Annotated in this window: 90 protein-coding genes, 1 pseudogene and 1 riboswitch (1 of these 92 only partly in view); of the genes and pseudogenes, 70 read left to right on the top strand and 21 right to left on the bottom strand. The window is 38.2% G+C overall.

The window, feature by feature from the left end; all coding sequences use genetic code 11:
• Window positions 1-527: 527 nt before the first annotated feature.
• The 12 genes from qoxA to argF all read left to right on the top strand — a co-directional run bounded on the left by qoxA (window position 528) and on the right by argF (window position 10,520).
• A complete protein-coding gene (gene qoxA / locus QBK89_RS06915; protein WP_284140297.1) occupies window positions 528-1,442 on the top strand; it encodes a cytochrome aa3 quinol oxidase subunit II in 915 nt (304 codons plus the stop codon).
• A gap of 126 nt (window positions 1,443-1,568) precedes the next feature.
• The gene (gene qoxB, locus QBK89_RS06910) at window positions 1,569-3,524 is read left to right on the top strand and encodes a cytochrome aa3 quinol oxidase subunit I (protein WP_284140296.1); all 1,956 of its coding nucleotides are present in this window, start codon (window positions 1,569-1,571) and stop codon (window positions 3,522-3,524) included.
• Window positions 3,514-4,110, top strand: a complete 597-nt coding sequence (gene qoxC, locus QBK89_RS06905) for a cytochrome aa3 quinol oxidase subunit III (RefSeq protein WP_284140295.1) — start codon at window positions 3,514-3,516, stop codon at window positions 4,108-4,110. The genes qoxB and qoxC overlap by 11 nt, the downstream gene beginning before the upstream one ends.
• Before the next feature lies 1 nt (window position 4,111).
• The gene (gene qoxD, locus QBK89_RS06900; RefSeq protein ID WP_284140294.1) at window positions 4,112-4,402 is read left to right on the top strand and encodes a cytochrome aa3 quinol oxidase subunit IV; all 291 of its coding nucleotides are present in this window, start codon (window positions 4,112-4,114) and stop codon (window positions 4,400-4,402) included.
• 123 nt (window positions 4,403-4,525) lie between these two features.
• Window positions 4,526-4,684, top strand: a complete 159-nt coding sequence (locus tag QBK89_RS06895) for a hypothetical protein (protein ID WP_284140293.1) — start codon at window positions 4,526-4,528, stop codon at window positions 4,682-4,684.
• Window positions 4,685-4,702: 18 nt separating this feature from the next.
• Entirely contained in the window at window positions 4,703-5,032 is a 330-nt protein-coding gene (gene csaA / locus QBK89_RS06890) for a chaperone CsaA (protein WP_284140292.1), read from the top strand.
• A gap of 33 nt (window positions 5,033-5,065) precedes the next feature.
• Window positions 5,066-5,422, top strand: a complete 357-nt coding sequence (locus QBK89_RS06885; protein ID WP_284140291.1) for an MGMT family protein — start codon at window positions 5,066-5,068, stop codon at window positions 5,420-5,422.
• Window positions 5,423-5,494: 72 nt separating this feature from the next.
• Entirely contained in the window at window positions 5,495-5,863 is a 369-nt protein-coding gene (locus tag QBK89_RS06880; RefSeq protein ID WP_284140290.1) for a CidA/LrgA family protein, read from the top strand.
• Window positions 5,856-6,545 carry an LrgB family protein gene (locus QBK89_RS06875; protein ID WP_284140289.1) on the top strand — a complete coding sequence of 230 codons (690 nt, stop codon included), beginning with the start codon at window positions 5,856-5,858 and terminating at the stop codon, window positions 6,543-6,545. The genes QBK89_RS06880 and QBK89_RS06875 overlap by 8 nt, the downstream gene beginning before the upstream one ends.
• A gap of 318 nt (window positions 6,546-6,863) precedes the next feature.
• On the top strand, window positions 6,864-8,123 hold the full coding sequence (locus QBK89_RS06870; RefSeq protein WP_284140288.1) for an argininosuccinate synthase: 1,260 nt from the start codon (window positions 6,864-6,866) through the stop codon (window positions 8,121-8,123).
• A complete protein-coding gene (argH, locus tag QBK89_RS06865; protein ID WP_284140287.1) occupies window positions 8,120-9,562 on the top strand; it encodes an argininosuccinate lyase in 1,443 nt (480 codons plus the stop codon). The genes QBK89_RS06870 and argH overlap by 4 nt, the downstream gene beginning before the upstream one ends.
• Window positions 9,555-10,520 (top strand): ornithine carbamoyltransferase, encoded by a 966-nt coding sequence (argF, locus tag QBK89_RS06860; RefSeq protein WP_284140286.1) that lies wholly within the window; start codon window positions 9,555-9,557, stop codon window positions 10,518-10,520. The genes argH and argF overlap by 8 nt, the downstream gene beginning before the upstream one ends.
• A gap of 57 nt (window positions 10,521-10,577) precedes the next feature.
• On the opposite strand, the gene QBK89_RS06855 is transcribed toward argF, so the two are convergent.
• Both QBK89_RS06855 and QBK89_RS06850 read right to left on the bottom strand, forming a co-directional pair.
• Window positions 10,578-11,579, bottom strand: a complete 1,002-nt coding sequence (locus QBK89_RS06855) for a M14 family zinc carboxypeptidase (RefSeq protein ID WP_481937826.1) — start codon at window positions 11,577-11,579, stop codon at window positions 10,578-10,580.
• Between the two features lie 86 nt (window positions 11,580-11,665).
• Entirely contained in the window at window positions 11,666-13,447 is a 1,782-nt protein-coding gene (locus QBK89_RS06850) for a glycoside hydrolase family 3 protein (protein WP_349774623.1), read from the bottom strand.
• Between the two features lie 317 nt (window positions 13,448-13,764).
• Here QBK89_RS06850 and QBK89_RS06845 point away from each other — a divergent pair, with 317 nt between their 5' ends.
• From QBK89_RS06845 to QBK89_RS06835, 3 genes are all read left to right on the top strand, one after another.
• The gene (locus tag QBK89_RS06845) at window positions 13,765-14,037 is read left to right on the top strand and encodes a hypothetical protein (RefSeq protein ID WP_284140284.1); all 273 of its coding nucleotides are present in this window, start codon (window positions 13,765-13,767) and stop codon (window positions 14,035-14,037) included.
• 441 nt (window positions 14,038-14,478) lie between these two features.
• Window positions 14,479-15,399 (top strand): methyl-accepting chemotaxis protein, encoded by a 921-nt coding sequence (locus QBK89_RS06840; RefSeq protein ID WP_284140283.1) that lies wholly within the window; start codon window positions 14,479-14,481, stop codon window positions 15,397-15,399.
• 341 nt (window positions 15,400-15,740) lie between these two features.
• Entirely contained in the window at window positions 15,741-15,944 is a 204-nt protein-coding gene (locus tag QBK89_RS06835) for a CDGSH iron-sulfur domain-containing protein (protein ID WP_284140282.1), read from the top strand.
• 52 nt (window positions 15,945-15,996) lie between these two features.
• Here the strand turns inward: QBK89_RS06835 and QBK89_RS06830 are convergent, their stop codons facing one another.
• Both QBK89_RS06830 and QBK89_RS06825 read right to left on the bottom strand, forming a co-directional pair.
• Complete coding sequence (locus QBK89_RS06830; RefSeq protein WP_284140281.1) at window positions 15,997-16,719, bottom strand: hypothetical protein; 723 nt, start codon at window positions 16,717-16,719, stop codon at window positions 15,997-15,999.
• Window positions 16,712-17,308, bottom strand: a complete 597-nt coding sequence (locus QBK89_RS06825; RefSeq protein WP_284140280.1) for a sigma-70 family RNA polymerase sigma factor — start codon at window positions 17,306-17,308, stop codon at window positions 16,712-16,714. The genes QBK89_RS06830 and QBK89_RS06825 overlap by 8 nt, the downstream gene beginning before the upstream one ends.
• A 195-nt stretch (window positions 17,309-17,503) precedes the next feature.
• Here QBK89_RS06825 and QBK89_RS06820 point away from each other — a divergent pair, with 195 nt between their 5' ends.
• Complete coding sequence (locus QBK89_RS06820) at window positions 17,504-17,653, top strand: hypothetical protein (RefSeq protein WP_284140279.1); 150 nt, start codon at window positions 17,504-17,506, stop codon at window positions 17,651-17,653.
• Window positions 17,654-17,764: 111 nt separating this feature from the next.
• On the opposite strand, the gene QBK89_RS06815 is transcribed toward QBK89_RS06820, so the two are convergent.
• Window positions 17,765-18,826 carry an NAD(P)/FAD-dependent oxidoreductase gene (locus QBK89_RS06815; RefSeq protein WP_284140278.1) on the bottom strand — a complete coding sequence of 354 codons (1,062 nt, stop codon included), beginning with the start codon at window positions 18,824-18,826 and terminating at the stop codon, window positions 17,765-17,767.
• A 288-nt stretch (window positions 18,827-19,114) separates the two neighbouring features.
• On the opposite strand from QBK89_RS06815, the gene QBK89_RS06810 reads away from it, so the two are divergent.
• Genes QBK89_RS06810 through QBK89_RS06800 form a run of 3 tightly spaced genes read left to right on the top strand, consistent with a single transcriptional unit; the run spans window position 19,115 to window position 21,160 of the window.
• Window positions 19,115-19,870, top strand: a complete 756-nt coding sequence (locus QBK89_RS06810) for an SDR family NAD(P)-dependent oxidoreductase (protein WP_284140277.1) — start codon at window positions 19,115-19,117, stop codon at window positions 19,868-19,870.
• Window positions 19,845-20,306: a MarR family winged helix-turn-helix transcriptional regulator gene (locus QBK89_RS06805; RefSeq protein WP_284140276.1), complete on the top strand. Its 462-nt coding sequence runs from the start codon at window positions 19,845-19,847 to the stop codon at window positions 20,304-20,306. Before QBK89_RS06810 ends, QBK89_RS06805 begins: the two co-directional genes overlap by 26 nt.
• Before the next feature lie 47 nt (window positions 20,307-20,353).
• Complete coding sequence (locus tag QBK89_RS06800) at window positions 20,354-21,160, top strand: SDR family NAD(P)-dependent oxidoreductase (protein WP_284140275.1); 807 nt, start codon at window positions 20,354-20,356, stop codon at window positions 21,158-21,160.
• Between the two features lie 199 nt (window positions 21,161-21,359).
• Here QBK89_RS06800 and htpX read toward each other — a convergent pair whose 3' ends face one another.
• Complete coding sequence (gene htpX / locus QBK89_RS06795) at window positions 21,360-22,232, bottom strand: protease HtpX (protein WP_284140274.1); 873 nt, start codon at window positions 22,230-22,232, stop codon at window positions 21,360-21,362.
• 212 nt (window positions 22,233-22,444) lie between these two features.
• On the opposite strand from htpX, the gene QBK89_RS06790 reads away from it, so the two are divergent.
• The 3 genes from QBK89_RS06790 to QBK89_RS06780 all read left to right on the top strand — a co-directional run bounded on the left by QBK89_RS06790 (window position 22,445) and on the right by QBK89_RS06780 (window position 25,299).
• Window positions 22,445-22,930, top strand: a complete 486-nt coding sequence (locus QBK89_RS06790) for a PaaI family thioesterase (protein ID WP_284140273.1) — start codon at window positions 22,445-22,447, stop codon at window positions 22,928-22,930.
• 70 nt (window positions 22,931-23,000) lie between these two features.
• Window positions 23,001-23,645 (top strand): LytTR family DNA-binding domain-containing protein, encoded by a 645-nt coding sequence (locus tag QBK89_RS06785; RefSeq protein WP_284140272.1) that lies wholly within the window; start codon window positions 23,001-23,003, stop codon window positions 23,643-23,645.
• Between the two features lie 157 nt (window positions 23,646-23,802).
• Window positions 23,803-25,299 carry an acetyl-CoA hydrolase/transferase family protein gene (locus QBK89_RS06780; protein WP_284140271.1) on the top strand — a complete coding sequence of 499 codons (1,497 nt, stop codon included), beginning with the start codon at window positions 23,803-23,805 and terminating at the stop codon, window positions 25,297-25,299.
• 176 nt (window positions 25,300-25,475) lie between these two features.
• Here the strand turns inward: QBK89_RS06780 and QBK89_RS06775 are convergent, their stop codons facing one another.
• On the bottom strand, window positions 25,476-26,105 hold the full coding sequence (locus QBK89_RS06775; protein ID WP_284140270.1) for an NUDIX hydrolase: 630 nt from the start codon (window positions 26,103-26,105) through the stop codon (window positions 25,476-25,478).
• Between the two features lie 370 nt (window positions 26,106-26,475).
• On the opposite strand from QBK89_RS06775, the gene desA reads away from it, so the two are divergent.
• The 7 genes from desA to QBK89_RS06740 all read left to right on the top strand — a co-directional run bounded on the left by desA (window position 26,476) and on the right by QBK89_RS06740 (window position 31,896).
• Window positions 26,476-27,528, top strand: a complete 1,053-nt coding sequence (gene desA, locus QBK89_RS06770) for a Delta(5) desaturase DesA (protein WP_284140269.1) — start codon at window positions 26,476-26,478, stop codon at window positions 27,526-27,528.
• Between the two features lie 237 nt (window positions 27,529-27,765).
• A complete protein-coding gene (locus QBK89_RS06765) occupies window positions 27,766-28,884 on the top strand; it encodes a sensor histidine kinase (RefSeq protein ID WP_284140268.1) in 1,119 nt (372 codons plus the stop codon).
• Between the two features lie 34 nt (window positions 28,885-28,918).
• A complete protein-coding gene (locus QBK89_RS06760) occupies window positions 28,919-29,518 on the top strand; it encodes a response regulator transcription factor (RefSeq protein ID WP_284140267.1) in 600 nt (199 codons plus the stop codon).
• Window positions 29,519-29,825: 307 nt separating this feature from the next.
• The gene (gene wrbA / locus QBK89_RS06755) at window positions 29,826-30,428 is read left to right on the top strand and encodes an NAD(P)H:quinone oxidoreductase (RefSeq protein WP_284140266.1); all 603 of its coding nucleotides are present in this window, start codon (window positions 29,826-29,828) and stop codon (window positions 30,426-30,428) included.
• A gap of 141 nt (window positions 30,429-30,569) precedes the next feature.
• Window positions 30,570-31,148: a TetR/AcrR family transcriptional regulator gene (locus QBK89_RS06750; RefSeq protein ID WP_284140265.1), complete on the top strand. Its 579-nt coding sequence runs from the start codon at window positions 30,570-30,572 to the stop codon at window positions 31,146-31,148.
• Window positions 31,149-31,243: 95 nt separating this feature from the next.
• The gene (locus QBK89_RS06745; protein WP_284140264.1) at window positions 31,244-31,582 is read left to right on the top strand and encodes a DMT family transporter; all 339 of its coding nucleotides are present in this window, start codon (window positions 31,244-31,246) and stop codon (window positions 31,580-31,582) included.
• Window positions 31,582-31,896, top strand: a complete 315-nt coding sequence (locus QBK89_RS06740) for a DMT family transporter (protein ID WP_284140263.1) — start codon at window positions 31,582-31,584, stop codon at window positions 31,894-31,896. The genes QBK89_RS06745 and QBK89_RS06740 overlap by 1 nt, the downstream gene beginning before the upstream one ends.
• A 54-nt stretch (window positions 31,897-31,950) precedes the next feature.
• Here the strand turns inward: QBK89_RS06740 and QBK89_RS06735 are convergent, their stop codons facing one another.
• A complete protein-coding gene (locus QBK89_RS06735; protein WP_284140262.1) occupies window positions 31,951-32,958 on the bottom strand; it encodes an LLM class flavin-dependent oxidoreductase in 1,008 nt (335 codons plus the stop codon).
• A gap of 179 nt (window positions 32,959-33,137) precedes the next feature.
• Here QBK89_RS06735 and rlmN point away from each other — a divergent pair, with 179 nt between their 5' ends.
• The 3 genes from rlmN to QBK89_RS06720 all read left to right on the top strand — a co-directional run bounded on the left by rlmN (window position 33,138) and on the right by QBK89_RS06720 (window position 35,664).
• Window positions 33,138-34,211 (top strand): dual-specificity RNA methyltransferase RlmN, encoded by a 1,074-nt coding sequence (gene rlmN / locus QBK89_RS06730; RefSeq protein ID WP_284140261.1) that lies wholly within the window; start codon window positions 33,138-33,140, stop codon window positions 34,209-34,211.
• A gap of 116 nt (window positions 34,212-34,327) precedes the next feature.
• Window positions 34,328-34,981: a DUF421 domain-containing protein gene (locus QBK89_RS06725; RefSeq protein ID WP_284140260.1), complete on the top strand. Its 654-nt coding sequence runs from the start codon at window positions 34,328-34,330 to the stop codon at window positions 34,979-34,981.
• A 152-nt stretch (window positions 34,982-35,133) separates the two neighbouring features.
• Window positions 35,134-35,664 carry an isochorismatase family protein gene (locus QBK89_RS06720; protein ID WP_284140259.1) on the top strand — a complete coding sequence of 177 codons (531 nt, stop codon included), beginning with the start codon at window positions 35,134-35,136 and terminating at the stop codon, window positions 35,662-35,664.
• A 45-nt stretch (window positions 35,665-35,709) separates the two neighbouring features.
• On the opposite strand, the gene QBK89_RS06715 is transcribed toward QBK89_RS06720, so the two are convergent.
• A complete protein-coding gene (locus QBK89_RS06715; RefSeq protein ID WP_284140258.1) occupies window positions 35,710-36,978 on the bottom strand; it encodes a GGDEF domain-containing protein in 1,269 nt (422 codons plus the stop codon).
• 209 nt (window positions 36,979-37,187) lie between these two features.
• On the opposite strand from QBK89_RS06715, the gene QBK89_RS06710 reads away from it, so the two are divergent.
• The gene (locus QBK89_RS06710; RefSeq protein WP_284140257.1) at window positions 37,188-37,880 is read left to right on the top strand and encodes a VOC family protein; all 693 of its coding nucleotides are present in this window, start codon (window positions 37,188-37,190) and stop codon (window positions 37,878-37,880) included.
• A gap of 52 nt (window positions 37,881-37,932) precedes the next feature.
• Here QBK89_RS06710 and QBK89_RS06705 read toward each other — a convergent pair whose 3' ends face one another.
• Window positions 37,933-38,667, bottom strand: coding sequence for an SDR family NAD(P)-dependent oxidoreductase (locus tag QBK89_RS06705; RefSeq protein WP_284140256.1), 735 nt, complete (start codon window positions 38,665-38,667; stop codon window positions 37,933-37,935).
• A gap of 241 nt (window positions 38,668-38,908) precedes the next feature.
• Between QBK89_RS06705 and QBK89_RS06700 the strand changes: the two genes are divergently transcribed.
• The 4 genes from QBK89_RS06700 to QBK89_RS06685 all read left to right on the top strand — a co-directional run bounded on the left by QBK89_RS06700 (window position 38,909) and on the right by QBK89_RS06685 (window position 44,257).
• Window positions 38,909-39,898, top strand: coding sequence for a LacI family DNA-binding transcriptional regulator (locus QBK89_RS06700; protein WP_284140255.1), 990 nt, complete (start codon window positions 38,909-38,911; stop codon window positions 39,896-39,898).
• Window positions 39,899-40,076: 178 nt separating this feature from the next.
• A complete protein-coding gene (locus QBK89_RS06695) occupies window positions 40,077-41,474 on the top strand; it encodes a sucrose-specific PTS transporter subunit IIBC (protein ID WP_284140254.1) in 1,398 nt (465 codons plus the stop codon).
• Between the two features lie 73 nt (window positions 41,475-41,547).
• Window positions 41,548-42,492 carry a carbohydrate kinase family protein gene (locus tag QBK89_RS06690; protein ID WP_284140253.1) on the top strand — a complete coding sequence of 315 codons (945 nt, stop codon included), beginning with the start codon at window positions 41,548-41,550 and terminating at the stop codon, window positions 42,490-42,492.
• 316 nt (window positions 42,493-42,808) lie between these two features.
• On the top strand, window positions 42,809-44,257 hold the full coding sequence (locus QBK89_RS06685; protein ID WP_284140252.1) for a glycoside hydrolase family 32 protein: 1,449 nt from the start codon (window positions 42,809-42,811) through the stop codon (window positions 44,255-44,257).
• 77 nt (window positions 44,258-44,334) lie between these two features.
• On the opposite strand, the gene fdhD is transcribed toward QBK89_RS06685, so the two are convergent.
• Window positions 44,335-45,126 carry a formate dehydrogenase accessory sulfurtransferase FdhD gene (fdhD, locus tag QBK89_RS06680; RefSeq protein ID WP_284140251.1) on the bottom strand — a complete coding sequence of 264 codons (792 nt, stop codon included), beginning with the start codon at window positions 45,124-45,126 and terminating at the stop codon, window positions 44,335-44,337.
• A gap of 19 nt (window positions 45,127-45,145) precedes the next feature.
• Window positions 45,146-47,497, bottom strand: coding sequence for an FdhF/YdeP family oxidoreductase (locus QBK89_RS06675; protein ID WP_284140250.1), 2,352 nt, complete (start codon window positions 47,495-47,497; stop codon window positions 45,146-45,148).
• Between the two features lie 269 nt (window positions 47,498-47,766).
• Between QBK89_RS06675 and QBK89_RS06670 the strand changes: the two genes are divergently transcribed.
• Complete coding sequence (locus QBK89_RS06670; RefSeq protein ID WP_284140249.1) at window positions 47,767-48,342, top strand: hypothetical protein; 576 nt, start codon at window positions 47,767-47,769, stop codon at window positions 48,340-48,342.
• A gap of 243 nt (window positions 48,343-48,585) precedes the next feature.
• Here QBK89_RS06670 and QBK89_RS06665 read toward each other — a convergent pair whose 3' ends face one another.
• A complete protein-coding gene (locus tag QBK89_RS06665) occupies window positions 48,586-50,151 on the bottom strand; it encodes a BCCT family transporter (RefSeq protein ID WP_284140248.1) in 1,566 nt (521 codons plus the stop codon).
• 423 nt (window positions 50,152-50,574) lie between these two features.
• Window positions 50,575-51,960, bottom strand: a complete 1,386-nt coding sequence (gene gdhA, locus QBK89_RS06660; RefSeq protein WP_284140247.1) for an NADP-specific glutamate dehydrogenase — start codon at window positions 51,958-51,960, stop codon at window positions 50,575-50,577.
• A 304-nt stretch (window positions 51,961-52,264) separates the two neighbouring features.
• Between gdhA and gltC the strand changes: the two genes are divergently transcribed.
• The 8 genes from gltC (at window position 52,265) to QBK89_RS06620 (ending at window position 63,441) form a co-directional block, all read left to right on the top strand.
• Complete coding sequence (gltC, locus tag QBK89_RS06655; RefSeq protein ID WP_284140246.1) at window positions 52,265-53,170, top strand: glutamate biosynthesis transcriptional regulator GltC; 906 nt, start codon at window positions 52,265-52,267, stop codon at window positions 53,168-53,170.
• Window positions 53,171-53,280: 110 nt separating this feature from the next.
• Window positions 53,281-53,477: riboswitch (cobalamin riboswitch) on the top strand.
• 168 nt (window positions 53,478-53,645) lie between these two features.
• Window positions 53,646-55,883, top strand: a complete 2,238-nt coding sequence (locus QBK89_RS06650; RefSeq protein ID WP_284140245.1) for a ribonucleoside-diphosphate reductase subunit alpha — start codon at window positions 53,646-53,648, stop codon at window positions 55,881-55,883.
• 167 nt (window positions 55,884-56,050) lie between these two features.
• The gene (locus tag QBK89_RS06645; RefSeq protein ID WP_284140244.1) at window positions 56,051-56,485 is read left to right on the top strand and encodes a flavodoxin; all 435 of its coding nucleotides are present in this window, start codon (window positions 56,051-56,053) and stop codon (window positions 56,483-56,485) included.
• A complete protein-coding gene (locus QBK89_RS06640) occupies window positions 56,466-57,509 on the top strand; it encodes a ribonucleotide-diphosphate reductase subunit beta (protein ID WP_284140243.1) in 1,044 nt (347 codons plus the stop codon). The genes QBK89_RS06645 and QBK89_RS06640 overlap by 20 nt, the downstream gene beginning before the upstream one ends.
• A 464-nt stretch (window positions 57,510-57,973) precedes the next feature.
• Entirely contained in the window at window positions 57,974-59,035 is a 1,062-nt protein-coding gene (locus QBK89_RS06635) for a Fe(3+) ABC transporter substrate-binding protein (RefSeq protein ID WP_284140242.1), read from the top strand.
• A gap of 361 nt (window positions 59,036-59,396) precedes the next feature.
• Complete coding sequence (locus QBK89_RS06630) at window positions 59,397-60,977, top strand: ABC transporter permease (protein WP_481937825.1); 1,581 nt, start codon at window positions 59,397-59,399, stop codon at window positions 60,975-60,977.
• A 4-nt stretch (window positions 60,978-60,981) separates the two neighbouring features.
• Complete coding sequence (locus QBK89_RS06625; RefSeq protein WP_284140240.1) at window positions 60,982-61,719, top strand: ABC transporter ATP-binding protein; 738 nt, start codon at window positions 60,982-60,984, stop codon at window positions 61,717-61,719.
• 681 nt (window positions 61,720-62,400) lie between these two features.
• Entirely contained in the window at window positions 62,401-63,441 is a 1,041-nt protein-coding gene (locus tag QBK89_RS06620; RefSeq protein ID WP_284140239.1) for a MerR family transcriptional regulator, read from the top strand.
• A gap of 78 nt (window positions 63,442-63,519) precedes the next feature.
• Here the strand turns inward: QBK89_RS06620 and QBK89_RS06615 are convergent, their stop codons facing one another.
• Entirely contained in the window at window positions 63,520-64,605 is a 1,086-nt protein-coding gene (locus tag QBK89_RS06615) for an N-acetylmuramoyl-L-alanine amidase family protein (RefSeq protein WP_284140238.1), read from the bottom strand.
• Between the two features lie 191 nt (window positions 64,606-64,796).
• Here QBK89_RS06615 and eutH point away from each other — a divergent pair, with 191 nt between their 5' ends.
• Window positions 64,797-65,879, top strand: a complete 1,083-nt coding sequence (gene eutH / locus QBK89_RS06610) for an ethanolamine utilization protein EutH (protein WP_284140237.1) — start codon at window positions 64,797-64,799, stop codon at window positions 65,877-65,879.
• Window positions 65,880-65,949: 70 nt separating this feature from the next.
• Here the strand turns inward: eutH and QBK89_RS06605 are convergent, their stop codons facing one another.
• On the bottom strand, window positions 65,950-67,194 hold the full coding sequence (locus QBK89_RS06605; RefSeq protein ID WP_284140236.1) for an ABC transporter permease: 1,245 nt from the start codon (window positions 67,192-67,194) through the stop codon (window positions 65,950-65,952).
• Window positions 67,187-68,113, bottom strand: a complete 927-nt coding sequence (locus QBK89_RS06600; protein WP_284140235.1) for an ABC transporter ATP-binding protein — start codon at window positions 68,111-68,113, stop codon at window positions 67,187-67,189. Before QBK89_RS06600 ends, QBK89_RS06605 begins: the two co-directional genes overlap by 8 nt.
• A 345-nt stretch (window positions 68,114-68,458) precedes the next feature.
• Here QBK89_RS06600 and QBK89_RS06595 point away from each other — a divergent pair, with 345 nt between their 5' ends.
• From QBK89_RS06595 to QBK89_RS06575, 5 genes are all read left to right on the top strand, one after another.
• Window positions 68,459-68,965, top strand: a complete 507-nt coding sequence (locus tag QBK89_RS06595) for a DoxX family protein (RefSeq protein ID WP_284140234.1) — start codon at window positions 68,459-68,461, stop codon at window positions 68,963-68,965.
• Between the two features lie 162 nt (window positions 68,966-69,127).
• On the top strand, window positions 69,128-69,745 hold the full coding sequence (locus QBK89_RS06590) for a superoxide dismutase family protein (RefSeq protein ID WP_284140233.1): 618 nt from the start codon (window positions 69,128-69,130) through the stop codon (window positions 69,743-69,745).
• A 143-nt stretch (window positions 69,746-69,888) separates the two neighbouring features.
• A complete protein-coding gene (locus QBK89_RS06585) occupies window positions 69,889-71,073 on the top strand; it encodes an MFS transporter (RefSeq protein WP_284140232.1) in 1,185 nt (394 codons plus the stop codon).
• Window positions 71,074-71,256: 183 nt separating this feature from the next.
• Window positions 71,257-74,430 carry a DEAD/DEAH box helicase gene (locus tag QBK89_RS06580; protein WP_284140231.1) on the top strand — a complete coding sequence of 1,058 codons (3,174 nt, stop codon included), beginning with the start codon at window positions 71,257-71,259 and terminating at the stop codon, window positions 74,428-74,430.
• A gap of 182 nt (window positions 74,431-74,612) precedes the next feature.
• The gene (locus tag QBK89_RS06575) at window positions 74,613-75,839 is read left to right on the top strand and encodes a TsoY family (seleno)protein (RefSeq protein ID WP_284140230.1); all 1,227 of its coding nucleotides are present in this window, start codon (window positions 74,613-74,615) and stop codon (window positions 75,837-75,839) included.
• Window positions 75,840-75,921: 82 nt separating this feature from the next.
• On the opposite strand, the gene QBK89_RS06570 is transcribed toward QBK89_RS06575, so the two are convergent.
• Window positions 75,922-77,214 (bottom strand): hypothetical protein, encoded by a 1,293-nt coding sequence (locus QBK89_RS06570; RefSeq protein ID WP_284140229.1) that lies wholly within the window; start codon window positions 77,212-77,214, stop codon window positions 75,922-75,924.
• Window positions 77,215-77,469: 255 nt separating this feature from the next.
• Window positions 77,470-79,088: pseudogene (locus QBK89_RS06565) on the bottom strand (long-chain fatty acid--CoA ligase).
• 263 nt (window positions 79,089-79,351) lie between these two features.
• Here QBK89_RS06565 and QBK89_RS06560 point away from each other — a divergent pair.
• The 5 genes from QBK89_RS06560 to QBK89_RS06540 all read left to right on the top strand — a co-directional run bounded on the left by QBK89_RS06560 (window position 79,352) and on the right by QBK89_RS06540 (window position 84,500).
• The gene (locus QBK89_RS06560) at window positions 79,352-80,338 is read left to right on the top strand and encodes a TAXI family TRAP transporter solute-binding subunit (RefSeq protein ID WP_284140228.1); all 987 of its coding nucleotides are present in this window, start codon (window positions 79,352-79,354) and stop codon (window positions 80,336-80,338) included.
• A 134-nt stretch (window positions 80,339-80,472) separates the two neighbouring features.
• A complete protein-coding gene (locus QBK89_RS06555; protein ID WP_284140227.1) occupies window positions 80,473-81,009 on the top strand; it encodes a DUF1850 domain-containing protein in 537 nt (178 codons plus the stop codon).
• On the top strand, window positions 81,002-83,002 hold the full coding sequence (locus QBK89_RS06550; protein WP_284140226.1) for a TRAP transporter permease: 2,001 nt from the start codon (window positions 81,002-81,004) through the stop codon (window positions 83,000-83,002). The genes QBK89_RS06555 and QBK89_RS06550 overlap by 8 nt, the downstream gene beginning before the upstream one ends.
• A 323-nt stretch (window positions 83,003-83,325) precedes the next feature.
• Entirely contained in the window at window positions 83,326-83,946 is a 621-nt protein-coding gene (locus QBK89_RS06545) for a lysozyme family protein (RefSeq protein ID WP_284140225.1), read from the top strand.
• A gap of 176 nt (window positions 83,947-84,122) precedes the next feature.
• Window positions 84,123-84,500: a RidA family protein gene (locus tag QBK89_RS06540; RefSeq protein ID WP_284140224.1), complete on the top strand. Its 378-nt coding sequence runs from the start codon at window positions 84,123-84,125 to the stop codon at window positions 84,498-84,500.
• 80 nt (window positions 84,501-84,580) lie between these two features.
• Here the strand turns inward: QBK89_RS06540 and QBK89_RS06535 are convergent, their stop codons facing one another.
• Together QBK89_RS06535 and QBK89_RS06530 are read right to left on the bottom strand one after the other, a co-directional pair.
• Window positions 84,581-84,826 carry a YuzB family protein gene (locus QBK89_RS06535; protein ID WP_284140309.1) on the bottom strand — a complete coding sequence of 82 codons (246 nt, stop codon included), beginning with the start codon at window positions 84,824-84,826 and terminating at the stop codon, window positions 84,581-84,583.
• 126 nt (window positions 84,827-84,952) lie between these two features.
• Complete coding sequence (locus tag QBK89_RS06530; protein ID WP_284140223.1) at window positions 84,953-86,146, bottom strand: MFS transporter; 1,194 nt, start codon at window positions 86,144-86,146, stop codon at window positions 84,953-84,955.
• A 263-nt stretch (window positions 86,147-86,409) separates the two neighbouring features.
• Here QBK89_RS06530 and QBK89_RS06525 point away from each other — a divergent pair, with 263 nt between their 5' ends.
• From QBK89_RS06525 to QBK89_RS06465, 13 genes are all read left to right on the top strand, one after another.
• Window positions 86,410-87,336, top strand: a complete 927-nt coding sequence (locus QBK89_RS06525; RefSeq protein ID WP_284140222.1) for a DUF1002 domain-containing protein — start codon at window positions 86,410-86,412, stop codon at window positions 87,334-87,336.
• A 106-nt stretch (window positions 87,337-87,442) separates the two neighbouring features.
• The gene (locus QBK89_RS06520; RefSeq protein ID WP_284140221.1) at window positions 87,443-88,978 is read left to right on the top strand and encodes an MFS transporter; all 1,536 of its coding nucleotides are present in this window, start codon (window positions 87,443-87,445) and stop codon (window positions 88,976-88,978) included.
• Between the two features lie 578 nt (window positions 88,979-89,556).
• On the top strand, window positions 89,557-90,564 hold the full coding sequence (locus tag QBK89_RS06515; protein WP_284140220.1) for an ABC transporter ATP-binding protein: 1,008 nt from the start codon (window positions 89,557-89,559) through the stop codon (window positions 90,562-90,564).
• A complete protein-coding gene (locus tag QBK89_RS06510) occupies window positions 90,561-91,493 on the top strand; it encodes an ABC transporter ATP-binding protein (protein ID WP_284140219.1) in 933 nt (310 codons plus the stop codon). The genes QBK89_RS06515 and QBK89_RS06510 overlap by 4 nt, the downstream gene beginning before the upstream one ends.
• A 6-nt stretch (window positions 91,494-91,499) precedes the next feature.
• Window positions 91,500-92,462 (top strand): oligopeptide ABC transporter permease, encoded by a 963-nt coding sequence (gene opp4B / locus QBK89_RS06505; protein WP_284140218.1) that lies wholly within the window; start codon window positions 91,500-91,502, stop codon window positions 92,460-92,462.
• A gap of 27 nt (window positions 92,463-92,489) precedes the next feature.
• Window positions 92,490-93,404, top strand: coding sequence for an ABC transporter permease (locus QBK89_RS06500; RefSeq protein WP_284140217.1), 915 nt, complete (start codon window positions 92,490-92,492; stop codon window positions 93,402-93,404).
• A 440-nt stretch (window positions 93,405-93,844) separates the two neighbouring features.
• Window positions 93,845-95,632 carry an oligopeptide ABC transporter substrate-binding protein gene (gene opp4A, locus QBK89_RS06495; RefSeq protein ID WP_284140216.1) on the top strand — a complete coding sequence of 596 codons (1,788 nt, stop codon included), beginning with the start codon at window positions 93,845-93,847 and terminating at the stop codon, window positions 95,630-95,632.
• Between the two features lie 374 nt (window positions 95,633-96,006).
• A complete protein-coding gene (locus tag QBK89_RS06490; RefSeq protein ID WP_284140215.1) occupies window positions 96,007-97,683 on the top strand; it encodes a peptide ABC transporter substrate-binding protein in 1,677 nt (558 codons plus the stop codon).
• Between the two features lie 333 nt (window positions 97,684-98,016).
• Window positions 98,017-98,952, top strand: a complete 936-nt coding sequence (locus tag QBK89_RS06485; protein WP_284140214.1) for an ABC transporter permease — start codon at window positions 98,017-98,019, stop codon at window positions 98,950-98,952.
• A complete protein-coding gene (locus QBK89_RS06480) occupies window positions 98,952-99,875 on the top strand; it encodes an ABC transporter permease (RefSeq protein ID WP_284140213.1) in 924 nt (307 codons plus the stop codon). The genes QBK89_RS06485 and QBK89_RS06480 overlap by 1 nt, the downstream gene beginning before the upstream one ends.
• Before the next feature lie 16 nt (window positions 99,876-99,891).
• Window positions 99,892-100,920, top strand: a complete 1,029-nt coding sequence (locus QBK89_RS06475; protein ID WP_284140212.1) for an ABC transporter ATP-binding protein — start codon at window positions 99,892-99,894, stop codon at window positions 100,918-100,920.
• The gene (locus QBK89_RS06470) at window positions 100,913-101,923 is read left to right on the top strand and encodes an ABC transporter ATP-binding protein (protein WP_284140211.1); all 1,011 of its coding nucleotides are present in this window, start codon (window positions 100,913-100,915) and stop codon (window positions 101,921-101,923) included. Before QBK89_RS06475 ends, QBK89_RS06470 begins: the two co-directional genes overlap by 8 nt.
• A 340-nt stretch (window positions 101,924-102,263) precedes the next feature.
• On the top strand, window positions 102,264-102,835 hold the 5' portion of the coding sequence (locus tag QBK89_RS06465; RefSeq protein ID WP_284140210.1) for an ABC transporter ATP-binding protein. It continues 445 nt past the right edge of the window; the window shows 572 of its 1,017 coding nt (coding positions 1-572); it begins with the start codon at window positions 102,264-102,266; the stop codon falls past the right edge of the window.

Here is a 102,835-nt window from a genome sequence, read left to right as displayed (position 1 = left end):
AAAAATAGATAGGAATATAAACGGTTGACGGTCAATTTCGAAGCCCCTTTAGGGGCCTCGTTGGTAAAGTGCCCTTATAGGGCGAAACTAAAACCGCCCGTTTTACGGGCGGATAGTTACTTTGTTTTACTGTTTTTCGTAAAGGTTTTTTCTCTTGCGGTTATTAATATAGATCTTAAACGTGAATTCCTCTAATTTCCTTCTAAATGAATAAATTGGAAGCCCATTACTAAAACACCTTAAACCATTGGTATTGCTACTTTTTTTACCGATCATACACTATGAGTTTTTAAAATATTCTACTTCTTGTCACTAAATGTATATATTTTGATGAACTTTTTGTGACATATGTCATATTTTAATGCATTTTAGGGCAAAGGGTATTACACTGTTCAAGCTAAACCATATAACGTCTTCAATAAAATAACACATAAGACATTTTCCGAAGCAGCATATATCTGATCTTCATCGATTGGATAAATACACAGCATGTATCTACAGCTTTGAAAAGAGAAAGGGGTACCTTCATGAAAAGGAAATGGGGTTTGTTATTATTAGTTTTCACTATTGTCACAGTGCTTACAGGGTGTGACTTAATGGTGCTGGATCCTAAAGGTCCAGTTGCTGAAACACAAGCCAATGTAATAAAGTTATCGATTTGGACGATGGCTTCTATCGTATTTACAGTTATTGGACTATATATATTTATGCTCGTAAAATATCGTGCTTCTAAGGCAGATAAGGATTATAAGCCACCTCATATCGAAGGAAGCAAGCTTTTGGAGACGATTTGGATTACGATACCAGTCATTATTGTTATTTTTCTTTCAGTCGTTACGGTGAAGTCGACAAGTGAAATTGAGACAACACCGAAGGGCTATGAGGATCAAGAACCATTGGTTATCTATGCTGCATCATCAAATTGGAAATGGCACTTTAGCTATCCTGAGCAAAATATAGAAACAGTAAATTATGTTAATTTACCAATCAATCGACCGATCGAATTTAAACTATACTCTTATGGGCCGATTTCTAGCTTATGGATTCCACAGCTTGGTGGACAAAAGTATGCGATGAGCGACATGGTAAATACACTGCACTTATTAGCAGATACACCAGGGTCCTATATGGGAAGAAACGCAAACTTTAGTGGAGCTGGCTTTGCTGAAATGGAATTCGAAGCATTAGCAATGCCACAAGCGGAATTTGATAATTGGGTAGCAGATGTAAAAGGTACCGCAGAACCATTAACAGAAACAACATTTAATAAGTTGCTAGAAGACGGACATCTTGGAAGAAAAACGTATACCGGTACACATTTAACATTTTTACCTCCTCCAGAGGGAGAACATGCTGGTCATAATCATGGTAATAAAGATGAAGAAGAAAATGAACATAATAGTGAGCATGATACGTCAGCACATGATCAAGAAAAAGAATAATAGAAAAGTAGCTTTGCCTTCTACTACCAATTGGTAGGTAGGAGCTTTCGATTGAATCAAACAAATTAAAGATAAAAAGACTAATCGATGGGGATCGCTTTTTATCTAACAAAGGAGTTACACAACATGGATTACTTCTCAAGATTTGCCCCTCCACATAGTGACCCAATGATTGTGATGTCACAGTTTGCGATTGTAGGCGTTATGATCGCAATTGTAGCTGGGTTGACCTACTTTAAAAAGTGGGGGTATCTTTGGAATGAGTGGCTTACAACAGTTGATCATAAAAAAATTGGAATCATGTATGTTCTATCAGCTCTATTGATGTTATTTAGAGGTGGGGCGGATGCATTATTAATGCGTGCACAAACAGCAATTCCGGAAAATGGGCTGCTAGATGGACAGCATTATAATGAAATTTTCACAACACATGGTGTCGTTATGATTTTGTTTATGGCAATGCCATTTATCATTGGATTGATGAATGTCGTTGTTCCATTGCAAATTGGCGCTCGTGATGTTGCTTTTCCACGCTTAAATGCACTTAGCTTCTGGCTCTTCTTTTTTGGGGCGATGCTATTTAACATATCCTTTGTGGTCGGAGGTTCTCCTGATTCAGGATGGACTGCTTATTTTCCGTTGGCAGGAAATGAGTTTAGTCAAAGTGTAGGAACAAATTATTATGCAATTGCCATTCAAATTGCCGGGATTGGAACATTGATGACGGGAATTAACTTTATCGTTACGATTCTGAAAATGCGTGCACCGGGAATGACAATGATGAAGATGCCAATGTTTACATGGTCTGTTTTCATCACGAACATTATTATTGTGTTTGCCTTCCCAGTATTAACTGTAGCACTAGCATTGATGACAATGGATCGTCTTTTTGGTACAAACTTCTTTACAATGGCAAATGGCGGAATGGATATGCTTTGGGCAAACCTGTTCTGGGTTTGGGGACATCCAGAAGTATATATCGTTGTTCTCCCAGCGTTTGGAATTTACAGTGAAATTATCTCAACCTTTGCCCGTAGAAATCTTTATGGGTATAAGTCAATGGTATTCAGTATGGTGGCAATTTCGGCCCTTTCCTTTGTTGTATGGGCACACCATTTCTACACAATGGGCCATGGTGTAATGGTAAATAGTATCTTCTCGATTACGACAATGGCGATTGCTGTGCCTACTGGTGTAAAAATGTTTAACTGGCTATTTACGCTTTATAAAGGAAAAATCGAATTTAAAACACCAATGCTATGGGCCATGGCATTTATCCCGATTTTTCTTATCGGCGGGGTAACAGGCGTTATGCTAGCAATGGCAAGTGCCGATTACCAATATCATAATACAATGTTCTTAGTGGCGCATTTCCACTATGTGCTAATTCCTGGTACGGTATTTGCTGTACTGGCTGGTTTTACGTATTGGTGGCCAAAGATTTTCGGCTTCAGCTTAAGTGAAAAAATTGGAAAATGGTCATTCTGGTTTATTGCGATTAGCTTTAACCTTGCATTTTTCCCAATGTTTATTACTGGTTTAAATGGACAGGCAAGAAGAATGTATACGTACTCGGAGTCGACTGGATTTGGACCGTTGAACCTACTGTCCTTTGTTGGTGCTGCAGGGCTGGCAATTGGCTTTGCCTTAATCGTCTACAATATTTATTGGAGTACACGTTATGCACCAAGACATGTTACAGAAGATCCGTGGAATGCTAGATCGCTAGAATGGGCAACACATAGTCCTGTTCCTGAATATAACTTTGCTATCACTCCAACTGTTTCTTCAACAGAAGCATTTTGGGATGCTAAAGAGCATGGTAAACCATTATTCCAAGGAAGCTATGAAAAAATTCATATGCCAAACAATAGTGGTGCACCATTCATCATGGGCGTAATCTTCTTTGTTTTCGGGTTTAGCATGGTATTCAGTATGTGGACCTTGGCGATTATTTCTGCAATAGGTATCTTTGTCTTTATGGCGCTTCGTTCATTCGAAAAAGACCATGGACATTATATTTCCGTAGAAGAAGTTATGGAAACAGAAAAGAAATGCGAGGTGCTAAAAAATGAAAATTGACCACTCGCTTCCAAGTGAATATAGTACAGAAGAAAACCAATTGAAAATATTAGGGTTCTGGATTTTTCTAGGAGCAGAAATTGCGTTATTTGCAACCTTGTTTGCAACCTACTTTACATTAGTGGACCGAACAGGGAATGGACCTACTGGTAGCGAAATTTTTGAACTATCACCGGTGTTAATTGAGACATTCGTTCTTTTAACAAGTAGCTTTACGATTGGTCTTGGAATTCATGCAATGCGATTAGGCAATAAAAAGGCAATGATGTCATTTTTCATCATTACGTTATTGCTAGGAGCAGGCTTCCTTGCAGTGGAAGTTTATGAATTCATCCACTATGTACATGTTGGTGCTGGAATACAAGTTAGTGCCTTTACTTCTATCTTATTGACACTACTTGGAACACACGGTGCTCACGTAACATTAGGGTTATTTTGGGGAATAATGATCCTCATTCAGGTGAAAAAGCGCGGGCTCACGCCTGAAACAACGAATAAGTCATTTATTTTCTCGCTTTACTGGCATTTCCTAGACGTTGTTTGGATTTTCATTTTCAGCTTCGTCTATTTGAAAGGAATGATGTAGAATGAGTTTAAAAGAACTTTTTCCTATCAAGCATGTCATGGGATTCGTATTTTCACTCATTTTAACAGTTGTGGCTTTATCTGTTTTAATGTTTGATCTTAGTCCAAAAACAGGTGTCATTATTTTACTCGTGACCGCATTCATGCAAGCGAGTATCCAACTCGTCATGTTTATGCATGCCGGAGAGTCCGAGGATAAACATTCGATTTATACAAATGTTTTGTATGCACTTTTCATCGCACTTGTTACCATTTTTGGAACATTGCTGACGATGATTTGGGGATATCAATAATAGAGAGTAGGCTCCTTCTAGTGAAGGGGCTTGTTTTCTTTTTTCTCCTAGTTTAGATGCTTAATGGGAAAGCGGAATATGGTATAGTTAATATATATTGGAAGGTGAAGGGAGGAAGCTATTTTGCATACATGGCTTTATACGATTTATACAATCGTTCTTGGAGCACTTTCGTTTTTTACAGGTGAGATTGTCACCTTTGTGATGCTAGGGTTTATTTTGCTTACGTTGAGTAATATTAATCATAATCTAAAGAAGCTTGTTCATAGTAAAGGAAAATAGAAGCTAGGAGGCTATTATATGGCAACGTTCGACGATTTTACAAAATTAGATTTACGGATCGGAACAATTGTAGAAGCGGCGCCTTTTCCTGAGGCAAAAAAGGCAGCTATCAAGCTGAAAATCGATTTCGGCGAGCTTGGAGTAAAACAGTCGTCTGCACAAATCACAAATCGATATGAGCCAGAACAGCTTGTTGGGAGACAAATTGCTGCTGTCGTTAACTTTCCACCACTTCGAATAGCAGGGTTCAAGTCAGAAGTACTAGTTTTAGGCGGTGTTCCTGAGGAAGGCGATGTCGTATTATTAAATATTGACGAACAAGTTGAAAATGGAACGCGAATTTCCTAGTATTGTTTTTCTTCGGGGTAGGAGGTTCACAGAGTGAAAGCGGAAAGTTCAACGTTAACTCCTTTTACAAAACGTGTGCTAACAATTATTAATCAAATTCCAATTGGCCATGTTATGGCGTATGGACAGGTTGCTGCGGCGGCTGGCAACCCGCGAGCAGCGAGACAGGTCGCTCGGATTTTACATTCTATGAGTGATAAATATCAGCTTCCATGGCATCGCGTTTTAAATAAAACAGGCAAGATCTCATTACGTGGTGAAGCAGCAACTAGACAACGGCGACTATTAGAGCAAGAAGGCATCGTAATAAATGAACAAAATCAAGTTAAGATGGCAGCTTATCAATATATTCCAAAAGAAAATGCATTTGATCTTGGGGAATATATTTAGGAAGAACCGTTTTTGTTTTGAGAAGCGTAATAAGTATAGAGAAAGCAAAGAAAGGACTGTGAATTTACAACAATGACATACATTCGCATCATGGTTCATATTGCCGCCTTGTACGGCATTTTTTGGATAGGAAATACGATACAACATCTTTTTCATTTGTTCATCCCTGGAAGTATAATTGGGATGGTTTTTCTTTTTATACTATTATCCACGAACATAATTGATGTTCGTTGGGTGGAAGCCGGTATGCAATTCATGGTTAAGCACTTATCCTTCTTTTTTATTCCAGCAACAGTAGGTATTATCTCTTATTTTCATTTGTTTAATGGAAAAGGAGCTTGGTTAATTGCGATTGTACTCGTAAGTACGGTGCTTGTTATGGCGGGGTCAAGTCTTGTTAGTCAATGGCTCATTCGCAGAAAGGAGATGCGCCATGGTTAACCTATTGTATGGATTGTTGGCAATTGGCTTTACAATTGTGAGCTATCTAATCGCCGTCAAGGTACATCGGAAGTTTGGCTTGCCATTTACCGTACCTGTATTAATATCAACCGTAATCATTGTTACCGTTTTACTACTTTTTCACATTCCATATGAGACATATATGGTTGGGGGACATTGGATTAATGAGTTATTAGGACCAGCAGTTGTTGCGCTTGCATATCCATTATATGTCCAACGGAAGCTGTTGAAAGATCTACTTGGTACGATTTTGATTGGAACAACTGTTGGAGCAATAGTTGGTGTAACAACAGGTATCTTACTTGCAAAGTGGGCAGGCTTTGAAGAGGTAATTATTCTTTCTTTAGCACCGAAGTCTGTTACAACGCCAGTTGCAATGGTAATTGCCCAAGCAGAAGGTGGTGCATTTGCGCTTGCAGCAGTATTTGTTATGATAGCTGGAATAGGTGGTGCTATCCTCAGCTCCATCGTATTTAAGCTATTTAACATTGAGCATGATCTTGGAAGAGGAGTTGGACTTGGCTGTGCATCGCATGCGATTGGCACAGCAAGAGCATTAGAATCTAGTGCTTTACAAGGATCGGTTAGCTCCATAGCGATGGTAATGAGTGCGGTAATCGTATCAATTATTACCCCTGGATTAGTAACTGTTTTATTGTAAATAGGAGTTGCTAGATTAAAACAATTTTTTATTAAATGTCTTTACTGAGTAGTTGAAATAGGTGAGACACCTAAAAAAAGAAGATCGCTTTTTCTACGGACAATGTATCACTGCTGAAGCGCTCCTTGTCCCGGTGGAAAAAGCGATCTTATTTGCCTGTCTTTGATACAAATGCTCCTGTTTTGTCTCATCTTCTCAAAATAGAAATAAAAGCAAGGACTTTTCTCCTGTTTTTTAGTGAAGGGTTGAATTTCTATACATATTAATGCATAATAATACGAAAATGTGTATAGATATACAGGAAAGGGAGTGGCAAAGATGGAAAAAGAAAAAATTGTATTGGCGTATTCTGGTGGGCTAGACACTTCAGTTGCAATTAAATGGCTTCAGGAAAATTACCATTATGAAGTTATTGCAGTCGCTATTGATGTTGGAGAAGGCAAGGATTTAGAGACTATAAAGAAAAAAGCAATCGAAATAGGAGCAATAAAATCATATGTTATCGATGCGAAAAAGCTATTTGCTGAGGGGTATGTATTACCTGCATTACAAGCAAATGCACTGTATGAGGGGAAATATCCTTTAATATCTGCTTTATCTCGTCCATTGATTGCGAAACTTCTCGTTGGTATTGCTAAAAAAGAGGGTGCAATAGCTGTTGCGCATGGCTGTACTGGCAAGGGGAATGATCAAGTACGTTTTGATGTGGCATTTTCAGCCCTTCATCCTGAATTGAAGATTGTAGCGCCTGTAAGAGAGTGGGCAATGTCTAGAGAAACGGAAATAGCGTATGCAAAAGAGCGAGGGATTGCAATTCCAGTCGATATCGATAACCCGTTTAGTATCGATCAAAATCTATGGGGCCGCAGTAATGAATGCGGGATTCTAGAAGATCCATGGATAGAGCCGCCTCAAGAAGCATTTGAATTAACAGTAGATCCACTTAAAGCCCCTGATATACCTGAAATCGTAGAGATTTCTTTTCAGCAAGGAAAGCCAGTTGCGTTGAACAGTGAAGCACTACCTTTAGAAGAATTGATCTTAACGTTAAATAAAATCGCTGGAAAGCACGGGGTAGGACGAATTGATCATGTTGAAAATCGTCTCGTCGGTATTAAGTCTAGAGAAGTGTATGAAGCGCCAGCAGCAACTACATTAATTGCCGCACATCAGGAGCTAGAGGCCTTAACACTTACTCGAGAAGTTGCTGCTTTTAAGCCATTGATTGAGCAAAAATTTGCGCAAGTAGTGTATGACGGATTGTGGTATTCCCCATTAATGAACGCACTAAGTAGTTTTCTGGAGGAAACGCAAAAAACAGTGACAGGAAAAGTACGCGTAAAATTGTTTAAAGGCAATATCCAAGTAATTGGTCGTTCTTCCGAGAATTCACTATACGATTTTGGGCTTGCCACATATCAATCTGAGGATAGCTTCGATCATAAAGCCGCAACAGGGTTTATTAAGCTTTGGGGGATGCCAACAAAGGTACATACAAAAGTAAATGACTCGCTAGCAACGAACAGTATCGAAGATTTAGAAACATTTATTGCTGTGAAGGAAGCGGTGAAAGAATGAAGTTATGGGGAGGAAGATTTACTAAATCAACGAATCAGCTTGTCGATGAATATACAGCATCCATCTCTTTTGATCAGCAATTAGCAAAGCACGATATAGAAGGAAGTCTTGCTCATGTAGAAATGCTACAGAGGTGTGAAATTATTACAATAGAGGAAGCTGACCAAATCAAGCAGGGATTAGAAACTATCGCGCAAAAAATTGATGCTGGAGAAGTAGCGTGGAGTGAAGAACAGGAAGATATTCATATGAATATTGAAAAGCTGTTAATGGATGAAATAGGCGGTGTAGGAGGAAAACTTCACACTGCTCGAAGTAGGAATGACCAGGTTGTACTTGATATGCGTTTATACTTACGTGAGCAACTATTGGAGTTAATTGAAATGCTTGTCCAGCTTCAACACGCATTAGTGATCCAAGCAGAAAATCATTTAGAAACGCTAATGCCAGGCTATACGCATTTACAGCGTGCCCAGCCAGTGTTGCTCTCACATCATTTCATGGCATATGTGTTTATGCTTCAGCGTGATATTGAAAGGTTAATGGATAGCTGGAAGCGAATTAACCGCTCACCATTAGGAGCAGGTGCACTTGCAGGGACTTCACTTCCCATTGATCGACAATTCGTTGCCGACGTATTAGGATTCGAAGAAATTACAGAAAACAGTCTTGATACAGTTAGTGATCGTGACTTTGTTGTTGAATTTCTAGCAACTGCATCGCTAGGGATGATGCATTTATCTCGCTTATGTGAAGAGCTCGTGCTATGGTCGAGTGTAGAATTTTCCTTTATTGAATTAGATGATGCTTTTTGTACAGGAAGCAGTATGATGCCACAAAAGAAAAATCCAGACGTTGCTGAGCTTGTTAGAGGAAAAAGTGGTCGTGTCTATGGTCATCTCATCGGTCTTTTAACCATGCTAAAAGGGCTTCCGCTCGCATATAACAAAGATATGCAGGAGGATAAGGAAGGTATGTTTGATACAATTGCAACCTGGAAAGGAGCTTTAGAATTATTCGCCCCAATGATTCGTTCGATGAGGGTAAATGAGGAAGCAATGAAACTAGCGGTACAGCAGGATTATTCAAATGCGACAGATTTTGCTGACTATCTCGTACAAAAAGGAATGCCATTTCGTGAATCGCATGCCGTTGCGGGTCAGGTCGTGCTATATTGTATCGAGAACAAGAAGTATCTTTTAGATCTTACGTTAGAAGACATGCAATCCTTTTCCAATCTGATTGAAGCGGATGTTTTTGATGTATTACAGCCGGAGAGAATCATTCATGCACGGAATATTGCAGGTGGTACGGCAAGCTGTCGGGTCAACGATCAAATGCAGATAATGAAAGAGAATATGATGAAGAGTAAAGTGTGGTTAGGCGAAAAGAAAGCGACAATCTCAGCAAAAAGGAGTGTGTTACTATCCGATGGCTAGTTTTCCTGAGGAAATCATGTTAGGTAGTTTATTATCAGGGAGAGACTTTTTAACACTTGCTGATTTTTCTAAGGAAGAAATTCATTACTTGCTTGATCTTGCGCAAGAATTGAAGCGGAAACAACTTCTTGATAATTCACCACAACCTCTAAAAGGCAAGACACTTGGAATGCTATTTGAAAAAGCATCAACAAGAACGCGAATTTCCTTTGAAGCGGGTATGTATCAGCTTGGAGGAAATGCTATATTTTTGCGAACGGAAGACCTCCAGCTTGCAAGAGGAGAAGCTATTTCCGATACTGCTCGTGTACTTTCAAGTTATTTGGACGGAATTATGATTCGAGCAAATTCACACGAGGATGTGAAAGTTTTTGCAAAGCAAGCATCAATTCCAGTAATTAATGGATTAACCGATATGTATCATCCTTGTCAAGTGTTGGCAGATTTGTTGACAATAAAAGAAATAAAAGGGACGTTTATAGATCAAAAACTTGTATTTATTGGTGATGGTAATAATATGGCTCATTCATTAATGCTTGGTGCTGCCCAAATGGGAATGTCCATTACGATTGTTACTCCAAAAGGATATGAGCCTAACGAGGTAATTGTGAAGGAATCTGTTTCAATTGCGCATCAAAATCAAGGAAATGTGGAAGTAACGAATTGCCCACGCACCGCTGTTCAAGATGCAGACATTCTATATACTGATGTATGGACGAGTATGGGACAAGAAGCAGAACAGGTAGAGCGAGCAGCAGCTTTTTCCGCGTATCAAGTGGATTCAGCACTTGTTTTACAAGCTAAAAAAGATGCAATCTTTATGCATTGCCTTCCTGCTCATCGTGGAGAAGAGGTAACAGCATCTGTAATAGATGGCTTGCAGTCAGTTGTTTTTCAGCAAGCAGAGAATAGGCTGCATGCTCAAAAGGCATTACTAACAGCCATAATTGGCAAGTGAAAATTACACGCCAGTTGGTTTAGGACCTAACTGGCGTGCAATACATGAAGAAGCTTATTATTCGGTTGGCCTTCTATTTTGCGTTTCAAGTGTATCCCAGAAAGAAATATCTTTTTGTTGAATCGATTGATCCGCAATTGCTTTAGCGGTTTCTTCCATCGTTAGCACTGTTTGCTTTATAAGGTATCCATTACTTTTTTGCCCGAGAACATAGGAGTCACGATAATGATCAGCCATTCCACGAACCTCAAATAAAAGTGTTGCAATACCATATTCTACCGCAATACCATTACGGCTAATTGTTTCAGCAGATCCGCCCGTGTATTTTGCGAGGTGCCCCCAGCCTTTTGGTTGTATGGCATCATATACGACTGCACCAAGCTGTTTTGATTTTAATAAAACATCGGCAGCAACATTTTCAGTTGTCGGATGAAGGATAGAGCCAGAAACGAGCTGTTCATCTCTTTCGCTTTGTGTTGCCTGATGATGTAAATCAATCATATAATCAATGTCATATTTACCTAGCACCTGCTCGTGAAGTGCGCTTGTTTCAGGTTGAATGCGATCAACATGATCACGGTTCAAGTCTACTTCATTGGCATTATAACGTGTCATATGACGGTCGCCATCTGCAATATAGTCATCTAATGAGAAGTTCACATCTCCCATAGCTCCATCGGGATTGAGCATCGGAACGATTAAAATATTTACGCCATCAAGCATGTCCTTCATTTTACCAGAACCCATTTGCTTAATAAAATCAAGTGCAGCCTCGGTATTTAAAGCTTCATTTCCGTGCTGCTGTGTTAGAAATAAGATGGTCGGATTAGCAGGGTTTTTCATATATTTTACTAAATATAAGTCACGGTTCTTAACGGATTGACCGATCACTTCTAGCTCCATTGCTTCCTGCTTTTTTTCTTGCTTTTTTAGAAAGCTAGCCATTTCAGAATGTGTATGGAATATTGAAGTTTGAATGGCTTCATTTCCTCCATAGTTTGGTCCGTTTCCTACAGCGTGAATTGCCGGAGAACCAGCTATCGATGTTCCGAGAACCATTGTACCTATTAGTGCAATCTTTATTAATTTATTCTTCAAATGTATTTCCTCCTTATATTCTAGCGGAATGTTTATTTAACTAGTCTTTAATAGCTTAATGAATGGCCGTAGTTGTAAAGCCCTGGAATTGTAACAGGGAGCTTTCCTTGTGGATTTATTTCCCCAGCTAGGATACGAGCCAATGCTTGGACAGATACATCCTTGTTGCCGTACGTTGCAACATATGCATTCACTTCTGGAAATGCCATGACATCATAAGGATTGTTCATTGCAATCGCAATAACGGGCTTTCCGGTATCCATTAGTGCCTTGACAAGTCTTTCTTGGGCGCCATTTGTGTTGGCACGATAAGTTGGTGCGATAATGACATCCGCTGATTCTGACAGCCTTGCAGCTTCTTCAATCTCTGTTGCTGTCGGTGAAGTACTTGTTGAAAAACTACTTGCTTCAAATCCCTTATTTTGCAATTCAACGGTTAGTGATACTGGTGCACCAGCAGAAGGACCAGCAACGAATAATGCTTGGTCTTGCTGTAGCGGAAGAAGCCCACCACTGTTTTTAACAAGTGTAATACTTTCATTCGCAATATTCATCGCTTCTTGTAAATGCTCTTCAGAACCGATGTTGTCTATTGCATCTTCATCGACAAACGGATCACCAAATAACCCTTTTTCCATTTTTGCTTTTAAAATACGATACACCGATTCATCTACACGTCTTTCACTAATTTCACCGGACGTTACCGCCTCGACCATCGAACGGTATGCAACTTCTACATTCGGAGGGTTGAGCAATATATCATTACCAGCTTTAAACGCTTCAACAGCAACTCGATCTTCAGGAACAACGTTCGCTCCAGACATGCCGAGACTATCCGTAATAATTAACCCATCAAAGTCCATTTCTTCTCGGAGTAGATCAGTTAAAATGGGCTTCGATAATGTAGCAGGTAAGCCAGAATCATCTAAGGCAGGTACGACAATATGTGCTGTCATTATTGCTTCTATGCCAGCTTCGATTGCTGCTTGAAAAGGCTTTAAATCTACATTGTATAATGTTTCTAAATCATGATTGATAATCGGAAGTCCATAATGAGAATCAACAGCAGTATCTCCATGACCAGGAAAATGCTTCGCTGACGGAATTAGCTTTTTATCTTGGTAGGCTTGTACCTGTGCTACCGTCATGTCTGAGACAAGATCTGGATCCTCGGAAAAGGACCTTACACCGATAACAGGATTAGCTGGATTCATATTCACATCTGCCACAGGAGCAAAATTCATATTTATTCCTAAGCTATAAAGCTCATCACCCATAATGCCTGCAGCATTTGCAGCTTTATCAGTCGATCGTGTAGCACCTAAAGCCATATTTCCAGGGAAAACAGTTCCTGGACTTGTCACACGTTGAACAATGCCACCCTCTTGATCTGTAGAAACAAAGAGTGGGATTGGCATTCGCTGGTCTGTCGCTATTTCTTGTAGTCCATTTGATAAATCCTGCACTTGCTCAGCATCCAAGGGCATCCCTATATTGTCTGTCCAATTAAAATAGATCACACCACCAAGATGGTATTTTTCAATCGCTTCTTTAAAATTTTTAGCTCCACGATTCATTTGGAGGTTTTTCGCTTCATAATTTGGATCTTCTGGAGTTTGCCCATACATATGAATGATAAATAATTGTCCAATTTTTTCTTCCAACGTCATATGCTTTATTTTACTTGTTATCCAACCATGTTTTGCTTTTTCACCATCTCCCCAGCCTGGCTTTGTTCCATCATCCCATCCTTTTGCAGGAACAATTGCTGGAAAGAAGAGCATTAGAAAGATAATACTGAATACAAAAACTGTTCGTGTCATCTTCATGGAAATCACTCCTTGTCCAATTATTTGCTGTAATTAACCGCAACTTATAAAGCGCTTACAAAAAATATCACCTCCAAAAAACCTTCTACTTCCCACAGTCTCATCGTATCCATTTCCTATCTGTTCGTATATAGTCCGTTAGATGTGAAAGCAACAATAAGCAAAAGTTTCTACTACCTCTTTCCTGCATCCTTCTACCGATTTTTTGACGAGGAAATAGCACCATATACATTTCGCTCTATGACACCTTTTGAAATAGGTCGAAATGGTGGATAAAAACTAAACGATTGTATGGGATAGATTGGAGGAATGAATAAATGGAAGAAAAAGAGAAATATCTTTTAGATCTTACGTTAGAAGACATGCAATCCTTTTCCAATCTGATTGAAGAGGATGTTTTTGATGTGTTACAGCTAGAGAGAATCATTCATGCAAGGAATATTGTAGGTGGTACGGCAAGCTGTCGGGTTAACGATCATATGCAGATAATGAAAGAGAATATGACGAAGAGTAAAGTATGGTTAGGCGAAAAGAAAGCGACGATCTCAACAAAAAGGAGTGTGTTACTATCCAATACAAACTTTGTGTGAAATACATACGTTACAGCATTTAGGCTATACAAATGTCTACAATGTTTCTGGTTCATATTTAGGAATATGTACGAATACTTTAATGACCAAACGACAGAGAAAAAATCGTTATAGCATATAATTTTAACTGATTAGAACGACCATTAAACCTCTCATGTGAAGCGCTATTTCATATGAGAGGTTTTTTGTTGACGGTTAGGATTGCGTGATAAACCAAGTTAAAATAACAATACTAACTCACCACTCATATCTAGGTATCCTGAGCTTCGTGTTTTACTTTTCTGTTTGTTTCAACATTGTGTCTTATATTTTTTGCTGTCATAATTATATCAAAATGATTACGAGGTTTATAAAAGAAAAAATAGGGTATAAAGTACTGAATCTGTGTGCAAGACATTTAACGTCAATCACCGGTTTATATATATCGAGGAGGATACACATATGGACATATCACGGTTCAAAACAGGTGAGGATGTTACAGATCAACATGTTGTTAAAGCATTAGAGGAGAATTTATCGATGGTTCGTTTTGATCGGGATCGTCGGATTGCTTATGTCAATGAAGTATTCTCTGAAACGTTTGGCTATAACCGTTCAGAGCTTATGAACATGCCTCATAAGGCGTTATGCTTTGATGATTTTTCAAATAGTCATGAATACAATCGCTTTTGGCAAAGTTTATTTTCAGGAAAGAGCTTTCAAGACAAAATAGAGCGGCGCAATAAAGCTGGCGAACGGGTATGGCTAGAGGCGACCTATATGCCCATTTATAACGACGCTCATACAGAGATCATTGGTGTGTTCAAGGTTGCTACGAATATTACGGAAAGGTTTAATACGCTATCAGAGGTCGCGACACATTTAGAAGACATGTCCAGTACGTTAAATGATAAAGCAGAGGAAGGGATTGAACGTTCAGAGTCCCTATTAGCTGCAATTGATCATATTACAAATGTATCGAAGACAAATACAGAGATGCTACATGAACTTCAAAATGAGGCACGCTCCATTAGCAAGGTTGTTGAAACTGTTCGGAAAATAGCATCCCAGACTAATTTGCTTTCATTAAATGCTGCCATTGAAGCAGCACGTGCTGGAGAACATGGTCTTGGTTTCAGTGTTGTTGCAGATGAGGTACGTAAGTTATCGAATCATGTTGATCAGTCAATTATTGAAATTCGTGATACAGCTGAAAAGATTATGACGAACATTCATGCCATAAGTGAAGGCACACAAGCCGTTCAATCGCAGGTTGGAGATGGACAGAAGCTCGTTCACATTACGGTAGATGATTTTAAGAATTTTAACCGCTCTTCGAAAGAGCTAGAAGCGCAAGCAAAGCAATTTTCCAAACTGCTGTAACATGATTTTTGTCATTACTTCATGTAAGCCCCTTTTGTAACAAGGAACCGTTGCAAGGGGCCATTTACTTTTTTATATAATTATACAAACACGATTCAATCAGATTAGTTAAGGAAACGATTTGCCTATGAGGGCAATAACTCTATCGTTACGTTGCTATTATTTTGGCGATGCATTTTGTAATACCGAGGGTACTGATAATGAAAGGAAGGACAACGCGATGTTTTTGACGAGGAAATAGCATCATATACAATTCGCTCTATGACACCTTTTGAAATAGGTCGAAATGGTGTATGATAAAAACTAAGCGATTGTATGGGATGGATTGGAGGAATGAACAAATGGAAGAAAAGGCACAATTAAAAGTCCTTGATAATGGATCAATTCGTGTATCTGGAAATGTAGAGTTAGTTGATGCAGAAGGAAATGTATTTGAAACAAAAAAAGCTTTTTCGCTTTGTCGATGTGGCCATTCTGAGAATAAGCCCTTTTGTGATGGAACACATAAGAAAATTGGTTTTGAAAGTAGTCCACGAGCAGAATAGAGTTGAAGAAACCGTATTGCCTTCCTAGCAATACGGTTTCTTTATCGTTAAGTTATTCGCTTTGATCGATTTCAAGTTCTATTCGTGATGCTTTTTCAGAATAGAAATACGTGATAGCTGTTATGTTAATGTTCCTTTCTTTATTCTCTAAGCCCGGCTTCATTTGATACATTGCCTCTACTTTTTCTTGCTCCTTAAAATACAGTGGAATTTGCTTCACATTATCTGAAGTCGCTATTGGAATGTCAGGAATTGCTTGCTCGGATACGTTGAATTGGAGCTTCTCCTGCCTGTATTGGAATTCCCCAGACAATCGTGTGTTTCCAGAAAAAAGAATTGTCGTTTGTCCTTTTTCTCGTTGCACTTCTGTTACCGTCATTCCACTATATACATCGCCAAACTGGATTGTTTCAGGGTTAAATATGTTGGAGACGTCATCAAAACGTTTCTCTTCACTTGACTCATCCTGCATGATACCCAATTCAGCATCATTTTTTTCCAATTCCTGTTCCATTTGCTCGTTTTCATTTGACATGCTTTTTGCATTATCCTCCGTACTAAGCTGTAATGGAATATTCGTAATAACGAAGCCAATAAAGATGGCAAAGGCAGTAATTCCGACAGTTAATAAAGCTTTAGGATAAAACGCTTTATTCTTTGACTTTGACTGGATAGCTTTAATCTTTTGGAATACATTCTGCTTATCTTCTTCTGTAAAAGCTACAGGGAGATTATTTTCATAATGTGCTTTTAATTGTTTTATATTTTTATTCATTACTCTCACCTCTATTCATGGACAAGAGGGCTTTCAATTTCTCGCGACCACGGTTTAGTCTTGTTCGTACGGTAGCGTCATTTAATTCTAGAATTTGGCTTATTTCCTTTGTTGCTAGCTCCTTAAAATAAAACAGAATAATCACTTCTCTATATTTAACGGGTAAGTCCATTACTTGTTCAAAAAGCTTACTTTGTTCATCCTGCTGAATGGTTACCTGTTCAGGAGTTTCCATGTTTTTCGTTCGGCTTTCTTCTCCTACAATGGATAGTTTTTCTTTGAGACGTTGGTTTCGGTAATGCCAGCTTCTTAAGTAGTCCTTACATTTATTAATGGCAATCGCGTAAATCCAACTTCGGAGAGTAGATTTCCCTTGAAACATGTGTAATTTTTGATAAACGGTTACAAATACTTCCTGTGTAACATCATCTGTATCTGCGCCGTTTTTTAAATACGTAAAAATTAATCGTTTTATTTCATCGCCATACGTGTTCATGATGACTTCAATCGCCTCGATGGGATCATGAATACTCATGATGTGTTTGTCTCGTTCATCGTATGATGGATGGAAAGCTTTCGAGTGGCCCACTCTTTATTTCCTCCTCATCGTAAAATCATATATAAGACGTAATTAATTAAAAAGATGTTTCATCAATCTAAGTAAGCGCAGCTTTTTGACATGTTAGCTAAGCCAAACCTTCATGATAGAGCATAAAAATGTTGCGAATAAAGGGATATAAAAGATACACACTATAAAATGAACAAAAAGGAAGGGAGGTATTGTATGGTCAATAAGGAAAAGAAATTTAATAATCAATTTAAAGATAATCAACATCATGGAGAGCATCGTAATGGAAGGTTAAGTCCCTTTAAAAATTCCAATTCGCAAGGCGAAGGGGAAATGAATGAATATGTTAGTCAGAAAAAGAAGTAAAAAGGGTGTTGATCACTTGTCTCTTCGAACGATTATAAGTGGTCAACACTCCTTTTACAGAGGCTAAAAATAATAAATGTTACGTTGTTTTCTTCCATTTATTGCGCTTTTTTAATGCCGCTTACTTAACCATAATACGCCAGATTTCGCGAGTCTTGGTAAAAATCCCGTAAATGGCTGCTGGAACATGTTCCCGAATCCATCAGATCTCCCTAATGATCCAAGTGTTCCTTTTAATTTAATCTCTTTTGGTTTTTTGGGCTCTCTGTTGTGGATTACTGCATATAACACATCCGTAATTTGCTCACCTTGTAGTCCAGCAAGCTGTCCACTAGGTGAGTGTTCGGAGGAAGCACAGTCACCCAAAACATAAATGTTCGATTTTGAAGGAACTTGATAAAAATCATTAACGATAATTTTTTCATGGACATCTTTTTCAAAAGGAAGAGCTCGTACTAATCGATGAGGCTGGACACCTGCCGTCCAGATTGTAACATCATTTACATAACAAACCCCATTGTTACAAACGCCATCTTTTTCAACGTACTCGACATTAGCATGGTGTAATACTTCAACATCATTTTTTAAGAACCAGTCAGATACATGTGCTTGAATGCGTGCATCAAAGGCGCGAAGAACGGAAGAACCACGATCCAATAAGCGGATGTTCAAATCTTTTCTACTTTCTCTTATTTCAGAAGCGACTTCAATCCCACTTAAACCTGCACCAACGATTGTAACCTTGCCATAAGCCTTTAAATTACAGACAGATAGCCCTGTATGACGCGCTTTCGAAAAAGATTGTACACTTTCTGTAAATTGGTCTGCACCTTGAACTCCATGAAAATTATCCTCACAGCCTAGTCCAACCACAAGATAATCAAAGTTCAATACAGTGCTCGTATCCGTAAATAATAGCTGATTGTTCTCCGAGTCTATTTTTTTAACCTCGTGATAAAAATACGTAATTCGATCGCTCTCTGGAAAGTCCATCCGCACATCTTTTTCTGCAGCGGTTCCAGCGGCAATGGTGAAAAATTCGGTTTTTAAGGAATGATATGGATTTTTATCCACCAAGATAATTTGAACATCATCAGGTAACTCTTTGTTGATCAGTCCTAATGCAACCTTAATACCGCCATATCCCCCGCCTAAAATCACTAGATTTTTCATGAAAGATCCCCCATCCCTGTGAAATGAATATCCGATTTATTTACGGGCATTTAGTTGTGTGAAGTCACCATATAAAGAGTAACAAACTTCATAACAGAACACTAGAAAAATAAGCAATTTAAGTTAATTGAGGGGGATTAAAACAATGAAAAGGGAGCATCGTATGAAGAGAAGGATTGGTTGAAAAATGGAAACAATTAATATATATTTACATGTTGCATATTGTTTTAACGTTAAATAGTTTAATGTTAAAATAAATTAGTATAAAACAAAAAGGAGTTGGATTTCATGGGCAAGCTAGATGGAAAAGTAGCTATCATTACTGGTGGTGCAGGGGGTATCGGTAGTGGAATAGCTAAAGCATATGTTAAAGAAGGAGCAAAGGTAGCAATCGTTGACTTGAATGAAGATACAGGAAACGAAACATTAAAAGAACTACAACAAATTAGTCCTGAATCAATTTTTATTCAAGCAAACCTTGCAGAGCGTAGTAAATTGAAGGATATCGTACAAAAGGTAATTGACAAATATGGCAAGCTTGACATTCTAGTCAATAATGCACATGCTTCTAGAAATAAGCCGTTTGAAGAACAAACACAAGACGATATGGATCTTTCGTTTAATACAGGTTTTTATCCAACATTCTATTTAATGCAAGCAGCATTACCATATTTAAAGGAAACGAAGGGTTATATTATTAACTTTGCATCTGGGGCAGGATTAAATGGAGATGCAACGCAAGCTTCTTATGCAGCAGCAAAAGAGGCGATTAGAGCGATTAGCCGTGTAGCTGCAAATGAGTGGGGACCATTTGGTATTAATGTAAACTTAATTTCTCCAATTGCGAATTCACCTGGTGTACAAGCTTGGGCAAAAGCAAATCCGGAATATTACGAAGGTATGCTGAAAAAAATCCCACTAGGTCGCTTAGGCGAGTTAGAAGAAGACCTTGGTCGTGTGGCGGTATTTTTAGGTAGTGAGGATGCTAGCTATATTACTGGTCAAACGATCATGGTAGATGGTGGATCGATTAAGTTACGCTAACATGATGACAGAAAATAGTGATCGTGTTTTAGAATTAATCCGCGCATCAGAACAGTTCTCAAATGAAATGATAATACGATGGTCGAAATCCTTTCCTAAAAAGGTTGGGATTTCGCCTATCCTTGTTTTAGCTGAAATTGAAAAGCATGGTCCTCAAAAGCAATCGACACTTGCAAAAGAGCTTGGCTACACACCGGGAGCATTAACGAATATCGCGAATCGATTAATTAAAGAACGTTTAGCAATTCGAATGAACGACCCTGATGACCGAAGAGTTGTCCGACTTTCGATTACTGAAAAAGGAATCGATCTATTAAAAGAGGCAAAGCAAAAAGGACAGGAAATTAGACAAGAAGTGTTTGCGGGATTAACAGAGGAAGAATTACACTGGTTTCTAAGAATTCATCAAAAACTATTAAACAAGTTAATGAAGTAGATGATTCGATTGAAATATAGAATAGATAAAACAAAGGAGTTTTTAGAGTGGGAAGAGTAGAAGGGAAAGTAGCGCTCGTTACAGGCGGTGCTTCAGGAATCGGCTTGTCTGCAGCTAACTTGTTGGCAAAAGAAGGAGCTAAGGTTGTAATTGGTGACTTTAATGTGGAAGGCGCAAAAGAAGCGGCTGCCAATATTAAAGCAAATGGTGGGGAAGCAACAGGTATATTCCTTGATGCATCAAAAGAAGAATCAATCAAAGAAGCGGTTGACTTCACGGTAAATACATATGGAACACTAACCGTTCTTTACAATAATGTTGGATTAACTAATTTACAAAAGGACTTAGATGTTGTAAATATCGACCTTGATGAATGGGATCGATTAATGAACGTTAATACAAAGAGTGTTTTACTTGGAAGCCGTTATGCGATTCCACACATGCAAAAAGCAGGTGGAGGATCCATCATTAATACAGCTTCAATGGCAGGATTCGCCGGAGATACGCTTCGTTCAGCATATGGTGCTTCAAAAGCAGCTGTTGTCAATTTGACGAAATACATTGCTGCACAGTATGGTAAAGACAATATTCGTTGTAATGCAGTAGCACCAGGCTTAATTATGACACCAGCAGCAGAAAAGAATCTACCACCAGCTGTACAGGACATCTTTTTGAAATATAATGCAGTAAAACATCACGGAAAAGCAGATGATATCGGAAATACGGTATTATTCCTTGCATCAGATGAAGCTGGATTTATCACTGGTCAAACGATCAAAGTAGATGGTGGTCATTATATGACAAATCCAAGTATTTCAGATTTTAAAGAATACATGGCTAGCTTGCAAAAATAAGCTATCTTTAATATGAAACTAGCGCTGTTTCCTATTGTTTGAAAAAACGTAGGGGGCAGCCTCTTTCATTTAGTAAGCAGACAAGAAAAATCGCCCATTCCGAATCGATGCAATTGATCTTGGGATACAGGCGATTTTTGTTTTTTTCTATCCTTATTAGCGTCTTGTTATCTCTTGCTAGATTAAAATGATCATGTAATTAGGCAAGACGCTTGATACGTTCATCAAGTGCTGGATGCGTGGAAAATAGAGACGTTTTTCGTTGCCCATTTATTTTTAAAGTAGCAACCGCTGTCTGATCCTCGGTTTGAATCCGATTTGAATATGCTTTTAGCATTTCTAATGCATGGCGCATCTTGTCTTTTCCTGCTAAATCTGCCCCACCACGATCTGCGTGAAACTCACGATGACGTGAATAAGCAAAGACAACAATACTTCCTAGAATAGAAAATGCGATTTGAAATACGATAATCGCGATAAAGTGTACAATTGGCGCTAAATCTTCTTTAACCAAACGAGATACCGCAAATGCGACAATTCGCGCAAGGAAAACAACAAATGTGTTAACTACTCCTTGCAATAATGTCATAGTAACCATATCGCCATTCGCAACGTGAGCAACCTCATGTGCAATGACACCTTCGATGGCATCTTCATCCATCTCATGGAGCAGTCCTCTAGATACAGCAACAAGAGAGCGTTTTTTTGATGGTCCTGTTGCAAATGCATTCACTTCAGGAGATTCATAGATCCCTACCTCAGGCATATGCATTAAGCCAGCAGCTCTTGCGAGACGATGTACTTTCTCCACGACTGCAGTTTCTTCACTAGAAAGATTCGCATTTGGATCCAGAATACGAACTCCCATGAGTCTTTTCGCTACCCAGCGTGACATGGCTAGTGATATAAATGATCCTGTAAAACCAATAACCGCACTAAAAACAAGTAAAGAGCCAAATTGAATCTGATTTCCTTCGATGTAACGCCCACCACCAATTAAAGAAAAAATAATACTAATGGTGAGTAAAACTAGAATATTTGTTAACAAAAAATAGAATATACGTTTTCCCATACTTCTCCTCACGATCTTTCTTTATTATTTTCTTTATTATATGGTCAAGCAGTACGGAATACAACCTATGCAACGTGAAATGAGGAGAAAGTCAAAAAATAGACAAAATTACTTCCTCGTTTTGCTAAATGGTAATGCATGCATGTAAACCTTAGTAAAGGGAAGGAAAATAAATTTTCATGCTATACTAAGTCTAAAAGGGGGAAGCGTTTATGTATGATAAAGTAAAGCACGCGATTCAAGACGACTATGATGAGGATTATGCTTGGTGCTATGGGTGTGGTCGATTAAACGAACAGGGGCTGCAGCTTAGAACAGGATGGCTAGATGACCGGACCCTAACCATCTATCAACCACGTCCAGAGCATATCGCTATTCCAGGATTTGTATATGGGGGATTAATTGCGTCCATTATTGATTGTCATGGAACTGGGTCAGCAGCCCTTGCATTACATCGAAAAAATGGACATGAGCCTGGTGATGGTTTAGAGCCACCTAGATTTGTTACAGCATCGCTAAAGGTTGATTATGTAAAGCCTACCCCACTACAAACACCATTACATATTATAGGAGCTGTTGAAGAAATCCATCCTAAAAAATGGCGCATTACAGCAGAAGTATTTGCGGAAGAAGTATGCTGTGCAAAAGGTGAAGTTGTAGCTGCAATCATGCCAGCTACCTTTCAAAAAGGCCGTTAGCGGGAGCGGGGAAAACAGTCTATCATGAAAACGATGCTGCGTTTTGTAGATGGAAGAAAGGAGTCTACCCATGCAACAATTGAATTTAAACACGTTGTTAGATGTCATTGGAGAGTTGTTTTCGGATGAGATTTCAATTGGTATCACTAATACAAAGGAATATGTTTATTATCGACCGAGTAAGCGGGTGGACTTAAAGATTCATCCTGGATATCCGATAAAACAAGGAACGATTGCTTATAAAGCATTACAATCTGAGCAAAAAGCTTCCGAATTTATTCAAAAGGAAGTGTTTGGAATTCCTTATCATGGAATGGCGGTTCCGTATCATCAGGAGGGCAAGCTGGCAGGGACTGTTTTAGCGATTTATCCAGCTTTTACGGAAGGGAAATCCGTTGTAACTGTAAAAACGGCAGATGGATGGAAACCAATTCCTTTTCAATCGGTAAAATATATCGAGGTAAAGGATAGAAAAACGTATATTTATGCAGATAATTTTTTTGGGTTAAATAAAACAACCCTGCAGGAATTTGAATATATATTGCCGCGCGATTTATTTATCCGTTGTCATCGCTCCTTTATCGTTAATGTACATCACATTAAAGATATTTTTCCAGACACCCATTCGACCTTTATACTAGAAATGAATAATGGGGCACGAATTCCTGTGAGTCAATCCTATTCCAGCTATTTTCGAAAGCTTCTTGGATTTTGAGAACGGGAATTCTCGAATCTGCATATGCAAAAAATACTGTTTTGTACATTAAATGTTGTCGTTCAGTCGTAAATTTCGTTTTTACGTTTTATATCCCCAAGTCATTTTAATTAAACGTTACAATTATGTGAAAAGTGCATAAAAGGATGATTAAATAATGGGGAGAGAGCTAGAACGAATTCAAGTTCCTAATTTAAGAGAACGTGTTGTCTCGGCAGAAGAAGCTGCTTCATGGATTGGTGATGGGATGACATTAGGTCTTAGTGGTTTTACACGTGCGGGAGAGGTAAAGGCGGTACCAAATGCATTGATTGAGCGAGCCAAGTATGAACAATTTAAAGTAAATGTATATACTGGGGCTTCTTTAGGATCAGAGATTGACAAATTATTTGCAGCATCAGGTATTATTCATAAAAGACTGCCATTTCAGGCAGATGCAACAATGCGTAAAAAAATCAACGCTGGTGACCATTTATTTATTGATCAGCATTTATCCCATACAGCAGAACTGATACGAGCAAATGTGATGGAACCGATTGATTACGCTATTTTGGAAGCGGTTTCTCTTAAAAAGGATGGCTCGATTATTCCTACGACTTCGATTGGAAATTCGCTCGTATTTGCAGAGCATGCCAAACATATTATTGTGGAGATTAATCTTTCACAGCCAGAGGAATTAGAAGGGCTACATGATTTATATAGTCCAGAAAAACAAGGTGAACGAGCGCCTATTCCATTAAAAACAGTCTCACAACGTATCGGAACAGAAGGAATCCGAGTCGATCAAGCTAAAATAAAAGGCATTGTATTTACCAATCAAATCGATTCACCGTCGCTAATTGTCCCCCCTGATGAAGAAACAAAAGAAATAGCGGGTCACTTAACCGACTTTCTGCGTGCTGAAATAGCAGCTGGCAGATTAACAAATGAGCTAGCACCGTTACAATCAGGAATTGGATCTGTAGCAAATGCGGTGCTTCATGGTATGCTTGACTCCGAGTTTACGAATTTAGCGGTTTATTCTGAGGTGCTTCAAGATGCCGTATTTGATTTAATTGACGCAGGCAAAGTTACAATTGCTTCTTGCTGTTCGATTACGCTTTCCGAGTCTAAAATGAAAACGGTTTATGGCAATTTCGAGAAGTATCGGGAAAAGCTAATTATGCGTCCGCAGGAGATCTCGAATCACCCGGAAATTATTCGCAGGCTCGGATTAATTTCAGTAAACACGGCACTAGAATGTGATATTTATGGAAATGTAAATTCTACGCATGTTACCGGGACAAAGATGATGAATGGGATAGGTGGATCTGGTGATTTTGCTCGAAATGCCCGTTTGGCTATTTTTGTTACAAAGTCAATTGCTAAAAATGGTGACATTTCTAGCATTGTTCCATTCGTTTCACATGTTGATCATACAGAGCATGATGTAGATGTCATTGTTACAGAACAAGGCTACGCCGATCTACGTGGTTTAGCCCCTCGTGAACGTGCACCATTGATTATTGAAAAATGTGCACATCCAATATATCAATCAAAATTGAAAAGCTATTTTGAGGAGGCAATTACACGTGGGGGACAAACACCACATGTATTAGAAAAAGCATTGTCCTGGCATACTAATTTCTTAGCTAAAGGAACGATGCAAGATTAAGGTTAATACTTTCAGTTGATCGAACAAAGGGGTTCATATAGGAATCATAGTTTACGTCGGATTTTCTTCTGGGGGGAGGAAAATCCGACGTTCATTTTCTTCTGCTTGCGTATAGGTACATAGGAATCAACGAGAATGGTACCTTTTTTATTCGTTTAGAAAGAAATAATCATCCATTAGCTCGAATGTTCTTCTGTAAGCAAGCTGACAAAATGCGTTACAATTTTTGCGGTTAACCCCCATATTACTTTATCCTTATAAAGGTAAAAAAGCTCTTCAACCTGAGGAACCTGCCAATTATAATCTTTTCCTCCAACGATTAAATCAAATGGAAAGTCAGCTTCTGGAGTTACGCGAAGACTGACATTATAACGCTTTGGATCTGTTTGTTGGAAAAAGCGTAATGGAACCGTAAAGACATTCTCTACTTCATGCGGGTTTGGAGTAATCTTTTCAGGCTGTGTTATTGTTCCGGCATAAGGATAGATCATTCTACCGAAGTCAGAAACGATGTAGTCGAGTGGTGTAACGTCGATAATATCACTGCTTTGAAGACCTAGCTCTTCTGCCGTCTCACGAATGGCACATTGTAATGGCCCCTGATCAGTAGATTCGATTCTTCCACCAGGAAAGCAAATGTCGCCGGGCTGTCTTCTTAAATTCATTGATCGAGTTTCAAATAAAACGTGAACTTCATTTTTAACGTTGATGAGGGGTAGCAAAACGGCAGATGTGCGCAGCTCCTCAATCCCCATAATTGTTGGCTTTCTTCCCTTTAGTTGAGCAAGGATACGAGTTGAATTCATAAGACTACCTCCCCAATATTTTCCTACTATTATACGATTGCATAGTTAGAAAAGACAGGAATTGATATCACGGATTACATCCATGACACTTGTCATATACCTTCCTTGACATTTATGTCTTTTAGGAAAAGCTCATTTCTCCTATGCTTATATTAATAAATAAATTTCATAATTAGCAGCTCATAGAGGGCAAAGGTTTTCAAAATATAAAGCACCGTTTATTCCGAGGAAGTTAGGCGGTTCCCACGTAAATCGAGGTAGATCCGGTTGGAATACAGATTGCATAACCTGGATTCTAATAAGCCCGATTATGAAATTGATTAAAGCAAATAAACTTTCGGATGATTATATGTTCTGTTAGGAGGAAATGATGAGTAAACAAAAACAAGCGCAATTAAGAAAAAGTGTCGCACCATATGCAAAGTCGGAATTAAAGGCGAGTATGATTCAGTTAGGTAATACGATTGTACCATTCTTTCTTCTCTGGTATTTAGCCTATGAAAGCTTATCCATTTCCATATGGCTATCACTCGTATTTTCCATCGTAGCATCTGGCTTCGTTATTCGGATTTTCATTATTTTTCATGATTGTACCCATATGTCCTTTTTCAAAAGTGGTAAGGCGAACCGCATTGTCGGTACATTAACAGGTATCATTACATTGTTCGCTTTTGAAAAATGGAAACGCGATCACTCTATTCATCATGCGACAAGCAGTAATCTAGATAAGCGTGGTACTGGTGATGTATGGATTATGACAGTAGAAGAGTACATTTCTGCATCTGTATGGAAGAAAATAGCTTACCGTTTATATCGAAATCCAATTATTATGTTTGGTTTAGGTCCATTGTATCTTTTCCTTATTTCGAATCGATTTAACCGAAAAGGCGCGAAAAGAAAAGAACGCTGGAATACGTATTTAATCAATGTATCGATTGTACTCCTTTATAGTCTGCTTATTTGGATGATCGGTTGGCAGGCATTTTTAATCGTACAGGCTCCAATCTTATTTATTTCAGGTTCACTAGGAATATGGTTATTTTATGTCCAGCATCAATTTGAAGATTCTTACTTTGAAAATGAAGAAAAATGGGATTATGTAAAAGCGGCAGTAGATGGTAGTTCATATTATAAGCTTCCGAAAGTCATGCAGTGGATTACAGGAAATATTGGATATCATCATGTTCATCACCTAAGCCCTAGAGTTCCAAATTATCATTTAGAAAAGGCACATGAATCAACTCCACCATTAAAAAAAGCAACAACAATTACGCTAAAAACAAGTTTACAGTCACTCCGTTTCCGGTTATATGATGAAGAAAATAAAATCTTCTTAAGCTTTAAGGAAGTAAAACCATATCTAAAGAAAAAGAACATGCTAGTTCAATTGAAAGCACAGCGTCCAAGCCTTCAGGAAAAGTAGGAGGCTGTGTATATCATGTGATGTATGAGAAATACGTCACCACTTTATAAAGGCTGCCTATAACGATGTTAGAGGTTCTATTGCATCTTTTTAGATGCGAGGACTCGGACAAATAGGTGGTCTTTATTTTTATTGATGTAACCTGTGATAACGTATTTATCGCTAAGGTCGATAAGAATAAATAATTGCAATCATTTTTGGTATACTTAAATTACGCTTTTACAGAGGAGACTTCTGATGAAAAATTGGTTTCATATTTTCCCGAAAAATACGGGGTTAAGTTTATATGCATGGATTGCCTTTTGTATACTTCCATTTTATTTTATTATCCGATCATCTACGTCATCTGAAATAATTCTAGGGGTTATTATGATTGTCTTGTTTTTTGTTGCATATCGGTTAGCATTCATTAAACAAGGCTGGACGGTTTATGCTTCCGTAGGAGTAGAAATGGTTTTGAGTTTAGGCATGATCCTTTATTTTGGGTATGTCTATTTTTCACTATTTCTCGCTTTTTATATCGGCAATATACAAAGTAAGAATGGTTTTATAACCCTTTATGTAGTTCACCTTGTAACGACGATTACGGCAGTTACCCTAGGTTTTTTTATCCAGAGTCAGATGTATTTTTCGCAGTTTCCTTTTATCATTATTACGATTATAGGGGTCATCCTATTGCCAGTTAATTTGTATACGAAAAATAAAAGAGAGCAGTTAGAAGGCCAGTTAGAGGATGCGAATAAGAAAATAGCTGAGTTGATGGTGATTGAGGAAAGAGAGCGCATCGCTCGAGATCTTCATGATACACTTGGACAGAAACTATCCCTCATCGGTTTAAAAAGCGATTTGGCAGGAAAGTTAGTAATACGTGATCCACAAGCAGCTAAAATGGAAATAACAGATATACATAAAACAGCAAGAACGGCATTAAAGGAAGTACGTGAGATGGTGTCTAATATGAAAAACGCTAAATTATCCGATGAAGTAATTCGTGTACGACAAATGCTCAAGGCAGCACGCATCGATTTGAAGCTCGTAGGGAACACGGATCTTACTAATACGCCATTGCTTGTAGAAAATGTAGTTAGCATGTGTTTAAAAGAATCTATAACGAATATCGTGAAGCATAGTCAAGCGACACAATGTGAAATTCATGTGGAGCAAACAGCAGGGGAACTATGTGTGAAAATTAAGGATAACGGAGTAGGAACGAAAGGGCAGCCTGATTTATATAGTGGCAACGGCCTTCGGGGAATCCGAGAACGGTTGGAATTTGTAAATGGGAGCCTTGAAATTGTTTCAACAAATGGGATGACGGTTTTAATTAAAGTGCCAAAAGCAAAAAGCGGGCTTTAAATAAATGAAAGAAGCAAGAAAGGTGGGGATTAAGATGATTCGAATCGTTATTGCTGAGGACCAGCAATTGCTGCTTGGAGCGCTAGGCTCCTTGTTAAACTTGGAGGAAGATATGGCTGTCGTAGGAAAGGCGAAGGACGGTGGAGAAGTTCTTAAGCTTGTAGAAGAGCTGCAGCCAGATATTTGTATCATGGATATTGAAATGCCTGTCAAAAGTGGGTTGGATGCAGCGCAAGAACTGAAGGATCATTCTTGTAGGGTCATCATCTTAACAACCTTTGCCCGGGCTGGTTATTTTGAACGAGCACGACAAGCGAATGTCCACGGATACCTGCTTAAGGATAGTCCAAGTGAAGAATTGGCTAATTCTATCCGTGTAATTATGGATGGAAGAAAGGTTTACGCACCAGAGCTAATTGATTTAGCGTTTGAGGATGCAAACCCGCTAACGGAAAGAGAGGCGCAAGTCTTAAAGCTTATTGCACAAGGGAAAAGCACGAAGGATATTTCCAAAAAACTTTTTATAACAACAGGGACAGTCCGTAATTATGTTTCGGTAATATTAGATAAATTAGAGGTTAGTAATCGAATTGAAGCGGTTTCGAAAATGAGAGAAAAAGGGTGGTTGAAATAGTCACTTTTAAGTAGAAAATGTTGAATTTTTAAATAGAGTCAGAATTTGATTAAGCCAGGGACGCATTTGTCCTCGGTTTTTAGATAACTAATTACTTTTTATAACTAACTTACTTGACATAAGTAATAGGATGAGATATTATACTTACATAAAGTAATTAAATTGTTTATAATCACTAAGGAAAGATGATCTGAACAAAGATTACTTTGAAATATAACATGACAATATTTTTTATTTCAGAATAGGGAATGCTGTAAAAGGAATAAAATATTGCCTCATGATTAGAAAAATAAAAGGAGAGATTTTAATGTCAAAGGTAAAATTAGCAATTATCTACTATAGCTCAACAGGCACGAACTATCAATTGGCAAAGTGGGCTGAAGAAGCTGGAAAAGATGCAGGAGCGGAAGTTAGATTAGTAAAGGTGCCAGAACTTGCGCCAGCAGAAGCAATAGCGTCTAACTCAGCATGGAAAGCGCATGTAGAAGCAACAAAAGACGTTCCTGAAGCAACTTCAGCAGATTTAGAATGGGCAGATGCGATTATATTCAGCGTGCCAACCCGATTTGGAAACCTTCCATCACAAATGAAGCAGTTCCTTGATATGCAAGGTGGCCTATGGTCAACAGGAAAAACAGTAAACAAAGTAGTTAGTGGAATGGCTTCTGCAGGTAATGCACATGGTGGTCAAGAAGCAACCATTCTATCACTTTATACATCTATGATGCATTGGGGTGCAGTAATTGCAGCTCCTGGATATACGGATGCTGTTGCTTTTGCAGCAGGAGGAAACCCATACGGAACAAGTGTAACGGTGGATCAGGATGGAAATATGGTGGAAAATGTGGAAGAAGCAGTAAAGCATCAAGCAAAACGCACCATTGATATTGCAACTAAAATTAATGCATAATATATTTCAATAGAAAGATTAAGGGAAGAGAAGGATCAACACAAAGCTGTTAGTTGGTTCTTCTTTTCAATTACAAAAGGTTGCTCTCTTCTTTAAAAAGCGATATAATGAATGACAATCAGTCATTATCTGGGAGGAATTATGGAAAATAAAAAACAACGAATTATACATGCTGCAATGGATGTGTTTTGTGAGAAAGGAATTGAAAAGACGAAGGTATCCGATATTGTGAAGCGTGCAGGTATTGCTCAAGGAACATATTATATTTACTTTTCATCAAAGCTTGCGGTAATGCCATCGATAGCGGAAATAATGGTTGAAAAAATGCTAGCAGAAATCAAGGAAACGGTACAGCAGGAAACGCATTTTTTACCGAAATTAAAGCAGGTGATTGATGTGGCATTTTCGGTTACAGAAAAGTACCGTGAAATCTTTGCACTTATTTATGCGGGACTTGCTTCTACGGCGTATTTACAAGAATGGGAAGCAATTTATGCACCATATTATTCATGGATGAGTGAGCTGCTAGCAGCGGCGAAGCAAGAAGGAGTTATTCGTAGCAACATTAATCCAGAGCAAACAGCGGTTTTACTAATTGGATTAATTGAATCAGCTGCCGAACAAACCTTTTTATATTCGCAAGAGGACGGTAAGCGGGTTGCACAAAAGAAACAAGTGGTGCTCGATTTTGCTCTACACGCCTTAGGTGTTACAGCATAACAAAGACCGTATGCATATTGATAATTGATATAAAAAAGTATATTTAAAAGGAACAATGACTGAATGTCAGTCATTTATTGTGAAGGAGTATTAAAATGAAAAAAGCTTGGATGTATGTTGTATTAACGAGCTTAGCAGAGCTTGTTTGGATTTTTGGGTTTAATACTGCCACAGAATGGTGGCAATGGGTATTTATTGTTGCCTTTATTTTACTCGATCTTCATTTTCTAGCGAAAGCATGCGAGTATTTGCCAACAGGAACAGTGTACGCAATCTTTGCAGGTGCAGGAACAGTTGGAACATTCCTGATGGACCTTTTCTTATTTGATGAACAAATTAGCTTTGGTAAAATCTTTTTTATTTTTCTCATAGTTAGTGGAGTAGTTGGGTTGAAGCTAGCAGATGATAAACAAGTGGAAGGAGCTGCACAATAATGGGTTGGTTATACGTTTTTTTGGCAGCTATTAATGAATTAATTGGTGTTTGGGGATTGAACTTATTTAGTAAAAATCGGACCATTAAAAATGGCATTATTTATATTGGGGGCCTTGGTGCTTCTTTTGCCTTTATTTATGCATCATTTGCATATTTACCTGTTAGTGTTGCCTATGCGGTTTGGACTGGAGTCGGAACGGCAGGTGCAGTTATTTTAAACATGTTGTTTTTCGGTGAATCAAAAAGCTTGGGGCGAATCGTGAGCTTACTTGCAATCATCTTTGGTGTTACGGGCTTAAAGGCATTATCTTAATAGAATATCCCAGCCTCAATGAAAGAGGTCGGGATATATTTAAGTATCTCTTTATTATCCCATCATATTTGCAATGATTTCATAGGAGTGAAGCCGTGCTTCGTGACTGTAAATTTGTCCTGTGATAATTAGCTCATTGGCACCGGTTTTTAGGATAAGTTCTTCTAGTTTCTCCCTTGTTGTAGTAGGACTACCAATAATAGAGGCTGTAATTTCGCTTCCTGCATTCATTCCAAATCCTTGTAATGATTCGAAATTGTCAACTGGGGGCTGAAGCTTTGTTGGCATTCCACTACGTAAGCTAAGCAATGCTTGTTTTTGCGAGCTAGCAATTCTTTCTGCTTCCTCGTCGGTATCGGCAGCGATGACGCTTACGCCAAGCATCACATAAGGCTCCTTTAATACGTCAGATGGTTGAAAGTTATCGCGGTATAATTGAATAGCTGTGAGTGTATTATCTGGTGCAAAATGACTTGCGAATGAAAATGGGAGCCCTTTGTAGGCAGCTAACTGTGCACTAAATCCACTGGAACCTAGCAACCAGATTGGGATGCTTGCACCCTCTCCAGGTACAGAGCGGATACGGGATGAACCATTAAAGTACGCCTCTAATTCTTCCACCTGTAACGGAAAATCCTCTGCTTTTTGGTTTAATGTTCTACGGAGTGCATAGGCTGTTAGCTGATCTGTTCCAGGTGCTCGGCCGAGCCCAAGATCAATCCTCCCAGGATAAAGGGAATCGAGGGTTCCGAACTGTTCAGCGATAATAAGTGCTGCATGATTCGGAAGCATGACACCTCCTGATCCTACACGGATAGTGTTCGTAGCGCCTGCAATATGTCCGATGACGACAGAGGTGGCGGAACTAGCGATGCCAGGATTATTATGATGTTCTGCAACCCAAAAGCGATTATAGCCCCAGTTTTCAGCATGCTGTGCTAGATCAACACTATTTTGGAAGGAAGTACGAGCATCACTGCCTTCAAGCACAGGAACTAAATCTAGAATAGATAACGGAATCTCTTTCCAGCGTTTTGCATTTGAAGAGATGAGTGAATTCATTCTACAAAACCTCCTTGTATAAAAAGGATACGCTTCTTATTCCTGTTTTACCATTTTTTCGCTTAAGCAATATTAGAAAAAAGTTTGCGTCCATTCATGATTTTCAGTAGTATAGGTAGGTAAAGATTTATCCCAAATTATGTTGCAACAAACGTATTTACTGGAAAAGAGGAATTTTGATGAAAAAAACATCCATTTATGGAATGACATATGAACAATTAACAGACTGGCTTATGGAAAGAGGACAACAAAAGTTTCGCGCTCGACAAGTGTGGGATTGGCTTTATAAAAAGCGGGTCAAGCAATTTTCTGATATGAAGAATGTCAATAAGCAATGTATTGCATTATTAGAAGCGCATTTTTCGCTTTTTACACTTGAAGAAGAAATTAAGCAGGAATCAAAGGATGGTACGATTAAGTTTTTATTTCGGCTAGAAGATGGTAACTTAATCGAGACCGTACTAATGAGATTTCATTATGGATTGTCAGTATGTGTTACTACGCAGGTAGGCTGTAATATCGGCTGTTCCTTTTGTGCAAGTGGATTGTTAAGCAAGAGCCGTGATTTAACTGCTGGTGAAATAGTAGAACAGATTATGAACGTGCAAGCGCATTTAGATAATGTTGGAAAAGGCGAGAGAGTTAGTCATATCGTTGTAATGGGTATTGGCGAACCTTTAGATAATTTTAATAACCTGATCGATTTTCTTCATGTCGTAAATGATCAGGAAGGTTTGTCAATTGGAGCACGTCATATTACTGTATCAACAAGTGGACTTGCCCATAAAATATATAAATTTGCTGATTTAAACCTCCAGGTTAATTTAGCGATCTCCTTGCATGCACCGAATAATGAACTACGCACGAGTATTATGAAAATAAACAAGGCATTTCCGATTGAAAAATTGATGGATTCGATTGATTACTATTTAAAGCAAACCAATCGTAGAATTACGTTTGAATATATAATGCTTCGCGATGTGAATGATCATAAGGAAGAAGCGGTACAGCTAGCAAAGCTGCTTTATAACATACGCCATTTAGCTTATGTAAATCTTATTCCTTATAACAGTGTTGATGAACATAGTCAATACCAACGAAGTGAAACAACAGCAATAACGGCCTTTCATGAAACCTTAAAAAAGAATGGAATTAATAGTGGTGTACGCTGGGAAAACGGAGCAGATATTGACGCAGCTTGTGGACAGCTACGTAGTAAGCAAATTAAAAAAGATCGAACCGTTTCACGATAAAAGAGAAGCTTCGTTTAGAAGCTTCTCTTTTATTTGGAAACCTATTCTTACGAGAAGAATAATCATTCCTATCCTACAAAAACTAGATTAAAATGAAATGTTAGGAGAGGAGTAGTATGGATTTCGATTGGATATGGAAGGCAATAGTAATTGTTTTTGCAGGTACATTTTTATTACGACTAGCTGGCAGAAAGTCTATTTCTCAAATGACACTACCACAGACAGTAATTATGGTCGGGATTGGTTCCCTGTTAATACAGCCTGTAGCTGGAAAAAACATATGGATAACCGTCGGTGTTGGGGGCATCCTCGTACTAACATTAATAGCAATGGAGCTAGCACAAATAAAAGGAAATGTTTTTGAAAAGCTGTTAACAGGAAAATCAAAAATACTAATCGAGGATGGACGCTTAAATGAGAAAAATCTACGCAAAGTAAGACTTACAGTCGATCAGTTAGAAATGAATTTGCGTCAAAATCAAGTTACAAACATGAATGATGTGCAATGGGCGACGTTGGAGCCAAATGGACAGCTTGGATTTACATTGAAATCGGAAGCACAGCCAGTGACGAAAAAGGAATTTCAGCAAGCGATGATGCGTATCGAACAAACATTAAATAAAAGATTAGAGAACCACCATTATGCAGAGCTTCATGCGCAGTTAAGCCAATTAAATCAGCATTTTCAACAAATGAATCAACAAGCAAGCTTATTTACAGAGGTAGAACAAAATGAGAATTTTCCACCCCCACCAAAACACTTACAGTAATCGATGCAAGAAGTTAGCTAAATGAATGAAACGCATAGAGCATCCTTGTAAACAATAAATGAATTTTCTAGCTGTGCATAAGAGCATCATGACATAGCGTGTGTTTATTGATATGATCACTTTAGAATCATAAGTAAAAAAGGGGGAGGAAGATGAAAGCTTTACTTGTCATTGATGTTCAAAATGGAATTGTGAATCATAACGACTTTAGGGAAGAATTGGACCGAATTGAAACAATCATCACTGATTTTAAAAGAGACAGTAGTCAAATAATTTGTATGCGTCATTTAGTTGATGACGATAGAAGTCCGCTGTACAAAGAATCAGAAGGGTCAGAGCTTCTTCCTTTTATCCAAGAAGCAGCCGATCACATCGTGATAAAAAAGACTCCTAGCTCTTTTTTTAAAACAGGGCTTGAAGAACTATTGATACAGTTTCAAGTGAAGCACCTATTTATCGTTGGCTTTAATACGGAGTTTTGCTGCATGTTTACAGCGATAGCTGCTTATGATCGTGGATTTGATGTTACCTTTGTAGAAGATGCGACAGGGACTGTGAATGATGGGAATACGTATGAAATGTCCGGATTAGATATCCGAGACTTTGTCGGAACCGTTTTACATTGGTCGGATGCAATAGAAGTTCTTGATTTTGAAGAATACGTGGAGAAATATCGCAATTAATTTAGGGGCATCTATTTCAAGCGAACAGAAATAGATGCCCCTTTGTTAAGGATGAAAACGCATAGAAAGTGGAAGATCAGACATGCCATTTTTGGTGGAAGTGGTATTTCTTCCACGTTTTTTAGACTGGAGTAATAACTGATCTGCAAAAATATATGCTTTATGAATATCAAATACTTCATTTGTTCTATAAAAATACATACCAAAGGAGGCAGTTATCGTTAGTTCGACTTGTTTTTCTTGAATATCACTTATAGCAGGAGTTGCTGCGATTTTTTCTCGCATTTGTTCCACAAGGTCTACACATGCTTCATATTCACGATGACGTAAAATGATAGTGAACTCTTCACCACCACTTCGAAAAAGATAATCATCGTCGCTTAAACATTCTTGAATTGTGGCAGCAACGTGTTGAATAACACGATCTCCTACTGCGTGATTATACGTATCGTTAATTTGCTTAAAAAAGTCAATATCTGCAACAATGATTCCGACCTTTTCTCCGCTGTTATTTAAAGCAGCCATCGTCTTATCCATGAATGCACGATTATATACTTCTGTTAAAAAATCCGTGTAAGCCATCTGTTCGAATTTATCTCGTTCCATTTTATGCTGGAGGCTCTCCGACTTTTCAAAAAATGATCGGCTTACCAAGTAATTTAAAACGAAAAAGCAAATCAGCATTTCCCATTGATTTTCCTTTAGAAAGATAAACAATAACCCATTCGTGAAAGCGAGTTTCCCCATATCCAGTATGCTTCTGCTTTTAAAGAAATTAATGGCATCTTTGAATGTTTTCATGTCTCCCATCCATGCAAAGATAATGGATAAATATGCATCAGATAACAAGGAAACAAGCAAAACAAGGAAAATAATAAGGATCCAAAATCCAAATGGGATCGATGATACCAATGGGTATATTTGAAAAAACAAAAAATAGGCAATGGAATGATTTAATGTAAATGAACCAATGTTGTAGAAGGTATGAATAAACTCATCAGGGTCAGCGGTGTTTTTTGCTTTTCGATATAGATATACAGTAAATCGGTGAATCGTCTCAAAAATAAATAGCCCTAGTGGTCCTGCAAATAATCCGATTGAAAGACTGTATGATACGCCGTAATCTACATTGACTCTTCCTTTTTTAACAACGATTTTCAAGTGAGCATATAGAGATGAAAAGAACAAGTAGATGAATAATACTTTTACATAGGTCGTAAAGGAAATGGAAAACAAGCTTGGTCCTATGGAGAAAGCTATGAGCAAGGAGAGTGTAAATAAAAGTATAATAAATAGCTTGATACGTTTTGACATCGCTACCCCCTCTTCTTCGGAAAAGCTACTAAAGTATTGGGTAAAATTACCTATATTTATAATAATAGCATATTCTACAAAATAGGGGTACTAGATAATGCGAAAAAATTAAAGATGTATAGCAACCTTTTGTTAAAAAAGTTTGAATTTAAAAATATTTATATTACACTTGAGGAAGAAACGAAACTGCATTGGAGGTTAAGTAGTAAATGGAGATAGAGCTACTAACATTACATACCAGTCAATTAGAAGAGATGAAACAATTTTATACCAAACAATTAGGGTTCTCCCTTTTTAGTGAAGATGCAACGCATTTTCGAATTAAAGTAGGATCAAGTCTGTTAGAATTTACGAATGAATATGTTGTTGGAGAGCCGTATTATCATTTTGCATTCAACCTTCCCTCGAATCAATTTCAAGAAGCAAAAACGTGGTTGAAAGCAAAAACAACGTTGTTATTAGAAGATGGAGAAGATGAAGCGGATTTTTCATTTTGGCCAGCTCATGCCTGCTATTTTGAAGACCCAGCTGGGAATATCGTGGAGCTTATTGCTCGATATAACGTAAACCCAACTAGTGATGAACCATTTTCGGTGCACCAGATTCTTAATGTTAGTGAAATTGGGTTAATTGTAAAAGATGCTCCTAGTGTCGGGGAGCAATTCAAAAAAATAAGTGCCTATAAGAGCGACGATAAGCCAATTTCAAATGATTCTTTAAGCTTTATGAAAGCAAAAGATAATGGGGTTTTTGTTTTATTAACCGGTGAAGGGAGAAGATGGCTGTTTTCAGAAAAGAAATCTAAAATTTTCCCACTAAGGATAACCCTTCGAAATCAATATATACTCGGTGTAGATGATAGACATGAATTTTTTATTACAAAAAAGAATGACGAATTCTAATAATAAAAAAAGAAGCGCCTCCCAATTTTAAGAGTGCGCTTCAGATTTGTCCTTATAATGCAGAGTATCCACCATCAATTGGAAGTTCTGCTCCAGTAATGTAAGATGCATCATCACTTGCAAGGAAGACAATTGCTTTTCCTACTTCTTCTGGTTGACCAAGACGTCCCATAGGAGTCATTGCATTAATTCTTGCTAATGCATCATCACTTGATGAAAGTCCTTCAACCATAGGTGTTTCAATAACACCAGGGAATACTGTGTTTATACGAATGCCTTGTCTAGCATATTGAGTTGCTGCTGCTTTAGAAAGTGCACGTACTGCCCCTTTAGAAGCACTGTAAGAGTTTAAGCCCATTCCAACCATTGATGTAACGGAAGATAGGTTAACAATTGCACCTTTTTTCTGTTCTACCATGTATGGAGCAGTATATTTAATACCAAGCATTGTACCGAAGCCATTGATTTTGTTTAGGAATTCCCAATCTTTGTAATCAAGTTCTTCGATAGTTTTCTCTGTGCTTACACCAGCATTGTTTACAAGGATATCAATTCTTCCAAATTGATCCTTCACATTTTTAGTTAATGTTTTCCAAGCTTCTTCAGAAGAAACGTCTAGCTTCATTCCGTGCACATTTTCTTTTTCACTAATCTTTTTCAAGGCATCTTCGTTAATATCTGCTGCAATGACTGTTGCGCCCTCTTTTGTAAAAAGGTCTACCATCATTGCACCGATTCCAGATGCACCACCAGTGATTATTGCAATTTTATCTTGTAGTTTTCCCATTATTGATTACCTCCCAATGTATAGTTATAGAATGTTCAAACCTGTTTTAATTATACAGTTTGTGAAGCTAGCTTAAAAATGATTGCCTTATTTTAATGAAATTGTTTGTTGATTAGTTCACAAAGTAGACAAATTTTATATGATTTTTTTCAAAACAAATTAACGGAAAAGAAACAGAGCATTTTAAAACAAATTAAATTACAGTACAATATACATAATTGTATTGTACGGAGGAATGGACATGATTACAATTAAAGAAATCGCTCGTTTAGCAAAGGCATCCAGTTCTACGGTGTCTCGCGTTTTAAATAATTCAGGCTATGTCGGCGAGGAAACGAGAAAGCGGATTTTAAAGGTTATAGAGGAAACAGGATATATTCCAAGTGAACATGCTAAATCATTGCGTACAAAGCAAACAAAAGTTATTGGGGTTATTTTGCCACGATTAAGTACAGATACATCAAGCAGAATGGTAAATGCGATAAATGATGCGCTTGCCAAGCTTGGATATCAAATGATTTTAGCTAACACGAATTTGAATCCAGAAAAAGAGATTGAAAATTTAAAGCTACTTCGTAGTAGACAGGTCGATGGAATCATTTTACTTGCGACCAATATTAACGAAGCACTGATTGAAGAAATCAACAAGCTGAAGATTCCGCTTGTTGCTGTTGGGCAGGATATTCCTGGTGTTTCAGTGGTCATAAATAATGATTATCAAGCGGGGAAGGATATGACATCGTTGCTGATTGAGAAAGGGCATGAGCATATTGGTTTTATTGGTGTTCCTGAAACGGATCGAGCAGTAGGAGTAGAAAGAAAGCAAGGCTATTTAGATGCGCTAACAGACCATCGTCTGCAGACTAAACCTGAATGGATGGTAACCGCTAATTTTGATTTTGATTCGGGTTATTTGGCGATGAAAGAAATGGTAGAGCAAGCGGTAGAGTTGCCAACGGCGATTTTTGCTGTGACAGATACGATTGCTATTGGAGCAATGCACTATTTACATGAGCAAAAAATAGAGGTTCCAAATAAAATTGCCATAGCTGGAACAGGTAATTCCAAGGTATCACGATTTATTACGCCCGCTCTCTCTACGATTGAGTTTGCAAATGAAAAAGTTGGATATGAAGCTGCTCAATTAATTATTCGTCATATTCGCGGACAACAAAAGGAACGTAAAAAAATTGTTATGAAGTATAGATTAATTGAAAGAGATAGTGTATAATCATTTATATTAGAATGTGGAATCGATTCCACATTTGAGCATTATTTTTTTGTTTGATTCTCAACACGTTATTAAAAGATGTTGGCGATCAAGCAGCTATATTATTTTTTGCAGTTTGTGGAATCGATTCCACAAAATGAAAGCGATTTAATTAAAACCAAAAGAAGAGGTGAGTAGTATGAGGGAAAATCAACGTATTGCAAAAGAAATTGTCGAAGCAGTTGGTGGAGAGGAAAATATTCGTTCTGTAGCGCATTGTGCAACAAGGCTTCGCATTATGGTAAACGATAAGGAGAAAGTGGATCAAGAAAAAGTAGAAAGCATTGATAAAGTGAAAGGGGCTTTCTATAATTCAGGTCAGTATCAAGTTATTTTAGGAACGGGTACAGTGAATCGCATTTTTGAAGAAGTAGAAAAGCTTGGAATTACGGGAAAGTCGAAATCAGATCAATCGGAAACAGTTAAACAAGAACAAAAAGCGTGGAAACGTGCCATTCGCTCGTTTGGTGATGTGTTTGTACCGATTATCCCAGTCCTTGTTGCTACAGGTTTGTTCATGGGGCTTCGTGGTCTAGTCATGCAGCCGGAGATTTTAGGATGGTTTGGACTGACGCCAGCAGACATATCTGAAAACTTCATTCTCTTTACACAAGTATTAACGGATACAGCATTTATATTTTTACCTGCACTAGTTACTTGGTCCACATTTCGAGTGTTTGGAGGGACGCCAGTTATTGGATTGGTACTCGGATTAATGTTGGTAAGTCCATCTCTTCCAAATGCTTGGGCAGTTGCGGGGCAGGACATCAATCCGATTATGTTTTTAGACTTCATTCCAGTGGTAGGTTATCAAGGCTCGGTATTGCCTGCATTTATTGCTGGTATTATTGGTGCCAAGCTAGAACAAAAAATTCGAAAACGTGTACCTGAAGCGCTTGATTTAATTGTCACACCTTTCTTGACATTGCTCGTGATGATTACATTAGCATTATTTATTGTTGGACCGATCTTTCATGTTGTCGAGGATTATATTTTGAAAGGAACGGTGGCAGTATTAAGCTGGCCACTTGGTGTTAGTGGATTAATTATTGGATTCTTTAATCAAATAATTGTTGTTACAGGTGTGCATCACATATTTAATTTGATGGAAATAAAGCTACTTGAGCAATATGGATTTAATGCTTACAATGCGATTGTCACAAGTGCGGTAGCAGCACAAGGAGGAGCTGCACTTGCTGTAGGGTTAAAAACAAAATCAAAAAAGCTAAAAGCGTTGGCACTCCCATCTTCTTTTTCTGCGTTTCTTGGTATAACAGAGCCGGCAATTTTTGGGGTAAACCTACGGTACGGCAAACCATTTATTATGGGATTAATTGGTGGAGGTGTTGGAGGCTTTGCGGCAGCCCTTCTTGGCTTAAAGGCAACCGGTATGGCCATTACAGTTATTCCTGGAACATTGCTTTATTTGAATAATCAAATCATCGGTTATTTATTCGTAAATATTCTTGCGATTGCAGTTGCGTTCATGCTTACTTGGGTGTTCGGTTTTTCAGATAAAAAGGATCTAGTACAATAAATCATATAATTTCGCTCCATCAAATATGAAAATAGGGGCGTTCGATGATTTCACGGTTAGGAGAGAACAATATATGAAAAAAGGGATTATTTCACTTGGTGAAGCATTGATTGATTTTATTCCAATGGATAAAGCGAATCTCCTCTATCAAAAAAGTCCTGGGGGTGCGCCGGCTAATGTTGCTGTCGGATTAGCAGCTTTAGGTGTAGAGGTTACTTTTCTAGGCAAGGTTGGCAAAGATGTGCTGGGAACGTTTTTGCATCGGACACTTGCTTCTTATGGAGTCGATGTTTCTCGTGTCTCTTTTAGCGAAGAGGTGCAAACAGGCGTTGTATTTGTTGAGCTTGACGCGCATGGAGAACGAACTTTTTCATTTTTCAACCAACCAAGTGCAGATAGCTTTTTGGAAGGAGAAGAGGTTGACGAGGAGCTATTTAAATCGAAAAAAATACTTCATATTGGATCTATATCTCTTATTCATGAGTCAGTTCGAAAGGCTACTTGGAGAGCAATCAAGCTTGCTAAGAAAAACAATATGCTTCTCTCCTATGATCCTAATTTACGTATAAGCCTATGGGAAAATGAACGTGTTGCAAAACAAACGATAACATCGGTATTGCCTTATGTAGATGTTTTAAAGCTATCTGAAGAAGAACTTGCATTTTTAATGGGTGGATCAGGAGAGCAAGAGCTGGTAACTTTAGCTCGTCACTATAATATACCACTTGTATTCGTAACAAGAGGTGCGCACGGAAGTATAAGCTACTGTCTTGAGGGTATTGTTCATGTGCCAGCAATAAAGGTGGAAACGATTGACACGACAGGTGCAGGAGATGCCTTTGTTTCTGCGATGCTCTATCAAGTACATGAACAAAAAAAATGCATTTCCAATTGGAGTGTAGAGGAAGTGAAAAGGACGGCTGCTTTTGCAGCAGTATCAGGTGGATTAGCAACAGCATCGAAGGGGGCTATGAACGCTCTTCCAACCTTGGAAGCGATTCAGAAATACTTGAAGTAATAATCAACAGCCCTGTGATAGTATGTCAAAACAAAATGAATTAGTTATTTGATTATTAAGTTTCAGATTTAGATAAGTAGCAATAAATTAAAGATGATAGCAGTTGGAAAGAAGGCGGCGACTCCAGCGGGAGAACTATGAAACTTGAGACTCTAAAGAAAGTGGATTTCTTCCGAGGTGGCTCATTCTATGCCCGTGGAAAGCGTCCGCCTCCAGTGAAAAAGTGGTTTAACAGATGTAATAATCTAAAGATCAGTAAGAAAGAACAGGTGGAAATAATATAGTGTCTAAACATAATATACAAGGAGTATCTACGATGAATAAGAAGCAGGTAATCGAAAGCGTACATCAACGTATAAAGCAATTTGAACCACTCGTGCATCAAGATCCGTTTCGATTAGCATACCACCTTATGCCTCCGGTTGGATTGTTGAATGATCCCAATGGATTTATTCAATTTAATGGACGTTACCATCTGTTTTATCAGTGGAATCCGTTCGCTACTTCACATGGGGCAAAATTTTGGGGACATTACAGCTCCTCTAATCTCGTAGAATGGGTGGAAGAAGAAATCGCACTTACTCCTACGGATGCCTATGATAGAAATGGCTGTTATTCAGGAAGTGCTATTGAACATAATGAAAAGCTATATTTGTTTTACACAGGAAATGTGAAAAGGGAAAGCACGCGAGAAACTTATCAATGCCTAGCCATTTCTTCGGACGGCATTCAATTTGAAAAGAAAGGCCCCATTCTTCACTTACCTGAAGGTTTTACGCCGCATTTTCGTGATCCAAAGGTTTGGAAGCAAGGAAATACATGGTTCATGGTAATTGGCGCACAGGATAAAATGCAGCAGGGGTGTGTTGTTCTTTTTTCCTCGCGAGATTTATACAACTGGAACAACGAAGGGGTTATAGCTGGATCTAATCGACAAGGGCTTGGTGATCATGGCTATATGTGGGAATGCCCAGATCTATTTTCTGTCGATGGGCAGGATGTGCTTCTCGTTTCTCCACAAGGAATGGAAGCGCAGGGATTTCAATTTAATAATCTATATCAGTCAGGCTATTTTATTGGAAAGTTAGATTTGGAAACAAAACTATTTCAGCATGGTAGTTTTCAAGAACTGGATCGTGGGTTTGATTTTTATGCACCACAAACAACAGAAGACAGTCGAGGTCGTAGGCTATTGTTTGCTTGGATGGGAATTACCGATTCGAATGAAGCCTTGCACCCGACAATTGCAAATGGCTGGGTTCATGCGATGACTTTGCCACGCGAATTAATCGTAAAGGATAATAAATTATTGCAGCAACCGGTTTCGGAGCTAACCTTACTTCGAAAAAACGGAGAATCCTATCGTGAGACGGTAGTAGAGGATGAAACAATACAATTATCAGGTGTACAAGGGGCTGTGCTGGAACTGGAATTAAATCAGTTTCAATTTGATACGAAAACAAGCTTTACCATTGAATTTCGCAAGTATGCGAGACTAACCTTTAATGCAGTCCGCCAAGAAATGATATTAGAACGAAAAAGATTAACTGGTGATGGAATGGAAAAAAGGGGAACCTCTTTAATTAGCTTAACATCGTTACACATTTTCCTTGATCGTTCGTCAATTGAAATCTTCGTCAATGATGGAGAAGAAACCTTTACTGCGCGGATTTTTCCTGATCCAAATGAAGAACGAATCGAATTTGCAAGTAGGGGGAAGGTTCGCTTTGACTTAAATTATTGGGAGCTTAGCTCGTTTGGCTAAGCTCTTTTCGTTGGTCAAGCGAACAGAATGGGGTGTTGGGCAAAATGAGCGAGCGGCTTCACTTGATAGGTGAGCAGCTATTGCTCGTTTTCTTTTATACGCCAAGCGTTTGTGTATACATTCATTTTTTTTCCTCGTATAAAGCCAATAACAGTAATTCCTAAATCATTTGCAAGCTGTAAAGCTAAATCCGTAGGTGCTGATTTTGAAAGTAGAATGCCAATTCCAATTTTAGATATTTTTAAGAGCACTTCAGAGGAAACGCGCCCGCTAAATGCAATAACTTTATCGTGAAGTGGAATCTGTTTTATTAAGATATCTCCGTATAATTTATCAAGTGCATTATGGCGGCCAATATCGGTTCGAATTGCTAGCACTTGTTCTACATTGCATAGTGCAGCATTGTGTACCCCGCCTGTTATGTGAAAGGAATTGGACTGTAGTTGAAGCTGTCCCATTAGGTTATAGCATTGTGTAGCTGTTAGTGAAATTTTATTTCTAATGGTTTTAGCAGTTTTTACATCACTTTTAAAATAAAATTGTCGACTTTTTCCACAGCAAGATCCGATAAAACGCTTAGAATGATCCTGTTGCTTTATTGGCTTGTTTATTTCTACATAAGCAAAGCCTTGTGTTTCATCAATATCTAGTGATAGCAATTCATCATAGTGGCGAATGATTCCCTCCGATGCTAAAAATCCAACAATTAGTTCTTTCAAATGAGAAGGAGAACATACCATTGTTGCAAATTCCTCCCCATTTACGATTACGGTTAGAGGAAACTCAGTGGCAACGACTTCTTGCTTCTGCGAACGTACGTCACCATGAAATTGAGAAACCTCCCAGCTTATCTTCTTCGTGTTGCTCATCCAATATCACCTACTTGGTTTACGTCATCTCCGTTTCTAATTCTTCCATTCGCTTTTCTGCATACTTCGTATCTTTATGAGCAAAGTATGTTTCCGCTTTTTCGACGATAACGGAAGTATTATACTCAGGAATCCCTGCTTCGGCCTCATATACGCCTTTAGGAATAAGCACATTTCCTTCTGGCCAATGCACCTCTATATTTCCATTCTTCAAGAGTACAAACTTGGCACGTCCTGTGAAGGAACCGAATTGATTAAAGGCTACAATTGCATCGCCCTCTGAAATCCCATGAGATTCGCCGTCTTCGTGATTCATAAGAATATCATAGCGATCTGCATCATTAAATGGATCGGTATCACTATATATCATCGAATTAAATTGCTTCCCCCGACGTGTCGTTACATAAAAGTGGCCTTCTGGTTTACGGAGCTCCGGCAGCTCGATTGCGATAAGGTTCCCTTTTCCATCCTTTGTTGGACATATACCTCCTTCACAAAGCCAAGCGCCACCCCATTGAAATACATCACCTTTCTTTTTTAGGTGTTGAATGCCATCATAATTAGGAGCGGCTTGCGCAATTTCTTCCCGTATTTCTGTTGCATTAGAAAAGTTGATTAATTCCGTTTTCTCCGGTATTACTCGCTTCGCTAAATCAACATAAATCTCCCATTCTGCTCTTGCCTCTTCAATGCGTGGTCCTTTAATTTCTGGCGAATAGTAGACCATCCGCTCTGTGGAAGTAGACGTTCCACCACCAGGCTGTTCATACCGAGTCATTGCTGGAAGTACAACAACCGCTTCTTTCGCATCGACTAGTGTGGAACTATTTAAGATAATATCTTGATGTACTCGAACTTCTATGTTTTCTAGGCATTGCTGGACAAAATCAGGATCAGGCATCGTTTCGAGAAAATTTCCACCTGACATATAATAAAGCTTTAGCTTTCGTTCATGCTCCTCTGGTAATAATGCATTTTCAAGTGAGACCCCAACAATGTCTCCTTGCCATTCAGGAATTGGAAAGCCCCATATGTTTTCTACACGTGTTCGATTTTCTTCATTCATATTTCCACCAGGTAATACAAATGGATCTGCACCCATTTCTCCTGATCCTTGTACACCAGAATGACCACGAATCGGCATTACTCCACAATGCTCCCGTCCGATAAAGCCACGAAGCAATGCTAAATTAGCTACTTGTGAGACATTATCGGTTCCGAATCGATGTTGGGTTAGCCCCATCGACCACACAAATACTGCAGATGTTGATCTTGCTAGAAGAACCGCGAGCTCCTTTATTCGTTCCTTCGATATCCCTGCGGATGCTTCAAGCTGCTTCCAATCAAAATGTTGGACGAACGCTCGGAGCTGTTCATACCCGTTGACATGTTCTTTTACAAACGAATGATCAATTGCTGAACCATGCTCCTCTTCTTCCATTGCAAACCAATGCTTCATTATTCCATGCATGAAGGCGATGTCTCCACCGATATTTACTTGAAACACATCATCTGCAATTTTTGTGCCGAATAAAGCCGATTCCGTAATCGAAGGTATCCAATATTGATCCATAGCAGGTTCGTGGTAGGGATTAATGATAATAATCTTGGTTCCTTTTCGTTTCGCTGCATACATATATTTAGTTGATACAGGTTGATTATTTGCTGCTACAGAACCCCAAAAAACGAGCACATCAGTACCTATCCAATCCTTATAATTGCAGCTAGACGCACCAATCCCTAATGAGCGACTTAAAGCTGTTTTTGAAGGTGAATGGCAAATGCGGGAGGCGTTGTCAATGTTGTTTGTTCCTAGAAATCGTGCCACTTTGGCGGCGGTATAATAAGATTCATTTGTAATTCCTCGTGATGTTAAATAAAAGGCGGCCTGCTTCGGTTGAATTGCTTTATACTTATTCGCAATCAATGTCATTGCATCCTCCCAGGAAAGACGTGAAAACCTTCTTTCTCCAGGCTTGCGAATGAGTGGATATGGGATACGACCAAGTTCGCGAAGCTCTGTGCTGCTTCGTTCTTTTAATTCATCAATATCGGCATGGAGAATCTCCTTGTTAATTGATTTCATCGTATTTAGCCGTAATATATTTAATCGAGTCGTGCATAAATGTGGACCAGTGAGTGTTTGATCTTTTAAGCCAGAAACTCCAAGAGCACAGCCATCACAGACACCTTGTGTTAAAATGCGTGTAGCGTACGGTAAATTATCTTTGTTTTCCCAGACGACTTTCATCGTATCACGAAGATGGTGTGGTTTTATTTTGCCGAGTCCAAAAGGTATACTACTAACCCATAAGCTTGGATCAGGCTTTTTTGAAAGCTTAATTGGTCCTGTATGCTTTGTGTTTCCCATGCTTTCCCCTCCACTTCCCCTTGTTTCATATTTCGGAATTTTTATTATAATTAATTTCAAGTCTGATACTATCATGAAAGCGCATCCATTTCAATTAGTTAAAAGGATGAAAGATAGTTGGAATGGAAGCTGAATCGTGCAATTGATTGTGTTATTTGTTGTTAGCTCCAAATAATAACTTTGTTTGGTCGGGGAAACGGAAAGAACGCTTTATAGAAGGAGAAAATAGGTCGATATAAAGTTATGACATCGGAGATTGAGGTGGCGAAGTGAAGCAATTACCATTGTTAATTATCATCTTTATACTTGTTGCGTGCAGTAACGACCAACAGCATTCAGTAAATGAAGAAAAGACTGTGAATAATAATCGAGACACCGAAACACATTCTATAACATCTTCTTTGGGGGGAGAACTGGGATTAGAAGGTATTCGGTTAGGGAGCTCGATACATGATGTTGAGGAGACGATTGGCCAGGAATTACATATGGATGAAATGGCTACGGATAAACATCCAGACCGTTTTCAAGTTATTGCTACCTCAGAATTTGTTTTGGCGATTGAAAAAAGCAAATTAATAGGCTTTATGACAGAAGCAGAAGATGCGCATACAACAGCTGGAATCGTTATGAATGACTCTGTTGATAAGCTAGTAAATAGCTACCCAAATTATACAATCTACCACGCGATGCAAACATATTATATGTTTGATGAAAATTACTTTTTACTATTTGATGCAGAAGATATGGTAATTAAACGAATCGGCTTATTTGCTCGAGACGCTTATTTAGATGCCGTACAAATGAAGCTAGAGGATCTAACAGCAGAGTCTGAAATATTCCATTAGTTCAAAACAAAATTGTAATGGTTTGATACAACTCACCATAAATAAGTAATCAAATTATCCTCTGTTTAGGTATCTGGAACGAATGGGGCCTGAATTCGTTTCCGCGGAAAGCAGCCTCTGTAGTGTAAGTCAACAAAGGTGCTACCTCAAAGAGTGATAAAAAGACCTTATAAAAAGTCAGGCCGTCCATCGAAAGATGAACGATCTGACTTTTTTACATTTACTAGAATGCCTCAGCCCTTATTACTTTGTTTTGCGATTAATATAGATGGTTGGTGGATCATAATCTCGTGCCGCTCGTAAATCGTGATTAGAGGCCTTTAAAAAGGACCAAGCAAGTAAAAACATAATAAATATAACTGGAAACCCAGCAACAATACTTGCTGTTCGTAACGTTTCTAAATCGCCTACAAACATCAGTACGAGTGGTAATAAACATAATGTAAACGCCCAAAATAAACGATTCCAACGTAATGGTTCTGTTTGCACCTGTTTTTGAACGACAGAAGCGAGAATGTAAGACGACGAATCAAAGGTTGTTGCTAAGAAAATAATTGCGAGAACCGTAAATACACCGACGATGATATTGGACATTGGTAGCTGATGTAAAATAGCAATTATCGCTGCAGGTGCTCCATTAGCGTTCATAAAACTAATAACATCAAAGCTTCCTGTTAGCTGTAAATATAGACCGAAATTACCAAGAATACCAAAGAAAAGTAAGCAGCCTAACGTTCCGTATATCATTGTCCCTAATATCATTTCTTTTATTGTTCTACCACGAGAGATTCGCGCTACGAAAAGTCCAACAAATGGTGCATAAACAACCCACCAAGCCCAATAGAAGATGGTCCATGATTCGGGAAATTGGGTTTCGGTAAAACCAGCTAAATTTCCAAATGGTTCGAGCCATGTTGCCATATGGAAGAAATTATCCGCAATAAGCCCGATGCTTGTAAAAGTTGTTTCACTAATGAAAAGCGTTGGACCAAAAATAAAAATAAATAATAATATGAAGATAGCTAACCAAAGGTTTACATCACTTAAGATTTTAATTCCTTTTCGTAATCCGGAATATGCACTTACAGCAAAAATGATCGTACATAAAAGCATAATTACCGCTTTCATCCCAAGTGTTATCGGGATACCTGTTAAATCATGGATACCTTCAGCAATCATAGGGGTTCCAAGGGCAAGTGTTGTTCCAGCGCCCCCCATAAGACCAAACATAAATAACACATCAATCACGACACCGAGCGGGGTATCCACGAGCTTACCAAGCACAGGTCTTACAGCTTCACTAATTTTTAATACAGGCTTTTTTCGAACATAGTAAAAATATGCGATCGGAAGAGCTGGCAATGTATAAATTGCCCATGCAATAGGACCCCAATGAAAAATCCCATATGTGGATGCCCACGAAATGGCTTCCTTTGAGCCAGCTTCAATCCCGAATGGGGGTGTTTGATAATAATACGCCCACTCGATCATTCCCCAATAAAGAATACTAGAGCCGATTCCTGCTGCAAAGAGCATGGCTGCCCATGAAAAAGTCCCAAACTCTTTACGGTCCTCACGTTTACCTAACTTTATATGGCCGTTTTTACTAAAGGCAACAAAGATAAGAAAGGCAAATGCAGCTAATCCGACAAGTAAATAAAGTATGCCGAAATTTCCTGTCATAAATGCGTTTGCCATATCTACAATTTTCTTGCCAGCGGTTGGATAAACAACTAATGGGATGGAAACGCCTAAAATAAGGATTAAAGCTCCAATAAAAGTAGGCCAATCAATTAACTTTGCTTTCATAACGATAATCTCCTTCGTGTTGTCTTTTTTAAATGTAGCAAATTCGTTGTTCATACAATATGCGATAGAATGGTGTTGGTTTAAATGAATGTGTACAAATGGAGTTAATGTATGTAATCCAAGGAAGCGGAATGCAGAAGAGCATCACAATGCATATTTCAAGGGATGTATGATGCGAGCGTATATGTTCAAAAATAATGAATCTAAAAATACAAAAAAAACTCCATTTTAATTTACCCACTTATTACAAATGTGAAACATGTTCCGCTGAAAATGAAAAAAAGAGTAACATTTTAATCGCTATGCTACCCCTGTAAATAATATAGATGATTTTCAGACTATATTAAAAGATGCTAGCGATTCCACATTAAAACAAGCTTATCACAAAAGCGATAAGCTTGTTAAATGGACATAAAGAGTAAATTATATTACACCTAGATCAATCATCGCATCAGCTACTTTAATAAAACCGGCAATATTTGCTCCGACGATTAAATTTCCAGGTTGGTTGTATTCCTTTGCAGCTTCTTTACAATTTTGATAAATATCGGTCATAATTTCTTGGAGCTTCGTATCGACCTTTTCAAAGGACCAAGCCATTCGTGAGCTGTTTTGTCCCATTTCTAAAGAAGAAACAGCTACACCCCCAGCATTTACAGCTTTGGCAGGGCCGAACAAGACGTCGCTTTCTAGAAATATACCAATTGCTTCAGGTGTGGATGGCATGTTCGCCCCTTCGGCAACCACTTTTACTCCGTTCTTTACTAATGTCTGTGCTGCAACTGCGTCGATTTCATTTTGTGTAGCACAAGGAAGTGCAATATCACAGGCTATCGACCATATACCAGTACAGCCTTCTTGATATTGGGCATTTGGATGAAATTCTACATAATCATGAATTCTTCTTTTTTCGACTTCTTTTAACTGTTTGACCGTTTCCAAGGAGATTCCACTTTCATCATAAATATACCCGTCTGAATCACTGCATGCAATGACATTGGCGCCTAATTCTATTGCCTTTTCCATTGCATAAATTGAGACATTTCCAGATCCTGAAATAACAACCTTTTTTCCAGCTATGTCAAAGCCATGATCCTTAAGCATTTCCTGAACAAAATAGATCGTTCCGTATCCTGTTGCTTCTTTACGGGCAAGACTCCCTCCATAGCTTAGGCCTTTTCCTGTTAGAACGCCAGCTTCAAAGGTGTTCCGCATTTTCTTGTATTGCCCGAATAAATATCCAATTTCCTTTGCCCCAACCCCGATGTCTCCAGCGGGAACGTCAATATCCTTGCCGATATGCTGCGCTAGTTCTGACATGAAGCTTTGACAAAAACGCATGATTTCACGGTCGGATTTTCCTTTAGGATCAAAATCACTACCGCCTTTACCACCACCAATTGGTTGACCAGTAAGTGCATTTTTAAAAATTTGTTGAAAGCCAAGAAACTTTACGATGCTTGTATTAACAGATGGGTGAAAACGGAGTCCGCCTTTGTATGGTCCAATGGCGCTATTAAATTGAACGCGAAAGCCTCGATTCACTTGAACGGTGCCATTGTCATCCATCCATGGCACGCGGAATGTAATTAAGCGTTCTGGTTCAACGATACGTTCCAAAATATTGTGGTTTCTATATGCGGGATTTTTCACTAGAGCTGGTTTAATAGAACGGAAGATTGTGCTTACAGCTTGGTGAAATTCTTTTTCATGTGGATCTCGTTTCACGATCGTTTCAAAAACCTCATCCATATATGCTTGGACAAGCTCTTCTTCCTTTGAAATGGTATCTTTTACGTATGCTTCCATACATTCATTCCCTCCTAAAAATAAATGAAATCGGCAAGTGTGCCGACTTTTTGTTTTAATCCGTATTCATAATGATACCCAATGCAAGAACCGTATAAAATCGCATCCGATCTCTAATACGTACCACCTGTTTGATTCAACGTCCGATAACGTTCTATAAGAATATACGATGTTACTATTCATTGTAACGGTTGAAAATGATCGAAGCAATATTAATTATAGATATAATTAATGCCGATATGAGATAATGAAAAGGAAAAGTCGGAATATAGTAACGAAGAAAAGTTTGGTAAGGAGGGACGTTATGGAGCTAAGGCAAATTAAGTATTTTATAGAAGTAGCAAAGCGAGAGCATGTTACAGAAGCAGCAAATGCGTTGCATGTTGCGCAATCTGCTGTCAGTAGACAAATTTTTAATTTAGAGGCGGAACTTGGAGTAGAGTTGTTTATTCGTGAAGGGCGCAATGTAAGATTAACGCCAATGGGACGGATTTTTTTAGATCATATGGAACAGGCAATGAATGTCATTTACAATGCTTTACAAGTTGTGGAGGAATATATGGAGCCAGAACGTGGAACGATTCACATTGGTTATACAAGTAGTATGGCTTCTTATCTGTTGCCAACAGCGATATCAGCATTTCGTGTGCAATATCCAAATGTAAAATTTGAGCTAAATCAAGGAGCATATCATGAATTAATTGATTGGGTTCATCGCGGAAACATTAACCTTGCGTTATTGGCACCATTACCAAAGGAAACGAAAGGCATGGAAGGAAGCGTTCTGTTTCATGAACGTATTGTTGCTTTATTGCCCCGAAACCATTCGCTTGCAACCGCATCCTCAATTAAATTAAATCAGCTTCGAACGGATGCGTTTATCTTTTTTCCGGAGGGCTTTATGCTTCGTGATATCACGTTAAAAGCATGCCAGCAGCATGGGTTTCAACCGGATATTGCCTTTGAAGGAGCGGATATGGATGCAGTGAAAGGAATGGTGTCGGCTGGTTTAGGAGTAGCGTTAGTGCCTGAAATAACATTGGTAGATAATATTCCTCGCTCAGCAGTAAAGGTTCCTATCGTAGATCCGAGTATTATGCGAACAGTTGGGGTTCTCGTTTCTGAGGAACGAAAATTACTGCCGACAGAAAAATTATTTCATACGTTTTTGCATCATTTTTTTAGAAGGCTAGAGCAATATCAAAAATAAAAATCGATTCTTTTATAAAAAATGAAATGATACGCTATTGCTTTTAAGAATGTTCTATGATAGTCTTTAAATACAATATATTGTTATTTTTAATAATTTAAACACTATATATAGTGTTTTTGAGTTACGGTGACAAGAAATTGTCTTAAAAGGGAATTCGGTTTAAATCCGAAGCTGCCCCCGCAACTGTAAGTGTGGACGAACGGGATATCCACTGTGTCGAAGTGCTTGATAGGCAGCGATATGGGAAGGACACCTAGTAGAAGGAAGCACAAGTCAGGAGACCTGCCATAATTCATTAGTTTCATTTCTTCGGGGTGATAGAATGGTGAAACGGTAGGAGTGCATAGGCTATTTCTGTCGTTTAATCCGTTCACACTGAAGGTGGGCGGTTTTTTTTATTTGGGAATCCGTTTCTAGTAAAAACGTGTTTATTAAGCTATATACATATTGTTTTTAAACAGGAGGAATTGCCATGACAACAGAAGCTCTGCAAAATCATCAAGAGCAAATGATTCACGTGATCGATGAAGCAAATAAGGGGTTACAGCTTGATACAGAAATGTATAAAGCAAAGGCGGTAAAAGCCATCTCTCCAGAATCTTCTATGGAGAAGACAATGGATGTTCTTGTAAAGAATGCACTAGAAAACATCGATGAAGCCAGTCCGGATTGGACTTTTTTAGCTGCGCGCATTTATTTGCAAGATTTATATCGACGTGCAGCGCGCAATCGAGGAGAAGCTGTATCTAATCAATATGGCAGTTTTTATAAACTAATAAATCGATTAATAGAGGAAGGAATCTATTCGCCACACCTCCTCGAACAATATACGCAGCGTGAGATCGAGCACTTTGCAAAACATATCGATCCGAAGCGAGATTTACTGTTTACATACCTTGGAATTCATACATTGGCAACCCGCTATTTAGCAATAGACCATGAAAAGAATCCATTTGAATTACCACAGGAGCGTTGGATGATTATTGCCATGCACCTCATGCAGGATGAGCCAGAGGAAAATAGATCAGAGCTCGTACTGGAAGCGTACTGGGCATTAAGTAACTTATATATGACCGTTGCTACCCCAACTTTAAACAATGCTGGAAAAACGCATGGACAGCTTTCTAGTTGTTTTATAGATACCGTTGATGATAGCTTGCAATCTATTTACGATAGTAATTCAGATATCGCCAAGCTTTCTAAAAATGGTGGAGGAATTGGTGTGTATATGGGGAAAATCCGTGGGCGAGGAAGCGCTATTAAAGGCTTTAAAGGAATGTCGAGTGGCGTTGTTCCGTGGATTAAGCAATTAAATAATACTGCAGTAAGTGTAGATCAGCTCGGTACACGTAAAGGTGCCATTGCGATTTACTTGGATGTGTGGCATACAGACATTGAATCGTTCCTTGATTTAAAGCTAAATAATGGTGACGATCGTATGCGTGCACATGATATTTTTACAGGTGTTTGTTTGCCGGATTATTTTATGGAACAAGTGGACAAGCGTGGTGATTGGTATTTGTTTGACCCGCATGAAGTAAGACAGGTCATGGGATTTTCTTTAGAAGACTTTTACGATGAGCAAAAAGGATCTGGTTCTTGGCGGAGCAAATACGAGGCTTGCATAGCTAATGAAACGTTATCTCGAAAGCAAGTTCCGGCAATTACGATTATGAAACGTATCCTAAAATCGCAATTAGAGTCAGGAACACCGTTTATGTTTTACCGTGATGAAGTAAATCGGCAAAATAGTAACGCCCATGCCGGTATGATTTATTGCTCGAATCTTTGTACAGAAATTACCCAAAATCAGTCTCCAACACAATTTATTGAAGAATTTATCGAACAGGATCAAACAATTGTTAAAAAATATCACGCAGGAGATTTCGTTGTTTGTAATCTAAGCTCGATTAATTTGGGTAGAGCAGTACCAGATGATGCATTAGAGCGCTTGATTTCCATACAGGTTCGTATGCTAGACAATGTAATTGATATTAATACGTTACCGATTTTACAAACACAGATGACAAATAAAAAATATCGTGCGATTGGCTTAGGGACATTTGGCTGGCATCACCTGCTTGCTTTAAAGGGAATACATTGGGAAAGTGAAGAAGCGGTAGCCTTTGCAGATGACTTATATGAACGAATTGCTTATTACACAATTAAAACAAGTCTTCAGTTAAGCAAGGAGAAGGGAAGCTATCCTGCTTTTGAAGGTAGCCAGTGGAGCAATGGAGCGTACTTTGAAACGAAGGGCTATCAGGATGAAAAATGGACTGCTCTAAAAGAAGAAATTAAGAGGCACGGAATTCGAAATGCGTATTTGATGGCTGTGGCACCTAATTCGTCAACATCCATTATTGCGGGGTCGACTGCCAGCATTGATCCGATTTTTAAACCTTTTTACCATGAAGAAAAGAAGGATTTTAAAATCCCGACGACAGCACCAGATTTAAGCCATCATACGTATGATGTTTATCGCCGGAGTGCTTATATTGTTGATCAGCGTTGGTCGGTAAAGCAAAATGCCGCTAGACAAAAGCATATCGATCAGAGTATTTCTTTTAATTTCTATGTGCCATATAACATCCGTGCTTCTGTACTTCTTGAGTTACATCTACAAGCATGGAAAGAAGGCTTAAAAACAACATACTATGTACGTTCAACAGCTAACGATGTGGAAGAATGTGAATGGTGTGAGAGCTAATTAGATTGTAACTTGTAAGTGATGGTTTTCTAATAAAAAGACCAGCGGTGACAGCATCCGCCTGTAGGGAAAGGTATTGGATTTATAACCCTTTGTATGCTTGAATAGGGTTCAGAATAATTAGGCTCAAAATCGATGCCTGGATTATTATATGAGGAGGGCTCACGTTGAGAGCGTTGGTAGCTTATTTATCATACAGCGGAAATACAGAAGAAGTAGCAGATTTCATTGCGAATAGGCTAACAATGGATGGACTAGCAGTATCGATGCATCGAATTGGCATCGATCCTCCTGTCTTTCCTTCTGATTATGATTTCATTTTTATCGGTACATTTACGTGGGATCAAGGCAGTACGCCTGATGAAGTAAAGGACTTTGTAGCAGAAATTGGCTACAAGCCAGAAAATGTAGCTGTATTTGGAACAGGAGATACACAGTTTGGTGGAGATGACCTATTTTGTCTAGCAGTGGACAAGCTAGTGCGCTTTTATGAAAGTAAGTGGCCAGGATTAAAAATTGAACAATCTCCACGAGGAAATCAGGAATTGAAAATTGTTAATTGGTTGGAAGGGGTTCTTGAAAATGCCAAAGCTTTTGCTTGATCGTGCAAAAACATTAGAGCCGCGTAACCCGAATAAATCAACAGGTTTATTTGGCGGAGAATCGAGCGGGATTTTAAATTGGAATGATATTGCATATCCACATTGGTATAAAATGTACAAACGACTCGTAGGTAATTATTGGCAGGCTGACGAGGTGAATATGTCGAGCGACGTCAAGCAATTTTCTGCTTTATCAGCGGAAGAACGTGACGCATATTTGAAAATAATCGGGCTTTTGTCTACATTAGATGCACCGCAAACAAGAACAGCGTTGCTGCTATCCTTGTATGCAACAGATCCATCCGTGCAATCTATTATGGCGGTAATTGCTCAGCAAGAGGCCGTGCATAACGAAAGCTATTCTTATGTGCTTTCCTCTGTTGTATCATTGGACGAGCAAAATGAATCGTTTCAGCTTGGCAGAAAGGATCCAGTATTGCTGAAGCGAAACGAGCATTTAATGGCACAATATAACGCTTTTGTTGAAGAGCCTTCATTGGAAAATATATTGAAAACTTTAGTTTATACTGCCTTGTTAGAAGGAATGTTTTTTTACTCTGGTTTTGCCTTTTTCTATAATTTAGCTCGTAACAATAAAATGGTTGGTACGTCTACGATGATTAGTTATATTAACCGAGATGAATTAGAGCATGGTCGTTTTATCGCGGAACTGTTTCGTGCGACATTGGCAGAGCATCCAGACCACAATACGCCTGAATTTGTTAACTGGGTATACGACCATTTTCAACAATCTGTTGAACTTGAAATTGAGTGGTCTTCATATGTGTTAGCAGATGTAGATGGAATCGACCTAGACGAGATGGCAGGCTATATTAAATATCGGGCAAATAAAATGCTTCGTATGATGGGATTAGATGAAGTGTATTCAGAACATGTCGACAATCCAATGAAGTGGATTCGAGCATATGTTGATAATTTTGATGGAACGAAGACAGATTTCTTTGAACAGAAATCGAGACAATATACGAAAACAAGTGATTTAAACGGCTTTGATGATCTATAAGAAGATGGAACGCGAATGGTAATTAGTTCCGATATTGTGGAGAAATCTAATATAAAAGTTGAAATATCATAAGAAAACACAGACTATTTATGGTCCAAATAACACTACGCATCCATCGGCTAAAGGCTACTTATCACCGATACTTACGAGAAAAAGGATGCGCAACAAATGAATGCAACGGAAGAAGTGAAAGTTTAGTTACCTTTCATTTCTTTTTTTCTGCAATGATTTTTTGCAGCTCACGCTCATCGTACATTATTTATTACCTCTTAAAAAACCGACCTTTAAAAAATATTCTTCCCCTTAGAGGAAGTTCAGGACTACTAGTTCCGATGACGCATGACTCATACTTGTTTTACATATTTTATTAAAAAACGCTTGACTTGAGAATCGTTATCAATAATAATATGAGTTGTAATGATAATCGTTCTCAATAAAATCAATATAAAAAGGGGTTACATAACATGCGTAAAACGATTTTTTTCTTCAGTTTCATTTTCTTAATCGTCTTGTTATCCGCTTGTGGCAACCAAGAAGACACTAGTGATGATAGTAAAAACAAGAATGATGCTAGCAGTGAAGAAGTAAACCTTTACACAAGTCGGCATTATGATATTGACGATGAGCTTTATAACCAATTTGAAGAGAAAACAGGCATCAAAGTGAATGTTATTGAAGGAAGTGCAGATGAGTTAATCGAACGGATGAAGCGTGAAGGTGATCAAACAGCTGATTTATTCTACACAGCTGATGCGGGACGTCTCCATCGTGCAAAAGAGCAAGGCTTATTACAGAGTGTGGAAAACGATGTATTAAACAAAAATATTCCAGAAAATTTACGTGATGCGGATAACGAATGGTTTGGCTTAACGAAACGGGCCCGTGTTATCGTCTATCATAAAGACCGTGTGGACCTAAATGAATTATCTACTTACGAAGACTTAACTGATCCAAAGTGGGAAGGTCGTATTCTGATTCGGTCATCAGAAAACATCTATAACCAATCTCTTTTAGCTTCCTTTATCGATTTAAACGGCCGCGATGAAGCAAAAACGTGGGCAGAAGCGATTGTAGCAAATATGGCGCGTGACCCACAAGGTGGCGATCGAGACCAAGCGAAAGGCGTTGCCGCTGGCGAAGGAGATATTGCCGTTATGAACACTTATTACCTTGGTGGAATGTTAAATTCAGCAGATGAGGCAGAAGTGAATGTGGCAAAGCAGTTAGAGGTTTTCTTTCCTAATCAAGATACAACTGGAACCCACGTAAATGTTAGTGGTATTGGCATTACCAAGCAAGCGCGAAACAAAGAAAACGCAGTGAAGCTAATTGAATTTTTATCATCAGAAGACGTACAAGCACAATTTGCCAGTGCTAACTATGAATATCCAGTCAACCCGAATGTTGAACCTGACGAAACGCTTAAACAATGGGGCGACTTTAAAGAACAGGATATTAACCTATCTATTTTAGGTGAAAACAATACAGAAGCTGTAAAAATCTTTAACGAGGTTGGTTGGAAATAAGAAAATTTTGAAATTCATAAAACAAAACATCCATGTGAAATCGCATGAAGTCCAGTATAAACACTTGATTTCATGCGGTTTGTTCATTTCAGTAGAAGTTCATGCCATAAAAAGAGCAGATTTATTTAAAAAAGTAGCGTACTAATATATGAAGCTCTCATGTAAAAAGCTTGCATTGTATAAGTATTTTCACACATAATTGGAAGTGGTTTTGTCAGCTTCTATTTTTGACTATATTTAAACATTTGAAAGAAGTAAATCATTCGATACAGATGTTTTGTTAAGGAAACAGTGTCAAGATCTGAAAGGCGTGAAACAGTTGAACTGGATTAGAAACATGAAAAGTAGCATAAACGGATGGATGATATTTAGCTTCGTATTTATTATCCTCATCATACTACCTAACATATCCATCATATTACAATTTTTCCATGAGTCAAATGACAATTGGGCCCACATAAAAGAGTATATGCTCAACACCTATATCATGAATTCATCGCTGCTTGTTTTAGTTGTCGGTTTATTGACGGCGATCATTGGCTCTAGCTTAGCGTGGCTAATTTCCGCCTATGATTTTCCGTTACGTGGTTTTTTTCAGTGGGGGATGATTTTACCGCTCGCTATCCCTCCCTATATTGGCGCTTATACGTATCATGGTATTTTAAATTACACAGGCGTCATTCAAACCACCTTAAGAAACCAGTTTGACGTCACGGTCAATCAACAATTCTTTAATATCATGAATATGCCAGGCGCAATTTTTATATTTGTTATATGCCTATACCCGTATGTTTTTACGATCACGAAAGCTTTTTTGGCTAGACAATCTACTTCTTTAATTGAAAATGCACGCTTATTAGGAAGTGGATCTTGGCGCATTTATTTTAAAATTGTTCTCCCAATTGCCAGAGCATCCATTGTGGCGGGGGTAAGTTTGGTCATTTTAGAAGTCCTCAATGATTATGGTGTGGTGAAATATTTTGGTATCCAAACATTTACGACGGCGATTTTTCAGACGTGGTTTGGATTCGGGGATCTCAACTCTGCAATCAAATTATCGGGTTCCCTTATGTTTATCATTTTAGGGCTTCTCCTACTCGAGCGACTATTACGAGGACGAAAACGATTCAGTTTTACGACGACAAAAGTAAAATTATTACAGCCGATTGCGTTAAAAGGACGCAAAAAATGGCTCGCGTTTGGTTACTGTATGTTTATCTTTGCCATTGCTTTTATTATCCCTTTCATCCAATTAATGGCTTGGGCTGTTTTAACGTATAATCAACTGTTTTCTCAAGAATTTTTGACGATCATCCGAAATACCGTTTTTGTTGCTTTTGTAGCGGCGACAGTTATTACCATTATGGCTGTTGTGATTAGTAACTTTTCACGGCTCCATCGCGGCTTAATGGCAAAGCTCTTTCCTAAAGTAACGATTTTAGGTTATTCTATACCTGGAGCAGTTATTGCAGTGGGCATCGTAACCCTTGTAACGGGTATTGATGCAAAAATTTACCAATGGGGCTGGGTATCCTCTTACATCTTAAGCACAAGTATCTTTATGCTCGTTTTTGCCTATATCATACGATATTTAGCCGTTGCATACAATTCCGTTGATGCTGGTTTTGAACGAATTGGCACAAAATTCACAGAAGCTTCACGCATGCTCGGCAACAATGTGACACAGTCATTTTTTAAAGTTGATATCAAAATGATTCGAGGCGCCATTTTTAGCGGTTTCATTCTGGCGTTTATCGATATACTAAAAGAACTACCATTAACATTAATTTTAAGGCCATTTAATTTTGAAACGCTAGCAACCAACGCCTTTACTTATGCAACAAATGAGATGATTCACGAAGCTGCCATTCCATCGATTTTAATTATTATCATAAGTGCTGTTTCGATTTACGTTTTCCATTATGTCTTAGAAAGGGTGTAAGCTGATGTTTATTCAAATTCGCGATCTACATTTCAAATATCCAAACGCAAGTGATTTCACGATCGATGCGTTCAACTTAACCATTAATAAAGGTGACATAACCACGATATTGGGTGAATCAGGTAGTGGTAAAAGTTCGTTACTACGATTGATTGCAGGTCTAGAAATACCAACAAAAGGAACGTTTATGGTTGGCGATGACTGTATGTGCAGTCCATCGAAATTTGTGCAACCTGAAAAACGAGATATTGGAATGGTCTTTCAAGATTACGCGCTATTTCCTCATATGACAGTGGAAGAAAATATAATGTTTGGCTTGGTCAAATGGTCACGGAAAGAGAAAAAAGAACGATTGAAAGACGTACTTGAACTCATTGATCTTAATGGCTATGAAAAACGTTATCCTTATGAGTTAAGTGGTGGTCAGCAGCAACGAGTCGCTTTAGCACGTGCCCTGGCTCCAAATCCGAAATTATTACTTTTTGACGAACCATTTAGTAACCTTGATGCCGACTTACAAATTAGAATTAGAGAAGAATTACGCACGATTTTAAAAACAACTGGTGTCACGTCGATATTTGTCACCCATGATCAAGAAGATGCCCAAGCGATTGCTGATCGCATTGTTATTTTAAGAAAAGGAAAAATTACCGCGACGGGCACACCTGATGAAATCTTTAATACCGACTGCGACATCACCAAACGCCTCCCCATCAAACCGAGAGTGCTGTCTAGGCTATAAAATGGGTCTGTCCCCCGACCCTAAAGTGTTAAAAAAGAAGTGAATGGTGGCTATATAACCGGCTGAAAATAAAAAACAGAGGCCATTCTAATTAAACAAGGATGACCTCTATGTATAGCTATTCAAAACCTTTACTCCGTTTTCTTATTATATTTTTGAGTGGTTTATTTGTATTTTCGCTCAATCCTTATAGCGGTTTAGTCTATTAATCTTTCATCTTGCAGCAAGTGTTGTTTATTTTCATTTGTAAGTTTTTATTAACTCCTGCCTTCAGACTGCTCCTTTGCATTTCCTTGCAAACCATCCAACAAAGGTATGGTGCACAAAAGCAAAACAAATATCTGATAATAAAACCTTCGAGAATTTTTTGTGTTGTTTGTTGGCAACCCTATTAGTTAAATCCTCCTGCTTGTTTAAGAACATTTATTATATCCCAAAATTACAATTTCCTACCTGATACCAAACAATCAACCTTATAAAAGCAAAGGTCTAAATTTACAAAAATAGAATTGAAGAGGCAGCATGACAATAACTTGATTCACTAGCTTGCAGTATGTTTTCTTCCAATAACGGATAGACATAAATAAATATACGTTTATTTGGAAACGAGTCCTTGTTTAAAATTACACTTTACATTCTACTTACGTTAAGGTTTAGACTGAGTGGGAGGAGGGATTCACCATGCAAATAAAAGAAGTTGCAAAAGAATTGAACATTTCAGCAAGAACCATTCGTTTTTATGAAAAACAAGGGTTGATACAGCCGGCGAAAAAACCAGAAAATGATTACCGAGTTTTCTCAGAAGAGGATGTACTCCAGCTAACTACAATTACGGCACTGCGAGAGGTTGGGATGCCTATAAAACAAATTAAAGTAATATTAGAAAAGCCGGAGATGACGCTGCAAGAGCATTTGGAAATCCAGCGCACGGCATTACTTGAAAAATGGGTAGAGATGAAAGATATGCTAGAAACGTTAGATGAAATGATTACTCGAACGAGTTCAACCGAATTTTCTTATCAAGCGCTTTATCCATTGGCAGCTCACTTGAAAAAAATAAAAGAAATTCGCTATCAGTGGACAGATCGGTGGAATTTTGATGGGCAAGCGCATAAGTATGATCAACGTATTAAAACAGAAGGGCACGTATTTAATGTGCATGAAGGCTATGAAGCGGCTTTAGCCATGGTAGAAAACATCGTTCAAAAGGGGCGGGAGGCAACCTGTTTGGATATTGGTATCGGTACAGGCAATCTTGGTTCCCGATTTTTATCGTATGATATGAAGGTAATCGGTGTAGATCAATCAGAGAAAATGCTCGAAAAATGTAAAGAAAAGCATCCAGAAATAGAATGTCGCAAAGGACATTTTCTTATACTTCCTATTATAGATAATCAGATTGATGTCATTGTATCGAGCTATGCGCTCCACCATCTCCCGGACGAAGAAAAGCTACTTGCTCTTGAAGAAATGACACGTGTATTAAAACCTTTTGGACAAATTTGCATTGCTGATTTAATGTTGGTAGATGAGGTACATCGCCATAAAGTATTAGAAGGCTATCGAGAAAGGGGCAATACGGTAGCGGTTGAATCGATTGAGGATGAATATTATGCGAATCAAGCCCTGCTTGTTAGCTGGTTTGAGCATCATGGCTTTCTCGTAGAAACATACCAATTCAACGATATTTTAAGTATGATTTATGCCAAGTGTAAAAAATGAAGCATATTTACAAAAATAAAAACAAGCTGTCTAAACAGATCTGGAACGCGTTTGTTTAGACAGCTTAAAGTTACACCATTACTCATTTTGAAAATATTGATTTAACCCTTCTGCAATTGCTTTTGCTATTTGATCTTGATATGAAGCAGTTTGAATTGCTTCAAGGTCATTCTGATTTGTCATAAATCCGAGTTCAAGAAGTACGGCAGGTATAGTGCTATCTCGTAATACGAGATAGTCAGATTGCCTTACATTGCGATTATTTCTATCTGTATTTTTAATCACAGCGCTGTGAATCATTTTGGCAAATTTATAGTCTCGCTGTGCATGATAATAGTGTGTGCTAATTCCACCGACGTTATTTTTAGGAAAGGCATCAAAATGGATACTTATAAATGCATCCGCATTACTTGCATTGCTTTTTTGTACACGTTCCTCTAGTGAAATAAAAGAATCAGTGGAACGGGTTAGCATTACCGAAGCGCCTTCTTTCTTTAAGTGATCGGCGACTTTTTGTGCTGCTTGTAAGGTTAAATCTTTTTCAAATACACGATTGCTAACAGCACCAGCATCCTTTCCACCATGTCCAGCATCTAGGACAATTTCAAATCCAGCTAATCTATTACCAGATATGGTGATGGCATTTTCAGAGATTTTCACCTTTCTTGGTTCCATTGTCTTTTCAATATTTTTGGGTATTCGAACGAAAGGCTCATCAGGTAAAAAGGGCGTATCAATGACAGTGTCCGCTGTTTCTTCTTTTTCAGAAGAAGGCTTATCTTTTTGCGGTGTGGATAAGCTTCCGTTTTGTTTCGAATCTTTATTGGGACTGCTTTCGTTCTCTTTCATATCCTTTTGATCTTCTTCCTTGTCTTCCTGGGTAATAACAGTAAGATAATCCTTTGCTACCCACACAGGCTTGCCTTGGAAAAACGTTTTTACCCAGCCTTGCTGCTCTTCAAATACAGTTAATCTACTACCATCAAGTAATTGGCCAACGATTGTTGCTCCATTAGAAGGTTCTATTCGCATGTTAAGCTGCCCTGTATTTACCTCATATAGCTGACCATCTGCTGCATGAGCTGTTGATATAGGCAGAAATAAAAAGAACAAAAACAACAGGAGGCTAACAATCGTTATCGGTCGGTTAAACAATTTTTTCATGAGTTATCTCCTATCCTTCCTATTAAATTTGTAAACTAGTAAACTAGCATGTCCAGAAAAAGAAGGAGATATACATGCATTCAAAAAATAGAAAGCTAGAAATCTGTGATAGAAGTCCATTGAAAAAGTCACCTAAAAAATAGGCCACATATGGTATGATAAGTTTAAAAATCTAGAAACGGAGTAGTAATATGGGAATTAACGACATCATTGTTTATATCGTAGTAATATTTCTTTGCTTAGGGGCAATCGATAAAATAATCGGAAATAAGTTTGGGTTAGGGGAGCGGTTTATCGAGGGTTTCCAAGCAATGGGGCCGCTCATGGTAGCAATGGTTGGTATTATTTCGTTAGCTCCTGTGCTCGCTTCGATTTTAACGCCGATGATTACTCCGTTTTATCGTATGATTGGTGCGGATCCAGCTGCTTTTGCAAACACGATTTTGGCAATTGATATGGGCGGATATGCATTAGCGAAGGAAATGGCATTAAGCCATGATTCAGAGGTGTTCTCATGGGTTTTTCTCGGAACAATGATGGGACCAACCATTGTGTTTACCATTCCAGTCGCACTAGGAATTATTCGTAAAGAGGATCATCCATACTTTGCAAAAGGCATTCTTATTGGGTTGATTACTGTACCAATTGGAAGCTTAATAGGTGGTCTAGTTGGACAGCTTAGTCTGGAAATGATTTTGAAAAATCTTGCGCCAACGATTTTGTTTTCGTTGTTGATTGCACTTGGGCTATGGAAAAAGCCTCAACGAATGATTACAGGCTTTTCTCTTTTTGGGAGACTTGTTGAGATTGTAGCCATTATTGGATTAACCGCAATTATTGTAGAAACGTTAACAGGCTATGTGCTTATTCCAAATATGGCGCCATTAAGCGAAGGTGTGCTTATCGTCGGTCAAATTGCTGTATTTCTTGCAGGGGCGTTTCCGATGGTTGCGTTTATTCAGAAGGGAATGCAAAAAGCCCTCGCAAAAATCGGTGCGCTTTTAAGAATTGATGATACGTCGACAACTGGTCTTGTCGCATCACTTGCGCATAATATTCCAATGCTCGCAATTTTAAAGGATATGGAGCCACGTGGAAAAGTAATTAATGTTGCTTTTGCTGTAAGCGGTGCATTTGTATTTGGTAGTCATCTCGGATTTGTCGCGGGAATAGAGAAGGAAATGGTGTTTGCAATGATTGTGGGGAAGCTAACGGCAGGTGTTAGTGCTGTTGTATTAGCAATGCAAATAATGAAGAAAGATAAGAACATATAAGAGAGATTCATCGTAATATCATCATAAGTATAAAAGCACCTTCACTTTTAAGTGAGGTGCTTTTGTACGCTTACGCTCGTAGCCATTTCAACATTTCCTTTGGAGACGCATTTTTACCATACATTAAAATACCAACTTTGAATATTTTTCCTGCTAGTTTCATAAATATCCAAATACTTACCAATAAAATCACTAGTGAAATACCGATTTGCATCCATGGCCATACATCTAGTACGGTTAAGCGAAGTAGTAGAACACCAGGTGCAGTAAACGGGATATAGGTACCAACCTGAGCGACGATTCCACTTGGATCACTTAACACAGGTCCTATAAATACAAATGGTAGGAATGGCAACATCATAACAAATCCTTGGAATTGACCAGCAGAGCTCATATCTGCCATTGTCGCTCCTATTCCAACGAAAATAGAAGAGAAAAGTAAATATCCAAGCACCGCAATGGAAACGAGAAGTAATGTTTCTGGAACGAATAAATACTCGAATACAGGTATTTCAAGTTTAATAATCGCAAATGGTAGCGCAAAACCTAGAAATACAACGGCCTGCACAATGCCTAATACAAAGTAGCCAATGATTTTCCCTTGCATTAATTCACCAGGTGTCACCGAGGAAAGAATAATTTCGGCGATCTTATCCTTTTTTTCCTGTGAGGCACTTTGAAAAATATACATGCCAGCAAAGACGATTGATAATAAAATGATTCCAGCAAATAAGCCAGGGACGAATTGTTCTAATGGATCTTCGCCTAAAGAACCACTTTCAGCCGTCTCGCCATTTCCATCTGTTTCCGTTGTTGCGATAGTTTCGTCAAAAACGATCCCCGTCGTAACAGCAGCAAGCTGTTCATCACTAAGTCCAAGCTTTTTCATCTGTAATGCTTTAACGGGTGCTTCTAATACTTGTACTTGATTCATAAAAAAAGGACTCATTTCCTCGCTTGCATAAACAGGAATTACTCCCTCTGAATATGCACGATCATCGAAATAAAGATAAGCGGTATTTTCTGATTCTATTAGCTCTTTTTGAATGTCTTTCTCTGCAATATCGGTGGCTTGAATCTTCCAATCAAATTCATGCTGCCGAGCAGTCGCCTCAATTGCTTCATAAACCCCTAATTCATCATGGACATAAACATGTGTAGTTACAGCTGATTCACCAGAGTCATCACCAAATAGGCTACCAATAAGCATAAATCCAAAAAATAGAATTGGTGTTAAAAATAAACCAATTAAAAATGATTTATTTTTTAAATTGCGCTTTATTTCCCACTTTGCTACCTTCATTGCATTATGCATGTATTTCACCTGCTTCCTGTAGTAAATTTTTATCTGTAGCAATATCAATGAAAATTTCGTGTAAAGATATACGATCGATACGTAGTTCTTGGATTGTTAAATGATCAGGTAAACTTTTTAACCATGTTGCTGGATGTGTGTTTTTAGATAAATGTAAAATGGTTGCATCTTCTTTCTGATCAATTCGGCGCACCTCAGGTATTTGTTCAAAGGCAGAAAGCTCATTTTTCCCACGAATAGTGCATTTAAAGCTGGCATATTCTGTTTTCACATCATCTAATGTTCCGTAGATAACTTTTTGTCCGCGTTGAATCATAAATAATCGGTCACACATTTCTTCTACCAGATTCATTTGGTGCGAGGATAATAAAATCGCTGTTCCTTGATCTGCAAGGGAACGGATTTCTTCCTTGAATAGGTCTTGACTTACTGGGTCGAGTCCGGAAAATGGTTCATCTAAAATAAGCAGCTCTGGTTCATGGAGGATAGAAGAAATAAATTGAACCTTTTGGCTCATTCCTTTTGAAAGCTCTTCAACATTTACATTTTCCTTTCCTTCTAAGTCGAATTTCTTTAAGTAAGCTAATGCACGTTCCTTTGCTTTATGTAGTGGATAATTTTTTAGCTCAGCAAGATAAAGCAGGATATCCATTACTTTCACATTTTTGTATAGACCACGTTCCTCTGGTAAATAGCCAATCTTATGTCGTGGGATGTCTGCGTGGTTTTGAAATGAAATTGTTCCAGCATCAGGGTACATGATTCCCATAATATTACGAATGGTCGTAGATTTACCAGCTCCGTTTGGCCCAAGAATCGCCATGATTTCTCCTTTATGTACATCAAAGGATACTCTTTTTAGTACTTGTTTGTCTTTAAAGGACTTCTCTAAATCCTTTACAGATAGCATCGTTTCCATGTAATCGTCCTTTCTATCTTTAGTTGTCATGCATCTAAGGAATGCACGTGTAAACTTTCTCTCCTATTAGTTCATTAAAATGTAATACGAATAAGTATTAAAAAGGTTTCTCTTTTTTTATTCCGTTTATAATTGGAGGTAGCCATGTATGGTTTGATGATTAATCCCTATTTACGTTGTGTGTATAGCCTTTGTTCACAATTCCGACACAACTTTGTTTCTGTATTGTGAAATGATTCACAAACTTAATGTGAATTGTACAGCGAGATGTTATTATAATATTGTAATAAAGATACAAATTAATTTAAAGTATGTGAAAACAATAACAAAGAGGAGATGAGGAAGATGATTGTAAATTTCATTCGTAACAATAAGGTGTTCGCTGGTGTATTAGCAATTATACGTGTTTATATCGGGTATGCGTGGTTAACAGCTGGATTAGGTAAAGTTACAAATGGCTTTGATGCAAGTGGATTCTTACAAGGGGCGATTGCCAGCGCGGGAGGAGAACATCCAGCGGTTCAAGGCTGGTGGGCAGCATTTTTAGAGCATGTCGCACTTCCAAACGCAGGATTATTTAGTTTTCTAGTTGCTTGGGGAGAGGTTCTTGTAGGAATTGCACTTATTCTCGGTATCTTTACAAACTTTGCAGCTCTAATGGGAATTACGATGAACTTTGCATTCTTGTTCAGTGGTACAGTAAGTACGAACGCACAAATGGTTCTCTTAACGATATTCTTACTTGTAGCAGGATATAATGCAGGTAGATATGGTTTAGATAGATGGGTGCTTCCTTTTATAAAAGCTTATAACCCAGATAAGAAGCAGAAGAAAGATGTAATACCGGCATAACAAATCACTAAAACGGTCTTATACCGGAAGTCAGCCTCCAAACGGGGACAATGTTTGGAGGCATTTTTATATGGATTAAAAGAACAGCCACTAATTAAAATGGAATGTTTATTCCTCGTCTACTTTGTGAATAATTGTAATAACATGTCGAGGAGGGATGTTATGAAAATAAAGCTGTGGAGTATTGTCGTATTGTTCAGCATGGTTTTGATTCTGGCAGCGTGTGGTAACGCAGATAATGATCAAAATGAGCAAGAAAATACGGATCAAGAAAAAACAGAACAGGGAATGGAAGCTTCTGTACAGCCTAGTTCAGAAGGTGTGCAAGCAGAGGCGATTCTCATTAATGGTGAAGGAGAAGAAATTGGCAAAGCGATGTTAGAACAAACAAAAGAAGGCGTTAACATTACACTTCAGGCATCAAAGTTAACCCCTGGCGTTCATGGTTTTCATATCCATGAAAAAGGAATTTGTAATCCACCAGATTTTAAGACGGCAGGTGGACACTTTAATCCAACAAATGCAAAGCATGGATTTAATGTGGAAGGCGGACCACATGCAGGCGATCTTCCGAATATAGAAGTGAAAGAGGATGGAACCGTTGAAGTAGAGGTTACAGCAAAGATGGTAACCCTTGAAAAAGGAAAAGAAAATTCACTATTAAAAGAAGGTGGAACAGCACTAGTCATTCATTCTGGGGCGGACGACTATGAATCTCAGCCTGCAGGAGATGCGGGTGAACGTGTTGCATGTGGAGTCATTAAAGGCAAGGGTGAGTAAGCCACTTGCCTTTAATTATAGAACCTAGTAAATCAGGATTATTACCCGGTATATTCGGATGGAGCAATCCCGCATATCGTTTCTATTTTCAACCACTGCACACTCCTGTATAATAAACTTCGACTATCGAAGGAAGTGAAATGATGAGTGTGCAACAAAATAATTCAGTAAAACACGAAAAAATTTGGACACGAGATTTTATTATGATTTGTGTGGCGAATTTTTTTATCTTTTTAGGATTTCAAATGACATTGCCGACACTACCTATATTCGTGAAAGAGTTAGGTGGAAGTGATCAAATTATCGGTTTAATTGTCGGGATATTTACCTTTTCTGCATTAATTTTCCGGCCATATGCAGGACATTCATTAGAAACAAAAGGTCGACGCTTTGTCTATATGCTTGGCTTATCCATTTTTGTTATATCCGTCGGTTCGTATGCCTTTATTACGACAATCGGGTTTTTATTTGTAATGCGGATGGTGCAGGGGGTTGGCTGGGGATTGTCAACTACAGCTACAGGAACAATTGCAACGGATTTGATACCGCCAAAACGACGAGGAGAGGGAATGGGTTATTTCGGTTTATCCGGGAACCTTGCATTAGCATTTGGTCCTTCGCTCGGACTTTATCTTGTTGGGGTTATTTCGTTCAAAGCTTTCTTCCTTATTTGTGCGGCATCCGGGTTGGTAGCATTTCTATTAGCAGCCAATATTCGTTATAAAAAAGTGGAGCAATCCGAACATAAATCGGTTACCGTGAAATTTGATATTTTTGAGAAAACGGCATTACAGCCTGCTATTTTGTTATTCTTTATTACGGTTACTTTTGGAGGGATTGCATCCTTTCTTCCTTTATATGCTGCTGAAAAGCAAATTACTGGTATCGAGTCCTACTTCCTCGTATATGCCTTATTCTTATTACTATCTAGAACGTTTGCAGGGAGAATTTATGATATGAAAGGGCATCTGTACGTGTTTCTTCCAGGGGCCCTGATGATTTTTATTGCGATGCTTCTTTTAGCATGGCTGCCAAATACGTTTATTCTTTTACTTGGAGCGGCCTTTTATGGATTGGGGTTTGGTAGTGTGCAGCCTGCCTTACAAGCATGGGCAGTTGATAAAGCGCCAAGCAATCGAAAGGGAATGGCGAATGCAACATTCTTTTCCTCATTTGATCTAGGTGTCGGCTTAGGTGCTATTGTGTTTGGGCAGTTAGCATTTGTATTTGATTATGGAATCATATACATTACATCGGCTGTTTCTGTTCTGATTTCCATGCTCCTATACATTTACTTACTCCTTCAAACAAAAAGAAAAGCAAGTTAATAAATAGCATCTTTGAAGTCATTACCTCGTAAGGAACGTAACTATAAATCCAAGCTGCTTTACGGCTTGGATTTATTTGCGTATGAGAAAGTCATGAAAAAAGGTAAATTTTTGCTATGGTTTTAAAACGTATCATTCTTGTATACAATAGAAGAAAAGTGATAAAAGGTAGGTTGCTAGATTTTGAAGAAACTGAGCGATATTAATTTAGAACGATTGTTTCCAGCTTCTGTATATAAACGAGGATTACAATACTTTAAACAAGATCGAGTGAATGACTTGCTTTTTGATATAAATCATCAGGTGTGGACAGCAACTGTTGATGGAACGGAACCATATTTTGTAGAAATTGATTTACAGCATATGGAAAAAGGAGCGGTTGATACGTATTGTGATTGTCCAGCTTTCGATACGTTTCAAACATGTAAGCACATCGTAGCGGTGCTCCTCAGCGTTGTTCAAAAAGAACGCAACAACCCTTCCCACGAAGCACGTCCAAACTATAAATTAGCCGAACAGTTTATGCAATCATTAGGAATGATCAAACAACAGGAGCGAGCAAACGATTTTTTTCCTGACAAAAAAGAGCTCCATATCGAATATATTGGTAAATGGGGCTATGAAAAAAACCTGATTTTAGAGCTGAAAGCAGGTGAAAATCGTTCCTATGTTGTAAAGGGTATTGTTGAATTTTTACATGATGTACACTTAGGGAGAGGGCATTTTTTTACGAAAAATTTCATTTATTCACCAGAGCATCACTATATTTTACAACAAGATATGCAAATCCTAGAAAGGTTATTTTCTATCGTTCGCAACGAGGAAATATATCGGGAGCCGGCTTATTATCATTATCTTAATAAAGGAAGCGAGAAGCGCTCAATTGTAATTCCACCGCTCGTAGCTGAAGAGCTCTTGGAACAATTAGTCCAAAGAGATTTTATTGTTGATAATAAAGAGAGTGAAAATGAGCAGCCACTGCAAATTGTCAAGGATCAGCTTCCTTTTCGTTTTTCCTTATCTAAAAACGAACAAAAAGATCTTACGTTGAATTTGCATCATATGGAAGGTGTAACGTATTTTGATTCTTATCAAATGCTTTATGATAAAGGAACCTTCTATTTTCCAAGCAAAGATCAGGTTCCTATTATTGAGCAAATCATGAAATTTAGTCTGTTGGGAGATACACTTCCAATTGCTAACGAGCAAGCAGATATGTTTATTTCCGAGGTTGTTCCGTCATTAAAAAAAGTAAGTGAAGTAGATATTGCCGATAATGTAGCAGCTGACATCATTCAAGTCCCTTTAAAAGCAAAGCTATATTTAGAAGTAAAGAATGATTGGATAATTGGAAAGCTACTGTATCATTACGGAGCAGAAGAAATTGATCCATTTAATGGTAGAAAACAGAATGACGTCATGATTATTCGTGATGTTGAAAAAGAACAAAAGATTATGCAGCTTATTGAGCATGCTAATTTCCATTACAACGGCAAAGAACTGTATATAGCTCCTGATGATGAGCAACTATATGAATTTCTTTATCGTTATTTACCGATGCTTGATGAGCAGGTTGAATTATTTCTTACATCCGAGCTCCGAAGTATGTTTCTTGAAACAGAACCTACTCCAAGCACTAGTGTTCGTGTGGAATCTGCAAATAATTTACTGGAGGTTGGATTTGATATTGAAGGCGTTAATGATGATGAGGTCTCCCGTATTTTAGATGCAGTGATTGAAAAAAAACGCTATTATCGAATGCAGGATGGTGCAATCATATCGCTAGAGGGAGAAGATTTTTCTTCAATCAAGCAATTTTTTGCGGACTTGAATATTAATAAAGATGATGTTCAGAATGGGAATATTCAAATGCCGGTTTATCGAGGTATGCAAGTTGATGAACTGCTTGATACAAAGAAAAATTATGATCCAACATTTCGTGCGCTCTTGCATCGGTTAAAATCACCGGAGGAACAGGTCTATCCATTGCCGGAAAAGCTACATGCTACCTTGCGAAATTATCAAGTAACAGGATATCAATGGTTCAAGTCGTTAAGCTCCTATCAATTAGGGGGGATTTTAGCGGATGATATGGGGCTAGGAAAAACATTGCAAAGTATAGCCTATATTGTTTCCGAGCCAAGTGACTATCCACATATCATTGTCGCGCCATCTTCGGTCGTTTATAATTGGAAAAATGAAATAGAGAAATTCTCACCGTCTTTATCTGTAGCAATTATGACGGGAAATCCAGTTGAACGCCATGCACGAATCAAGCAATCCCAAGCAGTCGATGTATGGATTACATCTTATGCGACACTTCGGCAAGATATTGAAATTTATATGGAGCAGCAATTCCAGACACTTATTTTAGACGAAGCGCAATTTATTAAAAACTATGCAACGAAAACGTCTCAAGCGATCCGCAAAATGAAAGCAAGTCGTCGTTTTGCTTTAAGCGGGACTCCAATAGAAAATTCAATTGATGAGCTGTGGGCAATTTTTCAAGTAGTGTTACCAGGTCTAATGCCTAATCAGAAGCAGTTTCGTCAATTAGAGCATGAAAAAATCGCGTCATTAACAAAGCCATTTATATTACGTCGCTTAAAAAAGGATGTATTAAAAGAGCTTCCTGATAAAATTGAATCTGTACATGTATCTGAATTAACCGATGAGCAAAAAAATCTGTATGTTGGGTATTTGCGTCAGCTACAACAAGAGGCGGCTCAATCGATGCAAACGAACAGTTTTCAGAAGAACAGGATGAGAATTTTAGCAGGACTTACTCGATTACGCCAAATCTGCTGTCATCCAGCTCTATTCATTGAAAATTACGACGGTCCTTCTGGTAAGCTGGCTCAACTGATGGAGACGGTTCAAAATGCAATCGAAAATGGAAAAAGAATGCTGATTTTTTCTCAGTTTACGAGCATGCATGAAATAATTATCGAAAAGTTAACAGAAGCAGGTATTGGGTATTTTTATATCCACGGACAAACAGCTGCACAAGAAAGAGTTGAAATGAGTGAGCGTTTTAATAATGGGGAAAACGATGTATTTCTTATTTCACTAAAAGCAGGTGGAACAGGATTAAATTTGACAGGTGCTGACACGGTTATTCTCTATGATCTTTGGTGGAATCCAGCAGTCGAAGATCAGGCAACTGGACGGGCACACCGATTTGGCCAAAAAAATGTTGTGCAAGTAATTCGTTTAATTACGGAAGGAACGATTGAAGAAAAAATTTATGATTTGCAGCAGAAGAAACGTGAATTAATTGATAAAGTAATTCAACCAGGAGAAACAATGCTTTCCAGCTTAAGTGAAGCAGATATTCGCGAGCTGTTAAATATTTAACGAAAAGTCATTTTGAAGTACCTCTGAGGTTGGCGCTCGCCATCCTTCGGAGGTGCTTTTTGATTGAATGAGCTATGTATAGGGGAATCCCCCTAAAAACACTTGAAAGGATTGTTTATTTCTCTTTTGCCATTTATAATATATACCCATGTGGGTATAAAAAAAGGAGGAAACAATAGAAGATGAGAAAGAATTTAGGAAGCAATTATAATCCGCTCTACTTTTTAGCCTCATTAGGAAGTGGTGGATTAGCAGTATCATTTTATATGTATTTTATGTTCATGGTGCAGCATCCAGGAAGACCGATGGCCAATTTTGAACACGTATTTCCGCTGATTGGAAAAGAGAATATGGCAGTATCACTATTGATTGTCATTGCAATAATGGCAATTATTTTTATGGGATACAAGCATGTTCAACTATTACTATGGAATATAAAAGAATATCGCGCATTTAAACAAACCGAAGCATTTGAGAAGCTGAAGAACTCAAATGCCGCAGTATCACTCATGGCTATTCCGCTTACATTGGCGATGACAATAAATGTGTTACTTATTTTTGCAGGATTGTTTATACCAAATCTATGGAATGTGGTGGAATACATGTTTCCATTTGCATTGCTTGGATTTTCAGCAGTAGGAATTTATGCATTAATCATTTTTAAAGGATATATGACGCGCTTCTTGATGAAGGAAGGGTTTGACCCAGTAAAAAACAATAGCCTTAGTCAGCTTCTAGCAGTCTTTGCTTTTGTTATGATTGCGGTTGGCTTTGCGGCACCTGGTGCGATGAGTAGCACGTTATGGGTGTCAACGATAGGAATAGTATTCTCTATCTTTTTCGCTACATTAGCAATTGTATTGTTTGTCGCCCATTTAATCTTAGGAACGGCTGCAATGTTTGAGCATGGAATTGATAAAATCGGCAGTCCAAGTATTTGGATGGCTATTCCGATTATGACGATTCTAGGTATTACATTTGTGCGCTTGTTCATGGGCGTGAATCATAATCTGCTTCAAGAAGCAAACCCTTCTCCACTTCCGCTCTTTATCGTGTTAGCTGTCTTTGTTTCGATTCAGCTTGTATTTGGAATTATCGGCTATGCTGTTTTGAAAAAGATTGGCTATTTTGAGGATATGATCCATGGAGAAGGAAAAAACGCAGGCACATATGGATTGATTTGCCCAGGAGTGGCATTTATGGTGCTCGGTATGTTTTTCATCCATTGGGGATTTGTGCAAAATGGAATAGTCACGAAGTTTTCACCAATTTACTTTATTATGCTCGTTCCATATGTCTTTGTTCAGCTTAAGACCCTATCGATTATGTTTAAAATAAACAAAAAGCATTTTTCCGTTTCAAGCAAGGTGCTTGTGGCTAAAGGACAATCAATCTTGAGAAATGAATAGGTGCGCTCTGGTGGTTAAGGTCAGAACCTTTTAAAGAGGAGCATCAATGGCCTTGTTTAAGGTTCATGATGCTCCTCTGCTTTTACATATTAATTTGAAATAGCTTTCGTGGGCGTCCTTTTACATATGGCTTTTCTTCGCCGACAACTTTTATTACATCCCCAATTAATAGCTTGTTTATCGTTCTTTCAGCACTTCGTTTTGTGACACGATAATACGTGGCAACATCATGTGAAGAAAAAGGCTCATTGTTTCGTAAAGTCACGAAGTCGATAAAATTGTAGGAAAGCTCATTATTTAACCGCGCTTTATGAATGAGCGCTTGATAAAGTCTCGATGTATCGAAATGCTTTTTTACACCGAGTGGTCCAATAATATCCTGACGATCATTTACGATATAACAGCTACTTCCTTCTGACTCTCCGCTTATATCTAATGCTTGTTGTGCGTGGTCCTCTGCTTGTTTGGCAGTAAGGCCAAGACCAAAGCCGATTTCTACTGGTACCTTTATCCTCGTTTCGATCTCTTGTAGAAGTGGAAAATCACGATAATGGTTTGTTATATGATCTAAAATCCCACGTGTACCAAATAATACGAACTGATTTTCATTATTCGTTAATAATGTTGCATATGTTTTTTCGGTGAATCTGACAAGAATACTAGAAAGTTTGGATTGAAGTTCTCTCACTTTATGTATGCCTTTTATTTTTTCTATTTCTTGTAAATGTTTAATTCGTGCATACCCTGCCACAATTTGTGCACTTTGGCTTTTGTTAAAAGTAACCAACGATTTAGCTTGCTCCATTGCATGGAGTATATTCGTTTTTGGTATGATCATACAGCTACTTGGAATGGCTCGTTGTTTTAATTGCTTATCAACTTCAATAATAGAAGTAAGGGCATAGTCTATCTTTCCTGCCTCCCAAAGTTGTACATGGTGCGATACAATTTGGTCTATATTTACTTGCGACATGTCGTTATAACTATACGTATAAAATGCACGATCTAGCATTTCTAACTCGGAGAGTACTTCGGTAACATGTGTACCATTATGAATGTCAATTGATATTCGTTTTAGTTCTTGCTTCTCATAATTTCTTACACGATAGAATGAAGTGAGAACCATGTATTCATCAAATGTAATTTGAACAGCAGGTAACCGTTTCTTTTGGATTTTTTCTTTTGCATGCAAGTAAGATAAAGGGGTAGTAAATAAATAGATATCACACATAAAAGCTTGGTCAATTAATAGATTCACATCGATTTCTTTTGTATAAATAAATGGAATAATTTCAATATCCTGTTGTTCCTTTACACAATCTTCTACCCGTTCTATAATTTCCTTTCTTCCAAAAACAGCAATTTTAATCGTCACTTCTTCCACCCCCTTTCCCAATTTGTTTAAAATAATTAATTATTCTGAAAAAATAACCCGATGAAATGTTTTCAGATTGATATACTAAAATATATCGTATTGAATTTTCATAATATTGTCAAGAAAATAACGATGTAAAAACTGGTTTTAATATAATAAAATGGAATATTTTTCTTTAAGAGATGGAGTAGCTTACAGAGAAAAATTCTCTGCAAGCTAAACAAGGGTAATACGTGAAGCGATAAAAAACATCCTTTATTCATTCAATTGATAATGAGCTTTAACTTGCTCTCTCAGCTGCCTTTTTAAAAACTTTCCGACAGACGTTTTCGGTATTTCTTGGAGAAAGAGAATATCATCTGGTAACCAGAATTTAGGGAATTGTGGCTCTAAATACGTAATAAATGTCTCTTTGGAAACCTTGTCTTCATAACCGTCATTTAATACAATACAAGCAATTGGACGCTCCTGCCACTCGGGATGAGGGATAGCAACAACACTCGCTTCAAATATCGCTTCATGCGCCATCAAGGCATTTTCAATATCAACGGAAGATATCCATTCCCCACCACTTTTTACTAAATCCTTTGTGCGATCGACAATTTTAATCGTTCCTTCTTCATCTACGGTAACAACATCTCCTGTATGAAACCAGCCATCTATAAAGGCTTGTTCACTTCGCTCATCGTTGTAGTATCCATCTGCAATCCAAGGGCCTTGTAATAAGAGCTCTCCCATTTCCTCATCGTTCCAAGCAACTTCGCCATTATTTCCAACTACCTTCATTTTTAATCCGGGGACAAGGATTCCCTGTCTTGATCTTTCTTTAAGTATACCTTCCTCATCGAGGTTTTGTTGATAGCTTTTTAGGCGGGAAAAGGTAACGAGCGGAGTTGTTTCCGTTGCCCCATATGCATGATAAAACGGAATTCCAAACCGTTTTTCAAATGTTTTAATTAATCCTAGAGGAGCTGCGGCCCCCCCACAAAGAATAGCGCGCAGACTAGAAGTATCATAATCGCCCTGCTCTAACTCTCGTGCTAAGCCAAGCCATATTGTTGGCACACCAGCAGTGATGGTGACGCTATATGCTTCAATAAATGCTGCTAATCTTTTGGTGTAAAGCGGGGACCAGGCATGACCTGATTACTGCCAAACCATGTGCAAGCAAACGGCGTCCCCCATGCATTCACGTGAAACAGTGGTACAACAGCCATCATGACATCCTTTTCCGAAATACCTGCTGAATCTGCTAGTCCTAAGGCTAAACTATGTAGCACAATGCCGCGATGCGTATATAAAACGCCTTTTGGTTTTCCGGTTGTTGCAGAGGTATAACACATTCCTGCTGGATCATTTTCATCAATTTGAGTTGTAAATGGATAAGTTTCATCACCTGTAGAGAGTAGTTCTTCATAGGAGTAAAGTGGGGCTAGCGAAGATGCTGGAAGCTCATTTTTATCTGTCATAACGATAAACGCTTCAACTGTCGGTAGCTGATCTTTTATCTTATCGATAAGCGGTAAAATATCTTCATCAATAAATAAAACCTTATCTTCTGCGTGATTAATAATGTAAATAATATGCTCTGGGGAAAGGCGGATGTTAATTGTATGCAATACAGCTCCCATTCCGGGTGCGGCAAAGTAAATTTCTAAATGACGATGATGGTTCCAAGCAAGCGTTCCAACACGATCTCCTTTTTGAATACCGAGTTGTGCTAATATACTCATTAGTCTACGTGTTCTGCTTCCAATTTCTTTATAGGTTAAACGGTGCAGCTTGTCGTGTGTTTGCGAGATGACTTCCTTTTTAGAAAAAAATGTTTCCGCATGCTCTAGCATGGAACCAACTAATAAAGGCACTTGCATCATGAATACCAACTCCTTTTCATTTGTTCTTTCATAATATCACATTATTCCAATTATTTTAATAATAAAAATAATTAGTCAGAGACTTTCATCATTGAAGAAAGAAAGAGCGTGAAAAATCCTTTCTGAATCAAAAGAAAGCTACTCATTTTGCTACCTTGTAACTAGGTTATTTGTCTAAATTTTCACAATGTAATAGATTGACAACTTTATTCATTATTTTGTACAATGATGAAAGCACAAAATTATACTAAGGGGGACTATGCATGAAAAAGAAAAATTTTATGCTTTCATTTGCAATGTTGCTCGTACTATCACTTTTTTTAGCAGCTTGTGGATCTGATGATAAAGATGATGCAGCTAAAGGTGGCGACAAGGGAGATAAGCCAGAATTTCTCCAATTGCTAACTGGTGGAACAAGTGGTACATACTATCCGTTAGGCGGCCAAATGGCGAAAATCATTTCTGATGAAACAGGAATTGAGACAACAGCTGCTACGTCGAATGCTTCGGCAGACAATGTAATCGCTTTATCAAAAGGTGAAGCTGAGCTTGCTTTTGTTCAAACGGATGTTGTTGCAAATGCAATCGAAGGAAAGAACGCTTTTGAAGGAAAAAAAGTAGATAATGTCTTAGCATTAGGGTCTTTATATCCAGAAACAATTCAAATTGTAACGACGGCAGATTCTGGCATTGGCTCTGTAGAGGATTTAAAAGGAAAAAAAGTATCCGTTGGAGCACCAGGATCAGGAACATATATTAATGCGGAACAAATCTTAGAAGTACATGGGATGACCATGGATGATATTGATGCGCAAAATTTAGACTTTGGTGAATCTACTGGTGGTATTCAGGATGGGAACATTGCAGCAGCGTTTATTACAGCAGGAACACCAACAGGTGCTGTAGAAGGGTTATCAGCTACAGAAGATGTTCGTATCGTACCAATTGCACAGGATAAAGTGGACGAATTAGTAAATAAGTACCCTTATTATGCTGCTGATACGGTGAAAAAAGGAACATATAAGTTACCTGAAGATGTAAACACAGTAGCAGTACTTGCAATGCTAGCAGTTACCGATGAATTATCTGAGGACGTAGTCTATGATATTACGAAAGCCATTTATGACAATACTGATAAAATTGAACATGGCAAAGGTGAATTTATCACACTTGAATCAGCATTAGACGGTATTGGGATTGATCTTCATCCAGGTGCCAAAAAATATTTTGATGAAAAAGGAATAAAATAGTTTTTTTCGAATAAGAAGAATTGAAGGCCAGTTGTCGATCGATTGTTAGACAAACGCTGCTGGCCTTCCTTTTTACGTCCGATATAAATCCACTGCCAATCATTCTCCCTTGTATTATGGATAGGATGGTCCAAATGAAACTTCAACAAAAGCATGTACGACTTACTGCTATTTCTCTTCTCACGCTTATCATCATTATAGGTGCACTTTTCGTCCCTTTTCGGACTGCCCTTGTTTTTTATAAAGAAAACTCGAATTCTATTATCGCTTATCTTCCGCTCAAGGAGGGAGGGAATTTTCAGATTGTTTGGAAACACTCTATCCACTTAACGGATGTTGTCGAAAAATATCAAATTCTTCCTGACCATTCCATGAAGCAGTATGAAATCATCTATGAGCATTTTGGTATTGGTATGCCTAGTAACGCCGAGAATGGAGAGGAGTTTGTTTACGAAGATGGCAAATACCATATAAAGAATTTAAATAATATTTTTCCATCATTTGTGCTACGAAATGGCAAAACAGTATCTAACCATCGCCTTCGCTGGGGGCGAAATGGACAATCGGAAATTCAATTTAACGATTACTTCCGCCCAGGCGGATTTTATAAGTTAAAGGTAGACAACTTATCTCTATGGCAACTTATGAAAGGAGTGAAAATCCATGAGTGAATCAAAGAAAATGGATAAGCTTACACAAGAACAGCAAGAGGAACTTCTGCAAAAGTATGATACAGAATCCAATACACGAAAACTTACTGGAATTATGTCGTTAGTAATTATCGGGATTTTAATTGCTTTTTCGGCATTTCAAATATACACTGGTTGGTTTGGAGAAAAAACAGCCTATATTCAACGTACTGTTCACTTGGGATTTGCGCTAGTTTTAATTTTTTTGCTTTTCCCTGCACGAAAAAAAGGACCAAAGCGAAAAATTGCTTGGTATGACTATCTATTAGCTATACTGTCGATTATCGTAACCGGGTACTGGCCGATGTTCTATGATAAGCTCGTACAGCAATTTGGTGGAATCGATCAATTTCAAATGATTATTGGGATTGGGGCAATTCTTCTCGTGCTTGAAGCAACAAGAAGAGCTGTAGGACTTCCAATCGTCATTATTGCGAGTCTATTTCTTATATATTCCTTGTTTGGTCCATATATGCCAGGCATGTTGGCTCACCGGGGACTTACTCTTGAACAATTAGTTCATTCGATGTATTTTACAACGGAAGGCATTTTAGGAACCCCGTTACAGGTTTCCTCGACTTACATTTTTCTTTTCTTGTTATTTGGAGCGTTTCTTGTAAAAACTGGAGTAGGAGACTATTTTAATGATTTAGCAATTTCATTGGCAGGTAGAAGAACTGGTGGTCCAGCAAAGGTGGCTATTTTTTCAAGTGCGCTAAATGGAACCATTTCTGGTAGCTCTGTGGCGAATACGGTTACGACAGGGTCTTATACGATACCGCTAATGAAGCGTTTGGGCTATCATAAAAACTTTGCAGGCGCAGTAGAAGCCGCATCATCTACTGGTGGACAAATCATGCCACCTATTATGGGTGCAGCTGCCTTTTTAATGATTGAGTTTGCTGGGGTAGGCTATTGGGAAATTGCCAAAGCAGCATTAATTCCAGCGATTTTATATTTTTCTGGGATATGGATAATGACGCATTTTGAAGCGAAGAAATTAGGACTACTTGGCTTGCCAGAAGAAGAAATCCCATCGAAGAAAGTAGTATTTAAAAAGCTACATTTACTGCTTCCTATTGTTGCGATTGTTTGGTTTTTATATGATGGTTTTAGTATTTCTAGAACAGCGTTATATGGAATCATTGCTGCAATCGTTGTTAGTATGTTCTTGAAAGAAACACGGATCACACCACGTAAATTTGTCGAAGCATTGACTTCTGGTGCAAGAACAGCACTTGGTGTTGCAGCAGCAACTGCAAGTGCAGGAATCATCGTCGGTGTTGTGACGAAGACAGGCTTAGGGCTAAAGCTAGGAAACGGACTTGTAAGTATGGCAGAGAGTTTCACCTCTAGTCCTAATGGTTTATTGCTATTGACCCTATTTTTTACGATGATTGCATCGATTATATTAGGAATGGGTTCGCCAACAACAGCAAACTATATCATCACCTCAACAATCGCTTTGCCAGCTATACTGGCATTAAACGATCAGCTTGAAGTTGCCATTCCAGTTTTAGCGGCGCACATGTTTGTTTTCTATTTTGGAATTGTTGCGGATATTACACCGCCTGTTGCCCTAGCTGCTTTTGCGGCTACTGGAATTTCAGGTGGAGAACCAATTCGAACGGGGGTAAATGCATCAAAGCTAGCGATTGCTGCATTTATTATTCCGTATATGTTCGTGTTACAGCCGGAGTTGTTAATGATCGATACAACAATTACAGAAGTAATTTGGATTTTATTTACGGCTATCACAGGTATGCTTGCGATTGGAGCGGGATTAATTGGTTATTGGTATCGAAAGCTTTACTGGATAGAACGGATTGCAACAGTAGCCACTGGTCTATTTCTTATTTACCCGGAGGGGAACTCTGATTTGATCGGATTAGGAGGCTTTGTAGTAATGCTTGTATTGCAATTTGTGCTTAAACGAGAGTCAGAGCCTGATAAATCGCAAGTAGCTTCCGAATAAGAGGGAAGCTATACGAAAGCAATGAACATATAAAAGAAGCTGTCTTCATGTGATAAATGATGCTTTCAATATGAAATTGGTGTCTCTATACCATTTCGATGAAATAGTCTAGTCACAAAGATAGCTTCTTTCGTTGTTCATCTTGTCATTTGCGTAATAACTACTAACACCTCATTTCAGATGAAGTTTTAGTTATTCACAGCGTGTGGATAAAGCTTGAGGGAAAGCTGCTTTTCTATGAATCTCTTAAGAATTGATAAATCCCTTTCTGTGGATAAATCTGTGTATAATAGCTTTTCATAAAACAGAAGGATACGATAGAAATGAGAAAAAAAACAAAAACAGCGATAAAAAAAGCATTTCTAGTTGCTGCTTTTCTATGCGTGGTACTATTTGCGCTATCAGTGACAATGCATAACGATATCGAACCTCAATCACAGTATGACAGCACAGCATTCGTAAGCGAAGCGGTATATGGTTATCAACCGGTCGTGAAGAAATACGCTGAACAATATGGTGTATCCAATTATGTAGATGTTTTGTTAGCTATGATGATGCAAGAATCTGGTGGACGTGGTCAAGATCCAATGCAATCGTCCGAAAGCTATTGTGGAAAAAGAGGCTGTATTAAAGATCCGGAGAAGTCGATTAAGCAAGGTGTTTATTATTTTTCGGAAACGCTTCAAGCTGCGGACGGAGATGTGGAATTAGCAATTCAATCCTATAACTTTGGAAAAGGGTTTGTTTCATTCGTCAAGAAACAGGGGTCCAGCTATTCACAAAATCTAGCGATCGAATTTTCAAGAAAAATGTATGAGCAAGCATCAGATCCTACTATTTATTCATGTCTTCGCAAAGAAGCCAAGCAGTATAATGCGTGTTATGGAGATATTTATTATGTTCGTGATGTACTTCAATATCGCAACGCTATTGCTTTAAATTAGGATATTCTAGTCATGAAAGTAGTTATTGCAAGGAAGCCTTGCATTAAAGCTGATAAAGATGACGGCGATAGAACGCGATTTTTCCATATAACAAGCAATGAGAGATGTGAACATGTTATTATTAAAAAAGACAAGCTTGCATTTAATAATTTTTCGGATGGGGAGGAGAATAGACCATGATTAAAGAAATTTATGCGAAAGATGCTCCAGCAGCTATTGGACCTTATTCGCAAGCAATCCAAGCAGGTGACTTTGTTTACGTCTCGGGTCAGATTCCAATTGATCCAACAAATGGAGAAGTGGTAAAAGGAATCGAAGCACAAACAAAGCAAGTATTAGAGAATTTAAAGGCGATTTTAACAGAAGCAAATACTGATTTTTCGCAGGTTGTTAAATTTACAATTTATCTTTCGTCCATGGATGACTTTGCAACGGTAAATGAAATCTATGGATCTTATTTAAAACAGCCATATCCTGCACGTGCAACAGTTGAAGTTAGCCGCTTACCGAAGGATGTTATGGTTGAAATGGATGCTGTTGTGTATAAACAGTAATTATGAAATTAATCGTTCGACAATATTTCCCAGGAAATAAGATGATTGCTATGAACTGTCGAAACAAAGAAGAACTGCTCTTATTGATAAAGAGTCAGTTCTTCTTTAATTGCTTCTCTTATTTTAGCCAAGCATTCTTCAGGAGTATTTCCAAATACACGTTTGTTATTCACTAATGCATATGGTTTTACTCTGCACAAGCCGCAAAAGGATAAACAATCATTTACTAATACAGCGACTTCTGGAAATTCAGCTTCAAGAATTTCCTCTATATTTAAAGTTGTAATTTGATTTCCATCACACACTTCAACGATGACGATACCCAAATAATCACGTTCTTTCTGCTTCATAATACTAAAAACACTGCTTACTTTGATAGTTGTAACACAGATAGAGCCGGAATTCAATGATTGGTAATTAGTCAGACTAAAAAAAGGCATTTCCTCTTATAATTAGGCTTCATCGAAATGGGCCTGCTTTTCGCGATTTTGATGTTTAAGCCAAGCAGAGAGCATGATGCCCCCGCTCAATAAGAGCAAGGAGCTTGTAACAAAAAATACGGAAGAAAAACCAAAAAAACCTGCTAGAGCTCCACCAAGTGCTGGCCCGATAATATTACCTAAAAATCGAAGACTTGTATTATAGCCGAGCACCTCTCCTTGCATGGATAAAGGTGCAGCCTGTCGAATGTAGGCAATTCTTACAGGAATAATACCGCCGATTGAAATGCCTAGCAAGAAACGAAGTACGATAAGCTGCCATATATTTGTGACAAATGCACCCGGGAAATATACGATACCTGCCATAAATAATAGAATGATTAAAATTTTAATATACCCTAAGCGATCACCTAGTCTTCCCCATGAACGAGTCATGAGTAAGTTCCCTAGTCCAGCAGCAGAAAATGCCAACCCAGAGAAAAACGCAATACTAGCGGTACCGTGAATTTCTGCTACATACAATGATAGAATGGGTTGTATACTGAAGTGAGCCACTTGAACGAGTACGGAAATCAGCATTACGACAAGTAATAAAGGGTGTTTAATTATATGAAGGAATACTTCCTTACTAGAATAGGATTGATATTCTTTGCTATCTACTTTAGGGAGACGTTGCTCTTTTACGCCAATCCATACAATAATAGCAGAAATAAAGACGGTGATGGAGGTCCACTTGAAAGTGGTAGAAAAGCCAATGGTGTCAGCTAATACACCGCCAAGCATCGGCCCCATTAAAGAACCAGTAATACTTCCGGTCTGTAAAGTGCCTAACACTCTACCAGCAATATGACGTGGAGTTTGTGTAGAAATCAATGCCTGGGACATCGGAATAAAACCTGTAAATATTCCCATTAATAATCGGAGGAGAAACAGTTGCCAAACATTAGAGGCAAAGCCCATTAAAAAGACAGATAGTCCTAATCCAATGGCAAAAATAATGAGTAATGGTTTCCTGCCGTACTTGTCCCCAACTCTTCCCCAAATTGGTGCGAAAATAAAGGCTGCAACAAAGGTAATTCCGAATATCCATCCTGACCAATTTTGCACATAAGCATCAGAAAAACTTCCAAACGACTCAACATATAAAGAAATAAATGGCAGTACCATGGTAATACTTCCGGCAATAAAAAAGTTTGCTAGCCACATAATTGTTAAATTTTTGTTTTTCGTTATTGGTTGATTGTTGATTATAAAACCTTCTTTCTACCAATTTACTTCGACGCTCTAAATATATATAATTTGGGAGTTAAAAGAAAGGATTATGCTCAGGTCAAAGAGTTTTTATCTACTTATATAGGAGAAATTTTCAAAGTGAGTAGAAAAGGGTATAATGATGAAAAGATGAAAAAATAAGTTGGACGAGCATATACATGGAGTAATCAAATGATGAGTAAAGGGGACAAGATAAAATGAAACGTAACCTAAGAAAAATAGCAGTTGCTACGATGCTTTTTGGTCTTATTCTAGGTATTTATGCGCCAGCATTTGCTGACAATGGTGGAGATAGTTCTAAAAGCGTTAATGAAAAACTTGGTGTACCAATTGTTGTATTAGGTGAAAAGCTAACTGAAAAGCAAAAGGAAGAAACACGTAAACTATTAAAGGTTTCTAATGATGATACAGTTGATGAATATATTGTAACGGGAGAGGATGGAGCAGCATATATTGGCGGTAATCCAAACTCCAATATGTATTCTTCAGCTAAAATAACAGTCGAGGAGTCGGGAAAAGGACTCCAAATCGATATCGTGACACAAGAAAATATTACAGAAGTAACAAATGAAATGTATGCAAACGCATTACTAACTGCTGGTGTAGAAAACGCAACGGTTCTTGTTGCTTCTCCTGTAAAGGTAAGTGGTCATTCAGCGTTAACTGGGATCTATAAAGCATTTGATGTCAAGGGAGTGGCGCTTGATAAAGAGCGAATGGAGCTAGCCAATGAAGAGCTTGGGATTGCTTCGGAATTAGCAAAAAAAGAAGGACTTAGTCAAGAAAAAGTAAGTGAGCTACTAACAGAAATTAAAACGGCTATTGCTGAACAAAATCCAGCTACAAAAGAAGACGTAGAAAAGATCGTAAAAGAGCAGCTTGATAAATTGGAAATCTCGTTAAATGAAAAAGATCGTCAGCTATTGATTGATTTATTCGAGAAAATGCGAGATTTAAATATCAATTTTGATAATGTAAAGGAACAATTGAATGATATAGCTTCAAAAGTTCAAGATAAATTAGGTGAATTAGTAAATGATGAAGGATTTTGGCAAAACGTTGGCAATTTCTTTAATCAGATTTTTGAGGCGTTAAGCAACTTTATTAAAGGGCTATTTAGCTAATATACGGCATGCAAACAGGAGGAAGCAAAGGGCTCAAAAATAGAGGTCTTTGCTTTTTTCAATAATAAATGGTTTCATCTCATCCAATAAGAAGGGAGCTGTACATATGACGGTACAGAAAAACACACAAGGGTCACAAAAATGGCCGCTAACTTTATTTACAATTGGTGTTTTTATGGCAGGCTTGGATAATGGCATCATCAGTACAGCGTTATCAACCATTAATGCTTCCTTTGGCGTTTCACCTTCCTGGGGAGCATGGACGATTACCTTGTATACGCTTGGGATTGCTATAAGTGTGCCAATCATTGGAAAACTTTCTGACCGATTTGGAAGAAAGCGTTTATTTTTAATTGAAATTACTATTTTTGGAATTGGCTCTTTGCTCGTTGCAATGAGTCCAAACTTCACATTTTTGCTTGCTTCACGATTAATTCAAGCTATCGGTGGAGGCGGAATTTTTATTATTGGTAGCTCACATATTTTGGCAACACTACCGAAAGAAAAGCAAGGGAAAGCGTTAGGTATACTTGGCGGAATGAATGGACTCGCCGCTGTCATTGGTCCTAATCTTGGAGCAATTATTTTAGATCTAACTGGATCATGGCATTGGATGTTTTTAATTAATATCCCGATTGCAGTTTTTCTTGTAATCTTTGGCACTATTAAGATAAACGAAACGACCTCGGTCAATACGAAGCCGCTTGATTTTACAGGAAGCTTATTATTAGGTGCTGGAATTTTAGCGTTTATGTATGGGATAACTAATTTAAATAATGCAGCCTTTCTAGGCGGGATCCTTCAATTAACGGTTCTTCCTTTTCTACTTTCTGGCGCTTTGTTGTTCGTTATCTTTCTCCGATTTGAAAAAAAGGTAGAAAAAGAGGGTGGCGATCCAATCGTAGCCTTTTCTCTACTGAAAGGTAAAAAGTTTCAACTCACACTGCTATTAGGCTTTCTTTCCGGAGGTTTTTTAGCAGGAATTATTTTCATTCCCTCTTATGTACAACAAGTGCTACAAATTCCAGTAGAACAGGCAGGTTATTGGCTCACACCTATGGCAGTAGCGTCGGGTATTGGCGCAGGAGTTGGTGGTGTGTTAACAGATCGATATGGAGCAATCAAAACGGTTATTCTTGCAGGTATAATTGGAATTATAGGCTTCTTTCTATTCCCATTTATTGCGGGCTTTTCGTTATTTTTCGTTGCTAGTACTTTGGCCGGAATCGGACTTGGTATTCTGCTTGGCGCTCCGTTAAATGTCCTGGTTGGAGAAAGTGCCAAACATGGCGAGCAGGGATCAGCACTTGGCACACTGTCCTTAATTAGACAGGTTGGATTAACTTTGTTTCCAACTGCTTATGCAGGGTTTATTACCGGAGCATTTGTGAAGGTACAACCTGTACTGGATAAGAAATATGATTCTTCGCTATTTAACTTTTCCGGTGGAGCCTTAGAGGGGAATTATGAAGCGCTCGTTTCGCAAATCAACAAAATAACGGATCCAACAATTCAGAAGGAAGCTTTGAAAATTGTTGCTAATGTTGTTGAAAAGGGGTATTCCAATGTTTATATTATGGCAGGCACATTAGCAATTATTGTAACGGTTATCGGAATTTATCTTCATGCAAAACAAGAATAGTGGCATAAAGCGAAGCAAAAGTTGTCGTTAAATAGATAGGATATCATCCTTTACAACTACTTTCTACAGAGAGTAAATGTTTAAAGGGTGATTTTTTATGTCTAGTGTCGTTAAATGAAATTATCTCTGAAAGTATTGTTTATCAAAGAGGAAACTAGTGACAGTTTTTAAACAAAGAAACTTTAATAAAACGTATAAAATGAAGGTTTAAAAGGCTGATTTTCATGAAAAATCGGAATATATTAAATTAAAAAATATCGTTTTTTTCAAAAATTTTTATAAAGAATGGGGTGCAATATTTTTAAAATGGTAGTATAATAGTCCTCATAATAAAAATAATAAAAGCAAATTATCAGAATATTCATCGGCTTTCTACGAGTGTATATTCTGAATTTTCTATTATAATCACGTTTTATATTATATAGAAATTGGGTAACCTAAGGAACTGTTATTCGTCTTAATAAAATAAAAATATACGGTGTTTTTTTATTTTGAGGCAAATCTATATTCAATGTTCAGGCACAATAATCGAAATGCTACATTTAATTTAGAAACAAACAAGGTGGAGGGAATTGAAATTGTCTAATCAATTATTGGAAATAAAAAACCTGAAGACGTCGTTTCGTATAAAAGATAATTATTATGCAGCTGTTGATGATTTAACATTAACAGTAAATAAAAATGAAGTACTGGCAATAGTAGGGGAATCAGGCTGTGGAAAGAGTGCATTAGCATTCTCTATTATGGGACTTCATAACCGTGCGAAAATTGAAGGGAATATTCTTTATAAAGGCCAAGACATTGCCAATATGCCTGCATCAAAGCTAAATAAACTACGTGGTAAAGATATGGGGATGATTTTCCAAGATCCGTTAACTGCATTAAATCCGTTAATGGAAGTTGGAGAGCAAATCGGCGAAGTGTTAATGCTTCATAATAAAAGCATGTCGAAAACAGAACGGGTAGAAAAAGTAATAGAGTTGTTAAACAAAGTTGGTATACCGCGTGCTGCGCATACGTTTGGCCAATTTCCACACGAGCTATCTGGAGGAATGAGACAGCGTGTTGTTATAGCAATGGCGATTGCGAATGAACCGGAGCTTCTCATAGCAGATGAACCAACGACAGCTCTTGATGTAACCATCCAATCGCAAATCTTAGATTTAATTAAAGAGCTAAAAGAGGATATGCATGCTGGAATTATTATGATTACGCATGATCTTGGTGTTGTAGCAGAAATGGCTGACCGAGTGGCGGTAATGTATGCTGGTCAAATCGTTGAAATTGCCGATGTCCAAACATTATTTTCCAATCCGAAGCACCCTTACACGAGATCATTATTAAATTCTGTTCCAAATGCATCAGAGACACAGTCAAAGCTGCATGTTATCCAAGGAATTGTACCTGCATTGCAAAACCTACCTCGTAAAGGCTGTCGTTTTAGCCCGCGAGTTCCATGGGTCGATAAAGATGCACATGAAGAAAACCCAGTATTGCATGAAGTAACCCCAGGACATTTCGTTAGATGCACATGCTATAAAGAGTTTCAGTTTCCGGATGAATCGCAAGGAGGAGCAACATCATGACATTTTTGCAAGTGGAGGATTTGAAGGTACACTTTCCAATTAAAGGTGGTATTTTTGGAAGAACTGTTGGCCACATCAAGGCTGTAGATGGCGTATCCTTTTCATTGGAAAAAGGAAAAACATATGGCCTTGTTGGAGAATCAGGATCAGGAAAAACAACAACTGGCCGAGCAATCATTGGCTTGAATAATATAACCTCAGGAAAGGTTGCATACAACGGCCATGATATTACGAATATTAAAAAGGCAAAGCTTGATATTCGCAAGGACATTCAAATGATCTTTCAGGATCCATATTCTTCTTTGAATCCGAAAAAACGTGTTTTGGATATAATTGCAGAGCCATTACGTAACTTTGAAAAATTATCGAAGCAGGAAGAAAAAAAGCGCGTACAGGAGCTTCTAGAATTAGTGGGTCTTAGTCCAGAAAGTATTCTAAAATATCCGCATGAATTTTCTGGTGGTCAAAGACAACGGATTGGAATTGCTAGGGCGATTGCTTTAAAGCCTAAATTGATTATTGCGGATGAACCAGTATCTGCACTTGATGTTTCTGTACAGGCTCAGGTGCTCAATTTTATGCAAGAGATTCAAAAAGAATTGGATTTAACCTATCTCTTTATTAGTCATGACCTAGGAGTAATCAAACATATGTGTGACCATATCGGAATCATGTATAAAGGTCGTTATGTGGAAGAAGGAACTACTGCAAATATATTTGATAACCCACAGCACATTTATACAAAGCGGTTAGTTGCTGCAATTCCGGATATTGATCCAAACAAACGGGAAGCGCAAGCACAATTCCGTCAAGCAGTAAAAGAGGAGTATGAACAATCATATAATGATTACTTTGATGAAGAAGGCTTAGCTTACAAATTACAGCCTATATCTGAAACGCATTCAGTGGCTTTACCGGAGAAAGGTTGATTTTAAATGTGGAAATTTACAGTAAGACGAATTTTAATAATGATACCTCAAATAATACTATTAAGTGTGCTCGTGTTCTTAATGGCTAAAATGATGCCAGGCGATGCATTATCTGGATTAATTGATCCGAATATCGATGCAGAAACAATCGAGGCAAAACGAGAACAGCTCGGCTTAAACGATCCGTGGTATGTACAATATGGAGATTGGGTAGAAGGATTATTTCATGGAGATCTAGGTCAATCGTTCCGATTTAAAATGCCTGTTTCAGAGCTGATCGGCCAACGTCTTGCAAATACATTCTGGTTATCCTTAGCTACATTAATCTTAATCTATGCGATTTCAATTCCACTAGGGATTATCAGTGGTCGTTATAATGACTCTTGGGCAGATCAATTTATAACAGGCTACACATACATTGGGTTTGCAACACCATTATTTATTTTCGCTTTAGTTATGCTTTGGATTTTTGGTTTTCACTTTAGCTGGTTCCCAACTGGGGGAAGTGTCGCGCCTGGGATGGAGCCAGGCACGTTTGAATATGTCATGAGTAAAATACAGCATTTATTGCTTCCTGCGATTTCGATGGCCTTAATTGCAACCGTTGGTACCGTGCAATATTTGCGAAATGAGATTATAGATACGAAGCAAAAGGATTTTATCTTAACTGCAAGAGCAAAAGGTGCATCCGAATCAAGGGTTTACAATCGACATATTTTACGAAACTCCTTACTACCGATTGCCGCCTTTTTTGGATATGAAATTACGGGATTGATTGGCGGAACAGTGTTTGTGGAAACTATATTTAGTTATCCAGGAATGGGACAACTATTTTTAGAATCGATCACGATGCGTGATTACAGTGTAGTAACTGCACTTGTGTTGTTATTTGGAATAGCAACCATTTTAGGGGCACTCTTATCAGATATTATTTTAAGTTTAGTTGATCCACGTATTCGTATTAAATAAGTTCGAAAGACTCTGAGGTGATGAAAATTGATAAAAGATAGTAGTGCAGTAGCTGATACAGAGCAGGTTGAGAAAGCAAGCAAGAGTCCCTCGGGCTTTCACATTCTTTGGCGTGAAATTGTAAGAGATAAAATAGCGCTCGTATCACTTATTTTTTTAGTGCTAATTACTGTGACAGTATACGGGGTTTCCTTCTTTCTAGATTATAAAGAGATTGTAAAGGTTGATCTACTTTCGATTCACCAGGCACCAAATGATGAATTTATATTAGGAACCGATTATGGTGGTCGGGATGTTTTTGGACAATTACTAATTGGAACAAGAAATTCCTTGTCCATAGGTATCCTTGTAACGCTAATGACAGGTGTTATTGGTATTATTTATGGCCTTGTTTCAGGTTATTTCGGTGGTACTGTAGATAATATCATGATGCGTATTTTAGACTTTTTTATGATTTTACCATTTCTTATGATTGTTATCGTTTTTGTAGCGATGGTACCGAAATATAGCGTTATTTCTTTTTCATTAATTATGACAGCTTTTTTATGGATGGGAATCGCAAGACTCATTCGATCGAAAGCATTGCAAGAGAAAGAATTGGATTATGTACAGGCTTCTAAAACGCTAGGCTCATCCAACTTAAAAATTATGTTTACACAGGTTCTTCCTAATCTAAGTTCGATTATTATCGTTAACATGACATTAAATCTAGCTGGAAATATTGGATTGGAATCAGGATTATCGTTTCTTGGCTTTGGATTTCCTGAAGACACACCAAGTCTTGGAACACTGCTAAGCTATGCAACAAACCCGCAAACATTAGAATATCGTTGGTGGATTTGGGTTCCGGCAGCTATTTTGATCTTATTCCTTATGTTAAGCGTTAATAATGTTGGACAAGCATTAAAACGAGCAACAGATGCAAGACAACGAAGAGGATAATATTTAATAGGTATAAAAGAATTTTTATTCGGAGTAAATGGTACTAATGTGCAGTGGAAATAGGTGAGACTCCGACGGAAAAGGCACTAGGGGAACGCAGACTAAAATCGCTACGTCCTGTACGTCGAAAAATCCACTTGGAAAAGAGAGTACGCTTTTCCAAGTTAGTTGAGGCTATGTCCGTGGGAAGCGAACCTATTTTTCGCACTGCAATGTAATGGATTGTTTAGGAGTAGGGAATGTCATTTTGTTCTAGCTCCGGTATATTGTTATTTTTCTGAATTGCATCACAATAATGTTGATTTTTAGGAGGTGAGGCTTGCGATAGCTGTAGCCTAGTAAAATGTTACCTACATCTATTTAGATGTTGAGTATAAATTTGTTGGTCAAGCGAATCAACGCGAGACATATACAACAAGAAAATAAAAGGAGGAGTCAACATGAGAAAGTCAACGTTAGGAAAAGTGCTATTGGCACTAATGCTTGTAGCGCTACTTACGCTTGCAGCGTGTGGAAAAGACGATTCAAAAGGCAAAGAAGAAGAACGTCTATATTCCATCGAAGATTTTAGCACCGATAAAACAAATGAGGGAGAAGCCATTGACGGTGGAGAAATTACGTATGGTTTAGTTTCTAGCAGTCCGTTTGCAGGAACATTAAACTGGAATTTCTATGATGGTAATCCAGATTCAAAAATTCTTGAGTGGATGGATGAGTCTCTATTAGACATGGATAATAACTACAATTATACTCAAGACGGTGCAGCTACTTTTGAAGTAGAAGACGGACGTATTTTTACTTTTACGATTCGTGATGGTGTAAACTGGCAGGACGGAGAGCCTGTAACAGCAGAAGACTGGGCGTTTGCTTATGAAGTGATTGGTAACGCAAAGTATGATGGTGTACGTTATGATTCCACTTTCAAAAACATTGAAGGAATGGAAGAGTATCACGCAGGAAAAGCGGATACGATTTCAGGAGTTGAAGTACTTAATGACAAGCAATTAAAGATTACCTATAAAGAATCAAATCCATCTCTATTAACTGGTGGAATTTGGCCGTATGCTTTACCAAAGCATATTTTCAAGGATATTCCAGTAGATAAAATGTCTTCATCTGATGAAGTTCGTAAAAATCCAATTGGATTCGGACCTTTTAAAGTAGAGAACATTGTACCTGGAGAGTCTGTAACATTGGTGAAAAATGCCGATTACTGGCGTGGAGAGCCCAAGCTAGATAAAGTAACAATTAAAGTAATTGCTCCAACTGTTGTAGTGAAGGAATTGGAAAGCGGAAATATCGATTTAGTAAGTGAATTTCCAACTGATCAATACCCGGATAATGCAGAAATGTCCAATGTAGAATTTTTAGGAAAAATTGATCTTGCTTATTCTTATACTGGCTTTAAGCTAGGTACATGGGATAAAGAAAAGAAAGAAGTAAAGCCAGATCCAAATGCGAAAATGGCAGATGTTAACTTAAGAAAAGCAATGTGGTATGCGGTAGATAATGATGAAGTTGGTAAGCGTTTCTACCACGGTTTACGTTGGAGTGCAAACACTTTGATTCCACCATCACACCCTGCTTATCATTCTGATGATGTTGATGCACCAACATTCGATCCAGATAAGGCAAAGGAAATTCTTGATGAAGCAGGCTATAAAGATACAAATGACGACGGCTTTCGTGAAAATCCAAAAGGAGAAGAGCTTGTCATTAATTTTGCAACGATGGAAGGCGGAGACACTGCTGAGCCATTAGCAAAATACTATATTCAAGCTTGGGAAAACGTTGGCTTAAAGGTTGAATTATTAGATGGACGTTTACATGAATTTGAAACATTCTACAACCGTGTAGGTAACGGTGGTAACGATGATCCAAAAGTTGATATTTACCAAGGTGCATGGGGAGTAGCAAGTGATGTTGATCCATCTGGACTTTATGGTCGCGATGCAATGTTTAACTTCTCCCGCTATGCAAGTGAGAAAAATGACGAGCTTCTAGCAGAAGGATTATCTGAAAAAGCCTTTGATCCAGAATATCGTCAACAAGTGTATAAAGAGTGGCAAGAAATGATGGTAGAAGAAGTTCCAGTCTTCCCAACGTTATACCGTGCTGCTTTAGTTCCTGTAAATAACCGTATTGTAAATTATTCAATTGCTAACGCACCTACGTATCATCTCCATGAAATTGGTGTGACACAAAAAGAAACATTAGCAGCAGAATAATATGCTATAAAAGTGTACGAGGATGAATTTCATTCTTCGTACACTTTTTTATGCATTTAACCATGAAATTTTTTTATATTTAGATACAGAAATATCTCATCGTAATTTAATTTGTCTTCTCAGAATAAAAACAAATCCTTTAGAACTATAAAAGCGCTAAACAAGTATAAAATAACCAGGCTAAAAGACCTTAAAATAGCTTAAAAATGCCAATAATTTTAATTAAAAACTAATTTACCAATAAAAATAATATAAAAAATTGAAAGAATAGGATGAAATATTTAAAAAATAGTAGTATAATAATGGACATGGGTAAATTGAAAGATAATTCTGTTTACCAAAAAAATAAAACAATAACCTAGGGAGGTCTTTTCATGAAGTGGAAAAAATGGTCTTTGCTTCTTGTCTTGGTTGTTGCGATGAGCTTGTTCTTAGCAGCTTGTGGCGGAGATGATGAAGCAAATAAAGATGAAAAAGATAATGGCAAGAATGCGGAACAAAGTGAGGGAGATAGTGCGAGTGGTGATTTGGCAGCAGATCAAACACTTAATGTAAATATTCGTGAGGAACCACCTTCCTTGCATCCAGGTTTAGCAACGGATACAACCTCAGGAGCTGTATTGAATCAGGTGTTTGAAGGTTTAATGCGTGTAAACCAAGAAGGAAAAGTAGAACCAGCGATCGCTGAGTCTAATGAAGTGTCTGACGACGGTTTAACGTATACATTTAAGTTGCGTCAAGATGCGAAATGGTCCAATGGCGATCCTGTAACTGCAAAAGACTTTGAATTTGCATGGAAATGGGTATTAGACCCTGCTAATGCAGATACCGATTATGCTTATCAGCTATACCCAATTAAGGGAGCGCAAGATGCAAAAGAAAATGGTGGTTCCCTTGATGATGTAGGAATCACAGTAAAAGATGACCATACTTTAGTAGTTGAATTAAATCAACCAACTGCTTACTTTTTAGAGCTAACAGCATTTTATACTTATTTTCCAGTTAATCATAAAGTAGTAGAAGGAAATAACAAATGGGCACAAGACGTATCAGATAAATATGTAACGAATGGTCCATTCTTACTTGATACATGGAAGCACAAAGATGAAATCGTGCTTAAGAAAAACCCAGAATATTGGGATGCTGATACAGTAAAGCTTGAAACGATTAACATGTACATGATCGATGATGAAAATACTGCAAAGCAAATGTATGACAGTGGTGAAATAGATTGGTTGGGAGATCCAACAGATACGATTCCATTAGCAGCCATTCCAGCATATAAGCAGGAAGGTAAATTAAATATTGCTCCAAAGGCTGGAGTATATTATTACGCGTTTAACACGGAAGCAGAGCCATTTACAAATGTAAATATTCGTAAAGCCTTTGCCTTAGCAGTTAATCGTCAAGGAATTGTGGAGAACATTACAAAGGGTGAGCAACAGCCTGCAATGGCACTTGTACCACCTTCTATTTTCCCAGAAAATAAAGAAGGCTATTTTAAAGATAATGATGTAGAAGAAGCGAAAAAGTATTTAGAAAAAGGCTTAGAAGAATTAGGCCTAGATAAGCTGCCAACAGTTAAGCTTTCTTATAACACAAGTGAAGCACATGCTGCAATTGCACAAGCGGTGCAGGATATGTGGAAGAAAAATCTTGGTGTTGAAGTGGAGCTTAATAATGAAGAGTGGGGTGTATACCTAGATTCGATGGGAGCAGGTGATTTCCAAGTTGGTCGTATGGGCTGGATCGCAGACTTTAATGATGCGATTAACTTCCTAGAAATCTTTGAATCCAAAGGTGGAAACAACTATACAAACTGGGAAAGTGCTGAATACCAAAAAATCTTACAACAAACAAGAGAAGAAACAGATGTAGCCGCTCGTGAGGAATTGCTTCATAAAGCAGAAGATCTTTTCATGGAAGAACTTCCAATTGCACCGATTTATTTCTATACAAATGTATGGACACATAATGAAAAGGTTAAAAACGTCGAAGTATCACCACTTGGTGTAGTACAGTACAAGTGGGGCTATATCGCAGCAGAATAATGAATGGTGAAGTTGAGGGAAGATTGCTTTCCTCAACTTTCCCTTCCGTTTTAACCAAGATCCCAGAAATCTATTCTACAACAAGAATAACAAACACCTTTGATAAATCTTGAACTGCCAGTGAAATTGTTGTTTTGGTAAATGAACTATGTATTCACTAATTTTTGCTTCCTTGAATGTCGAGTGTGGCAGAATGAGTGTGTATTTCAGGGGTGATTTGTTGTCACCCCTCTTTTGTTTTGAAAAGATAAAATATTCTGATGAAATAAACAGAAATATGTCGATAAATAATTATTTGGCGGATCGACGAAAGGATGATGGAGGTGTTCATACATGGCTAGATATTTATTAAAGCGATTTGGCTATATTTTAGTTTCTTTGTTTTTTATCATCACCATAACTTTTTTACTCATGAAGCTTGCTCCGGGGGGGCCATTTACCTCGGAAAGAAAAACATCCCCAGCCATTGAGCAGCAGATGCTCGAAGCTTACGGATTAAATGATCCCTTGTATAAACAATATTTTGATTACCTGATTAATGCTGTGCAGTTGGATTTTGGACCATCCTTTAAATACGATGGACAAGAGGTAACAGATATCATTGCAAGAAGTTTTCCATACTCTTTAATTTTAGGGCTGGAAGCGATTTTTATTGCTGTTGCCTTTGGTGTGTTTTTAGGTGTTATTGCCGCCTTGTGGCATAATAAGTTTCCGGATTATACAGCAATGGTTCTTGCAGTAATGGGGATTTCCGTACCGAGCTTTATTATGGCAACCATTCTTCAATACGTATTCTCTATTAAACTAGGGATGCTACCGATTGCCAGATTTGAATCGTTTGCACATACGATTTTGCCAGCGGTTGCATTAGCCTCGACTCCACTTGCTTTCATTGCTAGGTTGATGCGTTCTAGCATGCTTGAGGTGCTACATGCAGATTATATTAAAACAGCGAAATCGAAAGGCTTAGGAAAGCGGATTGTTACTTACCGTCATGCGCTCAGAAATGCGATTTTACCAGTTGTTTCGTACATGGGGCCATTGGTTATTTCTGTGTTAACAGGTAGCTTTGTAATTGAAAAGATATTCAGCATTCCCGGTTTAGGAAATGAATTCGTTGTAAGTGTAACGAATCGCGATTATACAGTCATTATGGGAACAACTGTCTTTTTTAGTGTTTTACTACTTGTAACCATTCTCATAGTCGACCTTATTTATGGATTAATTGATCCACGAATAAAAGTAGCATCAAAGGGGGCGAAAGAATAATGTCGCAAGTAAAACTACAGCAGGCAGATTTTGAGCCATTACATGTGGAAGGAAAAGATGCTGAACGAATTGCGGGCGAAAGTACCTCCTATTGGAAGGATGCTTGGCGGCGGTTTAGAAAAAATAAACTCGCATTATTTGGTGTCGTTGTTATTATCTTGCTAGGAATTATGTCGTTTATTGGTGAACCGATATCGGGTCAAAACTATAGTGAAAATGACTTGATAAATGCAAATCAATCTCCCTCTTCGGAGCATTGGTTTGGAACCGATAACTTAGGAAGAGATGTATTTGCCAGAACATGGTATGGCGCTAAAATCTCCTTGTTTATCGGATTGATGGCATCATTGATCGATCTTGTAATTGGTGTTATTTGGGGTGCTGTAGCAGGGTTTTATGGTGGTAAAGTGGACGAGTATATGATGCGTATTGCAGATATTTTATACAGTGTTCCCTATTTACTTGTTGTAATATTACTGATGGTTATCATGCCGCAAGGTCTTTGGACATTAATTATAGCAATGACGATTACCGGATGGATTAATATGGCAAGGATTGTACGCGGACAAGTGATGCAGCTACGCTCTGAGGAATATGTAATGGCTTCTCGTTCCCTGGGTGCGAGTAATTCACGATTAATGTTTCGACATCTCGTGCCAAACACACTAGGTCCAATTCTTGTTACGCTAACATTGACCATTCCTAGTGCAATCTTTACAGAAGCCTTCTTGAGCTATCTTGGACTAGGAGTTCCTGCTCCGAAAGCGAGTTGGGGTACCATGTCCTCTGATGCACTTTCATCTTTCCAATACTATCCATACCAGCTTTTCTTCCCGGCTCTCTTTATCTGTCTAACGATGCTTGCATTTAATATCGTTGGCGATGGTTTAAGGGATGCGCTAGATCCAAAGGAACGTAAGTAATGGGAGGGATACGATAATGAAAACAATTTTGGAAGTTAAAGACCTGTCTGTATCATTTGATACGTATAAAGCAGAAGTAAAAGCAGTGCGGGGAGTTTCCTTTGATCTCAAAGAAAAGGAAACGTTAGCGATTGTTGGTGAATCTGGCTCTGGAAAAAGTGTCACTGCACAATCGTTAATGCGTTTAGTTCCAATGCCACCTGGAAAGTTTACTGGAGGAAGTATAATATTTAATGGGGAGGATTTAACCCAAAAATCCGAAAAGCAAATGGAGAATATTCGTGGAAAAGAAATAAGCATGATTTTCCAAGACCCGATGACGTCTCTTAATCCAACGATGACCGTTGGAAGGCAAATCTCTGAAAGCTTAATTAAGCACCAACGCATGTCAAAAAGCGAGGCACACCAACGTGGTATAGAGCTATTAAAGTTAGTTGGTATTCCTAATCCAGAAGCGCGAATTAAGCAATATCCACATCAATATTCAGGAGGAATGCGGCAGCGGGCAATGATCGCTATTGCACTAGCTTGTAATCCGAAGATATTAATTGCTGATGAACCAACAACGGCGTTAGATGTAACTATTCAAGCACAAATTCTAGATTTAATGCGTGGATTGCAAGAGGAAACCGGAACCGCAATTATTTTAATTACCCATGATCTAGGTGTTGTTGCAAATGCTGCACATCGCGTAGCAGTAATGTATGGCGGGAAAGTTGTTGAAACAGGCAATGTAGACGAAATATTTTATAATCCGAAGCATCCATATACATGGGGACTATTAGGCTCTATGCCAAAGCTTGATGGCAAGGAAGAAGAGCTGCAGGCAATTCCAGGATCACCACCTGATCTAGCCGACCCTCCAAAAGGTTGTCCATTTGTAACCCGCTGTCCATTTGCGATGAAGGTATGTCAGGAACATATGCCTGTTTATACCGATGTGAGCGAAACTCAGAAGACAGCATGCTGGCTTTTGGATGAGCGTTCTCCTGATGTGGAAATACCGGAATCTGCTTTAGTAGGGGGGACAAAGACGCATGGCTGAAGCGAGAGAAAAACTATTAGAGATTAAAAACTTACAAAAGCACTTTAAAATTGACCGTACGAATGTATTAAAAGCGGTGGATGGCGTTACGTTTGATATTTTTAAGGGAGAGACGTTTGGCCTTGTTGGAGAATCAGGCTGTGGTAAATCAACCGCAGGTAGAACAATCCTCAGATTATACGAAGCTACTGGTGGAGAAGTTCATTTCCAAGGTGAAAATGTCCATGCAAAAAAATCAAAAAAGGAATTGAAAAAGTTTAATCGTAGCATGCAGATGATTTTTCAGGATCCGTATGCATCCTTAAATCCAAGGATGACGGTAAAAGATATTATTGCTGAAGGAATTGATATTCACGGTCTTGCTAAAACAAAGCAGGAGCGTTCTGATCGTGTGAATGAATTATTAGAAACCGTTGGCTTGAATAGTGAACATGGTAATCGCTATCCACATGAATTTAGTGGTGGGCAGCGTCAGCGAATTGGTATTGCTCGTGCACTAGCAGTGAATCCAGACTTTATTGTTGCCGATGAACCAATTTCCGCACTGGATGTTTCAATTCAAGCTCAAGTTGTAAACCTTATGAAAAAACTTCAAAAAGAGCATGGACTTACGTATTTGTTTATTGCCCATGACTTATCGATGGTAAAGCATATTAGCGATCGTGTTGGCGTAATGTATTTAGGTAATATGGTAGAGATTGCAACAAGTGATGCGCTATATGAAGAGCCTTTGCATCCATATACGCAAGCGCTATTAAGCGCGATACCTGTTTCAGATCCACAGGTAGAAAGAACCCGGGAACGAATCATTATTGAAGGCGATATTCCTAGTCCAATTAATCCACCAAGTGGCTGCCGCTTTCGTACAAGATGTCCATTTGCCATGGATGTATGTGGAAAGGTAGTGCCAGAGTTTCAGGAATATAAAAAGGACCATTGGGTTGCTTGTCACCTATATAATGAAACATATAATAAGGATGCAAAAGCTTCCAAAACACAATAACCAAAAGGGCTCATTTTGCGACAGTGAGCCCTTTTAATTTTGTTCCAATATAGAACATTTCGTGGTTATTTTGAAAAAAATAGCTAAAAATATTATAAATTTACTTTTAAAAAACTTGTAATAAGTCAGAAAATATTATATACTCTTAAACAATCGTTAGTATATTACAAATTTATTACGCAATTTCTTTTACTGTCATTTATTGCCTAGTCATAATTAGGTTAAATTATTTGAATATTATAATACATAGAAAGTGCATGTGTTGAACGTCATGCTGTGATGAGATTATCATAGGATGATTTGTTCAAAGACTAAAGTAGTAATATAAAGGAGGATTAAATTGACAGAGGAATTATTGAAAGTACAGCATTTAAAAACTTCTTTTCGCATCAAGGATGATTATTATGCCGCGGTTGATGACGTTACATTGACCCTAAATAAAAATGAAGTATTAGCAATTGTTGGAGAATCAGGATGTGGGAAAAGCGCACTAGCTTTTTCAATTATGGGATTACATACGAAAGCAAAAATTGAAGGGAATATTTTATATAAGGATCAAGACTTAGCAAACATGTCATTAGCAAAATTAAATAAGCTACGTGGTAAGGACTTAGGTATGATTTTTCAGGACCCATTAACTGCGTTAAATCCGTTAATGGAGGTTGGAGAGCAAATCGGAGAAGTATTAATGCTTCATAATAAAAATATGTCGAAAACAAAACGGGTAGAAAAAGTAATAGAGTTGTTAAACAAAGTTGGCATACCGCGTGCAGCGCATACGTTTAGTCAATTTCCACACGAGCTATCTGGAGGCATGAGACAGCGTGTTGTCATTGCTATGGCGATTGCAAATGATCCAGAGGTACTTGTCGCTGATGAACCGACAACGGCTTTGGATGCTACGATCCAATC

The organism is Virgibacillus sp. LDC-1 (genome assembly GCF_030137545.1).
GTDB lineage: Bacteria > Bacillota > Bacilli > Bacillales > Amphibacillaceae > LDC-1.
Note: the sequence above shows the minus strand (reverse complement) of the source record. Positions and strands in the feature narration are given on the sequence as shown.

Bases quoted from the DNA above. Each gene is read 5' to 3' on its own strand.
- wrbA (WP_284140266.1), top strand. From the start codon at position 29,826: ATGTCAAAGGTAAAATTAGCAATTATCTACTATAGCTCAACAGGCACG.
- QBK89_RS06875 (WP_284140289.1), top strand. From the start codon at position 5,856: ATGGTTAACCTATTGTATGGATTGTTGGCAATTGGCTTTACAATTGTG.
- QBK89_RS06840 (WP_284140283.1), top strand. From the start codon at position 14,479: ATGGACATATCACGGTTCAAAACAGGTGAGGATGTTACAGATCAACAT.
- QBK89_RS06790 (WP_284140273.1), top strand. From the start codon at position 22,445: ATGTATGATAAAGTAAAGCACGCGATTCAAGACGACTATGATGAGGAT.
- QBK89_RS06880 (WP_284140290.1), top strand. From the start codon at position 5,495: ATGACATACATTCGCATCATGGTTCATATTGCCGCCTTGTACGGCATT.
- gltC (WP_284140246.1), top strand. From the start codon at position 52,265: ATGGAGCTAAGGCAAATTAAGTATTTTATAGAAGTAGCAAAGCGAGAG.
- QBK89_RS06675 (WP_284140250.1), bottom strand. From the start codon at position 47,497: ATGGGAAACACAAAGCATACAGGACCAATTAAGCTTTCAAAAAAGCCT.
- desA (WP_284140269.1), top strand. From the start codon at position 26,476: ATGAGTAAACAAAAACAAGCGCAATTAAGAAAAAGTGTCGCACCATAT.
- QBK89_RS06835 (WP_284140282.1), top strand. From the start codon at position 15,741: ATGGAAGAAAAGGCACAATTAAAAGTCCTTGATAATGGATCAATTCGT.
- QBK89_RS06665 (WP_284140248.1), bottom strand. From the start codon at position 50,151: ATGAAAGCAAAGTTAATTGATTGGCCTACTTTTATTGGAGCTTTAATC.
- QBK89_RS06520 (WP_284140221.1), top strand. From the start codon at position 87,443: ATGACGGTACAGAAAAACACACAAGGGTCACAAAAATGGCCGCTAACT.
- QBK89_RS06850 (WP_349774623.1), bottom strand. From the start codon at position 13,447: ATGAAGATGACACGAACAGTTTTTGTATTCAGTATTATCTTTCTAATG.
- QBK89_RS06605 (WP_284140236.1), bottom strand. From the start codon at position 67,194: ATGCATAATGCAATGAAGGTAGCAAAGTGGGAAATAAAGCGCAATTTA.
- QBK89_RS06845 (WP_284140284.1), top strand. From the start codon at position 13,765: ATGGAAGAAAAAGAGAAATATCTTTTAGATCTTACGTTAGAAGACATG.
- QBK89_RS06640 (WP_284140243.1), top strand. From the start codon at position 56,466: ATGCCAAAGCTTTTGCTTGATCGTGCAAAAACATTAGAGCCGCGTAAC.
- QBK89_RS06540 (WP_284140224.1), top strand. From the start codon at position 84,123: ATGATTAAAGAAATTTATGCGAAAGATGCTCCAGCAGCTATTGGACCT.
- htpX (WP_284140274.1), bottom strand. From the start codon at position 22,232: ATGGGAAAACGTATATTCTATTTTTTGTTAACAAATATTCTAGTTTTA.
- QBK89_RS06590 (WP_284140233.1), top strand. From the start codon at position 69,128: ATGAAAATAAAGCTGTGGAGTATTGTCGTATTGTTCAGCATGGTTTTG.
- QBK89_RS06690 (WP_284140253.1), top strand. From the start codon at position 41,548: ATGAAAAAAGGGATTATTTCACTTGGTGAAGCATTGATTGATTTTATT.
- csaA (WP_284140292.1), top strand. From the start codon at position 4,703: ATGGCAACGTTCGACGATTTTACAAAATTAGATTTACGGATCGGAACA.
- QBK89_RS06545 (WP_284140225.1), top strand. From the start codon at position 83,326: ATGAGAAAAAAAACAAAAACAGCGATAAAAAAAGCATTTCTAGTTGCT.
- QBK89_RS06750 (WP_284140265.1), top strand. From the start codon at position 30,570: ATGGAAAATAAAAAACAACGAATTATACATGCTGCAATGGATGTGTTT.
- argF (WP_284140286.1), top strand. From the start codon at position 9,555: ATGGCTAGTTTTCCTGAGGAAATCATGTTAGGTAGTTTATTATCAGGG.
- QBK89_RS06685 (WP_284140252.1), top strand. From the start codon at position 42,809: ATGAATAAGAAGCAGGTAATCGAAAGCGTACATCAACGTATAAAGCAA.
- QBK89_RS06635 (WP_284140242.1), top strand. From the start codon at position 57,974: ATGCGTAAAACGATTTTTTTCTTCAGTTTCATTTTCTTAATCGTCTTG.
- QBK89_RS06805 (WP_284140276.1), top strand. From the start codon at position 19,845: ATGGTGGATCGATTAAGTTACGCTAACATGATGACAGAAAATAGTGAT.
- QBK89_RS06740 (WP_284140263.1), top strand. From the start codon at position 31,582: ATGGGTTGGTTATACGTTTTTTTGGCAGCTATTAATGAATTAATTGGT.
- QBK89_RS06725 (WP_284140260.1), top strand. From the start codon at position 34,328: ATGGATTTCGATTGGATATGGAAGGCAATAGTAATTGTTTTTGCAGGT.
- QBK89_RS06530 (WP_284140223.1), bottom strand. From the start codon at position 86,146: ATGTGGCTAGCAAACTTTTTTATTGCCGGAAGTATTACCATGGTACTG.
- QBK89_RS06575 (WP_284140230.1), top strand. From the start codon at position 74,613: ATGAGAAAGAATTTAGGAAGCAATTATAATCCGCTCTACTTTTTAGCC.
- QBK89_RS06735 (WP_284140262.1), bottom strand. From the start codon at position 32,958: ATGAATTCACTCATCTCTTCAAATGCAAAACGCTGGAAAGAGATTCCG.
- QBK89_RS06630 (WP_481937825.1), top strand. From the start codon at position 59,397: ATGATATTTAGCTTCGTATTTATTATCCTCATCATACTACCTAACATA.
- qoxC (WP_284140295.1), top strand. From the start codon at position 3,514: ATGAAAATTGACCACTCGCTTCCAAGTGAATATAGTACAGAAGAAAAC.
- QBK89_RS06815 (WP_284140278.1), bottom strand. From the start codon at position 18,826: ATGAAAAATCTAGTGATTTTAGGCGGGGGATATGGCGGTATTAAGGTT.
- QBK89_RS06775 (WP_284140270.1), bottom strand. From the start codon at position 26,105: ATGAATTCAACTCGTATCCTTGCTCAACTAAAGGGAAGAAAGCCAACA.
- QBK89_RS06695 (WP_284140254.1), top strand. From the start codon at position 40,077: ATGAGGGAAAATCAACGTATTGCAAAAGAAATTGTCGAAGCAGTTGGT.
- QBK89_RS06620 (WP_284140239.1), top strand. From the start codon at position 62,401: ATGCAAATAAAAGAAGTTGCAAAAGAATTGAACATTTCAGCAAGAACC.
- eutH (WP_284140237.1), top strand. From the start codon at position 64,797: ATGGGAATTAACGACATCATTGTTTATATCGTAGTAATATTTCTTTGC.
- QBK89_RS06480 (WP_284140213.1), top strand. From the start codon at position 98,952: ATGTCGCAAGTAAAACTACAGCAGGCAGATTTTGAGCCATTACATGTG.
- qoxA (WP_284140297.1), top strand. From the start codon at position 528: ATGAAAAGGAAATGGGGTTTGTTATTATTAGTTTTCACTATTGTCACA.
- gdhA (WP_284140247.1), bottom strand. From the start codon at position 51,960: ATGGAAGCATACGTAAAAGATACCATTTCAAAGGAAGAAGAGCTTGTC.
- QBK89_RS06555 (WP_284140227.1), top strand. From the start codon at position 80,473: ATGAAACTTCAACAAAAGCATGTACGACTTACTGCTATTTCTCTTCTC.
- QBK89_RS06625 (WP_284140240.1), top strand. From the start codon at position 60,982: ATGTTTATTCAAATTCGCGATCTACATTTCAAATATCCAAACGCAAGT.
- QBK89_RS06820 (WP_284140279.1), top strand. From the start codon at position 17,504: ATGGTCAATAAGGAAAAGAAATTTAATAATCAATTTAAAGATAATCAA.
- qoxD (WP_284140294.1), top strand. From the start codon at position 4,112: ATGAGTTTAAAAGAACTTTTTCCTATCAAGCATGTCATGGGATTCGTA.
- QBK89_RS06615 (WP_284140238.1), bottom strand. From the start codon at position 64,605: ATGAAAAAATTGTTTAACCGACCGATAACGATTGTTAGCCTCCTGTTG.
- opp4A (WP_284140216.1), top strand. From the start codon at position 93,845: ATGAGAAAGTCAACGTTAGGAAAAGTGCTATTGGCACTAATGCTTGTA.
- QBK89_RS06855 (WP_481937826.1), bottom strand. From the start codon at position 11,579: ATGGTTCTCGGAACATCGATAGCTGGTTCTCCGGCAATTCACGCTGTA.
- QBK89_RS06485 (WP_284140214.1), top strand. From the start codon at position 98,017: ATGGCTAGATATTTATTAAAGCGATTTGGCTATATTTTAGTTTCTTTG.
- QBK89_RS06830 (WP_284140281.1), bottom strand. From the start codon at position 16,719: ATGAATAAAAATATAAAACAATTAAAAGCACATTATGAAAATAATCTC.
- QBK89_RS06475 (WP_284140212.1), top strand. From the start codon at position 99,892: ATGAAAACAATTTTGGAAGTTAAAGACCTGTCTGTATCATTTGATACG.
- QBK89_RS06765 (WP_284140268.1), top strand. From the start codon at position 27,766: ATGAAAAATTGGTTTCATATTTTCCCGAAAAATACGGGGTTAAGTTTA.
- QBK89_RS06710 (WP_284140257.1), top strand. From the start codon at position 37,188: ATGGAGATAGAGCTACTAACATTACATACCAGTCAATTAGAAGAGATG.
- QBK89_RS06715 (WP_284140258.1), bottom strand. From the start codon at position 36,978: ATGTCAAAACGTATCAAGCTATTTATTATACTTTTATTTACACTCTCC.
- opp4B (WP_284140218.1), top strand. From the start codon at position 91,500: ATGTGGAAATTTACAGTAAGACGAATTTTAATAATGATACCTCAAATA.
- rlmN (WP_284140261.1), top strand. From the start codon at position 33,138: ATGAAAAAAACATCCATTTATGGAATGACATATGAACAATTAACAGAC.
- QBK89_RS06525 (WP_284140222.1), top strand. From the start codon at position 86,410: ATGAAACGTAACCTAAGAAAAATAGCAGTTGCTACGATGCTTTTTGGT.
- QBK89_RS06720 (WP_284140259.1), top strand. From the start codon at position 35,134: ATGAAAGCTTTACTTGTCATTGATGTTCAAAATGGAATTGTGAATCAT.
- QBK89_RS06745 (WP_284140264.1), top strand. From the start codon at position 31,244: ATGAAAAAAGCTTGGATGTATGTTGTATTAACGAGCTTAGCAGAGCTT.
- qoxB (WP_284140296.1), top strand. From the start codon at position 1,569: ATGGATTACTTCTCAAGATTTGCCCCTCCACATAGTGACCCAATGATT.
- QBK89_RS06780 (WP_284140271.1), top strand. From the start codon at position 23,803: ATGGGGAGAGAGCTAGAACGAATTCAAGTTCCTAATTTAAGAGAACGT.
- fdhD (WP_284140251.1), bottom strand. From the start codon at position 45,126: ATGAGCAACACGAAGAAGATAAGCTGGGAGGTTTCTCAATTTCATGGT.
- QBK89_RS06470 (WP_284140211.1), top strand. From the start codon at position 100,913: ATGGCTGAAGCGAGAGAAAAACTATTAGAGATTAAAAACTTACAAAAG.
- QBK89_RS06595 (WP_284140234.1), top strand. From the start codon at position 68,459: ATGATTGTAAATTTCATTCGTAACAATAAGGTGTTCGCTGGTGTATTA.
- QBK89_RS06510 (WP_284140219.1), top strand. From the start codon at position 90,561: ATGACATTTTTGCAAGTGGAGGATTTGAAGGTACACTTTCCAATTAAA.
- QBK89_RS06785 (WP_284140272.1), top strand. From the start codon at position 23,001: ATGCAACAATTGAATTTAAACACGTTGTTAGATGTCATTGGAGAGTTG.
- QBK89_RS06560 (WP_284140228.1), top strand. From the start codon at position 79,352: ATGAAAAAGAAAAATTTTATGCTTTCATTTGCAATGTTGCTCGTACTA.
- QBK89_RS06490 (WP_284140215.1), top strand. From the start codon at position 96,007: ATGAAGTGGAAAAAATGGTCTTTGCTTCTTGTCTTGGTTGTTGCGATG.
- QBK89_RS06760 (WP_284140267.1), top strand. From the start codon at position 28,919: ATGATTCGAATCGTTATTGCTGAGGACCAGCAATTGCTGCTTGGAGCG.
- QBK89_RS06585 (WP_284140232.1), top strand. From the start codon at position 69,889: ATGAGTGTGCAACAAAATAATTCAGTAAAACACGAAAAAATTTGGACA.
- argH (WP_284140287.1), top strand. From the start codon at position 8,120: ATGAAGTTATGGGGAGGAAGATTTACTAAATCAACGAATCAGCTTGTC.
- QBK89_RS06870 (WP_284140288.1), top strand. From the start codon at position 6,864: ATGGAAAAAGAAAAAATTGTATTGGCGTATTCTGGTGGGCTAGACACT.
- QBK89_RS06550 (WP_284140226.1), top strand. From the start codon at position 81,002: ATGAGTGAATCAAAGAAAATGGATAAGCTTACACAAGAACAGCAAGAG.
- QBK89_RS06810 (WP_284140277.1), top strand. From the start codon at position 19,115: ATGGGCAAGCTAGATGGAAAAGTAGCTATCATTACTGGTGGTGCAGGG.
- QBK89_RS06600 (WP_284140235.1), bottom strand. From the start codon at position 68,113: ATGGAAACGATGCTATCTGTAAAGGATTTAGAGAAGTCCTTTAAAGAC.
- QBK89_RS06705 (WP_284140256.1), bottom strand. From the start codon at position 38,667: ATGGGAAAACTACAAGATAAAATTGCAATAATCACTGGTGGTGCATCT.
- QBK89_RS06650 (WP_284140245.1), top strand. From the start codon at position 53,646: ATGACAACAGAAGCTCTGCAAAATCATCAAGAGCAAATGATTCACGTG.
- QBK89_RS06700 (WP_284140255.1), top strand. From the start codon at position 38,909: ATGATTACAATTAAAGAAATCGCTCGTTTAGCAAAGGCATCCAGTTCT.